At 71.7% G+C, this 115,343-nt stretch carries 87 protein-coding genes; 53 read left to right on the top strand and 34 right to left on the bottom strand.

The window, feature by feature from the left end; genetic code table 11:
• Positions 1-2,580: 2,580 nt before the first annotated feature.
• Positions 2,581-8,721, top strand: coding sequence for a hypothetical protein (locus FJ309_01335; protein ID MBM3953262.1), 6,141 nt, complete (start codon positions 2,581-2,583; stop codon positions 8,719-8,721).
• Between the two features lie 159 nt (positions 8,722-8,880).
• On the top strand, positions 8,881-9,882 hold the full coding sequence (locus tag FJ309_01330; protein ID MBM3953261.1) for a hypothetical protein: 1,002 nt from the start codon (positions 8,881-8,883) through the stop codon (positions 9,880-9,882).
• Here the strand turns inward: FJ309_01330 and FJ309_01325 are convergent.
• From FJ309_01325 to FJ309_01315, 3 genes are all read right to left on the bottom strand, one after another.
• Complete coding sequence (locus FJ309_01325) at positions 9,825-10,796, bottom strand: phosphatidate cytidylyltransferase (GenBank protein MBM3953260.1); 972 nt, start codon at positions 10,794-10,796, stop codon at positions 9,825-9,827. The genes FJ309_01330 and FJ309_01325 overlap by 58 nt on opposite strands.
• A 3-nt stretch (positions 10,797-10,799) precedes the next feature.
• Positions 10,800-11,387 (bottom strand): 1-acyl-sn-glycerol-3-phosphate acyltransferase, encoded by a 588-nt coding sequence (locus FJ309_01320; protein MBM3953259.1) that lies wholly within the window; start codon positions 11,385-11,387, stop codon positions 10,800-10,802.
• Between the two features lie 128 nt (positions 11,388-11,515).
• Positions 11,516-12,193, bottom strand: coding sequence for an MBL fold metallo-hydrolase (locus tag FJ309_01315; protein ID MBM3953258.1), 678 nt, complete (start codon positions 12,191-12,193; stop codon positions 11,516-11,518).
• Positions 12,194-12,533: 340 nt separating this feature from the next.
• Here FJ309_01315 and FJ309_01310 point away from each other — a divergent pair, with 340 nt between their 5' ends.
• Positions 12,534-13,553 carry a DUF1571 domain-containing protein gene (locus tag FJ309_01310; GenBank protein ID MBM3953257.1) on the top strand — a complete coding sequence of 340 codons (1,020 nt, stop codon included), beginning with the start codon at positions 12,534-12,536 and terminating at the stop codon, positions 13,551-13,553.
• 17 nt (positions 13,554-13,570) lie between these two features.
• Here FJ309_01310 and FJ309_01305 read toward each other — a convergent pair whose 3' ends face one another.
• From FJ309_01305 to FJ309_01285, 5 genes are all read right to left on the bottom strand, one after another.
• Positions 13,571-16,213, bottom strand: a complete 2,643-nt coding sequence (locus tag FJ309_01305) for a S9 family peptidase (GenBank protein MBM3953256.1) — start codon at positions 16,211-16,213, stop codon at positions 13,571-13,573.
• Positions 16,038-16,790 carry a LysM peptidoglycan-binding domain-containing protein gene (locus tag FJ309_01300; GenBank protein ID MBM3953255.1) on the bottom strand — a complete coding sequence of 251 codons (753 nt, stop codon included), beginning with the start codon at positions 16,788-16,790 and terminating at the stop codon, positions 16,038-16,040. The genes FJ309_01305 and FJ309_01300 overlap by 176 nt, the downstream gene beginning before the upstream one ends.
• Positions 16,791-17,115: 325 nt before the next feature.
• On the bottom strand, positions 17,116-18,051 hold the full coding sequence (gene rsmH / locus FJ309_01295) for a 16S rRNA (cytosine(1402)-N(4))-methyltransferase RsmH (protein ID MBM3953254.1): 936 nt from the start codon (positions 18,049-18,051) through the stop codon (positions 17,116-17,118).
• Complete coding sequence (locus tag FJ309_01290; protein ID MBM3953253.1) at positions 18,048-19,349, bottom strand: dehydrogenase; 1,302 nt, start codon at positions 19,347-19,349, stop codon at positions 18,048-18,050. Before FJ309_01290 ends, rsmH begins: the two co-directional genes overlap by 4 nt.
• Positions 19,350-19,476: 127 nt before the next feature.
• Positions 19,477-21,750, bottom strand: a complete 2,274-nt coding sequence (locus FJ309_01285) for a S9 family peptidase (GenBank protein ID MBM3953252.1) — start codon at positions 21,748-21,750, stop codon at positions 19,477-19,479.
• Positions 21,751-21,820: 70 nt separating this feature from the next.
• Here FJ309_01285 and FJ309_01280 point away from each other — a divergent pair, with 70 nt between their 5' ends.
• The 4 genes from FJ309_01280 to FJ309_01265 all read left to right on the top strand — a co-directional run bounded on the left by FJ309_01280 (position 21,821) and on the right by FJ309_01265 (position 25,913).
• A complete protein-coding gene (locus FJ309_01280) occupies positions 21,821-22,900 on the top strand; it encodes a beta-lactamase family protein (GenBank protein ID MBM3953251.1) in 1,080 nt (359 codons plus the stop codon).
• A 17-nt stretch (positions 22,901-22,917) separates the two neighbouring features.
• On the top strand, positions 22,918-23,991 hold the full coding sequence (gene queA, locus FJ309_01275; GenBank protein MBM3953250.1) for a tRNA preQ1(34) S-adenosylmethionine ribosyltransferase-isomerase QueA: 1,074 nt from the start codon (positions 22,918-22,920) through the stop codon (positions 23,989-23,991).
• Between the two features lie 76 nt (positions 23,992-24,067).
• Positions 24,068-24,697: a phosphoesterase gene (locus tag FJ309_01270; GenBank protein MBM3953249.1), complete on the top strand. Its 630-nt coding sequence runs from the start codon at positions 24,068-24,070 to the stop codon at positions 24,695-24,697.
• Positions 24,698-24,710: 13 nt separating this feature from the next.
• Positions 24,711-25,913, top strand: coding sequence for a cysteine desulfurase (locus FJ309_01265; protein MBM3953248.1), 1,203 nt, complete (start codon positions 24,711-24,713; stop codon positions 25,911-25,913).
• A 60-nt stretch (positions 25,914-25,973) separates the two neighbouring features.
• Here the strand turns inward: FJ309_01265 and FJ309_01260 are convergent, their stop codons facing one another.
• Both FJ309_01260 and FJ309_01255 read right to left on the bottom strand, forming a co-directional pair.
• Positions 25,974-26,483 carry a DUF433 domain-containing protein gene (locus FJ309_01260; protein ID MBM3953247.1) on the bottom strand — a complete coding sequence of 170 codons (510 nt, stop codon included), beginning with the start codon at positions 26,481-26,483 and terminating at the stop codon, positions 25,974-25,976.
• Positions 26,484-26,909: 426 nt separating this feature from the next.
• The gene (locus tag FJ309_01255; GenBank protein ID MBM3953246.1) at positions 26,910-28,028 is read right to left on the bottom strand and encodes a DUF1559 domain-containing protein; all 1,119 of its coding nucleotides are present in this window, start codon (positions 28,026-28,028) and stop codon (positions 26,910-26,912) included.
• Positions 28,029-28,455: 427 nt separating this feature from the next.
• On the opposite strand from FJ309_01255, the gene FJ309_01250 reads away from it, so the two are divergent.
• The 11 genes from FJ309_01250 (at position 28,456) to FJ309_01200 (ending at position 45,367) form a co-directional block, all read left to right on the top strand.
• A complete protein-coding gene (locus FJ309_01250) occupies positions 28,456-28,788 on the top strand; it encodes an iron-sulfur cluster assembly accessory protein (protein MBM3953245.1) in 333 nt (110 codons plus the stop codon).
• 156 nt (positions 28,789-28,944) lie between these two features.
• Positions 28,945-30,183, top strand: coding sequence for a precorrin-6y C5,15-methyltransferase (decarboxylating) subunit CbiE (gene cbiE / locus FJ309_01245; protein MBM3953244.1), 1,239 nt, complete (start codon positions 28,945-28,947; stop codon positions 30,181-30,183).
• Positions 30,180-30,986, top strand: a complete 807-nt coding sequence (locus tag FJ309_01240; GenBank protein MBM3953243.1) for an LmbE family protein — start codon at positions 30,180-30,182, stop codon at positions 30,984-30,986. Before cbiE ends, FJ309_01240 begins: the two co-directional genes overlap by 4 nt.
• 319 nt (positions 30,987-31,305) lie before the next feature.
• Positions 31,306-31,722, top strand: coding sequence for an alkyl hydroperoxide reductase (locus tag FJ309_01235; protein ID MBM3953242.1), 417 nt, complete (start codon positions 31,306-31,308; stop codon positions 31,720-31,722).
• Positions 31,719-32,783 (top strand): FAD-dependent oxidoreductase, encoded by a 1,065-nt coding sequence (locus FJ309_01230; protein ID MBM3953241.1) that lies wholly within the window; start codon positions 31,719-31,721, stop codon positions 32,781-32,783. The genes FJ309_01235 and FJ309_01230 overlap by 4 nt, the downstream gene beginning before the upstream one ends.
• 103 nt (positions 32,784-32,886) lie before the next feature.
• A complete protein-coding gene (locus FJ309_01225) occupies positions 32,887-34,380 on the top strand; it encodes an aldehyde dehydrogenase (GenBank protein ID MBM3953240.1) in 1,494 nt (497 codons plus the stop codon).
• A gap of 38 nt (positions 34,381-34,418) precedes the next feature.
• On the top strand, positions 34,419-35,711 hold the full coding sequence (locus tag FJ309_01220) for an FAD-dependent oxidoreductase (protein MBM3953239.1): 1,293 nt from the start codon (positions 34,419-34,421) through the stop codon (positions 35,709-35,711).
• A gap of 96 nt (positions 35,712-35,807) precedes the next feature.
• On the top strand, positions 35,808-39,785 hold the full coding sequence (locus tag FJ309_01215; GenBank protein ID MBM3953238.1) for a c-type cytochrome: 3,978 nt from the start codon (positions 35,808-35,810) through the stop codon (positions 39,783-39,785).
• A gap of 93 nt (positions 39,786-39,878) precedes the next feature.
• Positions 39,879-40,628, top strand: coding sequence for a helix-turn-helix transcriptional regulator (locus FJ309_01210; protein MBM3953237.1), 750 nt, complete (start codon positions 39,879-39,881; stop codon positions 40,626-40,628).
• Positions 40,629-40,633: 5 nt separating this feature from the next.
• Entirely contained in the window at positions 40,634-42,061 is a 1,428-nt protein-coding gene (locus tag FJ309_01205) for an HlyD family efflux transporter periplasmic adaptor subunit (GenBank protein ID MBM3953236.1), read from the top strand.
• A gap of 24 nt (positions 42,062-42,085) precedes the next feature.
• Positions 42,086-45,367 (top strand): efflux RND transporter permease subunit, encoded by a 3,282-nt coding sequence (locus FJ309_01200; GenBank protein ID MBM3953235.1) that lies wholly within the window; start codon positions 42,086-42,088, stop codon positions 45,365-45,367.
• Between the two features lie 127 nt (positions 45,368-45,494).
• Here FJ309_01200 and ychF read toward each other — a convergent pair whose 3' ends face one another.
• Positions 45,495-46,586: a redox-regulated ATPase YchF gene (gene ychF / locus FJ309_01195; protein ID MBM3953234.1), complete on the bottom strand. Its 1,092-nt coding sequence runs from the start codon at positions 46,584-46,586 to the stop codon at positions 45,495-45,497.
• Here ychF and FJ309_01190 point away from each other — a divergent pair.
• The 8 genes from FJ309_01190 to FJ309_01155 all read left to right on the top strand — a co-directional run bounded on the left by FJ309_01190 (position 46,573) and on the right by FJ309_01155 (position 55,586).
• Positions 46,573-47,250: a DNA-3-methyladenine glycosylase gene (locus FJ309_01190; protein ID MBM3953233.1), complete on the top strand. Its 678-nt coding sequence runs from the start codon at positions 46,573-46,575 to the stop codon at positions 47,248-47,250. The two genes, ychF and FJ309_01190, sit on opposite strands and share 14 nt — an antisense overlap.
• A gap of 234 nt (positions 47,251-47,484) precedes the next feature.
• Positions 47,485-48,048, top strand: coding sequence for a peptide-methionine (S)-S-oxide reductase MsrA (msrA, locus tag FJ309_01185; GenBank protein MBM3953232.1), 564 nt, complete (start codon positions 47,485-47,487; stop codon positions 48,046-48,048).
• Complete coding sequence (locus tag FJ309_01180; protein ID MBM3953231.1) at positions 48,045-49,568, top strand: VCBS repeat-containing protein; 1,524 nt, start codon at positions 48,045-48,047, stop codon at positions 49,566-49,568. The genes msrA and FJ309_01180 overlap by 4 nt, the downstream gene beginning before the upstream one ends.
• A gap of 146 nt (positions 49,569-49,714) precedes the next feature.
• Positions 49,715-50,740 carry a DUF1559 domain-containing protein gene (locus FJ309_01175; GenBank protein MBM3953230.1) on the top strand — a complete coding sequence of 342 codons (1,026 nt, stop codon included), beginning with the start codon at positions 49,715-49,717 and terminating at the stop codon, positions 50,738-50,740.
• A gap of 119 nt (positions 50,741-50,859) precedes the next feature.
• Positions 50,860-51,324 (top strand): carboxypeptidase regulatory-like domain-containing protein, encoded by a 465-nt coding sequence (locus FJ309_01170; GenBank protein ID MBM3953229.1) that lies wholly within the window; start codon positions 50,860-50,862, stop codon positions 51,322-51,324.
• 28 nt (positions 51,325-51,352) lie between these two features.
• Positions 51,353-52,654 carry a tetratricopeptide repeat protein gene (locus FJ309_01165; GenBank protein MBM3953228.1) on the top strand — a complete coding sequence of 434 codons (1,302 nt, stop codon included), beginning with the start codon at positions 51,353-51,355 and terminating at the stop codon, positions 52,652-52,654.
• On the top strand, positions 52,651-54,402 hold the full coding sequence (locus FJ309_01160; GenBank protein ID MBM3953227.1) for a CRTAC1 family protein: 1,752 nt from the start codon (positions 52,651-52,653) through the stop codon (positions 54,400-54,402). The genes FJ309_01165 and FJ309_01160 overlap by 4 nt, the downstream gene beginning before the upstream one ends.
• A 440-nt stretch (positions 54,403-54,842) precedes the next feature.
• Positions 54,843-55,586 carry a tetratricopeptide repeat protein gene (locus FJ309_01155; GenBank protein MBM3953226.1) on the top strand — a complete coding sequence of 248 codons (744 nt, stop codon included), beginning with the start codon at positions 54,843-54,845 and terminating at the stop codon, positions 55,584-55,586.
• 34 nt (positions 55,587-55,620) lie between these two features.
• Here FJ309_01155 and FJ309_01150 read toward each other — a convergent pair whose 3' ends face one another.
• Both FJ309_01150 and tsaB read right to left on the bottom strand, forming a co-directional pair.
• Complete coding sequence (locus FJ309_01150) at positions 55,621-59,073, bottom strand: pyruvate carboxylase (GenBank protein MBM3953225.1); 3,453 nt, start codon at positions 59,071-59,073, stop codon at positions 55,621-55,623.
• An 87-nt stretch (positions 59,074-59,160) separates the two neighbouring features.
• Entirely contained in the window at positions 59,161-59,868 is a 708-nt protein-coding gene (gene tsaB, locus FJ309_01145; GenBank protein MBM3953224.1) for a tRNA (adenosine(37)-N6)-threonylcarbamoyltransferase complex dimerization subunit type 1 TsaB, read from the bottom strand.
• Positions 59,869-59,924: 56 nt separating this feature from the next.
• Between tsaB and FJ309_01140 the strand changes: the two genes are divergently transcribed.
• The 3 genes from FJ309_01140 to FJ309_01130 all read left to right on the top strand — a co-directional run bounded on the left by FJ309_01140 (position 59,925) and on the right by FJ309_01130 (position 64,741).
• Positions 59,925-60,701: a metallophosphoesterase gene (locus FJ309_01140; protein ID MBM3953223.1), complete on the top strand. Its 777-nt coding sequence runs from the start codon at positions 59,925-59,927 to the stop codon at positions 60,699-60,701.
• A 232-nt stretch (positions 60,702-60,933) separates the two neighbouring features.
• Positions 60,934-63,327 carry a membrane protein insertase YidC gene (gene yidC / locus FJ309_01135; protein MBM3953222.1) on the top strand — a complete coding sequence of 798 codons (2,394 nt, stop codon included), beginning with the start codon at positions 60,934-60,936 and terminating at the stop codon, positions 63,325-63,327.
• Positions 63,328-63,340: 13 nt separating this feature from the next.
• Positions 63,341-64,741 (top strand): hypothetical protein, encoded by a 1,401-nt coding sequence (locus FJ309_01130; GenBank protein ID MBM3953221.1) that lies wholly within the window; start codon positions 63,341-63,343, stop codon positions 64,739-64,741.
• A 17-nt stretch (positions 64,742-64,758) separates the two neighbouring features.
• Here FJ309_01130 and FJ309_01125 read toward each other — a convergent pair whose 3' ends face one another.
• Entirely contained in the window at positions 64,759-66,867 is a 2,109-nt protein-coding gene (locus FJ309_01125) for an ATP-dependent helicase (protein MBM3953220.1), read from the bottom strand.
• Between the two features lie 181 nt (positions 66,868-67,048).
• On the opposite strand from FJ309_01125, the gene FJ309_01120 reads away from it, so the two are divergent.
• The gene (locus FJ309_01120; protein ID MBM3953219.1) at positions 67,049-67,960 is read left to right on the top strand and encodes a hypothetical protein; all 912 of its coding nucleotides are present in this window, start codon (positions 67,049-67,051) and stop codon (positions 67,958-67,960) included.
• Positions 67,961-68,041: 81 nt separating this feature from the next.
• On the top strand, positions 68,042-69,016 hold the full coding sequence (locus tag FJ309_01115; GenBank protein ID MBM3953218.1) for an RluA family pseudouridine synthase: 975 nt from the start codon (positions 68,042-68,044) through the stop codon (positions 69,014-69,016).
• On the opposite strand, the gene FJ309_01110 is transcribed toward FJ309_01115, so the two are convergent.
• Complete coding sequence (locus tag FJ309_01110; protein MBM3953217.1) at positions 68,929-69,777, bottom strand: glycosyltransferase family 2 protein; 849 nt, start codon at positions 69,775-69,777, stop codon at positions 68,929-68,931. The genes FJ309_01115 and FJ309_01110 overlap by 88 nt on opposite strands.
• 7 nt (positions 69,778-69,784) lie before the next feature.
• A complete protein-coding gene (locus tag FJ309_01105; GenBank protein MBM3953216.1) occupies positions 69,785-71,542 on the bottom strand; it encodes an FHA domain-containing protein in 1,758 nt (585 codons plus the stop codon).
• 250 nt (positions 71,543-71,792) lie between these two features.
• On the opposite strand from FJ309_01105, the gene FJ309_01100 reads away from it, so the two are divergent.
• The 6 genes from FJ309_01100 (at position 71,793) to FJ309_01075 (ending at position 78,189) form a co-directional block, all read left to right on the top strand.
• Complete coding sequence (locus tag FJ309_01100) at positions 71,793-73,766, top strand: M28 family peptidase (GenBank protein MBM3953215.1); 1,974 nt, start codon at positions 71,793-71,795, stop codon at positions 73,764-73,766.
• Positions 73,767-73,958: 192 nt separating this feature from the next.
• Positions 73,959-74,597, top strand: coding sequence for an OmpH family outer membrane protein (locus FJ309_01095; protein MBM3953214.1), 639 nt, complete (start codon positions 73,959-73,961; stop codon positions 74,595-74,597).
• 36 nt (positions 74,598-74,633) lie between these two features.
• A complete protein-coding gene (lpxC, locus tag FJ309_01090; GenBank protein ID MBM3953213.1) occupies positions 74,634-75,509 on the top strand; it encodes a UDP-3-O-[3-hydroxymyristoyl] N-acetylglucosamine deacetylase in 876 nt (291 codons plus the stop codon).
• 26 nt (positions 75,510-75,535) lie between these two features.
• Positions 75,536-76,390, top strand: a complete 855-nt coding sequence (lpxA, locus tag FJ309_01085; protein MBM3953212.1) for an acyl-ACP--UDP-N-acetylglucosamine O-acyltransferase — start codon at positions 75,536-75,538, stop codon at positions 76,388-76,390.
• Complete coding sequence (locus FJ309_01080; protein MBM3953211.1) at positions 76,387-77,454, top strand: Gfo/Idh/MocA family oxidoreductase; 1,068 nt, start codon at positions 76,387-76,389, stop codon at positions 77,452-77,454. The genes lpxA and FJ309_01080 overlap by 4 nt, the downstream gene beginning before the upstream one ends.
• An 87-nt stretch (positions 77,455-77,541) precedes the next feature.
• Entirely contained in the window at positions 77,542-78,189 is a 648-nt protein-coding gene (locus tag FJ309_01075; GenBank protein ID MBM3953210.1) for a hypothetical protein, read from the top strand.
• 25 nt (positions 78,190-78,214) lie between these two features.
• Here the strand turns inward: FJ309_01075 and FJ309_01070 are convergent, their stop codons facing one another.
• The 4 genes from FJ309_01070 to FJ309_01055 form a co-directional block, all read right to left on the bottom strand.
• Positions 78,215-79,705 carry a hypothetical protein gene (locus tag FJ309_01070; GenBank protein ID MBM3953209.1) on the bottom strand — a complete coding sequence of 497 codons (1,491 nt, stop codon included), beginning with the start codon at positions 79,703-79,705 and terminating at the stop codon, positions 78,215-78,217.
• A 66-nt stretch (positions 79,706-79,771) separates the two neighbouring features.
• Positions 79,772-81,064 carry an insulinase family protein gene (locus FJ309_01065; protein MBM3953208.1) on the bottom strand — a complete coding sequence of 431 codons (1,293 nt, stop codon included), beginning with the start codon at positions 81,062-81,064 and terminating at the stop codon, positions 79,772-79,774.
• Positions 81,048-82,319, bottom strand: a complete 1,272-nt coding sequence (locus FJ309_01060; GenBank protein ID MBM3953207.1) for an insulinase family protein — start codon at positions 82,317-82,319, stop codon at positions 81,048-81,050. Before FJ309_01060 ends, FJ309_01065 begins: the two co-directional genes overlap by 17 nt.
• A complete protein-coding gene (locus FJ309_01055; protein ID MBM3953206.1) occupies positions 82,309-82,929 on the bottom strand; it encodes a GNAT family N-acetyltransferase in 621 nt (206 codons plus the stop codon). The genes FJ309_01060 and FJ309_01055 overlap by 11 nt, the downstream gene beginning before the upstream one ends.
• A gap of 270 nt (positions 82,930-83,199) precedes the next feature.
• On the opposite strand from FJ309_01055, the gene FJ309_01050 reads away from it, so the two are divergent.
• From FJ309_01050 to FJ309_01035, 4 genes are read left to right on the top strand one after another with little or no spacing between them, the layout of a single operon-like run.
• The gene (locus FJ309_01050; protein MBM3953205.1) at positions 83,200-84,030 is read left to right on the top strand and encodes a manganese transporter; all 831 of its coding nucleotides are present in this window, start codon (positions 83,200-83,202) and stop codon (positions 84,028-84,030) included.
• 23 nt (positions 84,031-84,053) lie between these two features.
• Entirely contained in the window at positions 84,054-84,818 is a 765-nt protein-coding gene (locus FJ309_01045; GenBank protein ID MBM3953204.1) for a metal ABC transporter ATP-binding protein, read from the top strand.
• Entirely contained in the window at positions 84,815-85,996 is a 1,182-nt protein-coding gene (locus FJ309_01040; GenBank protein MBM3953203.1) for a metal ABC transporter permease, read from the top strand. Before FJ309_01045 ends, FJ309_01040 begins: the two co-directional genes overlap by 4 nt.
• The gene (locus FJ309_01035) at positions 85,645-87,285 is read left to right on the top strand and encodes a hypothetical protein (GenBank protein MBM3953202.1); all 1,641 of its coding nucleotides are present in this window, start codon (positions 85,645-85,647) and stop codon (positions 87,283-87,285) included. The genes FJ309_01040 and FJ309_01035 overlap by 352 nt, the downstream gene beginning before the upstream one ends.
• Before the next feature lies 1 nt (position 87,286).
• On the opposite strand, the gene FJ309_01030 is transcribed toward FJ309_01035, so the two are convergent.
• Complete coding sequence (locus FJ309_01030) at positions 87,287-88,243, bottom strand: deoxyribonuclease IV (GenBank protein MBM3953201.1); 957 nt, start codon at positions 88,241-88,243, stop codon at positions 87,287-87,289.
• Positions 88,244-88,388: 145 nt separating this feature from the next.
• Here FJ309_01030 and FJ309_01025 point away from each other — a divergent pair, with 145 nt between their 5' ends.
• Entirely contained in the window at positions 88,389-88,880 is a 492-nt protein-coding gene (locus FJ309_01025) for a hypothetical protein (GenBank protein ID MBM3953200.1), read from the top strand.
• A gap of 139 nt (positions 88,881-89,019) precedes the next feature.
• Entirely contained in the window at positions 89,020-89,514 is a 495-nt protein-coding gene (locus FJ309_01020) for a hypothetical protein (GenBank protein ID MBM3953199.1), read from the top strand.
• Positions 89,515-91,091: 1,577 nt separating this feature from the next.
• Here the strand turns inward: FJ309_01020 and FJ309_01015 are convergent.
• The 3 genes from FJ309_01015 to FJ309_01005 form a co-directional block, all read right to left on the bottom strand.
• A complete protein-coding gene (locus FJ309_01015; protein ID MBM3953198.1) occupies positions 91,092-91,517 on the bottom strand; it encodes a hypothetical protein in 426 nt (141 codons plus the stop codon).
• Positions 91,518-91,525: 8 nt separating this feature from the next.
• Positions 91,526-92,533: a DUF1559 domain-containing protein gene (locus FJ309_01010; GenBank protein ID MBM3953197.1), complete on the bottom strand. Its 1,008-nt coding sequence runs from the start codon at positions 92,531-92,533 to the stop codon at positions 91,526-91,528.
• Positions 92,534-92,709: 176 nt separating this feature from the next.
• Entirely contained in the window at positions 92,710-98,172 is a 5,463-nt protein-coding gene (locus FJ309_01005; protein ID MBM3953196.1) for a PEP-CTERM sorting domain-containing protein, read from the bottom strand.
• A 416-nt stretch (positions 98,173-98,588) separates the two neighbouring features.
• On the opposite strand from FJ309_01005, the gene FJ309_01000 reads away from it, so the two are divergent.
• Both FJ309_01000 and FJ309_00995 read left to right on the top strand, forming a co-directional pair.
• A complete protein-coding gene (locus FJ309_01000; GenBank protein ID MBM3953195.1) occupies positions 98,589-100,406 on the top strand; it encodes a bifunctional metallophosphatase/5'-nucleotidase in 1,818 nt (605 codons plus the stop codon).
• A 65-nt stretch (positions 100,407-100,471) separates the two neighbouring features.
• Positions 100,472-102,316 carry a hypothetical protein gene (locus tag FJ309_00995; GenBank protein MBM3953194.1) on the top strand — a complete coding sequence of 615 codons (1,845 nt, stop codon included), beginning with the start codon at positions 100,472-100,474 and terminating at the stop codon, positions 102,314-102,316.
• A gap of 417 nt (positions 102,317-102,733) precedes the next feature.
• On the opposite strand, the gene FJ309_00990 is transcribed toward FJ309_00995, so the two are convergent.
• On the bottom strand, positions 102,734-102,946 hold the full coding sequence (locus FJ309_00990) for a hypothetical protein (GenBank protein ID MBM3953193.1): 213 nt from the start codon (positions 102,944-102,946) through the stop codon (positions 102,734-102,736).
• Positions 102,947-103,006: 60 nt separating this feature from the next.
• On the opposite strand from FJ309_00990, the gene FJ309_00985 reads away from it, so the two are divergent.
• The 4 genes from FJ309_00985 (at position 103,007) to FJ309_00970 (ending at position 105,319) form a co-directional block, all read left to right on the top strand.
• Positions 103,007-103,348, top strand: coding sequence for a hypothetical protein (locus FJ309_00985; GenBank protein ID MBM3953192.1), 342 nt, complete (start codon positions 103,007-103,009; stop codon positions 103,346-103,348).
• On the top strand, positions 103,342-103,695 hold the full coding sequence (gene tnpB, locus FJ309_00980; protein MBM3953191.1) for an IS66 family insertion sequence element accessory protein TnpB: 354 nt from the start codon (positions 103,342-103,344) through the stop codon (positions 103,693-103,695). The genes FJ309_00985 and tnpB overlap by 7 nt, the downstream gene beginning before the upstream one ends.
• Before the next feature lie 86 nt (positions 103,696-103,781).
• The gene (locus FJ309_00975) at positions 103,782-104,612 is read left to right on the top strand and encodes a hypothetical protein (GenBank protein ID MBM3953190.1); all 831 of its coding nucleotides are present in this window, start codon (positions 103,782-103,784) and stop codon (positions 104,610-104,612) included.
• Positions 104,504-105,319 carry an IS66 family transposase gene (locus FJ309_00970; GenBank protein MBM3953189.1) on the top strand — a complete coding sequence of 272 codons (816 nt, stop codon included), beginning with the start codon at positions 104,504-104,506 and terminating at the stop codon, positions 105,317-105,319. The genes FJ309_00975 and FJ309_00970 overlap by 109 nt, the downstream gene beginning before the upstream one ends.
• On the opposite strand, the gene FJ309_00965 is transcribed toward FJ309_00970, so the two are convergent.
• The 5 genes from FJ309_00965 to FJ309_00945 all read right to left on the bottom strand — a co-directional run bounded on the left by FJ309_00965 (position 105,241) and on the right by FJ309_00945 (position 109,315).
• Positions 105,241-106,143: a transposase family protein gene (locus FJ309_00965; GenBank protein MBM3953188.1), complete on the bottom strand. Its 903-nt coding sequence runs from the start codon at positions 106,141-106,143 to the stop codon at positions 105,241-105,243. The genes FJ309_00970 and FJ309_00965 overlap by 79 nt on opposite strands.
• Before the next feature lie 32 nt (positions 106,144-106,175).
• The gene (locus FJ309_00960) at positions 106,176-106,505 is read right to left on the bottom strand and encodes a transposase (GenBank protein MBM3953187.1); all 330 of its coding nucleotides are present in this window, start codon (positions 106,503-106,505) and stop codon (positions 106,176-106,178) included.
• Between the two features lie 79 nt (positions 106,506-106,584).
• Positions 106,585-107,751, bottom strand: a complete 1,167-nt coding sequence (locus tag FJ309_00955) for a Fic family protein (GenBank protein MBM3953186.1) — start codon at positions 107,749-107,751, stop codon at positions 106,585-106,587.
• 127 nt (positions 107,752-107,878) lie between these two features.
• The gene (locus FJ309_00950; GenBank protein MBM3953185.1) at positions 107,879-108,319 is read right to left on the bottom strand and encodes a hypothetical protein; all 441 of its coding nucleotides are present in this window, start codon (positions 108,317-108,319) and stop codon (positions 107,879-107,881) included.
• A gap of 417 nt (positions 108,320-108,736) precedes the next feature.
• Positions 108,737-109,315, bottom strand: a complete 579-nt coding sequence (locus FJ309_00945; GenBank protein MBM3953184.1) for a hypothetical protein — start codon at positions 109,313-109,315, stop codon at positions 108,737-108,739.
• A 161-nt stretch (positions 109,316-109,476) separates the two neighbouring features.
• On the opposite strand from FJ309_00945, the gene FJ309_00940 reads away from it, so the two are divergent.
• From FJ309_00940 to FJ309_00930, 3 genes are all read left to right on the top strand, one after another.
• Entirely contained in the window at positions 109,477-109,866 is a 390-nt protein-coding gene (locus FJ309_00940; protein ID MBM3953183.1) for a GntR family transcriptional regulator, read from the top strand.
• Between the two features lie 45 nt (positions 109,867-109,911).
• Positions 109,912-110,862, top strand: a complete 951-nt coding sequence (locus FJ309_00935; GenBank protein MBM3953182.1) for a hypothetical protein — start codon at positions 109,912-109,914, stop codon at positions 110,860-110,862.
• Between the two features lie 75 nt (positions 110,863-110,937).
• Positions 110,938-111,159 carry a hypothetical protein gene (locus tag FJ309_00930; GenBank protein MBM3953181.1) on the top strand — a complete coding sequence of 74 codons (222 nt, stop codon included), beginning with the start codon at positions 110,938-110,940 and terminating at the stop codon, positions 111,157-111,159.
• Between the two features lie 606 nt (positions 111,160-111,765).
• On the opposite strand, the gene FJ309_00925 is transcribed toward FJ309_00930, so the two are convergent.
• From FJ309_00925 to FJ309_00915, 3 genes are read right to left on the bottom strand one after another with little or no spacing between them, the layout of a single operon-like run.
• Positions 111,766-112,233, bottom strand: a complete 468-nt coding sequence (locus FJ309_00925; protein MBM3953180.1) for a hypothetical protein — start codon at positions 112,231-112,233, stop codon at positions 111,766-111,768.
• A complete protein-coding gene (locus FJ309_00920) occupies positions 112,206-112,577 on the bottom strand; it encodes a hypothetical protein (GenBank protein ID MBM3953179.1) in 372 nt (123 codons plus the stop codon). The genes FJ309_00925 and FJ309_00920 overlap by 28 nt, the downstream gene beginning before the upstream one ends.
• A 48-nt stretch (positions 112,578-112,625) precedes the next feature.
• A complete protein-coding gene (locus FJ309_00915; GenBank protein MBM3953178.1) occupies positions 112,626-112,961 on the bottom strand; it encodes a hypothetical protein in 336 nt (111 codons plus the stop codon).
• Between the two features lie 46 nt (positions 112,962-113,007).
• Between FJ309_00915 and FJ309_00910 the strand changes: the two genes are divergently transcribed.
• Complete coding sequence (locus tag FJ309_00910) at positions 113,008-113,340, top strand: hypothetical protein (GenBank protein ID MBM3953177.1); 333 nt, start codon at positions 113,008-113,010, stop codon at positions 113,338-113,340.
• Positions 113,341-113,393: 53 nt separating this feature from the next.
• Here the strand turns inward: FJ309_00910 and FJ309_00905 are convergent, their stop codons facing one another.
• On the bottom strand, positions 113,394-114,980 hold the full coding sequence (locus tag FJ309_00905; GenBank protein MBM3953176.1) for a hypothetical protein: 1,587 nt from the start codon (positions 114,978-114,980) through the stop codon (positions 113,394-113,396).
• Positions 114,981-115,343 lie beyond the last annotated feature (363 nt).

Raw genomic sequence — 115,343 nt, 5'->3', positions numbered from 1 at the left:
CTACCGCTGCTGGCTGCAGGGGCCCGCCGACGGGCGCCACCGTGTCGCCGGCAGGGGGCGGTTGCCGCTCGAGACGGCAGGCGACGAGCTCTCGCTGTGGGTGCGGATGCCGGCCGCGACGGCGACGGCGCTGGTGCTCCGCTCGGCCCAACGGGATCCACTGGTGACGCTGACCCCGGCGGGCGTCGAGCCACGCGTCGAAAGCGTTCCCGACGGGGGCAGTGTGGTCACCTGTGTCGGGCTCGTCGGTCCGACGCAGGTCCGCATCGGACCGCGCGGCACCGCGCAGGCCACCGCCGGCGCCGCGCCGGAGGCGTCGGTGGAGAGCTTGGTGCGGATCGACGGCCGGATCGCCGCCTGGCAGACGCTGCTCGCGCTGCGCAACCTCCCCGCCGACCTCTCCCAGGTGACGGTCACGCTCCCGCCCGGCGCGACGGCCCGCGGTGTGCGCGGTGGGACGATCGCGCGGCGCGAGACCGTCGCGCCGGCACCCGCCGGCGAGTTGCCGGTCGAGCGGCTCACCGTCGACATCTCCCCGTCCGCCGACGGCCGGGCCGTCGTCGAGTTCGACGCCGAACGGTCGATCGACCCGGAGGCGCGCGTCCTGGAACCGCTCGGTTTCGTGGTCGAACAGGTCCTTCCCTGGCGCCAGCACGGGCGCGTGAGCCTCGCCGTCGAGGGGGATTGGCAACTGGAGTGGGATGACGCCGGGCGCGCCCGGCGCGTCGATCCTCCGGCAGCGGCCCGGCGCCCCGGGCTGTCGGCCGCGTTCGCCTACGACACCCAGCCGGCGTCGCTGCCGATCCACGTCCGGGCCCGCGGCAGCCGGGTGGTCGTCGAGCCCGAGTACCGCTACGCCGTCGATCCGGGGCGGATCGGCCTCGAGGCGCGGATCCGTCTGTCGGTGCGCGGCGCGCCGATCAACCGTCTCGCGCTACGGCTCGACGAGTGGGCGATCGACGACGTCGCGCCGGCAGGCCTCGTGGACACGGCGGCGATCCGCGTCGAGGACGGGGTCCTGTTCGTGCCCTTCCTGCAGCCGCTGGCCGGCGATGCCACGATCGATGTCCGCTGCGGGCGGGCCGTCGATCGCGAGGAACGCCGGCTCGCCTGGACGATCCCGGTTCCCGAGGCCGACCTTGTCGCCCCGGCGAGCGTCACGGTGTCGGCGGCCAGTGACATCGAGATCGTGCCCGACGGTGCCGCGATCCGCGGCCTGGTGCGGCAGGCCTCCCCGACGGCGCCGCGCGATGCCGCCGAGCGCTCGGTCCTCACCTACCGGCTCGACGGCACCGACGGGACGTTCGTCGCCGACCGCCGTTACCTCTCGCAACGCATCGAGGCGGCGGTCGCGACCACGATCTCGTTGACCAGCGACGTGGCGGTCGTCGACGAGACGATCCGCTACACCGTCGCCCATGTCGCCCTCGAGTCGATCGACCTGACCGTGCCCGAGGCGGTGGTGGTCTCCGGCGCGCTGGAACTGCGCCAGAGCGGGCAACCGCTCAACCCGTTCCCGGTCCCGACCACGGGGCGGAGCGGGACGCGTATGGAGACGCCGCCGTCGACCGACGGGACCGGGATCGTCAACCTCCGCGCCCTGCTTCCCCAGCCGCTGCTCGGCTCGGGGGAGCTGACGATCCGCTACGAACTGCCGATGCCCGCCGTGCCCGCCGACGCGACGGCGGCGCTCGACGTGCCGCTGGTGCTCCCCGCCGAGGGCAGGATCACGCGCCAGTCGCTCGGGCTCGTCGTCGAGGGCGCGCTGGCGGTCGACGTCCGTGCCGCCGGTTGGGAGCGCGACACGCTGCCGTCGAGCGCGGCTCGGGCCTGGACCAGCGCCCGGCCGCAGGCCACCGTGCCGTTGGCCGTGTCGGCTCGGCAGGGGACGTCGAGCGGCGACACCGTCGTCGAGGGGGCGTGGTTCGAGACACGCGTGCTCCCCGACGCGCGCGAGGACCTGTGCACGTATACCGTCAGCAGTTCGGCACGCCGCTTCGAGCTGGCGATCCCCGAGGCGTGGCGCGCCGACGGGACGCGGGCCGCCAGCATCGACGTCCGCGTCGACGGCCGCCCCGTACCGACCGTGGTCCGTCCGGACGGCCGGCTGACGGTCGAGTTGCCCTTCGACGGGAACGACGCGGGGGGGCGCGGCGCGTGGGTCGTGGCGATCGAGTGTCGCAGCAACCGCGACGCCGTCGGTCCGGCGTGGTTGCACCTCGCCGGCTGGATCGGCCCGTTGGCTCTCGAGGCACCCCTCCCCGCCACCGGCGTCGTCCAGCGCCGTTCCTACTGGGAGCTGCGCCTCCTCTCCGACGAGCACGTCGTCGTGCCGCCGCGGCGCTGGACCAGCCAGCAGCGGTGGACGTGGAGTGGGGGCTGGTTCGAACGGCGCCCGGTCGTGTCGCGCGAGGCGTTGGCCCGGTGGCTGGAGACCAACCGCCGCCTGGCGGCCGATCGCGCCCCCGCCGTGGATGCCGGTTCTGCGGTCACCGACCTCGACCCGCCGCTTGCCGAGCGCCGTGCCGTCTGGTCGGCCGTCGGGCCGCTGCCCGAGGCGCGGGTCTGGCTGGTGCCGACGTGGTTGCTCGTCGCGGTGTCCTCGGGCACGATGCTCGCGCTCGGCCTGCTGGCCGTCCATGTCCGCACCGCGCGGCAGCCCGCGGTCGTCGTCGGCGTGATCACGGCGCTGCTGGCGGCCGCGGCGTTCCGCCCCGAGCTCGCTCCGCTGGTCGCCCAGGCGGCGATTCCCGGCGCCCTGCTGGCGGCACTGGCCGGCGCGCTGCGGAGGTGGAGCACGGTCACCGCGCCGCGTGTCGTGGCGCCGCGGCCGTCTTTGATCGTCTCGCCGCAGTCGTCAACGCGCCTCGTCGTTCTCGCCGACGGTGCCCGCCCCGCGCTTCCCACCGAGCCGCCGACGGCGGCAGGACGGGCGCTGCCATGAGCGGAGCCATCAGCACCGGACCCACCGGCCGGGTCGGTTGCCTGCTGGCAGCGTTGGGGCTGGCGACGCTGGGGCTGGCGACGATGGTCGCCGTCGGCGCCGAGCCGGAGCCGCAACCGCTGCGATTCACGCGCGTCCACGTCCCGGCCGGCCGGCTCGGCGACGCCGATCTCGGAACCGAGCGGCGGGTGCCGCTGCCGGTCGCCGAGTTCGACCGCCTCGTCGCGGCGGCGCTGGCCGCCCCGTCTGCCGGCGGCGCCACCGACGCGCCGCGGCCGCTGGCCGACGCCGGACGGATCACCTGCCGGTTCGATGCCACCGGTCGTCCGCTGGGGACCCTCGTGCTGTCCTATCCCGACGGCCCGACCGCCCCGCCGGCCGACGTGGCACTCGGCCGGTTCGCGGTCCGCCGCGCCGCCCGGGAAACGGCCGAAGGCACCGGCCCGGCCCTGATCCACGCGCTGGCCGACGGCGCCACGGCTCTGCGGATCGCCGGGCCAGGCACCTACCGCTGCGACTGGGAAGGGGATCCCTCCCGGCCGGTGGCTGCCCCGGGCTCGGCGCCGGTGGTCGTCGATCTGCCGGTGGCCCCTGCGTTGGCGACCGTGGTCGAGATCGAGGTCCCGGAAGGGCGCCGCCCCGTCGGCGGCGGCGTGGTATGGGAAGCGATCCCCGCCGAGCCGGTGGCCGACGTCGTCCCCGGCGCCGCGCCCCCCGGGCGCACGTGGCGGGCGGTGGTCGGCCCGGTCGCAGCCCTGGCGGTGCGTTTCGCGGCAGCCGGCTCCGAACCGGTCGGCCTCCGGTCGTGGACGACGTACGACGTCGGGCCGGGCGCCGTCACGGTGCGGACGGTGCTCGAACCGGTTTCCGACTGGATCGACGGCGTCGTGGCAGTCCGGATCGATCACGGCGTGACGCTGATCTCCGCCTCCGTCGCCGCCGGAGCGGAGCGGGGTCGGGTGCTGCCGTGGACCGGGCGCGAGGGAGCAGTGGAGGTGTCGCTGCCGGCGGCCCTGGCGGGGACACGGATGCCGTTGGCGATCGTCGGCATCGCCCCGACAGGCGCGGACACCGTCGCTCTCCCCTGGTTCCTCGCCGGCGCCGACGAATGGCGCGGTGGGGGCATGACGCTGCGCGTCGATCCCGCGCTGGCCCTGACCGGCTTGGAGGCCGACGAGGCGATCCCCGTTGCCCCCACCGCGGCCGCCGCCTGGCCCGCGCTGAGCGACACCGAACCGGGGACCGACGGGGCGCTGGTGCATCTGTCGGCCCAGGGCCCCGAGGCGCGCGTCACGGTCACCGTCGAGCCGCGCGGGCCACTGCTCGACATCGCCCGGGCGACGACGGTCGACATCGCCGCGGCGCGGGTGATCGGGGTCGCGATCTGCGACGTGCGTGTGCCCCGCGGCGAGGCCTTCGTCCTCACGGGCCGGATCGGGCCCGGCTGGATCATCGATGCCGTCGAGCAGGGAGTGCCGGGCGGCCGGCCGGGGGACGTCGTCGCGAGCCGCCCGAACGCCCCCCCCGACGAGGCGATCGAGTGGCGTGTCAGCGCCGACGCCGCCGGCAGCCGGCTCCGCGTCGGTCTCGCCGCAGCCGCCACCCCCGCGCGACCGCTGGCGCTGCGGATCACCGGCCACCATACCGGCCTCGACGTCGGCGGCGCGCTGGCGGTCCGCGACCTGGAGATGGTGGCCCTCGATGGCGAGGGCGAGGGGCAGGCGGCGCTGGTACTTCGACCGCCGACCGACGCGATGCTCGACATCGAGCCCGCCCCGGCGGCGCTGCCGCCGCCGGTGTCGCGCGTCGCGGCGTTGTTGGGAAGCGAACCGGTCCGGTCGTGGCTTCCCGCCGGATCGGCCCTGCCGGCCGCGGAGGTCCGGCTCGTCCGGCGCCGTCCGCCGGTCACCGTCCACTGCCGGGTGGGGATGACCGTCCGCGACGACCGCGTCGCCGAGACCTACGTCTTCGAGTGCCAGCCGGGGGAAGCCGCACTCGACTCGCTCGTCGTCCATTTCTCGGAGCCGATCGAGGAGTTCGCCGAGTGGACCCTGCTGCGCCCCGGGTCGGGGAGCGTCGTCGCCCGTCCGGTCGACCTGCCGGGGCGGCGGGGTGGCGAGTCGAGTTGGCTGATCGACCTCGTGCCACCGGCGCGCGAGACGGTGACGATCCGGGCGGCCCGCTCGGTGGCCCTCGCCGGGGTCACGGCGGTGCCGCTGGCGCGGGTCGAGGGTGCGGTCGCATTCGCCGGCGAGGTGGTGGTGCGGACTGCCGGCCGGCGGCGCCCCACCGTCGTCAACCGGCGGCTCACGGAACTGCCCCCCGCGCCGACGCGCCCCGGTGATGCCGACGCGATCGTCGCCGAGTTCGGCTTCGACGGCGACGCGGTCACGGCCGCGGCCGCCGAGGGGCCGGCCCTGGAACTGGTGCCCGACGGCGGCGGGGGCGAGCGCGACTCCGGGGCCTGGGTGTGGAGCCAGACCGTCGACTGCTGGTGCCACCGTTCGGGCCTGACGGAGGTCGAATCGCGGTTCGCGATCGAGAACCATGGCCGGCCTTCGCTCACGCTCCAGCTTCCTCCCGGCAACCGTCTCCAGGCGATCCTCATCGACGGTCGGCGTGTCGTCACCGACCGCGACGGCGCGGTGGGCGAACTGTCGCTCGACCTCCCCGTCGATCAACGCCATGTCGCGCTCACCGTCCGGTCGATCGCCGCCGACGAGGCTGCTGCCGGCTGGTTCGTCTCGTCGGCGGGGGCGACCGTCGACCTGCCGGTGCTCGAGCGCGCGTGGCGCGTGTGGCTGCCCCCCGGTGTCGACCTGCTGTCAGGTCCGCGGCGCCATCGTGAGGTCGGTGCACCCGGCCTGGATTGGTGCCGCCGCCTGTTCGGGTTCGACGTGCCGTCGGCCGGCGCGGTGCCGCCCGAGGAATCCGCCAGTGGCGCCGGTGGCCTCGTCGCGGGGTGCCGGGAGCGGGTGTTCGTGCCGCTTCCCGGGCCGCCGGCCGACGACCGCGTCGGCCTGATCGCCAGCGAAGATCTCGAGCGGATCGCGTTTCTCGCCGGCACGCTGCTCACCGGCTGCCTGCTGGCAGCCGCGGCGTGGCGACCGGGGGTGCTGACGCTGGGGCCGTTGGTGGCGGGGCTGGCGGCGCTGTGGGTTCCGGCGCCGTGGCACGTCGTCGCCCGCGCGGTTTGGTGGGGGATGGCGGCGGCATTCCTGGCGAGCCTGGCTTCGCGACGGTGGCGCCGTGATGCCCGCGCTGCGGCGCTGGTCGCCCTCGCTCTCGTCGCCGGGCGTGCCGACGGCGACGACGCGACCGGCTTGAACGTGATCGTGACCCCGGTCGGGGGCGTGCCGACGGCGCTGGTTCCGGAGTCGCTCTTCGACCGGCTCGGGGCGGTCGGGTCGGGTGCGCGCCCCCGCGTCCTCGGCGTCGAGCTGACGATTCCCGGTCCGCAGGCTGCGGCCTGGGGGGTACGCGTCGAGATCGACGCCGATCCCGGGTCGAGCCTCGTGGTCCCCCGGGCGCCCGGCACGGTGCCCGCCGAGGGAGCCGTCCTCGTCGACGGGCGCCGGGTGCCGTTGTTGGGGAGCGACCGTGGCGAGGCATGGGTCCCGATCACGGAAGCGGGGCGACACCGGGTGGAATGGAGCGTGATCCCCGAGCGGATCGACCGCGGCGCCGTCACCGTGGAGATGGCGGCGTTTCCAGCCGCCCCGCGCGCCGTCGCCACCGTCGGCCCCGGCCAGCTGTCGCGCGGCCCGCTGGTCGAGATGGCGCGTCCCGGGGGGCCGTTCGCCGCGGCGCCGCGCGACACGGCGTGGTCGGAAGGGGCGCTGGGAGCCTACGACGTCGCGGGTGCCGACCGGGTGGCTCTCGTCGTGGCGCCGCCGGCGGTCGTCGTCGATCCGGTGCCGCGCGCGGCGCGGAGCCGCAACGACATCGTCTGGGGGCCGACGGCGTGCCGAGTCGAGTCGCGGTTCGAGATCGAGATGGGCGACGACCTCGTCCCGGCGGTCGTGCTCAACGCCGATCCGCGCCTCGTGCCCGAGCGCGTCGACGATCCTGCGATCGCGCTCGAGGCGCTGGCGCAGGGGCGGTTCCGCGTCGTCCGCGCGCGACCCGAGCCGGGGCCGTTCCGGTTCGGGTTGGCCTGGACCCTGCCGCTCGACGAGCCGACGGGTGTCCACCCGCTGCCCGAGGTGTGGCTCGAGGCGCCGCGGGCCGACGAGCGTACCGTCCGCCTCACACCCGCCACCGGCCTGCGGGCCGCGCTGCTCTCCTCCGGCCCGGTGCCCGGCGCGCGTCCGGTCGCCAGTGGCGCGGAGTTGTCGTGGCGCGTCGACCGTGGGGCCGCGGACGCCTCCGCCCCGCCGCTCGACGGGCTGCCCGCCGCCGCTGGGTTGACCGGCGCGGGGCGCGTGCTCGTCACCCGCGCACCGCCGGTCACACGGGGGACGCAGCAGCTGCGCCTCGCGCTCAATGCGGGCCGGATCGACATGACGCTGCAGGCACGGATCGAGGCCGACGGCGCCGTGGTCGCGATCCCGCTCCGTGCCCGGGGCGACGTCCAGCTCGGCAACGTCACGCTCACCGACGAGACGGGGGCCGAGGGGACGCGTCAGGCTCTCGACGTGCGCCTCGTGGCGGGAAAGGGGGCGGACGGACGCGGCACCTGGACGGTCGTCCTCCAACGCCCGCGGGCGGGACGGCTGCGCCTCGACGTCGAAGCGTTCGTCGCCGCGCCGCTCCCGGCCGAGGGCGACCTGCCCACCCTCCAGGCGTTGCTCGAGGGGAGCGGCCCGCTGGTCGTGACGTGGTCGGCGGTCGACGGGATGGCCGCCGAGGTCGCCGGCGCCGAGGCGGCAGCGGCGGGGGTCTTCGAGCTGCCGCCCGACGCGCCGCCGACCGGCTACCGTCTGGTCGCCGTCCCCCGGCGCGGCGACGAACCGGCCGCGCCGGTCCCCGGTCCGACACCGCCGGCGGCTCCCGCGGCGCCGAGCGGGCCGCGGCTCGAGCTGGTCGATACCGTGCTGGCGGTCGATGCCCGGGGGCGCGGCTGGGGCGTGGCCCGGCTCGACGTCGTCGCCCTCGATCCGATCCTCAGGCTTTCCTTGCCCGGCGGGTGTCGCCCCTACAAGGTGTTCGTCGACGGTCGTTCGGTGTCCGATCCGGTGCCGGTCGGCAGCGCCCAAGCGCTGCGCTGGGAGATCAGGCTGTTCGACGTCCGCTGGCCGCGCTCCCTGGAAGTGGTTTTTGCCGGCGAGCTGGGGGCCGGGATCGACGGCGGCGACCTCACCGCGCTCGACGCGCCGGGCATCGACGGCCTGCCCGCCGCAGCGAACCTGTGGACGATCATGGTGCCGCGCGCGACGGCGCTGCGCGTCGCCCCCCCCGCGGCGATCGTGCCGGTCGACGCACTGGCCGGCGAACGCGCCTTGGCGCTCGAACGGTTGGCGGCCGACTTCACACGGGCGATCGCCGCCGTCTCGCCCGCGGAGGCCACGCGCCTCGGTGATCTCCTCACGGCGCGACGGTCCCCGCCGTCGCTGCGCGGTTTCGACACCGCCTCCGTCGGGACGACTGGCGCCGATGCGTTCGCCGTCGGTGCCGCAGTGGTCGGTCCGGGGAACGGCGCCCCGCTCGTGTTCCGCCTCGTGCGCGGCACCGACACGACGGCCCCGGCACGGGCCCTGGTGTCGGCCGCCGCGGTCGTGGCGTGCGGCATCCTGCGCGTCGTGTGGCGCCGCTTCTTTCCGGCCGAATCGGCCTGAAAAGCGGTCTGGCACCGCTCCGCGCCCCTCCGCTAGTGTCCCCGCGCTCGTGGGCCGCGGCACCCCGTGTGACGACGCGGTTCGCGGTTCGCCGCGGCGGGATCGTGGCCCGAGGGTCACGGCTGCGGCGGACCGGTTCACACGGAGGTGACGACGGACATGGTGCGTCGAGTGTGCGGGCACGGATGGCTGGCGGCACTGGTCGCTCTCGCCGCCGCCACCGGGGCGGAGGGAGCCGGGTACCGGACCGCGAATTTCATCGTCGACGCCCCGACTCCCGATCAGGCCCGCCGGATCGGCGACGCCGCCGAGCAGTACCGCCACGACCTGGCGATCGAATGGCTCGGCGCACCCCTGCCGCGGTGGAGCCGGCCGTGCCCGATCCGTGCCCAGGTCGCGCCGAACCTCGGTGCCGGTGGGGCGACGAGCTTCGTGTTCGACGCCGGCGAGGTGTTCGGCTGGACGATGACGATCCAGGGGAGCGAGCAGCGGATCCTCGACTCTGTGCTCCCCCACGAGATCACCCACACGATCTTCGCCACGCATTTTCGCCGCCCCCTGCCGCGCTGGGCCGACGAGGGGGCCTGCACCACCGTCGAGCACCCCGTCGAGCGCGCCCGCCAGCACCGGCTGCTGATCGAGTTCCTCACGACGCAGCGTGGCATCGCCTTCCCGCAGATGTTCGCGATGCGCGAATACCCGGCCGACGTGCTTCCGCTCTACGCCCAGGGCTATTCGCTGGCCAGGTTCCTCATCGAGCGCGGCGGACGGCGGCGGTTCGTCGCCTTCGTGGGCGACGGTCTGGCCGGCGAGGATTGGTCGGGTGCGCTGGGGCGCCACTACGGGCTGCCCGACGTGCCGCGGCTCCAGGGGTTGTGGCTCGACTGGGTCCGGGAGGGCTGCCCGGCACCGCCGACGGCGAGCATCGCTGCCGCCGCGCCTCCGGTCGCCGGAGACTGGGCGGCGCGGGCCCGTGGCCAGAGCCCCGATCCGACGCCGGCACCGGCTGCGGTCGCCGCGCTTCCCGGACGGCGTTCGATCTACGCGCTCCAGGCCCGCCATGCCGGCAGCGGGGATCCGTCGGAGCTTCCCGCCGCCGTCGGTCAGACGCCGGCGTTGCCCAGCGCCGCAGGGCCGGCCAGCGCCAACGTGAGGTGGTAGAAGACCGGCGCGGCGAAGCACAGCGAGTCGATCCGGTCGAGGACGCCGCCGTGGCCGACGACGAGCGTGCCATGGTCCGAGACGCCGCGGTCGCGTTTGATCGCGGCCATCGTCATCCCTCCGGCGAAGCCGAGCAGGGCGATCACGAGCCCCGCCAGGGCCGCCTGCCAGGGGCCGTACGGCGGGGCAAACCACCACAGCGCCGCCCCCAGCGCCGCGGTGCAGGTGGCGCTGCCGACGAGCCCTTCCCAGGTGCGGACGGAGCTGACGTCCGCGGCGACGAGGTGGCGACCGAGCAGCCGGCTCCACACCCGCTGCGAGGCGTCTGCGAATTGCACGAGGAGGACGAGGAAGAACAGGAGGGGGAAATTGCCCGTCGGCGGCGAGCCCGCCGTCTTGATCTGGAGGAGCGCGGGGGCGAACGAGACGCAGTACACGCAGACCACCAGCCCGGCCTGGATCTTCGCCGTCCGCTCGAGGAACCGCGTGTAGTCGCCGGTGAAGGCGACCCGGGCCATCACGAACAGCGTCGCGTAGACCGGCAGGAAGACGCTGAACACGTCGTAGCGGTTGTAGGCCACGAGGACGTAGTGCACCGGGGTGAACAGCACGAACACCCAGAACAGCGCCCGGTGGTCGCCGCGGCGCGTCGGCGTGAGCGTGATGAATTCGCGCAGCGCCCAGAACGACAGCAGGCCGAACAGCGTGACGGTGGCCGTCACCCCCAGCCAGCAGGCGGCGGCGAGCAGCCCGCTCATGATCCACCAGCCGCGGAGCCGCTGGTTGAAGGCGCGGATCGCGGCCTGGTCGAGCCCACGGTCGGTCCGCCGGGCGAGGAACTGTCCGACGGCCGTGGCCACCGCCAGCAGGCCGAGCACCCCGGTGACGAGGACGGCCGTGCGCAGGTCGTTCACCCGCTACTCCTTCAGCGCCAGGACCGCACGGCGGGCGCGGGCGAGGAACTCCGCCTTGGCCTCGTCGCGCTCGAGCCAGAGCGGCGGACCGAAACTGATGCAGGAGAGGAGCGGCACGGGGAGGAACTCGCCGCGGGGCAGGACGCGGTTGAGGTTGTCGATGTGGACGGGGACGAGCTCGATGTCGGGGCGCTTCTTGGCGAGGTAGTACAGCCCGCTCTTGAACTCACCGACCTCGCCGGTGACGCTCCGGCTCCCCTCGGGAAACACGATCAGCGACCTCGTGGTGCCGATTTCGCGGAGCATCAAGTCGACCGGGCTTTGGTGGACCTTGATGTCAGTGCGGTCGATGAGCAGCGCGTCGAACACCTCCTCCGCCAGCCAGCGGCGGACGACACCGCGCGACCAGTAATCCTTGGCCGCGACGGGGCGCGTCAACTCGCGCACCGGCTGCGGCAGCGATGCCCAGACCACCAGGGCGTCGAGGTGGCTGGTGTGGTTGGCGAAGTAGACGCGCTGGCAGGTGTCGGGCTGGCTGGAGATCCAGCGGACGCTGGCTCCCGACAGGAGCCGGGCGAGGGCGGCCAGCATCAGCCCGGCTCCGCGGCACAGCGGCGATCGGGCCCCGCGCGCGGTGTCGGCCTGCGGTGGCGGCGCTGGCGCGGTGATGTCGGCGGGGGAGAGCATACGGCAATTGTCCGTGCGGTCGGGTTCGTCGGTCAATCGACGGCGGGGACGAACGGGTTGTGGATCCGTTCGTGGCCGATCGTGGTCGGCGGCCCATGGCCGGGGAGGACGACCGTGTCCGGGCCGAACGCGTAGAGGCGCGAGCGGATGCCGGTGGCGAGGCTGGTGAAATCGCCATCGGGGAAGTCGGTCCTGCCGATCCCCTCGTGAAACAGCACGTCGCCCCCGAGGACCACGATCGGGTGGCCGGCGAGGACGAAAATGACGTGGCCGCGGGAGTGGCCGGGGAGGGCGATCACGGTGAGCGGAAGGCCGGCGAAGTCGAGCTGGTCGCCGTCGTCGAGCAGCCTGTCGGCGGGGGGGGCCGTGATCGCCACGCCGAACGCGGCCGACAGGTTGGCGACCGCGTCGACGAGTTTGTCGGCGTCGTCGCGGCCGACGAGGATCGGCACCCCGGGCCAGTGCCGGCGGACGGCGTGGCAGCCGGCGATGTGGTCGGAGTGGCCGTGGGTGAGGAGGATCGCGGCCGGGGTCAGGCCGCGCTCGACGATCGCCTCGATCAAGTCGCCGGTCTCGAAGCCGGGATCGACGACGACGCAGTCGCTGCGGTCCGGGCGATGGACGACGTAGGCGTGTTCGGCGAACGGAGCCGACTCGACGCGGACGACCGCGACGGAGGGGGCGGGGGTGAGGGAGCTGACCGTGGCCATGGCGGCGGGGGGAAGGGGAGGGATCCGTGGAGCATGCTCGTGGGCCGGGGAGAGGGCAAGGGGCCACCCGGGTCGGTGGCGGAAAAAGTCGCCGTGGAACGTCGCCGGCCGCCGGACGGAAGGTGTCGTTCCAGCCGGTCGCCCGTGAAAAACGCTGGTGGTGTTCCCGGTTGCCGAGCGTTGCCACCAGTCACGGAAGCAGGCTCTTGGCGGCCGAAATCGCCATGGTTTCAGGCCCCTACGACCGCTACACTCCCCGCAGCCAGCAGGATCGGCGGCGTTGGCGGGGCGACCCTGACGCCGCGTTGGGAGTGGTTCATGCCCGTGGGCGGCGACGGCGATGAAACCCGCTGACGCACACGGACGACGCGGCGGGAGCAGGCTCCTCTCGCCGAGCGCCGAAGACTGCCAGGGAGCGCTTGCCAGGGATGGCTGGCGCGACGCCGGTTCGATCGATCCACGGAGGGTGAACGTGATGGCTTCGCAGCGCGGGCTCGCGGGTTTGGTATTCGGCGCCGCACGGGGGTGCCTCGTGCTCGCGGTGCTGGCCTTGCCTGCCCGGGCACAGCAGGCGCTCGGCCCTGGCCTGCTTCCCCAGGGGGGGCTGCCGGAGGGCAACATCGGTGCGCCCGATGCCGTTCCCGCGCCGGCCGGCCCCCATCCGCTCGACGCGGCCGTCGAGGTCGCCCGCAAGGGCTTGGCCGGCATCGAGGCCGGGATCCAGGACTACTCGGCAACGGTCGTCAAGCGCGAGCGGATCGACCGCAAGCTCGGCGAACACGAGTACATGTTCGCCAAGATCCGCCGCGCCCCGTTCAGCGTCTACCTCTATTTCCTCGGCCCCGACTCGGTGAAGGGCCAGGAGGTGATCTACGTCGACGGCCGCAACGACGGCAACATGCTTGCCCATGCCGGCAGCGGCGTGAAGGCGATGGTCGGCACGGTGTCGCTCAAGCCGCAGAGCATGCTGGCGATGTCGGGCCAGCGCTATCCGGTCACCGAACTGGGCGTCGAGAACCTCACCAAGCGGCTCCTCGAGGTCGCTGAATACGACAAGCAGTTCGCCGAATGCGAGGTCAACTTCTTCCCCGGGGCGAAGGTCAACGGCCGCGTCTGCACCTGCATCCAGGTCACGCACCCGGTGCCGCGGAAGAACTTCCGCTTCCATCTGGCCCGGGTGTTCATCGACGACGAACTGCAGATCCCGATCCGCTACGAGGCCTACGACTGGCCGACGGAGGCGGGGGGCCAGCCGTTGCTCATGGAGGAATACACCTACATGAACGTGAAGATCAACAACGGCTTCACAGACGCCGACTTCGACCCGCGCAACACCGCCTACAAGTTCGGCGGGAAGTGACGGCCTTGGGCTGACACTCACTCGCGCGGGCGGAGCCAGCGGGGTTCGGCGCGCGGCTCGACGCCGAGCAGCGTGCGGACGAAGAAGTCCAGGCGCTTGCGCACCAGATACGGCGTCTCGCCGACGCCGTGGCCGCCCCCCGGCACGACCACCAGCTCGAACTCCTTCCCCGCGTCGATCAGCGCCTTGGCCACCTGGAGCGTCGACGACGGATCGACGTTGGTGTCGAGCTCGCCGACGGTGAGCAACAGCGCGCCTGTGAGCTTCGCGGCGTGGACGACGTTGGAGTTGGCCGCGTACTCCTCGCCCACCGGCCAGCCCATCCAGGCCTCGTTCCACCAGATCTTGTCCATCCGGTTGTCGTGGCAGCCACAGTCGGCCGCCGCGGCGTCGTAAAAATCGCCATGGTGGAGAAGTGCCGCCAGCGCGTTTTGCCCGCCGGCGCTGCCGCCGAAGATGCCGACGCGCTCGAGGTCGAGCTCGGGATGGGCCGCAGCGGCCGCGCGGAGCCAGGCGATCCGGTCGGGAAACCCGCCGTCGGCGAGGTTCTTGTGGCAGACGTCGTGAAACGCCTTCGAGCGCCAATTCGTGCCCATGCCGTCGATCTGGACGACGATGAATCCCAGCTCGGCGAGCACCCGCTCGCGCGGCTGGAAGCCCCACGCCTTGGGCACGTGGTGGTCGTGCGGACCGGCGTAGATCGACTCGATCACCGGATAGCGCCGCTCGGGGGCGAACGTGCTCGGCCGGATGACGATCCCGTGGATGTCGGTCGCGCCGTCGCGCCCCTTGGCGACGAACCGCTGTGGGGGGCGGAAGCCTAGGGCGAGGAGATCCGCCGGATCGTCGCGCCCCAGCTCCGCGACCAACGAGCCATCGGCCGTGCGGCGCAGCTCCGTCACCCAGGGGTGATCGACGCGGCTCCAGCGGTCGATGAACAGGCTCCCGTCGGGGGAGATCGTCCACTCGTGCGTGCCGTCGGCCGCCGTGAGGCGTGTCAGCCGGCCGTCGTCGATCCCGACGCGTACCAGATGGCGGTGGTAGGGATCCTCGTCCGGTGCGATCCCCATCACGGTCAGCCAGACCTCACTCCGCTCGGGATCGACGCGCTCGACGCGGCGGACGTTCCAGGGTCCGCTCGTGAGTTGGCGCGCCGACGCTGACTCGACGTCGACGACGTACAGATGGTTGTGGCCGTCGCGCTCGCTCGCCCAGAGCAGCTCGCGGCCGCCGGGGAGCCAGTGGAGGAATGTCTTCTGGGAGTAGTCGATGAACGTCGGGCTCGTCTCCTCGACGATCGTGCGGAGGGCGCCGGTCGTGGCGTCGATCGCGACGAGGCGCAGAAGCCGGTGGCCGCGGCGGTTGTAGAGGCAGGTCACCGCGCGCGAGTCGTCGGCCCAGCGGACCTCGTCGATGCTCCAGGGATCGGGAAACGCTCCCTCGTCGATCGGGATCGGCCGCCGCGCGACCAGGTCGAAGAGGCGCGGCCGCGGCACGGCGATCCGGTCGCCCGGCTTGAGGTAGTCGATCCGCCTGGTCTTCGGCTGGAGGCGATCCGAGGGCGACGATTCCACGAGCACCAGTTCGCGGCGCTCGGCGGGGATCGTCTTGAACCCGAACGCCCGGGTGCCGTCGGACGAGACGTGCCACGGTCCCGCGTAGGTGTCGTCAGCGCTGCCGTCGGTCGTGAGCGGGTACTCACCGTCGGCGGCGACGAGCACGAGGTCGTGATCGCGAACGACGACGCGCGGCAGCGCCGGCGCGGCGGGCGCCGTGCCGGCCCCCTCGTCGGCGGTCGCCCGGGCACGCGCCGCGGCATCGAACACCGCCCGCCCGCCCTCGGCCGTCGCGACGAACACGCCGGCGATGTCGTCGGCGGCGAAATCGCCGATCCATACATGGCCGGCGAACGTGTGTTGGCGTTTTTCGGCGCCGGGATCGAGCGTCCCGTAGGGACGTGGCTGGCCGGCCTCGTCGATCCAGAAGATCCGCACCGGCCGATCGAGGGCGTTGACGAGCACGATCTCGGTCTCGTCACCGCCACTCCGGCTCGGTCTCCACGACCGCCGCGGTTCGAGCAGCGGCGGAGGCGGGGGCGTGATCCCAAACTCGGCCAGCGACCGAGCGTCGCGACGCGTGCCATCGGCCGATACGGTCACGAACAGCGGCCCGGCGGCGGTGGCACTCTCGAACCACACGCCGCCGCCGTCGAGCCAGTGGATCCGCGGTTTGAACCGCCGATGCAGTTGCGGATACCCGGCCACCGCCTCGGCATGGGCGAAGCCGACAAAGGTGTCGCGGACGATCGACTCATCGGTGGCATCACCCTGGCCGCGGACGGCTTGGGCGTGGACGGCAGGCTGGGGCGCGACGGTGATGATCGCCAGCACCACGACGACGCGATCGGCGAGCCGTGCCAAGCCGACGATGGGTTGGCGAGGGAGTCCGTGCATCCCGGCAGTGTGGTCGGCAGGGGTGCCGCGGTCAATCCGCGCCGCGCTGGTCTCCGACCGCGGCCGGCGCGGGCACGAGCCGCGGCCAGGCTCCCTCGAGCCGGCCGACCGGCGGGATCTCCAGACGCGTCCCCGGCACGAGCGACACACCCGGATCGACCTGGCGATTCCAGGCGTAGAGCGCCTTGTAGTAGCGGCCATCGCCATAGGCGCGCTCGGCGATCGCCCACCAAGAGTCGCCAGGCGCCGTCACGTGGGAGTCGCGAACAGCATCGGGCTTGGCGTGCGGCTCGGGAGCGACTGCAATGTCGACATCGGCGAGCGGATTTGTCGGCGTTGTTGATACACGTGTGACCGCTGCTACGTCCGCCGGAGGCACGTCCGGTGAGTCCGCCGAAGGCGGTTCCGTCTGGTCGCCGCCGGGCGGGTCATCGACAAACGCCGCGCGGGTGACCTCGTCGTCGCGTGTGGCGAAGGCGCTGCGGCCGGCATAACGGTCGAACGCGGGCGGCGGATCGTCCGGAGTGGCGGCCGGAAGGGGGCGGTCGTCGGGAGCGTCGAGCGCCGGCGGTTCGACGACGAGCTGTGGCTCGGCGACCCGCGACGGCGCGTCGATATCGGGACCGGCGCCCGCCGGAGGGCGCGGGATGAACAGCTTCGCGCCGAGGATCGCCACGAAGCCGCCGCACAGCAGCCCGAGGAAGCCGAGGAGGATCTGCTTCTCGCGGTTCATGGGAGCCACCGACGGGGCTGATCGTGGAGGAATCGACGGACTGAACGGCATCGACGCGCTGCCGCACCCGCGGGGCGGCCATGGCCGGGCAGACTATCCCCGATGGCGTGCGTCGCGGCCAGACCGATCCGGCCGCGGGAACAGGGGGGTTTTCGGCTCACCTGCACGGCGAGTGACGAAAACCGGACGGCGTCATGGTTGCATTCCGATCACGGGACCCGCGAAGCCCCTCCGCCGTCGCCCTCGCATCGGCCCGTCGCCCCGTGCTGCGGGTCGATGCGAGGGCAAAGGCGCGAGGGGCGCCCCCCCTCTGTCGAGCCCGAGCGGAGGCTCCCCGGCGCGGTGGCCCGTCGAACCGCCGGAAGACCCGATCGCGTCATCCTTGCCGCCGCGCCGCGCGCAGCTTCGCCGACCGGCCCCGCGGATTGCGGGCCACTTCCTCCGGCCCCGCCTCGACCGGTGAGCGCGTCAGGCGCTCCCAGGTCTGGGCATTGAGAAACGCCTGCTTCACCAGCCGGTCCTCGAGGGAATGAAACGAAATCACCGCCAGGCGCCCACCGGGGCGGAGGCGGCCGGGGATCCGCGATAGCGCGATCGACAGGCTCTTGAGCTCCTCGTTGACGGCGATCCGCAGCGCCTGAAACGATCGCGTCGCCGGATGGATCCGCGCCGGCGGATGCTGCGGTGGCACGGCCAACGCCACCACGCGCGCGAATTGCCGGGCGGTACGGATCGGCTCCTTCTCGCGGACGGTGGCGATCCGGCGGGCGATCCGCTTCCCGTAGCGCTCCTCGCCGAAGCGGTGGAGGATGTCGGCGAGCGTCTCCGGGCGCAGCCGGGCGACCAGCCGCCACGCCGGCTCCCCCTCGGAGACGTCGAAGCGGAGGTCGAGCGGCCCGTCGGCGTCGAACGAGAACCCGCGCTCGTGGTCGGCGAGCTGGTCGCTCGACAGGCCGATGTCGAGGAGGACGGCGTCGACGGTGTCGATCCCCACCGCGTCGAGCACCTCGGGGATGTCGCGGAAGTTGGCGTGGGCGAGGCGCACCGGCCGGCCGGCGAACTCCGCCGCCGCGCGCTCGATCGCGCCGTGGTCGAGGTCGCAGGCGATCACGCGCCCCGTCGGGCCGACCGCATCGAGGAGGAGCCGCGTGTGGCCACCGCCGCCGAGCGTGCCGTCGACGACGGTCATCCCCGGCTCGAGCGCCAGCAGGCCGAGCGCCTCGGCGGCGAGGACGGGGGTGTGGACGGTCGCGGCACGCCGCGGCGGGGGGGGGTCGGGGGCGGTGCCGTCGGCCGGTGCGGCGTCGTTCACGGCGCCGCCAGGTTCACGCACACCAGCTCCTTGTCGTTGCGCGCGTAGACGCGGCGGCCGGCGAACGCCGGGTGCGACCAGCAGACGCCGCCGCGCTGCGGCAGCTGGTCGGTCGTCGGCTCGAGGATCGCCGTCCGGCTCGTCTCTTTGCAGCCCGCGGGCGTGAGCCGCGCGACGATCAACTCGCCGCGCTCGTTGAACATCCACACCGCGTCGCCGTCGCCACGCTGGACGATGTGGATCGTGCTCCAGCGCGCCTTGGGGGTCGCCGTCAGGTCCTCCCACACCCGGTCGCCTGTGGCGGCGTCGAGGCAGCGCAGCTCGCCGTAGCTGTCGACGCCGTAGACGTGGCCGCCGAGGAACAGCGGCGTGCCGATGATCGAGTGGAGCGCGTCGGTCTGGCGCTCGCTGGCGCCGACGCGGTGCCAGAGGACGGTGGCGGTGGGGGCGTCCTGCCCGAGCCGGAGCATCATCGACCCGTCGTAGAAGCTGGTGAGGAACAGCCGGTCTCCTGAGACCACCGGCGTGGCGACGCCGATCGGCATGTTGCGCGGCTTGAACGGGACCTGCCAAAGGACGGCGCCGCTCTCCGGCGCGAGCCCGGCCACGCTGTCGCCGGTCCAGACGACGAGCACGCGCCGCCCCGCCTGCGTGACGATGATCGGCGCCGTGTACTGGCCCCGGTCGGCCAGCGCCCGCCAGAGCTCGCGGCCGGTGGACTTGTCGAGCGCCACGACGCACGCGCCGTCGCTGCCGCCGAGATGGATGATGAGGCGCTCGCCGTCGACCAGCGGCGCGCCGGCGATCCCCCAGATCGGCATCTCGACGGCGTAGTCGGTGCCGAGGTCGCGCTGCCACTCGACGCGGCCGTCGGCGGCGGCGAGGCAGTGGAGATGGCCCATCGCCCCCAGGGCCCAGACGCGCTCCCCTTCGACCGTGACGCTCGCCCGGGGGCCGGCCTCGTAGCCGATGTTGCGGTAGACGCAGGGGTATTCGTGGGTCCACAGCGCCTTGCCGGTGTCGGCGGCGAAGGCCAGCACGCGCTCCACCTGGGCCGGCTTCGTCTGCCTGTCGGTGACGAACACCCGCCCCCCGGCGACCACCGGGCCGGAATAGCCGGGGCCGATCGGGGCCCGCCACGCCGGCTCGAGGCGCGGCGCCGCGAAGTCCTCGACGGTGCCGGTCTCGCGCCACACCCCGTCGCGCTGCGGGCCGCGCCACTGGGGCCAGTCGTCTCCCCGGGCCGTCGGTCCGGCGACGAACAGGGCCACCGCCGCCCAGGCGAACGAGCGTTGCATCCGACGTTGCTCCCACGACCGCCCGAGCGCGGCGGCGTGCCGCGCAGGTTCGTCGGTCCTCCTCCGCAGGATACCAGCCGCCGTCAGCGGCCGATGCAGACGAGCTTCCCGCGGCGGCGGCGGTGGATCATCGGTCGGCTCCGGGGGGGGTCACGGTGTGGGCGGCCCCGGCGCGGCGGTCGAGGAAGTCCTCGATCGAGCGCCACAGGTGGACGCCCAGTTCGGGGCCGGCGATCCGGTGCGTCTGGCCGGGGTAGACCATCATCTCGAACAGCCGGCCGGTCCGCTGCAGCCGCGCGGCGAGGGCGGCGCTGTTGTCGAAGACGACGTTGTCGTCGGCCATGCCGTGGACGAGGAGGAGCGGGTCGGTGATCCGGTTGGCGACAGGGACGACGTCGGCGCGGTCGAACGGCGCGCGGTCGAGCGCCGGGTTGCCGAGGTAGCGCTCGGTGTAGTGGGTGTCGTAGAGATCCCACGCGGTCACCGGGGCGCCGGCGACGCCGGCGACGAACGCCCGCGGGTGGGCGGCGAGCAAGCGGAGGACCATGTAGCCGCCATAGCTCCACCCCTGGACCGCGAGCCGCCGTGGGTCGACGTCGTCGCGGGCCGCGAGCCAGGAATGGCCGAGCATTTGGTCGGCGACTTCGATCGCGCCGAGGTTGCGGTGGATCGGATCCTCGAACGCCTTGCCGCGGCCGCTCGTGCCGCGATTGTCGAGCGAGAACACGTGCCAGCCGCGGCGCACGAAGTACTGCGCCGTCAGGCTCCCCCAGCGCCGTGCCGCGAGCGGGCCGACGCCGGGGCCGCCGTACACGATCACCAGCGCCGGCGCCCTCTCGCCGGCGGCCAACCGTGGCCGGAGATGGGAGAAATGGAGCGTCGTCCCGTCGGGCGTGACGAGCGTGCCGAACTCCGGCGCGACGTGGCCGGCCATGAACGGCGCGTAGGGATGATCACCCTCGGGGCGGTTTTCCTCGATCCAGCGGAGCCGTTTCCCGGCCGCGTCGGCGAGGTAGGTCTGCGGCGGCTGCGTGGGCGTGGAACGCGTGACCAGCGCGCGGGTGGCGGACCGGTCGAGCGCCGCGTCGTGCCAGCCTCCCGGCTCGGTGAGCCGCCGGGGCGGCGTCGCCGGGCGGCCGTCGCGCGGGAGGTCGACGGCGTACAGATGGCGCTCGAGGGGCGTGTCGGTCCAGCCGATGAAGAACACGCGCCCCGCGGCCGCGTCGAAGCCGACGATCTTGTCGAGGGCCCAGGCGCCGCGCGTCACCTGCTCGGCGGCCACGCCGCCGACGAGCCACACGTGGCGGAAGCCGTCGCGCTCGCTGGAGAGAAGCACGCGGCCGTCGGCCAGCGGGCGGAGCTCGTCGCCGAGGTTGATCCACGTGCCGTGGGTCTCGCCGTCGACGGCGGTGCCCTGGCCGGTGGCGGGGTCGAAGCGGACGAGCTCGAGCCGCTGCTGGTCGCGCGACTGGCGCTGGACGAGGATCGAGCGGCCGTCGGCGGCCCAGGCGACCCGGGCCACGTAGACGTCGGGGTCGGCGCCGAGATCGAGGGGCACCGGCGCCGTGCCGGCGGGGGCGCCGGAAGAGAACACGAACAACTCCACGCGGGCGTTGGCCGTGCCGGCTCGCGGGTAGCGCTGGGTGTGGACGCGCGTGCCGTCGGCGCCGATCGCCGCGCGTGTGACCAGCGCCACGTCTGCCTCGTCGACCCGGGTGGCCACGAGGCGCGTGCCGTCGGGGCTCCACCAGACGCCGTCGCTGCGGTCCATCTCCTCCTGGGCGACGAACTCGGCGACGCCCCACGTCACCGCGCCGCCGCCGTCGGTCGTCAGGGCGCGCTCGGTGCCGCTGGCGAGGTCGTGGAGAAAAAGGTTGTGGTCGCGCACGAACGACACGGCGCGGCCGCCGGGGGCGATCCGGGCGTCGAGCTCGGTGGCCGCCGTCGCGGTGAGCCGCGTGACGGCGCCGTCGGCCGCGGTGACGACATACAGATCGCCGTCGAGGGGCACGAGGACCTGGCTGCCGTCGGCGCTCCAAGCGTAGTCGACGACGCCGCGCGTGCCGCCGAGCCGGGCCCGCTCGCGCCGCATCTTCTCTTCTTCGGAGACCTCGGCGCCGCTGCCGAGGGCCGTCGAGTCGACGAGCATCCGCTCGGCGCCGGTCGTCGTGTCGATCGCCCACAGGTCGTAGCGTTCGCGGTCGGCGGCGCGGGGACGGAGGAGCGTCGCGAGCCGGCCGTCCGGCGCGAGCTTGAGGCCACGGGGAACGGGCCCGGAGAGCGCCGGGCTCCCCATGATCCGCTCGAGCGACAGGTCGGCTGCCGGGACGGCCGCGCAGGCGACCATCCCCACGAGGTACGGCAGGCCGCGGCGTGCGATACTGATGATGGTGGCGAACATGCCAGGAATGTAGCACCGCGCGGCGCGGCCCCGAAAGCGGGCCGGCGAGGAGACCTGGAGGATGGCACGGATGGATCGGCGAACGGCGATCGGCACGGGGCTCGGCGTCGTCGGGGGCCTCGCCGCCGGGCCCGCCGCGGCCGCGATCGACCGCGCCGCCGCCGGCCTGGCCGGCGCAGTGACCACCGGCCTCGTGCGGGGGGCCGTGCTCCACGTCGCGGGCCCCGACGGCGCCGCGACGCATCCCTTCGGCGTCGCCGCCGACGCGTCGTTCCTCCTCGGGTCGATCGCCAAGCCGATCAGCGCCGCAGCGGTGATGACGCTCGTCGCGCGCGGGGCCGCCCGGCTCGACGATCCGGTGCACCGCTTCCTCCCCGACGTCGCCGACGGGGGCCGCGAGCGGATCACGCTGGGCCACCTGCTGACCCACGTCTCGGGACTCCCCGACCAGCTCCCCGACAATGATGCCCTGCGCCGCGACCACGCTCCGCTCGCCGAGTTCGCCGCCCGGGCGGCGCGGACGCCGCTGGCCTTCGCCCCCGGCGAGCGCTATCGCTACTCGAGCATGGGGATCCTCCTGGCCGCGCGGATCGCCGAGCGGATCACCGGCGAGGACTTTCGGGCGTTCGTCGCCCGGGCGGTGTTCGAGCCGCTGGGGATGACGCGCTCGGCGCTCGGGATGGGGCGGTTCACCGCCGCCGAGGTCGTGCCGGTGCAGACCGAGCATGCCGCGCCCGAGGCGGGAGGCGGCGATCCGGCGGCGCGCGACTGGGATTGGAACAGCCCCTGGTGGCGGGCGCTGGGAGCGCCGTGGGGGGGCGTGCAGGCGTCGGCCGCCGACGTGGGCACGTTTCTCGCCGAGTTTCTCGCCGCCAACGGCCGGCTGTGCGCTCCCGACGTCGAGCGGCAGATGATCCGCAACCACAACCCCCCCGGGATCCGACCGCGCGGCCTCGGGTTCGACATCGGCAGCGCCGCCGGCAGCCCGGGCTGCTCCGCGGAGACGTTCGGCCACACCGGATCGACCGGGACGATCGCCTGGGCCGACCCGACGACCGGCCGGGTGTGTGTCGTGCTCACGTCGCTGCCGGCCCGGGCCGTGACGCCCCACCCGCGCGACGAGGCGGCAGCGCTCGTCGCCGCCGGTTGACGCCGATGAGCGACGCCATGCCGACGGCCGACCCGACCCCGGGCGAATGGACCGCCGACTACGACTACGGGCTCCCGGACGAGCTGATCGCGCAGGAGCCGCTCGCCGACCGGACGGCGGCCCGGCTGCTCGTCGTGAACCGGGCGACCGGGGCGCTCGATCATCGACACGTCCGCGATCTCCCCGCGATCCTCCGCCCCGGCGACCTCGTCGTCGTCAACGAGACGAAGGTCGTACCCGCGCGGCTCGTCGGGCGCCGGGCCCGCACCGGCGGGAAGTGGGAGGGGCTGTTCCTCCGCGCGACCCGCGCCGGCGACGCCTGGGAGATCGTCGCCCGTTCGCGCGGCCGGCCGGCCCCCGGCGAGCGTGTCGTCGTCGACGCTGCCGACGGCGCGGGCACGTTGACGCTGGAGCTGGTCGGCCGCGGCGCCGGCGGAGCATGGCTCGTGCGAGCCGACGCGCCGGGGACGGCGTTCGACATCCTCGAGCGGTTCGGCCGCGTGCCGCTGCCGGGGTACATCCGCCACGGCGAGGCGGTGGCCGCCGACCGTGACCGCTACCAGACGGTGTTCGCCCGGACCGCGGGCTCGGCGGCCGCGCCGACGGCCGGCCTCCACTTCACCCCCGGCCTGCTCGCCGCGCTGGCGGCGCGCGGGATCGGCCGGGCGGCGGTCACGCTCCATGTCGGCCTGGGGACGTTCCGGCCGATCGCCACCGAGCGGATCGCCGACCATCCGATGCACGCCGAGTGGTGCGCGTGCCCGGCGGAGACGGTGGCGGCCGTCGCGGCGACGCGCGCCGCCGGCGGGCGCGTGGTGGCGATCGGCACGACGGCCCTGCGCACGCTCGAGACGGCGGCGCGCGGGGGCACGCTCGCCCCCTGGGAAGGCGCGACCGAGCTGTACGTCACCCCCGGCTACCGCTTCCGGGCCGTCGACTGCCTGCTCACCAATTTCCACCTCCCGCGCACGACGCTGATGGTCCTCGTCGCGGCGCTCGCCGGGCGCGATCTGGTCCGCCGGGCCTACGAGGCGGCGCTCGCGGAGCGCTACCGGTTTCTCAGCTACGGCGACGCGATGCTCATCGAGTGAGCGCCGTGGCGCCGCAGCGGGTATCCTCTCGGCGGCGGCCGCGATGGCCACGGAACAGTCCCCTCGGGAAGCCCCCATGAGCGGTGTGCCTCAGGAAGACGTGCTGGTCGTCCCGCGCACGGTCCTCGAACGGGCCGGGATGTTCCAGGGGTTTCAGGCCGACGTCGCCGCCTACCTGCCGCTGCTCCTCGACCCGCGGCACACGTCGTGGCGACCGCGCGCGGCGGTCGAGGAGGACCCGTCGTTCAAGCAACTGATTCCCTACTGCGTGCTCGCCGCGCGCGGGCCCGACGGCCTGCCGCGCTACTTCGCCTACACGCGCGGCGGCGGGCAGGGGGAGGCGCGCCTCCGGGCGAAGCGCTCCGTCGGTATCGGCGGCCACATCTCGAGCGTCGACGGGGCCCACGGCGACGACGTCTCGTACGACGCCGGGATGCGCCGCGAGCTCGCCGAGGAGGTGGTGATCGGCGCGGCATTCACCGCGCGGATCGTCGGCCTGATCAACGATGACGCCACCCCCGTGGGGACCGTCCACCTCGGGATCGTCCACGTCCTCGACCTCGAGCGCCCCGACGTCGCGCCGCGGGAGAGCGGCCTGGTGGACTGCGGCTTCGCCACGCTCGACGCCCTCCTCGCCGACCGCGACCGGTTCGAGACCTGGTCGCAGATCGCCCTCGACGCCCTCCGGGAGGGCCGGCTCGCCTGAGCCGACCGCGGCGATGGAACCGCGCGCGATCTACCTCGACAACCACGCGACCACGCGGCTCGACCCGCGCGTGCTCGAGGCGATGCTCCCCTGGCTCACCGACCGCTACGGCAACGCCGGCAGCGGGACCCACGAGCCGGGGCGCGAGGCCCGCGACGCCGTCGAGGCGGCCCGGGAAACGGTGGCGGCGGCGATCGGCGCCGCGGGGCGCGAGGTGGTGTTCACGTCGGGGGCGACGGAGAGCGTGAACCTCGCGATCCTCGGCACGTGGCTGCGGCTCGGCAGCCCGTCGGCGGGCCACGTCGTCACGCTCGCCACCGAGCACTCGGCGGTCCTCGACACGTGCGCCCACCTCGAACGCTACGGCGTCGCTGTGACGCGCCTGGCGGTGGCACGCCAGGACGCGATGGGGATCCCGGGGCGCGCCGATCCGGATGCCCTCCGCGCCGCGCTGCGGCCCGACACGTTCCTCGTCAGCGTCCTCCTGGCGAACAACGAGATCGGCGTCATCCAAGACATCCCCGCGATCGCGGCAGTGCTCGCCGCCCATCCGGCGGTCCTCCACGTCGACGGCGCGCAGGCGCTGGGGCGGATGCCGGTCGCCGTCGACGAGTTGGGCTGCGATCTGGCGAGCTTCTCGGCGCACAAGTTCCACGGGCCCAAAGGGGCCGGTGCGCTGTTCGTGCGCCGCCGTGGCAAGCCGGTGCGGATCGAGCCGCTCGTCCACGGTGGCGGCCAGGAGCGGGGGATGCGCAGCGGCACGCACGACGTGCCGGGGATCGTCGGCCTGGCGGAAGCGGCGCGGCTGGCGACGGCCGAGATGGCGACCGACGCCGCCCGGATGCGCGCCCTGCGCGACCGCCTCTGGGAGCACCTCGCGCGAAGGATCGACGGCATCGGACTCAATGGCCCGGCCCTGGCGGATCCGGCCGTCCGCCTGGTCAACAATCTCAACGTCTGCCTGCCCGGGATTGACGGCCATTCGCTCCTGGCGACGCTCGCCGCCGACGGCCTCGCCGTCAGCTCAGGGGCCGCGTGCTCGTCGGAGAGCCCGCGGCCGAGCCATGTCCTGCTCGCCCTCGGGCTCGACGACGATCGTGCCCGCGCGAGCCTGCGTTTCGGCCTGTCGCGGTTCACGACCGCGGCCGAGATCGACGGGGCGGTGGAGCGCATCGCCGCGGGCGTCGAGCGGCTCCGGACCTGGGGGGCGGCGTGAGCGGGTCTTGCGGCAGGCGGCAGGCACGTGCACGTCCGTCAAGGTGGCAAGGGCCACCTTTCAGCGGTCCTGCAAGAGGGCGACGCGGCACCGATTCAACAATTCATCGCGGGAGATCGACTCCGGCCCCCGGGCCATGTCGGCTCGGGAGCGGCCCGACTCGATCGCGGCCAGAATCGAGTCGTGATGGTCGTGAAAAAACGCGAGCGCCGCGTAGACCTCGGCGGGCCGGAGGTCGGGATGCTGGCGCAGGATTTCCTCGGCTGACCAGCCGAGGTAGTACTGCTCCGCCGCGAGGTGCTCCACCGTATAGCGCGTGCCAGCGATGATCGCCCTGCAGTTCGCATCGATGGTGACATGCGGGTAGAGGGGGCCGGTCGACATGGGCGCGAATCCGATCGTGAAGATTTTCGTCACGGACTCACTGGCCGTGGACAAAGCCAGCCGAGGACGGTGCCCATTCAGGCGACCGCGGGAAACCCCGGGCATTGCCTGGTCGCCATCGGCCCGACCATGACCACCTGAGCATGTCGAAAAACGCTCGGCGGGGTCACTGGTTTCGCCTGGCATGCAGTTGGCAACGGCCTTTTCGCAAGGCCAGCGCGTCAGCGCTTGATGTTTTTCATCCCCTTCATCGCGTCCATGCCCTTGTCCATCGACGACTCGGTTTCCTTGAGCTTTTGCTCTTGGGCCTCCTTCGAAGGTGGTGTGGGACCGCCACAACCGGCCAAACCGAGCACGACGATGCCGAGCAGAGCGATCGACCCAGACGAGCGGATCATCATCGATTCTCCAAACAGTGGATGCGGAAACCGGAGGAGCTCGAGACCCGGATACGCGAACCGGCACGCGTCGCGAGGACCCACCCCGCGGAGCGAGGATTGGCGAGTGCTCATCGCTGCAGGCGACGATGTCGCCCCTTCCCCGGGTTGTTCACCCGGGGAAGGGGCGTCTCGAATCAGTTTTGACCACGGGCTTTCCTGGCGGTCCGCTCGCTCAGTCGGCGCTGAAGTTCAGGCGGTCGTCGCGGATGGCGAGGAGCGTCATCGTCTCCATGTCGACATTGTCGGAGAGGAATTGGACCGACCCATCGACACGGAGTGTCATCACGCCACCGGGGTGGGCCGAGGTCAGCGGGGGATTGGCCGGCGAGGCATCGGCCCACCCAGTCCAGTCGTCGACGCCCTGCTGATTCAGCACCCGTGCGTTGGGCGTGTAGCGAAGGGTGACGTTGTTGGTGTGCGGAGCCCAATCACGCCAGCCCGACAAGCCGCCCATGTGCCAACCCCAATTTCGCGACGGGCGACGGTCCTGGCCATTCGCGCCGGTCGCGTCGAAGACCAGTTCACTCATCTCGCCGACGAGCAGCGTCTTCGACGTGCCGTCGGAGCACCGCGCCATGTTGATCCCGAGAATCTGTGGGCCGCACGCATCGCCGGAGACGCCCGCGGTTCCGTTCCCGTAGTTCGGCACCATCCCGCGCCCGGAAGTGATGCCCCAGGCGTTGTCGTCGTTGAAGGCCATGCCCTCGGTGCTCTGGAACCGACCGTTGGTCTGCGGGCCGAACTGCATCGGGGTGGCACCCGCGATGCCGTAGTACGAACTGACGAAGTTGTTCCACGCGGGGTTGCGCTGCAGCGACGACGACGGGCAGATCAGCATCTTGATCCGCTTGTCCTGCCAGACGGCGGAATTGCCGTCCCAGCCGGAGCTGAACCCGACCGGAGTCGAGCCCCTGGCGTTGAACCTGAGCCGCCCGTACATCGCCCCTTCCTCCATGTAAGGAAGGAGGCGCACCCATTGCGAATGCCCCCACGTCTCTTGGCTGTAGGGCGTGGCCCACCACGACGTTCCCGCGCCGCCGTTGGGGAACGCCTGGAGGGCGTCGTGGTGGTTTTGGAACGCGAGCCCTTGCTGCTTCAGGTTGTTGGAGCACTGCGAGCGCCGGGCCGACTCACGCGCCGCTTGGACGGCAGGCAGGAGAAGGCCAACGAGCGTGCCGATGATCGCGATGACCACCAGCAATTCGACGAGCGTGAACCCGTCGCGTTTGTGGGTTTTCATGGGAGAGCCTCCTGGACTCGAACATGGATGAAAAGAAAAAAGGACGAGCATGAAACGGCCCTGGACAGACGAGCGCACCAACTCGAACGAGATGGATGAATGGATCAGCGGGGCGGATTAGCGGCCACGAACTCGCCGACGTGCCGCGCGTGTCCCGAAACGTTCCCCAATCCCCACATCTGATGATAGATGGTTGCGGCGATCGGGACAAGCGTTCGGCCGCCATGCGACGGCGGCGACCACCCGGGACGATGGACGCCGTCAACCGTGAGCCCCGCGAGACCGCGTCGGAGACACCACCCCGGAGTCCGGGGCGAGGACCGGCTCCCGGGTCGACAACAGCCCGGTTCCCCGCAAAAGGTGCCGCAGCGACGGCAGAATTGCCACCTCCGCGCGTTGGCGACTATAGTTCGAAGTTGCCCGTCGGAGATCGCTTCCTTTCCGTTCCTGTACGCCCGTTGCCAGAGGAGCCAGCACGATGTCGGTGATGCTCACGGAAAAGGCCGCCAGCGAAGTCAAGAAGATCATGCTCGACCAGAAGATGGAGCCCGACACGGTGCTCCGCGTCGGCGTGGCCGGCGGCGGCTGCAGCGGATTCCAGTACTCGCTCGGCTTCGACAAGGCGTGGGACCCGAAACTCGACTCCAAGTCGGACCAGCACGGCGTCGCGGTCGTCGTCGACAAGAAGAGCGACCTGTACCTCGACGGCACGACGCTCGATTTCCACGAGTCGATCGACAAGCGCGGGTTCACGTTCAACAACCCGAACGCGAAGAAGTCGTGCGGCTGCGGCAGTTCATTCCAGGCCTGACCGCCCCCGGGTGCAGGATGCCCGCGGCGCTGCTGCGATCCCGCCGAGGGACTCGCCGCCGGACGCGGTGACCGGCGCTGGGGAGCTTCAGCCGCGGTCGCCGGAGGCGTCAGCGGGCCCGAGAAGCTGCGTTGGCCGACAGGCAGGGGAGGATGGGTGGCGACGGGCAGGGTCCACATCGTCGGTATCGGCGACGACGGCCTCGAAGGCGTCACCGCGCATGCCCGTCGCCTCGTCGAGGGCGCGAAGCGGTTGGTCGGCCCGGAGTCGTGCCGGTCGCTCCTCCCCGAGGCGGTCGCCGACCGGCTCGAGACGGTCGCCGGGCTCGAGGATCTCGTCGAGCGGATCGAGTGCACCACCGACGCCGATCTCGTCGTGCTCGCGTCGGGCGACCCGCTGTTTTATGGCACCGCGCGCTACGTCTGCGGCCGGCTCGGCAAGGAGCGGTTCGAGGTCGTGCCGCACGTCAGCAGCATGCAGTTGGCGTTCGCGCGCGTGAAGGAAAGCTGGGAGGAGGCGTTTCTCGCCAACCTCTCCGGGCAGTCGATCGAGCGCGTCCTCGACCGGATCCGCGGCGCCGACACGGTCGGCTTGTTCACCAGCGACCAGTGGCCGCCACCGGCCGTCGCCCGAACGCTGCTCGACGACGGCATCGACTCGTTCCAGGCGTACGTCTGCGAGAATCTCGGCAGCCCCGACGAACGCGTCACGCAGGGAAGCCTCGCCGACATCGCCGCCGACGCGTTCGGGCCGCTCAACGTGATGATCCTGGTCCGCAAGGCCACGGTCACCGACAAGCCGGGGCAGGTCGGCGAGCGGCTGTTCGGCAACCGCGACGAAAGCTTTCTCCAGTCACGCCCCAAGCGGGGGCTGCTGACGCCGGCGGAAGTCCGCTCGCTGGCGCTGGCGGAACTGTCGCTCCGCCCCGACAGCGTCGTCTGGGATGTCGGCGCGGGGAGTGGATCGGTCGGTCTGGAGGCGGCGCGGATCGCCGCGTCGGGCCGGGTGTTCGCCATCGAGATGGATCCCGACGACCATCGCCTGATCGGCTCCAACGCCGAGCGTTTCCGGATCGGCAACCTCACGCCGATCCTCGGGCGGGCTCCCGAGGCTTGGGCCGACCTCCCCGACCCGGACGCGATCTACGTCGGCGGCAGCGGCCGCGACGTGACGATGCTCGTCGAGGAGGCGTGGAAGCGGCTCCGCGCCGGGGGGCGCCTCGTCACCGCCTGCCAGAGCATCGAGAATCTGGCAACCGTCCACGCGCTGCTCCGCGCCCGCAGCGGCGACGCGGCCTACTGGCTGGTGACGATCGCCCGCGGCGTCGAGCAGCTCGACCGGATCCGGTTCGAGTCGCTCAATCCCACCTTCCTCATCGCCGCCACCAAGCCGTGACAGCGCCCCGCTCGAGCGACGAGACGGGGCCGGCGCGCAGGGCGTGGCGGTGGAGCGACGGCTTCGCTGCCGGCGGCGCGCCGAGGCAACTCGACGTGATCGCGGTCGGCGCCCATCCCGACGACGTCGAGATCGGCTGCGGCGGCACGCTCGCGCTGTTGGCCGCGCAGGGTTTCTCGGTGGGCATTGTCGACTTCACCGACGGCGAGCCGACCCCGCGGTCGAGCGGCCCCGAGCAGCGCCTCGCCGAGGCGGCGGCGGCGGCCCGGGTGCTGGGCGCCGTCCACCGTGAGCACCTCGGCTTCCCCAATCGACGGTTGTTCGATTGCTTCGAGGCCCGCGTCGCGCTGGCCACGGTCTTCCGCCGCCATCGGCCGGGGCTGGTGCTGGGGATCGCGGCCAAGACGCCTCTGGCGTCGCCCGACCATGCCGAGGCGGTCGCGCTCACCGAGGCAGCCGTGTTCTACTCGCGGCTGACCAAGTGGGACGATTTGTTTCCCGGCCTGCCGGTCCACACCGTACCGCAGTTGCTCGGCTACTTCCTCTTCGCCGGCATCCCCGAGGCGCCCCCGGGGCAGTGGCCGATCGTCGTCGACATCGCCGGGCATCTGGAGACGAAACTCCGCGCGATCGGCTGTTACGAGTCGCAATTCCCGGCGCAGAAGGCACATGTGTTTCCCCGCGTGCGGGCGATGGCCGAGACGGCCGGCGTGATGGCCGGATGTGCGGCCGGCGAGGTGCTCGTCGGCTGCCGGATGCCGTGCACCACCGAGCCGATGAGGCTGCTTTTCCCCGGTGAATGAGCCGGTCACGGCAGCCGTGCGATCCACGGGGGCGGTCCCGTCGCAGCCCCGCCGTCACGGGGTGGGGGGCAGTTACCTCCCCGGCGGACGTGCGGTTCACAAGAGGAGTGGAGATGGAGACGCCGGGATCCGACGGTGCCAGAGCCTCGAAAACGGGTGCGAGATGAGACAGGTCACGGTCGAGCGGAATGCGGGAGAGGCAGCGACTGCCGCGATGGCCGCCACCGGCCTGACCAGCGGCGTGTTCACCGACGTGATGATCCGCGGACGTCCGCGGCTGGCGTCGGCCGACCGCCAGCCCGTCGCCGCCGCCCCCTGGATGAGATGGGTTCTTGCCGCCGCCGGATTCTACAACCTCGCCTGGGGGGCGCTGGCGATCCTCGCACCCCAGTGGTCGTTCCGGGCCGTCGGCATGGAAGTGCCGAATTATCCCGAACTCTGGCAGTGCATCGGGATGATCGTCGGCGTGTACGGAATCGGTTATCTCTGCGCTGCGACCGACCCGCTGCGGCACTGGCCGGTCGTCCTCGTCGGCCTGCTCGGCAAGGTGCTCGGGCCGATCGGTTTCGCGGGTGCTCTCCTCTCTGGTCGATTTCCCCTCGCCTTCGGCTGGAACATCCTCACCAACGATCTGGCGTGGTGGGTGCCGTTCGCCCTGATCCTCGTCGCCGCGTGGCGGGCGGCCTCGGCAGGTGATCGGGCGGGAGCTGCGTCGGTCGGTGGGGCCGACGCGTGAGCGACGGCAGCCGATCCACCGGTGGACCGCCCGACGTGGTCGTCGTCGGTGCCGGGATCGCGGGTTTGTGTGTCGCCCGCGAGCTCGCCGCAGCGGGCCGGTCGGTGATGATCGTGGAGAAATCACGTGGTGTCGGCGGCCGGATGGCGACCAGGCGCGTCGGCCGCGCGATCTGCGACCACGGAGCACAGTTTTTCACGATCCGTGGTCGGGCGTTCGGGGCGATCGCCTCCGCGGCTCATGCCGCCGGGCGCGCGGAAGTATGGTGCGACGGTTTCAACCGTGCCGCGTCGGTCGGTGATCCGCCCGAGGCGGCGGCCGATGGACATTCTCGCTGGCGCGGCACCTCCGGCATGACCGATCTGCCCAAGTGGCTGGTGGCCGAGATGGCAGAGACAACGGTCTGCACCGGGGTCCGCGCCGTCGCCGCGGCGCGGAATGGCGACCGCGTCGTCCTGTCGGTCGAGCAGGATGGCGTCGTCGAGACGCTGTCGTCTGCGGCGCTGGTCGTCACGGCACCGGTGCCCCAGGCGCTCGACCTGTTCGCTGCCGGCGGGCTCGTGGCGGAGGGCGACCCGCAGGCGCTCGCCGCGCTGGGGACGGTCGCCTACGACCCGTGCTTCGCCTTGATGCTCGAGCTCCGCTCGGCGAGCCTCGTGCCCTCCCCGGGCGCGATCCAGTTCGCCGCCGGACCGGTGAGCTGGCTCGCCGACAACTTCCAAAAGGGGGTCTCGCCAGTCCCGGCGTTGACCGTGCACGCCTCCGGGGATTGGAGCAGGGCGAGGTTCGACGCCGACCCCGACGCCGTCGCCGACGAGCTGGTGGGGCTCGTGCGGCCGTGGCTCGACGGTGACCCCGCCACGGCGATCGTGTCGCGGTCGCTGCAGCGTTGGAAGTTCGCCTTGCCGACCACGATCCTGCCGACGCCGCTGGTGGCGGTTTCGGCGGCCCCGCCGGTCGTCTGCTGCGGCGACGCCTTCGCCGGCCCGAAGGTGGAGGGTGCGGCGTCGAGCGGCATGGCCGCGGCACGCTGGCTGCTGCGGGCCCTCGCCGCGGGCTGAGCCCGGCCTGGTCGCCCCGACGGACGGGGTTGCTTGCAGTCTCCGCGGGCGAGCGGTCAATATGGGCGGCTCCTCGATCCCGTCAGCCCGCCGGAGATCCGTCATGGCCACCGCTGCCGCGCCGCGATTGCTTCCCGAAGTCGAACGGTTCCTCGCTTCCGCGCCGTTGTGCGGGATCGTCGGCGGCAAGGAGGTGAAGGGCTCGACCGGCGAGACGATGGCGACCCTCGACCCCGGCTCGGGGGAGCCGCTGGCCGAGTTCCACATCCTCTCCGCTGCCGACGTCGACCGGGCCGTCCACGCCGCGGCCGACGCGTTTCGCCGCAGTGGCTGGGCGACGCTGTCTCCCGGCGAACGCGGGGCGCTGCTCCACCGGCTCGCCGACGCCGTCGAGAAGCACAAGCCGATCCTTGGCCAGCTCGAATCGCTCGACGCCGGCAAGATCCATTCCCAGGCCCTGGGCGACATCCAGAACTTCGTCGACACGCTCCGCTACTTCACCGACATGGCGTGCCACGTCCAGCGGCGCAACGTGCTGGCCGTCGCCGGCCACGAAGCCTGGACGGTGCGGCACCCGTGGGGGCCGTGCGGCTTCATCTTCCCCTGGAACTTCCCCTTCCTGCTCGTCGGCTGGGGGATCTCGCCGGCGCTCGCCGCCGGCAACACCGTGGTCATCAAGCCGGCCGAGGACACACCACTGTCGACGATCTACCTCGGGCGCCTGGCGCGCGAGGTGGGCATCCCCGACGGCGTCATCAACGTCATCCCCGGCTCCGGTCAGGTGACGGGCGCCGCCCTGTCGGCCCATCCTGGGATCCGGCGGATGAGCTTCACCGGGTCGCCCGAGGTCGGGCGGATGGTTGCCGAGGCCTGCGGTCGGAATCTCGTGCCGGTCAAGCTCGAACTGGGGGGCAAGGGGGCGGCGGTCGTGTTCGACGATGTCGACGTCGCGGCGACGGCTGAGAAACTCGTCGGCGCGATCACGTTCCACACCGGTCAGGTGTGCTGCGACGCGACACGGTGGATCGTCCACCGCTCGATCCACGAGCGGTTCCTCGACGAGTGCTGCCGGCGCTTGGAGCAGGTCCGCGTCGGCTACCAGATGGACGGCACGTCGCAGATGGGGCCGGTCGTCAATGCCAAGCAGCGGGCCCGGGTGCTCTCGTACCTGGAGAAGGGAGTCAAGCAGGGGGCGAAGCAGGTGCTCGCCGGAGGCGCGGCCGACGTGTCGGGGCGGCAGGGGTTCTACGTCAAGCCGGCACTGCTCGCCGGCACGCTCGACAACGTGGCCGCCCGCGAGGAGATCTTCGGACCGGTCGCCTACGTGGCGAGTTTTTCCAGCGAGGACGAGGCGATCGCGATGGCCAACGACACCGACTACGGCCTCGCCAACAGCGTCTGGACCGGTGACCTCGGCCGGGCGGCGCGGGTCGCCGAGTCGATGGTCGCCGGCAACAGTTGGATCAACGCCCACAACGTCTTCCCGCGCGGGGTGCCGTACGGTGGCGTGAACAAGAGCGGGCTGGGGGGCGGCGTGCTCTCCATCGAGACGCTGTTCGATTACTGGCGGAGCCAGTCGGTCGTCCGTCCGCTTTGAGGACTCGCGGCGAGCCGGCGCGGGAACGACGCACACGGATGGCGGAAGCGATCGACTGCATCGTCGTCGGTGGAGGGCTCGCCGGACTGGCCTGTGCCCGAGAGCTCGTCCGCCGGGGGCGGAACGTGCGCCTCCTCGAGGCGGCCGCGGCCGTCGGAGGTCGGGTCGCCACCGACACCGTCGACGGCTTTCGCATCGACCGCGGCTTCCAGGTCTACCTCGACGCCTACCCCGAGGGGCGACGCCAACTCGATCAGGGTGCGCTGAAGCTCGGCCGCTTCCATCCGGGGGCATTGGTGGCCGGCGGCGGCCGGCTGCGGCGCGTCGCCGATCCGTGGCGGCGGCCGCTGACGGCGGTCGGTTCGCTCCTCTCCGGGACGGTCGGGTTGGCCGACGCCCTGCGCGTCGCGCGGTTGCGGAGCGAAGTCCTCGCGCGGTTCGCCGCCGGGACGCTCGATCCCATCGCGCCGGTGACGGCGGCCGAGCGCACCACGCGCGAAGCCCTCGAGGCGCGCGGTTTCTCGGAGCGCTTCGTGGCGCGGTTTTTCGAGCCGTTCTTCGGCGGCGTGTTTCTCGAGCGCGGCCTGGAGACGGCCGAACCGATCTTCGCCTTCACGTTCGCGATGTTCGCGCTGGGCAGCGCCTGCCTGCCGGCCGGCGGCATGGCCGCGATCCCGCGCCAGCTCGCCGCCGGCCTTCCGGCCGACGCCGTCGAGGTGGGCACACCCGTGGATATGGTCGAAGCCGGCCGTGTCCGGCTCGCCGATGGCCGCATCCTCGCCGCGCGGGCGGTCGTCGTCGCCACGGACGGTCGCTCCGCCGCGCGGCTGCTTCCCGTCGGACTGATCCCCGCGATGGCGAAGCCACGGGCCGACAAGGAAGCGCGGCTGGTGGCGTTCGCCGCCGAGAATTCGCCCCTCGGGGAACCGACGCTGGTCGTCAGCGCCGACCGTGCCGAGCCGATCGACAATCTCACCGTGCCCTCCGACGTCGCCGTCGGGTACGCCCCCGCCGGTGCGGCGCTGGTCTACGCCTCCGTGCGCCCCGACTGGTCCGGCGACGACGCCAGTGCCGCCGCCGCCGTGGTCCGCCAGGCCCGCGGCTGGTTCGGACGGCGCGTCGAGCAGTGGCGGGCGCTGGCGACGCTGCGTGTCGGTCACGCGCTGCCCGACGAATCCCCCGCCGCACGCCTGGCGCGGCCGACCGGGCCGCGGCTCGCCGCCGGGCTGTTCATCTGCGGCGACCATGTGACCAGCGCGTCGATCAACGGGGCCCTGGCCGGCGGGCGCACCGCCGCCGAGGCGGTCGACGCCGACCTGGGCCGGCGCTGAAGCCGGCACGCGGGCGTGGCGTGCCGCCATGGTAGCATCCGGCACGACGCGGCCGATCCGTGCCGTGGCTGTCGAGGGGAGGCGGAAACCGTGCCGATGAACGCGCGCGAGTGGCGGCGGGGGGCCGCGGCAGCCTGGGCGACGCTCGTCGCCATCGTCATGGCGGGCGCGGCGTCCGCCGCCGACCCGGTGTCGGCACGGGAGCTCTTCGCGCCCCAGCGCCTCGCCGCCTGGTGCATCGTCCCCTTCGACGACCAGGAGCGGACACCGGCCGAGCGCGTCGCGCTGCTCGGCCGGCTCGGGATCGGCCGCTACGCCTACGACTGGCGCGCCCGGCACGTGCCGCAGTTCGAGGAGGAGATGCGCGCCGTCAAGGGGGCCGGCATCGAGCTGGTGGGGTGGTGGTTTCCCGGTGCCCTCGACGACGAGGCGCGGACGATCCTCGGCGTCCTCGAGCGCGTCGGCCTCCGCACCAGCCTGTGGGTGACCGGCGGTGGCGGGCCGACGGCGTCGGTCGAGGAGCAGGCGGCGCGGGTCGCGGCCGAGGCGGCGCGGATCGAGCCGCTGGCCCGCGCGGCGGCCCGGATCGGGTGCCGGGTCGGGCTCTACAACCACGGCGCCTGGTTCGGCGAGCCGGAGAACCAGATCGCGATCATCCGCGCCCTGTCGGCGCAGGGGATCGACAATGTCGGCCTCGTCTACAACCAGCACCATGGCCACGCGCACGTCGGCCGCTGGCGCGAGCTCCTCGCCGCGATGCTCCCGCACCTCGACTGCCTGAACCTCAACGGCACGTTCACCGACGGCGAGACACGCGGACTGAAGATCGCCCCGATCGGCCAGGGAGACCTCGACGTCGACCTCCTCCGCACGGTGGTCGAGAGCGGGTACCGGGGTCCGATCGGGATCCTCAACCACACGCAGGAGGATGCCGAGGATCGGCTCCGCGACAACCTCGCTGGGCTCGCGTACGTGGCCCGGCGGATCGACGGCGATGCCGGTGCCAAGCGCCCCGTGCCGACGACGTGGCAGCGGCCGCCGGAGGCCGACGCGGCCGCCGTCACGCCGGCGGCTGCGGCGCTGGCGGCGGCGGCCCGGCTGCAGGGGGATCCCGGCCGCGGTGCGGCGATCTTCGCCCGCGCGGAACTGGCCTGCCTGTCGTGCCATGAAGTGGCCGGCCACGGCGGGCGGATCGGGCCGACGCTCGGCACGGTCGGCGCCGAGCGCTCCGTCGAGCAGATCGCCGAGTCGCTCCTCGAGCCGCAGCGCGTGGTCGAGCCGCGGTACCGTGCCGTGGCGCTGGTGCTGGCCGACGGCACGAGCCGGCGCGGCACGGTCGAGCGCGAGACCGACGCCCTGTTGGTGATCCGCGACGTCCAGACCGGGGCGGTGACGGAGCTGCCGCGCGACGCGATCGAGTCGTGCGTCGACGTCGGCAGCCTGATGCCCGCCGAGGTCGTCGCGGCACTCGGCGACGGCGACCGCGCCGACCTGGTCGCGTTCCTCGCCGACCTCGGCCGCCACCAGCGCCTCCCGGCGGCCGCGGTGGCGGGTGCGATCGCCGCCGCCCATCCGACCAAGCCGGCGCCCTTCGCGCCGCCGCGCGAGCCGCTCGATAGCGGCGCCTTCGCCGCGTGGTCGCATCCGGTCAATCGCGACCGGGTCTACGACTACTACGCCAAGGAGGCGCGGTACTTCCGCGCGCTGTGCCCGCGGCCCACGCTCCTGCCGGCGTTTCCCGGCCTCGATGGCGGGGCGCTGGGCCACTGGGGCAACCAGTCGGATGACACGTGGCGCAGCAACCGCTGGAACGAGGTCGTGCCGGGGTCGCTCCAGGCGGGGGTTCTCCAGGGCTTCGGGCTGTCGATCCCGCGGGCCGTCTGCGTGCGCCTCTCGGCCGGTCTGTCGGCCTGCTTCGATCCCGACACGCTCACCTGGCGCGCCGCCTGGTCCGGTGGCTTCGTCCGTTATTCCGACGAACGGCACGGGTTTCTCGGCGGGATGGTTCCGGCCGGCCCGCGCGTGGAGCTGTCCTCCCAGGAACCGCCGCAGGGGGAGACCCGGTACCAGGGCTTCTGCCGCCAGGGGGACCGGGTGGGGTTCCTCTATTCGGTCGATGGCGTGCCCTGGCTCGACGTCGCCGAAGATGCCGGGGACGGCACGTTCTCCCGTCTCGCCGGCCCGGTCGCCGGGCACCCGCGCGAGGCCCTTCTCGCCGGCGGAGGTCCCCAGTGGCCCGAGGAGCTGGTCACTGCGGGGCAAAGCGGCGCGGGGCGGCCGTGGGCGGTCGACACGCTGTCGTTTCCGGAGGCCAATCCGTGGAACGCCGCCTTCTACTGCGGCGACGTCGACGTGGTCGCCGCCGGGGCGCTGGTCGTGTGCACGATGCACGGCGACGTGTGGCGCGTCGACGGCGTCGACGACGCGCTCGCCTCCCTCCGCTGGCGCCGGATCGCCGCCGGGCTGCACCAGCCGCTGGGCATGGTCGTCGTCGATGGCGTGCCGCACGTCCTCGGCCGCGACCAGATCACGCGGCTCGTCGATGTCGACGGCGACGGCGAGACCGATCGCTACGAATGCTTCTCGCGCGCCTACCGCTGCTCCGCCGGTGGCCACGACTACGTCTGTGGCCTGGTGCGCGATGCTGCCGGGCGATTCCTCACCGCGTCGAGTGTCGAGGGGCTGGTGCGGATCGCCGCCGACGGCCGGAGCTCCGAGGTGCTGGCCACCGGCCTGCGCAATCCCGACGGCGTCGGCGTCTATCCCGACGGAACCGCGACGGCGTCGTCGAGCGAGGGTGACTGGGTGCCGGCGACGATGGTCGCCGCGGTGCCGCCCGATGCCCGGGGGTCCCTCCATTTCGGCGCCAACGGTCCGGCCGGGGGCACGCGCGTCGATCCGCCGCTCCTCTACCTGCCGCGCGGCCTCGACAACTCGGCCGGCGGCCAGGCCTGGATTCCCGACGGCGCGCTTGGCCCCATCGGCGGGGCCCTGTTCCACACGTCGTTCGGCGCCGGCACGGCGCTGGCGATCCTCCGCGACCGGGTCGGCGACCAGTGGCAGGGCGCGGCCGTGCCGCTGCCGGTCGAGTTTCGTTCGGGTTCGCACCGCGCCCGGTTCTCCACCCGCGACGGGGCGGTGTATGTCTGCGGGATGGCGGGGTGGGGCACCTACACTCCCGACGTCGGCTGCCTGCAGCGCGTGCGCTTCACCGGCCACGCCGACGGCTCCGTCGTGCAGATGCCGGTCGGCTTCCATCTCCATGACAACGGCGTGCTGCTCCGCTTCGCCGCGCCGCTCGATCCCGCCGTGGCGTCGGACCCGGCGCGCCACTTCGCCCAGGCCTGGAACTACCGCTACAGCGGCGGCTACGGCTCGGCGGAGTACTCGCCGCGCCACGACGGGATGGTGGGGCACGACCATCTCCCGATCCGCACGGCGCTGCCGACCGCCGACGGCCGCGGGCTGTTTCTCGAGATCCCCGATATCCGCCCGGTGAGCCAGCTCCATCTCGCCGTCGAGAGCGCGCCTGGGCTGCTCCACGACCTGTTCCTCACGGCCAACCGGCTCGATGCTTCGTTCGTCGCCCCGGGGATCGGCGCACGCACAACGCCGGTGCCCGCCCATCCGCTGGCGGTCGATCTCGGGCGTCAGCTCGCCCGCGAGCGCAACCCGTTTCGCGGGTCGATCGAGGGAGCCCGCGAGATCGAGATCCAGGTCGGACCGAACCTGTCGTTCGTGCCGCGCTCGCTGCACGCCCGGCCTGGCGAGGTTCTGGCGGTGTCGCTCGTCAATCCCGACAGCGTGCCCCACAACTGGGCGCTCGTCCGCCCCGGCAGCATCGAGCGCGTCGGGGCGGCCGTCGACAGGCTCGTCACCGACCCCGACGCGGTCGCCCGGCAATACGTGCCGAAGACCGACGCCATCGTCGCCTACACTGACGTCGTCCCCCCCAACGACCGGGAGAGGATCTCGTTTCGCGTGCCGGCGGAGCCGGGAAGGTACCCGTTTTTGTGCACGTTTCCCGGCCATTGGCGGGCGATGAACGGCGAAATCGTCGTCACCGCCGAGTAGGCGGGACGACGTTGGTTTTTCCTCTCTCCCACGAGCGTCCGGCGGGGATACACTTGCTTCAAACGGGTGTTTGAAGCAGGCGTCGGGGTCCGTATGCCGGGGATTCGGGGTCAAACCACAGTCGTTGAGGCGGGGGTGGAGCCGAGTGGCACCGGAGCGGTGCCGCCGGCTGACGACCCTCGGGACCGGATCCTTTCGGCGGCGGGGCGCGAATTCGCTGACCGCGGGTACGAGGCGGCGACGGTCCGCGACATCTGTGCCGCCGCCGACGTCAACGTCGCCGCGGTGAACTACTACTTCGGCGACAAGCGGCGCCTCTACGTCGAGAGCGTCAAGCACGCGCACCGCCAGCGGTCGCGGCAGATGCCGCTGCCCGTCTGGCCGCCCGCGACGCCGCCCGAGCGCAAGCTCCACGACTTCGTCGCCAACATGCTCGAGCGGATGCTCGGGTTTTCCGAGCCCCCCTGGGAGGTGCGGCTGCTGCTCCGCGAGGTCCTTCAGCCCACCGAAGCCTGCCGCGAGCTGGTCGAGGACTACATCCGTCCCCACTATGGCCAGTTGGTGACGATCCTCGACGAGCTCGCCGGCGGCCATCTGCCGGCGCCGCAGTTGCGGCGCGTCGCCCTGGGGATCATCGGCCACTGTTTCCTGTACCGGGCCGCCGGCGGCGTCGTGGGGATGCTCGTCCCCGCCGACGAGCTGGCCACGCTCCACGCCCTCCCCGATCTGGCCGACCACGTCACGCGGCAGGCCCTCGCCGCGCTCGGCGTCGCCCCGCCGCTCGTGCCGCCGGCGCCCGCCCGGGCGCGAACGGCGGCCCCCCGTACGTCCCCGCGAGATTGATCACGATGGACTTGACACGCCATTCCCCGTCTGCTGGCTCGGCGGAGGTCGCGGCACCGCGCCGTGACAGCTTCGTCAGGCAGGTGATCGGCTGGCTGACACCGCTGGCCATCCTGGCCGCCGGGATCGGTGCCTTCCAGTACCTCGGCACCCAACCGCCGCCGCTGCGCGTCGACACCGGGCCGCCCCAGGCGGTCCCCGTGCGGACAGTCGCCGTGCAGGCCCGCAGCGAAGGGGTCGACATCGTCGCCGACGGTGTCGTCGTCCCCCTCCGCGAGGTGACGCTTGCCGCCGAGGTCGGAGGTCGCGTGGTCGAGAAGGCCGACGACTGCCGTGCGGGCCACGTCGTCAGCAAGGGGACCATCCTGTTCCGCATCGATCCGCGCGACTACGAACTGGAGGTCGATCGTCTCCAGCGCGAGCTCAAGCAGGCCGGGCATTCGCTCGAGGAGATCGACGAAGAGCTCGCCCAAAACGCCACCTCGGCCGATCTCGCCCGCCGCCAGGTCGATCTCGCCCGTCGCGAGGTCGCCCGTCTCGACGGGCTCAAGGCCGGTCGGATCGTCACCGAGGCGGAATACGACCGTGCCGTTCGTGACGAGCTGACCGCCTCGGGCTCGCTGGTCACGCTCGACGGGCAGAAGCGGGTGCTCGCCAAACGCCGCAGTCGGCTCGAAGAGGGGCAGCGCCTCGCGGCGACGATGCTCGAACGGGCCAGGCTCGACCTCGAGCGGACCGTCGTCATGGCCCCGGTCGACGGCATCATCGCCGATGACCGTGTCGAGCAGGACTCGTTCGTCGTCAAGGGGACGCCCGTGGTGACCCTCGAGGACACTTCAGCGGCCGAGGTGAAGACGAGCCTCGAGATGGGGGAGGTGGCGCGGATCTGGGGCGGCGTACCGCAGGCCGGGGGCTCCCACGACCTTCCCGACACGCCGGCATCGGTGATCTACGCGCTCGGGGATCGCCTGTACCGGTGGCAGGGCACGCTGTCGCGGCAGGAGGGGCGCGGGCTCGACGAGAAGACGCGGACACTTCCGTGCCGCGTCCGTGTCGCCGATCCCACCGCGGTGCGATCACTCGACACGTACGGTGGGTTGATGCCGAACCTTCCCGCGGACGCTCCGCGGTCGCTGCTCCGGGGAATGTTCGTGCAGGTCCGGGTCCATGTTCCCGCGACCGGTGCCCTGGTTTCGATTCCCGAGGAGGCGCAGCGGCCGACCGGCGAAGTCTGGCTGATGCGCGACGGCCGGCTGACCGTCGTCCGGCCGCGGCCGATCCAGGTGGTCGACGGGCAGGTGATCTACGACGCCGCGACCGCTGGCCTGCAGCCAGGCGATCGGGTGGTGACCAGCCAGATTCCCAATCCCCGCGACGGCATGGACGTGGCCGAAGCCGAGTTCACCGAGCCGGATTCGTCCGACCCCTCCTGACTCCCCGCTCCGGAGCGACCAGCGATGCGTTCGATCGTCACCTGGACCGTGCGCAACATGCCGGCGATGAACACGCTGGTCATCGCCGTGCTTCTGGTCGGCGCGTGGAGCTTCGCGTCGATGCGGCGCGAGGTGTTTCCGGAGTTCGATCTGGAGATCGTCCTCGTCACCGTCCCCTATCCGGGCGCCTCTCCCGACGAGGTCGAGGAGGGCATCTGCCAGAAGATCGAGGAGTCGTGCCGCAGTGTCACGGGTATCAAGAAGATCACGAGCGTCGCCCAGGAGGGGATGGGGTACTGCGTCTTCGAGCTCCAGGATTCGGTGCGCGACGTCCAGAAGGTGCTCGGTGAGATCCGCTCCGAGGTCGAGCGGATCCCGAGCATGCCCGAGCTCGCGGAGGATCCGAAGATCGAGCAGGTGACGCTGCGCACTCCGGCGATCAAGCTCGGGGTGCTCGCGCCCGCGGGCGACGGTGTGGCCGTCTCGGAGGGGGAGTTGCGCGACGTCGCCGAGAGCGTGCGCGACGATCTCCTCGGGCTGCCGGCGGTGTCGGCCGCGAATTTGCTCGGTGCCAAGGACTACCAGATCGACATCGAGATCTCGGAGGACACGCTGCGGAAACACGGGCTGTCGCTCCAGAAGGTGGCCGAGATCGTCCGCCGGCAGAATGTCGAGCTGCCCGCCGGCACGATCCGCGGTGGGAGTGGCGAGATCCTGCTGCGCGGCAAGAACAAGCGCTACGTCGGCGAGGAGATCGCGAAACTGCCCCTCGTGACGCTTCCCGACGGGCTCGTGCTGTCCGTCGGCGACCTGGGGACGGTGCGCGACGAGTTCGCCGACGTGGCGATCTCCAGCCGGATCAACGGCCGGCCCGGGATGGTGATCTCGATCGACCGCAGCAGCGGCGAGGACCTCCTCGCCATGGTCACGTCGGTGAAGGAATACGCGGCGCAGGCGAAGCTGCCCGCGGAATACGAGCTGGCCGTCTGGTCCGACCAGTCGGTCGACGTCCGCGACCGCCTGCGGATGCTGATCGAGAACGGCTGCCAGGGGCTCCTGATCGTGTTCGTGATGCTGGCGCTGTTCCTCGACCTCAAGATCGCCTTCTGGGTGGCGATGGGGATCCCGTTCTCGATGCTCGGGACCGGGATGCTGATGTACACGACCGACCAGACGCTCAACATGCTGTCGATGTTCGCCTTTCTGATGGCGATCGGTATCGTCGTCGACGACGCCGTCGTGGTCAGCGACAACATCGACCGCCACCGGCGGATGGGGAAAAGCCTGACGACGGCGGCCATCGACGGCACGGTCGAGGTGATCCCGAGCGTGATCTCCAGCGTGCTCACCACCGTGATCACGTTCCTGCCGCTGTGCTTCGTCGCCGGCGTGATGGGGAAGTTCATCGCCGTGATGCCGTTCGCGTTCATCACGGCACTGCTGATGTCACTCGCCGAGTCGGTGCTTGTGCTACCGGGCCACCTGGCACACGAGGACAACCTCGTGTTCCGGATCCTCGGTGTCGTGCTCTATCCGCTCAAGCTCCTCCTCCCGGCCGTCTCGTGGCTGCAGCGCTCGTGCGACCGCGGGCTGAAATGGTTCGTGAGAAACCTCTACGCTCCGTTTCTCGACGTCGCCCTGGACAACCGCCTCGCGGTTCTGGCCACCGCCGTGGGGCTGTTGCTGACGGCGGTGGGAATCGTGCGCAGCGGGATCACGCCGTTCCAATTGTTTCCGAAGATCGACGCCAACCGGCTCCGGGCGCAGATCGGTTTTCCCGACGGCACTCCCGCGAGCGTCACCGAGGAGGCGGCCGATCGGCTCGAGCGCGCCGCGTTCGCGACGGCCAGGAAATTCTCGCCGCCGGGGTCGTCGATCGTCGAACTGGTCAACACCACCGTCGGGCAGGTGGTGGCGATGGGCGAGGTGGGCCCCGACGCCCGTGCCGGTGGAAGCCACGTCGCCGGAGTGAACGTCGAGCTCGTCGAGGCGGAGCTGCGCGACGTCACCAGCGAGCAATTCATCAGCGAGTGGCGGAAGGCGGCCGGCGAGTTTCCGGGAATCGACAAGCTGGTGTTCGGCACCGAGAACATCGGCCCCGGCGGCAAGGCGATCGAGTTCAAGCTCCTCGCCCCTGCCGATGAGGAAGCCGTCCGCCAGCTCGAGGCTGCCGTCGAACGCTGCAAGGACTGGCTCGCCCGTTATCCCGGGGTGATCGACATCGACGACGACTCGCGCCCCGGGAAGTGGGAATACCAGCTGCGGGTCAAGCCGCGGGCCGAAGCGATGGGCGTGTCGCTCGCCGACCTCGCGGCCACGATCCGCTCGAGCTATTACGGCGAGGAAGTGATGCGGCTCCAGCGCGGCCGCCACGAGGTGAAGCTGATGGTCCGCTATCCCCGCGACGAGCGGCGCAGCCTCGCCACGCTCGACGAAGTGCGCGTGACCGGTCCCGACGGCACGCAGCGGCCGGTCAGCGAGCTGGCCGACGTGGCGATCGTCCGCGGCTACAACGAGATCAACCGCCTCGGGCAGAAACGGTCGATCTCGGTGATCGCCGACATCGACGTCGCCCAGAGCACGCTCACCAGTTCGCAGATCACCGGCGACATGCAGCGCCGGCTGATGCCCGACCTGCTCAAGGAGTTCCCCCTGGTCCGCGTCCGCTGGGAAGGGGAGCAGGAGCAGACGCAGGAATCGCTCGACAGTCTGTTCGTGGGGTTCGTGGTCGCGTTGTTCGCGATGTTCGTCCTGCTGACGATGGAGTTCAAGAGTTATTTCCAGCCGCTGCTGATCATCGCCATCATCCCGTTCGGCTGTGCCGGGGCGGTGTTCGGCCACGCCCTGATGGGGATGCCGCTGACGCTGTTCAGCATGTTCGGGTTGGTGGCGCTGTCGGGGGTCGTGGTCAACGACTCGATCGTGCTCATCGACTTCATCAATGCCCGCGTGCGCGAAGGGAAGCCCCTGCGGCAGGCGCTGCGCGAGGCGGGGTGCGTCAGGTTCCGGCCGGTGTTCCTCACCAGCATCACGACGATCGGCGGCCTGCTTCCACTGCTGTTCGAGACCAGCTTCCAGGCCCAATTCCTGATCCCGATGGCGACCGCCCTGGCGTTCGGACTGGCGACGACGACGCTGCTCGTGTTGATCCTCGTGCCGGTGATGTACTCCTTCTTCGGCACGAGCGCCCGCGAGGATCACGAAGAGGAGTATCTGGGCGGGGCGACGACGGCCAGCACCGTCGATCCCGACGAGGCGGAGCAGGAGTGGCTCCCGGACCATCTCCGCGAGCCGGCGGTGCGCTAGCTTTCCGTGGACAAAGCCCTCCATGGCCCTACCGGCCGCGGGCCGGCCGGCTCAGGGAGCCCACTTGGGCGACCGCGGGAAACGCCGAGGGTTTCCCGGGTCGCCGTCGGCCGCATCCGGCGGCCGGTCACTTCCCGAGCAGGAAGTGGCAGATGTCGCCGTCCTGCATGACGTATTCCTTGCCCTCGACGCGCAGCTTGCCGTGGGCGCGGATCTCCTTCTCGGAGCGGTACTGTTCGAGGTCGTCGAGCGAATAGATCTCGGCGCGGACGAACTGTTTCTCGAAGTCGCTGTGGATCACGCCGGCCGCCTTCGGGGCGCTGGTGCCGACGGGGATCGTCCAGGCGCGGACCTCCTTCTCGCCGGCGGTGAAGTAGCTCTGCAGGCCGAGCGTGCGGTAGGCGGCGCGGGCGAGGACCGCCAGCGCCGGCTCGGCAAGGCCGGCGCCGGCGAGCATCTCGGCGCGGTCGGCGGCATCGAGCTCGGCGATCTCCGCCTCGAGCTTGGCACACACCGGCACCACCTCCGCCCCGGCCCGGGCCGCCACCTCGCGGACCCGCGTGACCAGCGCACCGGTGCCCGCCAGATCCCCCTCGTCGACGTTGGCGACGTACAGGATCGGCTTGGCCGACAGCAGGCCGAGCTCCTTCACCGCCGCCCGCTCGGCGTCGTCGAGTGGGAGCGTCCGCAGCGGCTGCTCGCCGCCGAGGTGGGCAAGGCACCGGCGCATGACCTCGACCTTCAGCCGGGCCTCCTTGTCGGTGCTCTTGGCGGCGCGCTCCGCCTTGGGAAGCAGGTTCTCGAGGTGCTGGAGGTCGGCGAGGATCAGCTCCAATTCGATCGTCTCCATGTCGGCGACCGGATCGACCTTGCCGGCGACATGGATCACGTCGGGATCCTCGAAGCAGCGGACCACCTGGAGGATCGCGTCGACCTCGCGGATGTGGGCGAGGAACTTGTTGCCCAGCCCCTGGCCCTCGCTGGCGCCCTTCACGATTCCCGCGATGTCGACGAGCTTGAGCGCGGCGGGAACGAGTTTCTGCGGCGGGATCAACGCGGCGATCCGGCCGAGGCGCGTGTCGGGCACGCTCACCATCCCCTCGTTGGGCTCGATCGTGCAGAATGGATAGTTGGCGCTCTGGGCCGCTTTCGACATCGTCAGCGCGTTGAACAGGGTGCTCTTGCCGACGTTGGGAAGACCGACGATGCCCGCTTCCATCCGCTCGTGCTCCGGTGCCGCGTCCGCCGCCGGTGACGCCGGCCGCGGGAGGAGCCATCTTGCCACCTTCGGCCGGCCGCTCCCAGGGTCTGCCGCCATCCGGCCGCTGCCGGCGGGATTCTTCCTCCGCCCTGCCGACCGCGTCGCCCGAGATCTCCTCGGCTGCCGGCTCGCCGTCCGCGCCGCCGACGGCACTGTCCTGAGGCACGTGGTCCACGAGACGGAGGCCTACCTCGGGGCGCACGACCTGGCCTGCCACGGCCGTAGCGGCCCGACCCGTCGCAACGCGACGATGTTCGGTCCCGGGGGCCACTGGTACGTCTATCTCTGCTATGGCATGCACTGGATGCTCAATGCCGTCACCGGTCCCGCCGGCGTCCCGGCCGCGGTACTGATCCGTGGGGCGGGGGAGTTGAGCGGGCCGGGGCGCGTGACGCGCGGCCTCGGCATCGACCGTCGCCACGACGGCGGTCCGGTGGCCCCGGCCACGGGGCTGTGGCTCGAGCGCGGGGACGACGTGCCCCGGCGGTGGGTGGAACGGACGGCGCGGATCGGCGTCGACTATGCCGGCGCCTGGGCCGCCAAGCCACTGCGGTTCCTGATCGATCCATCTCGGATTGGCGTCACTTCGGCGGATCCGCCGCCGGCGAAGACCGGGTCCTGAGGGATCCGCCCCGTATCCTGCCCCGCGGCCCGGCCGGAGGTTGGTGGGCACGGCGCACGAGGACGGCGCTGCTATGATGGAGGGTCAGGATCCGGGCGGCCGCTGTGCCGCGCCGTGACGGGACGGTTTCATCCGGAGGGGTTGAGCATGACGCTGCGGGGCGTGAAGGGATGGCGGGCCGCGGGCCGCGTCGCCACGGTGCTCGGGGGACTCCTGCTCACGGGAGGTGTGATGATGGCGGCCGACGGGGAGACGAAGCGGGCCAAGGCGACGTTCGCCGGCGGGTGCTTTTGGTGCACCGAGGCGGTGTACGCCGAGATCAAGGGGGTCGAGTCGGTCGAGAGCGGCTACATCGGCGGCAAGGTTCCCAATCCGACCTACCAGCAGGTCTGCACCGGGATGACCGGCCACGCCGAGGCTGTCGAGATCACCTACGACCCCGCCCAGGTGCCGTTCGAGAAACTGCTCGAGATCTTCTTCACGACGCACGACCCGACGACGCTCAACCGGCAGGGCCCCGACGTCGGCCCGCAGTACCGGTCCGGCATCTTTTTCCACGACGACGAGCAGAAGCGGATCGCGGTCGAGGTGATCCGGCGGCTCGACCAGGCGCGGGTCTTCCCCGGTCGGATCGTCACCGAGGTCACGCCCGCGTCGACCTTCTACCCGGCCGAGGACTACCACCAGGACTACTTTGCCAAGAATACGTTCGATCGCTATTGCCAAGCCCAGGCGGCGCCGAAAGTCGCCAAGACGCGCAAGCTCTTCAAAGACCTCCTCAAGGAACAGGGGCGGTGAGACGTCGGGCGCGCGGCATCGTCGTCTGCCTGCTGGCGATCGCAGGGTGCGGCCGGGCGACTCCGGAGCCGCCGCCCGGCACGATCGGCTCCGCCGCCGACGGCGGCGTGTCGGCGGAGGTCGCCGACACGGTCCGTCGGTTCTGTGGTGACTGCCATGCCCTGCCCGATGGGACCAGTTTTGCGCGGGAAGACTGGCCCCGCGAGGTGCGGCAGGGGTTCGTGTTCTACGAGCGGTCGCTGCGCAGCGACCTGAAACGGCCCCCGGAAGCGGAGACGGTGCGCCTCTTCCAAGCCTCGGCACCCGAGGCTCTGCGCATCGACCGAGCGGCCGACCGCGTGGAGGCCGAACCGCCCGTGGTGTTCGAGCCGCTGCGGCTCGCCGCCGGCAGCGAACGGCCGTCGCCGGTGATCGCCCACGTGCTGTGGCGCCCGGACGAACGCGTCCTGTTCACCTCCGACATGCGCTCCGGAGAGGTCAGCCGCTGGACGCTCGACGTCGCGCCGGGGGGCGGCGAAGGCACCGTCTCGAGCACGCCGGTCACGCGTGTCTCGCACGCCTGTCGGCTCACGCCGACGTCGTCGGGCAGCGATCCCGCAGGGTGGCTGCTCGCCGATCTCGGCTCGTTCAACGTCGTCGACCATGATCGGGGACGCGTGCTGCGGATGACTGCCGGCGGTGGCGTGGAGACTGTGCTCGGAAGGCTGTCGCGGGTGGTCGAGGTGCAGCCCTGGCCCGCGGGCGGCGGGGTCGTCGTCGCCGAGTTCGGCTGGCGCGCGACCGGGGCGCTGCGGATGGTGCCTGCGGACGGAGGGGCAGCCACGATCCTCGACGCCCGTCACGGGGCGCTCGGGGTGCGTGTCGCCGATCTCGACGGTGACGGCCACGATGACATCGTCTCCGCGTTCGCCCAGGAGCACGAGACGGTCGACTTTTACTGGGGCCGCGACGGCGGGGACGTGGAGCACGCGACGATCCACCGTTTCCCCGATCCCTCGTGGGGCTCGAGCGGCTTCGAGATCGCCGACCTCGATGCCGACGGCCGCCTCGACATCCTCCACACCAACGGCGACATGATGGACAGCGGGATTGCCAAGCCCTACCACGGTGTCCGCTGGCTTCGCAACGAAGGGGGGCGGGCATTCACGTGCCACGAGCTGATCCGGATGCCAGCGGCATCGCAGGCGTCAGCCGCCGATCTCGACGGTGACGGCGATCTCGACGTCGTCGTGTCCGCGCTGCATCCGTGGGCCGCCGGCAGCCCCGCCGGCACGTTCGCGGCCCTGCTGTGGCTCGAGCAGCGGCCCGGCGGCGAGTTCGCCCCCCACACCATCGCCCTCGACCGCTGCGACCACGCCTCGTTCACGGTCGCCGACGTCGATCGGGACGGACGCCCCGACCTCGTCGCCGGCGTCTGGCGCCCCGACGAAAAGGGGCCGGCCGAGGCGCCGCTGCGTGTCTGGCTCAATCGGCCCGCTTCCGTGGCCGATCCCTTGCATTCCGACGGCGGCCGTCGGTAGACTCTTCCCGTGTGGGGGGGGATGGTCTCGATGGCACGAGCGTGCGACGTCGCGCGCGACAGGTCAGGCCGTCCATCCATCGAATCGTTCGTTTCTCGGCAGATGCGTCATTTATTCTTCTCCTGCGGGGAATCCAGAGGTGCTCCATGAGCCATGTTGACCGTCGAACTCCGCGACGTGGTTTCACCCTCGTCGAATTGCTGGTGGTGATCGCCATCATCGGCACGCTCGTCGGACTGCTGCTTCCGGCCGTTCAGGCGGCGCGCGAAGCCGCCCGGCGCAGCAAGTGCAGCAACAACCTCAAGCAGTACGGCTTGGCGATCCACAACCACCACGACTCGAAGCAGATGCTTCCGCAGGCTGCGGAAGTGCCCGGCGCTGCCCCCAACTGGTCCGATGGCTTGGGGTGGCACTCGCAGATCCTGCCCTACGTCGAGTTCGCGCCGCTGTACTCGAAGATCAATTTCGGCTTGGCGGGCAATGGTCCCAGTGCCGGCGATGATCCCGACATCCGCACGCAGTTGATCGACGGCAGGGAGCTCCGCAGCACGCAGCTTCCATTCACTCGCTGCCCGTCGGACACCGGTCCGCCCGACATGTACGGCTGGGCCGAGGGAAGCTACACCGGGTCGCTCGGGTCTCAGTCGACCGGTTCCGCTGACGGGAATTGCAACCAGTGGCAGCAGTTCCGCGAGCAGCCCTACGGCAACGCCGACCATGGCAACGGCGGATCGTTCAACGAAGTGTCCGGCGTGTTCTCGCGCGTCGCCTACTCGCCGAAGGGGATCACGTTCGCCAACGTGTCCGACGGCCTCAGCAAGACGATCATGGTGGGCGAGGTGCTCGTCGAGTGCCACGACCATGTCGAGGGGCTGTGGAGTTGGAACGGCTTCAACAACGCCCACGCGTCGACGGTGGTGCCGATCAACAACCTCACCACCTGCTACAACTCGCAGGCCGAGGCCCAGGCTGCCGGGGCGCAGAACCCCGCCTGCTGGCCGAAGAGCAACTGGAACTACTCGTGGGGCTTCCGCTCGCGGCACCCGGGCGGAGCCGGTTTCCTGATGGGCGACGGTTCGGTGAGATTCGTGGCGGAGAACATCGACCACCAGACCTACCAGTACCTCGGTGGCCGACGCGATCGTCAGAACTTCAACGACAGCAGTTTCTGACCCGCAACACCGGTCGTGGATCGTGGGCCGGCCCCGGTCGGCCCGTCGCGACCATCGGATGATCCTCGTTCCTCCGGCGGCTCCGGCCGCCGGAGGAACCCTCTTTCCCGGAGCCTGTCGTGAACCGCTCGAACATGGTGTGCTGGTCGGGGGTCGTGGCCGGTCTGATCGTGTTCGGTGGTTTCGGGTGCGGTCCATCGGGGCCGGTAACCTCGGGCGTGAGCGGGACGGTGTCGGTCGCCGGTAAGCCGGTCGAGGGGGCCACGGTGACGTTCGTGCCTGAAAAGGGTGCTCCCGTGATGGGAACCACCGACGGGTCGGGCAAGTTCACGATCGCCCAGGCCATCCGCGGTGCCAACAAGGTGAGCATCACCAAGGTCTCGGGTGGCGGGGCAGCGGGTGCTCCTGCGAATCCCACGCCGGCTGACATGGCGAAGATGGCCGCCGCTGCGGCCGGCAAGAAGCAGGAGCAGGGTAAGTCGGAGATTCCGGAGAAGTATGGCCGTGCCGCGAGCAGCGGCTTGACCGCCGAGGTCACGAGCGACACGAAGAAGAACGTGTTCTCGTTCGATCTCAAGGAATGATCGCGGTCGGCATGGGGGGCACTGTCCGATGCCACCGGCCCGCCATCTGACCGGCCGCGAGTGGCGCGTCGCGACGCTGCTGGCGATCGTCGCCCTGATCGTGCTCGTAGCCGCCCGCGGTGATCGCTGGTACCGCGCGCTCGTAACGCGTCGTCTCGACGCCGCCGAAACGGGTGGCGACTACGATTTGGCCCTCGCGTTCCGCGATCGGCTCGACCGCGGCCGCGCGCCCGACGCCGACGGCGCGTTCGAGCGGGGCCGTTTGCTGCGCCGGCGCGGAGACCTGCTCGAGGCCGAGGGATGGTTTCGCACCGCGCTGGCCGCCGGCCACGAGCCGTCGCGCGTGTCGCGGGAGCGACTCCTCGCCGAGGCGCAGTGTGGCGACATCCTCGAGGTCGAGCCGGACGTGCGGAGGCTGATCAGTGACGGGGGAGACGACGCCTTCGCCGCCGAGTGCTATGCGGCGATGGCGGAGGGGTTCCTCAACGCCTTCCGGTTCGTCGATGCCGACCGCTGCCTCGACTATTGGGAGCGGTGGCGCGACGACGACCCCCAACTCCACGCCCTGCACGGCCGGCTCGAAGAGCGCCTCGGGCAGGCCGGAGCGGCCCTCGACGCCTACCGGCGCGGGCTGGCGCTCGCCCCGGGTCGGGTCGATCTCCGCCGCGCCGTCGCGCGCCTCGAATTGGAGGCGGCGCGGCTTCCGGCAGCCGCCGCCGAGTTTGCCGCGGTCCATGCCGCCCGTCCGGACGACGGCAGTGCGCTCGTGGGCCTGGCCCAGTGCCGTCTCCGCGCCGGTGACGTCGCCGGAGGGGAGCGGCTGATCCGCGAGGCGCTGACGCTGGACCTCACCCCACCGGAAGCCGCGGTGGCGCTGGCCGAGTTGGCCCAGATCGCGCTCGAGGAGGGTGAACCACGACGGGCGATCGCGCTGGCTGGGCAGGCGGTCGCCCTCGATCCGCGCAACGAACGCTGCCATCTCGCCCATGCCGCCGGGCTGTCACGGGTCGGCGCGGCAGCCGCGGCGGCCGAGGCCCAGGCCCGGGCACGGACGCTGGCGGATGGTCGCCGCCGCCTGAGCAGCACCCTGATGCTTCTCGGCACGCGCCCCGACGACGCCGATCTCCGCGCCGATGCCGGCGAGATCCTTCTCCAGAACGGCTTCGGCCCTGACGGAATCCGTTGGCTCGAGACCGCCGTCCAGGTCGATCCCCGCCACCAGCGGGCCCGGAAGCGGCTCGCCGAATGGTATGAGTCGGTCGGCGACGAACGTCGTGCCGCCGAGCAGCGGCGCTGGATCGAAGCCACCGGTGACGGGGCCGCCCCATGAGTGAGCTGTCGCGGACGGCGGCGTGGCTCGCCCGCCACGGTCTCCCGCTGCTACTCGTCGGGGTCCTCGGCTGCACGCGGCCGGCACCAATGCCGCCGGGCGGGGGGGCGGGCCCGGCGGCCGCCCTGGAAGACGGCAGCGCGGGGGCTGAGCGATTCGTCGACCGCGCCGCGGACCTCGGGGTCACGTTCACGCACCGCAACGGTGACCAGGCGGACCATTCGACGATCCTCGAATCACTCGGTGGGGGCGTGGGCTGGTTCGACTTCGACCGCGACGGGTGGGTCGACCTCGTCGCCACCGGTGGGGGCGGCTTCGCCCCCGCCGAGCGTATCACGGGGCTCCCCACCGGTCTGTTCCGCAACCAGGCCGGTCGGTCGTTCAGCGCGGTCGCGCGACCGGCCGGCCTGGTGGCCGACGATCTTTACAGCCACGGCGTGGCGATCGGCGACCACGACAACGACGGCTTCCCCGATCTGCTCGTCACCGGCTATGGCGTGCCTCAGTGGTGGCACAACCGCGGCGACGGCACGTTCGCCCGTTTGGCCGCGCCGGGGGGGGAAGACGCGCGGTGGAGTTCGAGCGCCGGCTGGGCCGACGTCGACGGCGACGGCGCCCTCGACCTCTACCTGGCGCGGTACGTCGACTGGTCGTTTGCCAATCATCCCCCCTGCGGCTTCGATCCGAAGCGGCGCGAGATCTGCCCGCCGCGGATGTTCGCCGGGCTGCCTGACTCGCTCTACCTGTCGGACGGTGCGGGGGGGTTCCACGACGCCGCTACGGAGGTCGGCCTGCGCGCCGACGGCAAGGGGCTGGGCGTGCTGCTCGCCGACGTCGACGTCGACGGTGACGTCGACATCTACGTCGCCAACGACACGACCGACAACTTCCTCTACGTCAACGACGGCCACGGCCGCTTCGAGGAGCGCGGCCTGCTGGCTGGTGTGGCCCTCGACGACCGCGGCCTCCCCAACGGCAGCATGGGGGTCGATGTCTGCGACTTCAACCGTGACGGCCGGCCCGACCTGTGGGTCGCCAACTACGAGCAGGAGTCGTTCGCGCTGTACCGCAACGAGGGGCGCTGCCAGTTCCTCCACGTCAGCCGCCGCCACGGGATCAGCGATCTCGGCGGGCTGTTCGTCGGATTCGGCACGGCCTGCGACGATTTCGACCGCGACGGCCGCACCGACATCGCGGTCGCCGACGGTCACGTGATCAAATACCCCGACGTCTCGCCGCGCAAACAGCTGCCGCTGCTGCTGCGTTACGACGGCGCACGGTTCCGCCGCGCGGTGGCCGTGCCGGGCAGCTACTTCGCCGCCGTCCACGAAGGACGCGGGCTGGCCGTCGGCGACTTCGACGGCGACGGCGACGGCGACCTGGCAGTGTCGCACCTCAACGAGCCGCTGGCGGTGCTGGAAAACACCTTCGCCGCGGTCGGTCCGTCGCTGACGGTGGAACTGGTCGGCACGATCGGGAATCGCGACGCCGTCGGCGCGCGTGTCAGCCTGGGCGCGGGGGCCGATATCGTGACGGCGCAGGTCACCGGGGGGGGCAGTTACCTGTCGCACTCGGAGCGCCGGCTGCGCTTGACCAAGCCGGCGGCCCGTGGTCCGTTGACGCTCGTCGTCGTCTGGCCGGCCGGTGGCCGCGAGGAGGTGGTCGTGGACGAGAGCGTCGCCGTGGTGCGCGTCGTGGAGCCGATGGTGGGGGCCGCGGCGGTTGGTCCGGATGGAGCCGCGCCGTGAGCGCGGTGGTGGGGAGGAGACGTCGCCGGCCGTGGTTCGCCGTCGCCGCGCTGGTGGCGGCGACGACCGCTCTGGCGGTCGGCTTCGCGCGCCGGCCGGGCCTGCCGCCGACGAAGCTCATCGCCACGGCGAACGAGGCCCTCGACCGGACAGACCTGCCGGCGGTGCGCGCCACGATCCGGAGCCTCGACGGCCGTGGCGCCGCCGGGGCTGCCGACCTCATCCGGATCCGTCTCCTGCTCGCCCGCGGCTACGTGCAGCCGGCCCTCGACGCGCTCGGCGCGCTGGCTCCGGCCCGCGACGGGGAACCACGCGGCCTGAGGTCGCTCCGCGCGCTGGTGGCCGGCGAAGCGGCGCTGCGCGCCGGCCAGGTTGCCGAGGCCCGGACGTTGCTCGCCGGTGCCGTGGCTGCCGATCCGGCAGCGGTCTCCCCCCACCGTCTGCTGGCCACGATCGCTTACGACACGGGCGCCATCCCCGAGGCGCTCGGGCACCTCGAGGCGGTGCGCCGACTCGTCCCGTCGGATCCGCGCCCGGTCCGATTGTTGGCCCTGATCCACTCCGACTACGAGCGCTACGCCGACGCGGTGGCCTATTACGAGGAGTCGCTCGAGCGCGATCCGGACCAGCCTGACCGCGACGATCTCCTCGCCGAGATGGCCGCCTGCCAGGTGCAGCTCCGCCGCCACGAGGAGGCGCTGGCGACGCTGGCGCGTAACGCCGGTGGCACCCGCGAGCGGCTGCTCGAGGCGGAATGCCGGCTCGCGCTCGGGGAGACCGCCGCGGCGCGGGCCCTCGTCGACGGCATCCTGGCCGAACGTCCCGACGATCCCGCGGCACTCGTGCTGGCCGCCACGATCCGCCTCGAGGATGGCGACGCCCCGGCGGCGCTCGGCCCGCTCGACGAAGCGGTCCGCCTCGCACCGCACGACTACCAGGCGCGGCTCACGCAGGCGCGCGCTCTGGCGACACTCGGTCGCGACGCCGACGCCGCCCGTGCACAGGCGGAGGCGGAGCGGATCCGCCGGGTCCGCGCCGAGTTCGCCGAGCTCCACCAGCAGGCGTGGGACGCGCCGCGCGACCCCGCCGTCCGCCTCCGGCTCGCGGAAGTCGCCGAGTCGCTCGGGCGCCCCGATCTGGCCCGGGTGTGGCGCGAGGCCGCCGCGGCGCTGGCGGGGAAATGATGCGGGCACCCGGCGGCATCCACCGTCGCCGCCTTCAGGCGTCGCCGTAGCGCAGGAGCAACTCCCCCGGTTCGACCGCCGTCCCGGGGGCGACGAGGACCTCGGCGATCGTGCCGTCGCGCTCGGCGTAGACGGTCGTCTCCATCTTCATTGCCTCGAGCGACAGCAACTTCTGGCCCCGCGTGACCGGGTCTCCGGGCTGCACCGCCACGGTCACGACCAGCCCCGGCATCGGCGCGCCGACCTCGCGCACGTCGCCCGCCACCGCCTTCGGCCGGCGCTGGACCGTGCCCTCGAGGCTCCGGTCGGCGATCGACACACTCCGCGGCTGGCCGTTGAGCTCGAAGAACACCGTCCGCGTGCCGTCGGCGTGCGGCTCACCGACGGTCAGCAGGCGGATCACGAGCGTCTTGCCCGGCTCGATGTCGACCGCCAACTCCTCCCCTGGCTTCGGGCCCTCGAGGAAGAACGGCGTGGGGAGCACGCTGACGTCGCCGTAGCGCGCGACGTGGCGGGCGTAGTCCTCGAAGACGCGCGGGTAGAGGAGCCACGAGAGCACGTCGCGCTGCGAGGCCCCGTGACCGAGCACCGCGTTGGCCCGCCCACGGGCGGCTTCGAAGTCGGCCGGGGGCAGCGACGCCCCGGGCCGGCCCGTCACCAGGTCGCCCGACCGCACGACGCGCCGGACGACCTCCGGCGGGAAGCCTCCCGGCGGCTGACCCATCCGCCCCGAGAGGAGATCGATCGCCGACTCGGGGAAGGCCAGTTCGCGACCGGGGCTGAGGAGATCGGCCGCCTGTAATCCGTTGGTCACGAGCATCAGGGCCAGGTCACCGACGGCCTTGCTCGTCGGCGTCACCTTGACGATGTCGCCGAGGAGGCGATTGACGTCGGCGTAGGCGCGGCAGACCTCGTCCCAGCGGTCGGCGAGCCCCAGCGCCCGCGCCTGCTCGAGAAGGTTGGTGAACTGACCGCCGGGCATCTCGTGGAGGTACAGGTCGGCGTCGGGAGCCTTCATCCCGCACTCGAACGGCGTGTAGTGCTCGCGGATCGCACCCCAACTCCGTGCCAACCGGCGGAGGCCGTCGGGATCGAGGCCGGTGTCGCGCGGCGTGTTCCTCAGGGCCTCGGCGAGGGCGTTGAGGCTCGGCTGGCTGGTGAGTCCGGCGAACGGGGCGAAGGCGCCATCGACGGCCGTGGCACCCGCGCGGGCCGCTTCGAGCACCGTCGCCAGACCGGCGCCGGAGGTGTCGTGGGTGTGGAAGTGGATCGGCAGGGCGACCGCGTCGCGGAGCGCCTCCACCAGCCGCGCCGCCGCCGCCGGCTTGCACAGGCCGGCCATGTCCTTGATCGCCAGCAGATGCGCCCCGGCCCGCTCCAGCTCGCGGGCCAGATCGACGTAGTAGGCGAGCGAGTACTTCGTCCGTGCCGGATCGAGGATGTCGCCGGTGTAGCAGATCGCCGCCTCGCAGAGCCCGCCGGAGGCGAGCACGGCGTCGATCGCGACCCGCATGTTGGGAACCCAGTTGAGCGGATCGAAGACCCGGAACAGGTCGATCCCGGCGGCCGCCGACTCGCGGACGAACCCCTCGACGACGTTGTCGGGGTAGTTGGTGTAGCCGACGGCGTTGCTCGCGCGGAGCAGCATCTGGAACAGCACGCCGGGGATCCGTTCGCGGAGCCGGGCCAGCCGGTCCCACGGGCACTCGCGGAGGAAGCGGAGGGCGGTGTCGAACGTCGCCCCGCCCCACATCTCCAGGGAGAACAGGCCGCCGGCGAGCCGTGCGTAGGCGTCGGCCATCGACAGCATGTCGTAGGTCCGCATCCGGGTGGCGAGGAGCGACTGATGGGCGTCGCGCATCGTCGTGTCGGTGACGAGCAGGGCGCGCTCGCCGCGGAGCTCGCGGGCGAACGCATCCGGCCCGAGGGCGCGGAGCCGGTCGCGTGTCCAGGGTGATCGGGGCGCGGTCGTCTCCGGCGCCGGCAGCGGCGCCGGGATTCGGCGGGCGACGGCGGGTCGCCCCCGGACCAACGGATTGCCGTTGACGACCACGTCGGCGAGGTATTCCAGCAGCTTCGTGGCCCGGTCGCGGCGGATCGGGAAGTCGAACAGCGCCGGTGTCTCGTCGATGAACCGCGTCGTGCAGCGCCCGCCGAGAAACTCGGGATGGGTGACGAGGTTGACGAGGAACGGGATGTTGGTCTTCACGCCGCGGACGCGGAACTCCTGCAGGCAGCGCTCGATCCGTGCCGCCGCCTCGGCGTGGGTCAGCCCACGGGCGGTGACCTTGACGAGGAGCGAGTCGAAGTAGGGCGTCACGACGGCGCCGGAGAAAGCGGTCCCGGCGTCGAGCCGGATCCCCATCCCGCTGGCGGAGCGGTAGGCGGTGATCCGACCGTAGTCGGGCAGGAAGCGGTTCTCCGGGTCCTCCGTCGTCACCCGGCACTGGATCGCGCACCCGATCGCCCGCACCGCCGCCTGATCGGCCAGACCGACCAGCGCGTCGGACAACGGCCGTCCCTCGGCGAGGAGCAATTGCCGGCGCACGATGTCGATCCCGGTGATCTCCTCGGTGACGGTGTGCTCGACCTGGATCCGCGGGTTGACCTCGATGAAGTAGAACCGCCCCGTGTCGGCATCGACGAGAAACTCGACCGTCCCGGCGTTCTCGTAGCGCGCCAACTTTCCGATCGCCAGCGCCGCGTTGCAGATCGCCTCGCGGGTCGCCGCCGGCAGGTCGGGGGCGGGGGCGAGCTCGACCACCTTCTGGTGGCGGCGCTGCACCGAGCAGTCGCGCTCGAAGAGATGGACGAGGTTGCCGTGCTCGTCGCCGAGGAGCTGGACCTCGATGTGGCGGGCGCGCTGGATGAACTTCTCGACGAACACGCTGGCGCTGCCGAACGCGGTCTTACTCTCGCGCTGGGCGCTCTCCAGGGCCACGGCCAGCTCGTCGTCGCCGCGCACGACCCGCATCCCGCGGCCACCGCCGCCGTGGGCCGCCTTGAGGATCACCGGCCAACCGAGGTCGACGGCGATCGCGCGGGCGTCGGCGAGGCTCGTCACGGGCCGCGACGAGCCGGCGAGGATCGGCACTCCGGCACGGCGGGCGAGGTCGCGGGCGGCGGTCTTGTCGCCGAGCGTCTCGAGCAGCTCGACGCGCGGCCCGACGAACGTGATCCCGGCGGCCCGGCAGGCGGCGGCGAACTCGGGATTCTCGGAAAGGAAGCCGTAGCCGGGATGGATCGCATCGACGCCGTGCTCACGGGCGACGGCGACGATCGCGTCGACGTCGAGGTAGGAGCGGAGCGGTTCACCCGGTCGGCCGACCGGGTAGGCCTCGTCGGCCTTGAAGCGGTGGAGGGCGAAGCGGTCTTCATGCGCGTAGATCGCGACGGTGCGGATCCCCAATTCGTGTGCCGAGCGGAACACGCGGATGGCGATCTCGCTGCGATTGGCGACCAGCAGCTTGCGGATCGGGCGTGGCATGCGGGGCTTCCTGCAAAACCCGGGGGCGACGGTGCGACGGCGGCCCATCGTACCCGGCGACACGGGGCGTGCGGGGCCGCACCACGGTCAGCCGCGGCGCGGTTCCTCGGCGTACGACGGGCGGAGATAGTCGGGCACGAGCCCGGCCGGATCCTCCTCGACCCCGGCGGCCGCCAGCCCGCTGCCGGCGTCGAGGGCCTCCACCGCGGTCGGCCAGCCGAAGTCGTCGTCGGCCGGCTGGTCGTGGCCGGGCCGCAGGCTGCCGAGCCCGGCGGCGCCCGGGCCAGCCAGCCGCGCTCCGGGTGGAAGCGCGGCGACCAGCGCCTCCGGGACCCACAGCTCGCGCGGCCCGCAGCACCAGCCGGTCGGCGTCTCCGGGGCCGGAGCGACCCGCGTCACCGCGACTTCCCCTCGCCCCGCGGCGAACACCACCCACACCGTCTCTACCCCCTGGCGCGCGACGCGCCGCGCCACGAGCTCCTCGCCACGGACGCCGACCAGCCGCGCGCCCACGGCCCAGGCCAGCGATTTCGCCAGGGTGACGCCGACCCGCAGCCCGGTGAACGACCCCGGACCGCAGACGACCACGACGAGGTCGGTCTCCGCGGCACGAAATCCGGCCGCGGTCGCGACCGCATCCAGCGCCGCGGAGAGGAGTTGTCCGTGCCGGCCACCGTCGTCGAGCGACTGCTCGCACACCCCGGCAGCGCCGGCCGCCGCGACGGTGCCACGTGGCGAGCCGGTCTCGATCGCGACCACCCGCTCCGGCGGTCGCTTGACCCGTGTTTCAGCCATCCGTAGTCTCACCCTGACCGGTCGACGGGGGCCCGGAACCAACGAAAGCGATCCGCGTGAAACGCGCCGTCATCAGTGACATCCACGGCAACCTCGAGGCACTCCAGGCCGTTCTCCGCGACATCGATCGGCAGCGCGTCGACGAGGTGTTCTGCCTCGGTGACATCGTCGGCTACGGTCCCAATCCCTGCGAGTGCGTGAAGCTCGTCCGCGAGCACTGCCGGGTCGTCCTCCTCGGCAATCACGATCAGGCCGCGCTCATCGACCCGGACGGCTTCAACGTCGGCGCCGAGCGCGCGATCTTCTGGACGCGCCGGCAGATCGACCACCACGACAGCCTGCCGCGCAACCGTGCCGACCGCCTCCACGACTGGCTCGGTGAGCTGCGGCGCAGCCACGCCGACGAAGGGCTCCTCTACGTCCACGGCTCGGCGCGCCGGCCGATCGACGAATACGTGTTTCCGGAGGACATCTACAACCCCTTGAAGATGGAACACATCTTCGAGTTGGTGCCGCGCTACTGTTTCCAGGGCCACACCCACATCGGTGGTGTTTTCACCCCCGACCCCGACTTCCGCTACGTCAAGGACAACCTCCCCGGGGGTCAGGAGGACTGGTCGGTCGATCTCCCGGAAGGCAAGGCGATGGTCAACGTCGGGTCGGTCGGCCAACCCCGCGACCACGACCCGCGGGCGTGCTACGTGATCCACGAAGACGAGGCCCGGCTCCGGTTTCGTCGCGTTGCCTATCCCGCCGATCAGACCAGCCGGAAGATCCACGCGATCGCCGACCTCGACAACTACCTCGGCGACAGGCTGCTGCTCGGCAAGTGACGTCTGCCGGCGGCCCGGCCGCCACGCGGAGGCGAGCAGGCAACGAGTGGCAGTCTACCGCGGGCCACGGCGCGTGGACCGCACGTGGCGACCGGGCGGCGGCAACGGGTGGGGATCAGCTATACTCCGGCGAGGTGCGGCGAGATCCCGGTGTCCGCTCCGGCCCCCGCGGACGGCCCCGCGCCGGGTCGTCCCGCCGGACTGATTTCCGGGTGTGGCGGATTGTGCGACCGTGGAACGACGTCTCACCCAGTTCTTGATCATCTCGGTGGCGATCCTGTTCGCCAGCCAGTTGATCCAGGCCCGTCTCTTCCCCCAGCCGGCCAAGGCACCGCCGCGTCCCGCGGCTGCCAATGCCCCCGCCGATCCTGCTCCGGGCGGCGCGGAGGTGGCCAACGCGGAGGGTGAGCCTGTCCCTGGAACGGCGTCCGCGCCGGCCGCCGCCGCGGCACCGCGGGCCGTGATCACCCTCGGCTCGCTCGATCCTTCGCATCCGGCGCGGATGCTCGTCACGCTAACCAGCCTCGGAGGCGCGGTCGAACGGATCGAGCTCTCGGGTGATCGGTTCCACGACCAGGACGATCGCGGGGGCTACCTCGGGCACCTGTCGTTGCGGGCTGACGAGGGAGGGTGCCGCGTCGGCGTCGTCGGTCCCGGCACGCCAGCTGCGGCCGCGGGGCTGCGTCCCGACGACGTGATCACCGCGATCGACGGGGTCGCCGTGGCCGATCCGAAGGACCTGGTCCGTGCGCTCGCCACGCACGCTCCGGGGAGGAGCGTCCGCGTCGCCGTCCGTCGCGCCGGAGGGGCCGAGGATGTCGCCGTGACGCTCGACCGCCGGCCGCTCGAGGTGGTGCGGCCCGAGCGCGATGCGGTGCCGGTCGCGGAGGTGGCTCCCGGTCGGTGCGACCCGCTCTCGTTCCGCGTCTCGGTCGAATCGCTCGGCGAGCGGACGCGTTCCGAGCCGCTCTCCGAACTCCCCGGCCTGGAAATCGCCGAGCGTGACTGGCGGCTGGAGCCGGCGGCCGCCCCCGACACCGTCCGCTTCGCGACCACGCTCGTCGACGGCACGACCATCGTGAAGGAATACGCGCTCGTGCCCGGCGACGAAGGCGGGTACGCGCTGCAGCTGCGCGTCGAGCTCGCGGCGGGCGAGCGCGCGGCGCGGATCGCCTACGCGCTCGACGGCCCGACCGGCCTGCCGACCGAGGGCTGGTGGTATGCCTCGCGGATCGCGCGCGATTGGGGATCGCTCGCTGTCCGTGACGTCGCCCTGCGGTTCGCGGGCGCACCGACGACGATCGAGAGCGGTCTGAAGATCGTCGACGGCGCACTCGAGCACCCCGCCTCGGCCGTGCCCGACGGCAAGCCGCTGGCCTATGCGGGAGTCGACGCGCTGTATTTCGCCGCGGCCCTCATCCCGCATGCCGAGGGGCCGGAGCGGCCGCCGCTCGCCGAGGTACGGCCGCTCGCGGTGGGAGGGTTCCTGCCGGCGGCGCGGAAGAAACTGGTGAACGTCACGCCGCGGCTCGTGTCGCGGACGGTCGATCTCGATCCGGGCACACGGACCGCCCACCGCTACCTCGTGTTCGCCGGCCCGAAGAAACCCGAGTTGCTGGCGCGGTTCGGCCCGCCCGGCGGCACGATGGACGACCTCGTCTACTTCGGGTGGTTCGGCTGGGTCGCGCGGCCGATGATCGCGATCCTCCACGGCCTGTACGCGCTGATCGGCAACTACGGGATCGCGATCCTCCTCCTCACCGTCCTCGTCCGGGGGGCGATGCTGCCGATGAGCAGGCGGCAAGCGCTGTCGGCGCAGAAGATGCAGGCGCTGCAGCCGGAGATGAAGGCGATCGCCGAGAAGTACAAGGACGATCCCGAAAAACGCACACGGGCGACCCAGGAGCTGTGGCGGGCCCACGGCTACAACCCCGCCAGCGGCTGCCTGCCGGTGTTCGTGCAGATTCCCGTGTTGATGGGTCTGTACCGGTCGCTGGCGACCGACGTCGAACTCCGCCAGGCACCGTTGTTCTCCGAGGCGATCCGCTGGTGCTCGAATCTCGCCGCCCCCGACATGGCCTGGGACTGGTCGAGCTACCTGCCGGCGTTCCTCGGTGCCCCGGAGGGCTGGCTGGGGCCGTTCCTCAACATCTTCCCGTTGCTGACCATCGGCCTGTTCCTCTGGCAGCAGCAGCTGTTCATGCCGCCGGCGGTCGACGAGCAGTCGGAGATGCAGCAGCAGGTGATGAAGTACATGACGCTGTTCATGGCGCTGATGTTCTTCAAGGTGCCGTGCGGTTTGTGCCTGTACTTCATCGCCTCGACCCTGTGGGGCATCGGCGAGCGCCTCCTGCTGCCGGCGCCGAAGCTCGCCCCGGCGGCGGGCGTCACGGCGAGCGCCGGGACCGCCGCGGCGCCCCCGGCAGCGCGCCGGCAGGGGCCCTCGGAACGCGGTGCGGCGAATCAACCGGGGTTCCTCGACACGCTCAAGAAGACGTTCGACAAGGCGGTCGCGGCGGCGGACCACCGGCCGCCGGGCAGCCCCGGGGCGACCCGCGCCGACGAGGGCGGCGGTCGTGAGTCCGGGGGCGGGCCGCGCCGCCGCCAGTCGCGCAAGAAGCGCTGAGCCCGACGGGTCGATGCACGATCCGGATGAATTGATCGTCGCCGCGGCGACCCCCGCCGGTTCCGGCGCCCGGGCGATCGTCCGCTTCTCCGGCGCCGGACTCGAGCGACTCGTGGGGACGCTGCTCGATCGGCCCGACGGGACTCGGTGGACCGATCCGACGCGCGCCCCAGGACCACGGCTCGAACCGGTTCGGCTCGCGGCGGCGTGCGGCGCCGACTGGGAGGGGCTTCCGGCGTCGCTTGTCTGGTGGCCCGGCCCCGGCGGCCCGACGGGAGGAGCGCTCGCGGAGTTTCATCTCGTCGCGTCGCCGCACCTCGTCGAGGCGGTGATCGCCGCCGCCTGCCGGGCCGGTGCGCGGCCGGCGCGGGGCGGTGAGTTCAGCCTCCGTGGATTCCTCGCCGGCCGCAGCGATCTGGCGAGCGCCGAGGCCCTGCTCGCCGTGGTCGACGCCCGCGACGCGACGGAGTTGGACGCGGCGCTCGACGCGCTGGCGGGGGGGAGCGGACGGGTGCTGGGAGACATCCGCAACGGGCTCCTCGACCTGGCGGCCGACCTCGAAGCGCTCATCGATTTTGGCGACGAGCGCTCCCCCGACGCGCTGCCGGTCGATACGCGGGCTGCCTGGGCGGCTGTCGTCGAACGGCTCGACGCCGCCACCGCCGCGCTGGCGACACTCGCCGAGCGCCTCGCGGCACGCGGGGCGGGGGGAAGGCACCGTCTCCCGCGCGTGGTGCTCGTCGGTCCTCCCAACGTCGGCAAGAGCAGTCTGTTCAACGCCCTGCTCGGGCGCCCGGCAGCGCTGGTCGCCGACGAGCCGGGAACGACACGGGACTACGTCGACGGCGTGCTGTCGCGCGACGGCCGTCCGGCCTGCCTGCTCGTCGACGTGGCCGGCGACGGCGGCGCGGACGACGGCGACGATCGGCTCACGGCCGTGGCCCGGGAGGTGGCGGCGGCGCAGGCCGCGTCGGCCGACGTGCTCGTCGAGTGCCACGATGCCGCCACGGGTCCGGGCCCGCACCCGGCGCTGCCCGACGGCCGGCGGCGGATCGTGGTCGCGACCCGCTGCGACCGTGGAATCGTCCGCGCCGCGGCGGGGCTCGCGACCAGCGCGGCGACCGGCGCGGGGGTGGCCGCGCTCGCCGCCACGATCGGGGCGGCGGTCGCTTCGCTGCCGCCCGGGGAGTCATCGGCCACGGTCCGCCTCGGGGCCGGGATCGAGTCGGCGCGGCGGGCGATCGCCGCGGCGCGGCCGATCGCGGCGGCGGGGGCGGGCGGCGGCCCCGCCGACGAGGTCGTCGTCGCCAGCGCCGTCGGCCGCGCCGTGGCCGCCCTGGGCGAGGTCACGGGTGTCGACACTCCCGCCGAGTTGATCGAACGGATCTTCGCGCGGCACTGCATCGGAAAATAGGCGCCGGGTGGGACCGGTCAGCGCGGTCGTCCCCGTCGCGTGCCGCCGTCGCGCCGGGCGGCGCGGGCGCTGCCCGCCGGCCCGCGTCCCCGGCCCGGCGGCGCTGCGGCGCTCTCGGATCGCTCCTCGGGGGGCGCGGCGACGAATTTGTCGGCCTGACCGGTGAGCTCGTAAAGGAAGCGGCTCGGCCGGCCGGGGCGCTTCCGCCCCCACTTCGTCCGCGTCAGGCACAGCGACAGCGTCAGCTGGCGCCGGGCCCGCGTCACGCCCACGTAGCACAGGCGCCGTTCCTCGTCGAGGGCGGCCAGTCCGTCGGCGAGGGCCCGGTGGTGGGGAAGCAGCCCCTCCTCCATCCCCATCATCCACACGCAGTCGAACTCCAGCCCCTTGGCGGCATGGAGCGTCATCAGCCGCACCTGGCTGCGCTGCTTGCCCGATTCGGCGAACCGCTCCGTCTCGCGGATCTCGAGGAGCAGGTCGTCGAGGAACCGGCGGACCGCGTCGGCGGGTGCGACCGACGGCGGCAGGGCGCGCTGGTGGGCATCGAGGGCGTCGGCGATCTCGCCGACGCAGGCCCAGCGCGTCGTCGCCTCGTCGGCATCGGTGCTCTCGCCGAGGAGGTACTTCCGGTAGTCGATCTGCTCGAGGAGGGTCCGCAGCCAGGCCGCTGCCCCGCCGCGGGGCAGCGTGGCCGCGCCGTCCACGATCGCCTCGAGGGCCTCGACGCCGGCCGCCGCCGGCGGCGACAGCCGCGCCTCGGCGCGGGCGTGGCGCAGCTCCTGCCACAGGCTGCGGCCGGCGACCGTGGCGGCGGTCCGCGCCTTCTGCACCGTCTGGCCGGAGAGCCCGCGCGGGGGAACGTTGGCGATCCGGGCGATCGCCAGGTCGTCGTCGGGATCGACCGCGAGACGGAGGAAGGCGAGCACGTCCTTGACCTCACGGCGGTCGAAGAACGACCGGCTGCCCACGACCTCGTAGGGAATGCCACGGCGGCGCAGCTCCTGCTCGGGCCCGCGCGTCTGCTCGGCGGTGCGGACGAGGATCGCCGCCTCGTGCGGGGGCATCTCCGCGGCACGGAGCCGACCCTCGAGATCGCCGACCACCGTCCGCGCTTCGTCGGCCTCGTCCTGGGCCTGGATGATGATCGGGTCTGGGCCGTCGGCAAGGGTCGCCGACAGCGTCTTGCCGTGCCGGCGGGTGTTGCAGGCGATCAGGCGGTTGGCGGCGGCGACGATCTGCGGCGACGAGCGGTAGTTCTCCTCGAGGCGCACCGTGACGGTCCCCGGCCAACGGGCGGGGAAGTCGAGGATGTTGCTCACCTGGGCGCCGCGCCAGGCGTAGATCGACTGGTCGTCGTCTCCGACCACGCACAGGCTGCGATGGTCGCGGGCCAGCGCCGTGAGGATCCGCTCCTGGATGACGCTCGTATCCTGGTACTCGTCGACGAGGAGGTGGTCGTAGCGGGCGGCCTCGGCGCGGCGCGCCGTCTCGTCGCCTCCGAGAAGTTCGTCGACGAGCAGGAGGAGGTCGTCGAAATCGACCGCGCCCGCGGTCCGCAGGGCGTCTTGGTACCGCCGGTATCCCGCCGCCGCCAGGGTCCAGGCTTCGGGCGCGTCGACGGGGATCGTGTCGAAGGCGTCGCCGGGACGGACGGCCGTGCACTTCCACCGCCCGATGCGGTCGAGGAGTTGCGCGGGCGCGAGCGTCGCCTCGGGGACGCGCAGCTCCTTGAGCACGCGCCGGGCGATGGTCTCCTGCTCGCCGCGGTCGAGGATCGCGAAGCGCTCGGGATACCCCAGTTGCCGGGCGCGGCGGCGGAGGATCCGCGCGCACAGCGAATGGATCGTGGAGATCTCCGGGCGGGCGGCGGTCCGTCCCTTGCCGGCCCGGGCGAGCATCTCCCGGGCGGCTTTGGTCGTGAACGTGACCGCGAGGATCCGGTCCGGCGCGGCCCCGGCGCGGATCAGCCGCGCGATCCGTCCGATCACGACGCGCGTCTTGCCCGTGCCGGCACCGGCGAGGACGAGCAATGGCCCCGGCGGCGTCTCGACGGCGATCCGCTGCGCGGCATTGAACGAGCCGGGGCGCGGCTGTCCGGCGGGGATGGACGAGGTGGTCGAGGACATCGGCTGACCGGTCGGGACGGAGGCGGGAATGTAGCAGGTGACGCGCGAACCGAGCACCACGCCGCGGTCATGGGTCGCCTTGACGCTGCGGACGGGGCAGTTTCTATTTTCACGAAGAGTTCCGGCGCGGGTGGTCCCCGCCGCGGTCTACAGGCAGCGCGGTTGCGGGAAGGGCGACGGCATGAGACACACGGGAGGGCAGGGTTCGGCCGACGGTTCGCGACGGGAACGCGGCGGGCGGCGGCCCGAACGCCGTGATCGCGGGTCGCGTCCGCGTCGCCAACCCGAAGGCCGGCGCGACGATGCCGACGACGACGCCGACTTCGACGCCGCCGCTGCCCTCGACGTCTCCACGGACGGCGACGACGGGCTCGGGGACGAGCCGCTGTTCGGATCGCAGGTCGCCGAGCTCACCGAGCGCGTGCGGCCCCATCTGCGCGCCATCGGCCTGACGCTGCTCGGCCTGGTCGCGGTGGCTGCGGCGTGGAGCTTCGCTTCCGCCCAGCAGGCGGTGACCAAGCGGCAGAGCTGGGATGCCTATCTGGACGCGATCAACTCGCAACGGGTCGACGCCCTCACCGAGATCGAGAAGCAGTTCCCGGGAATGCCGGCGGCGGCCTGGGCGAAACTGGCCGTCGCCGAGCGATCGCTCGCCGAGGGGGCCGAACTGGCGTTCGTCGACAAGGAAGGGTCGCGGCAGCGGCTCGAGGCGGCGGCCAACGAGTACCGGACGATCCTTGGCCAGCGTCCTGGCGACCTGCTCGCCGAACGGGCGACGCTCGGGCTCGCCAAGGCGAACGAAACCCTCGGTCAACTCGATGCCGCCCGCGACGGCTACCAGGCCCTGGCGAAGGATCATCCGTCATCGCCGCTGGCCGACATCGCCGCCGCCCATGCGACCGCACTCGACGCCGCCCGGACGCGCGACTTTTATTCCTGGTTCACCTCGTGGAATCCGCCCGCCGTCACCCCGACGGATGCCGGCACGACTGCCCCGGCCGGTGCCGCGCCGGTCGCGGCGCCGGCGGCCACGGGACCCGATGCCTCGGGTGGGGCTCCCGCCACCGGCGCGGATCCGCCGCGCGGGGAGTGAGCGCTGGACGCCGCTTCGCCAGGCGACGACGAACGCTCCGACGACAGCGGCGCCGCCGCCGCGCATGACGGCCCCGAGGTCGTGGCCTCGGAACCGCGCTCGTTCGCCGTGACGGCCGACGCCGCCGGACAGCGGCTCGATGCCTGGCTGGCCCGGCTTCTCCCGGAAACCAGCCGCTCGGCGATCACGCGCGCGATCGCCGCCGGCGCGGCGACCATCGACGGCGTGCCGGCGCGGCCGGCGCAGTTGGTCAAGGCGGGGAGCACCGTCACGTTCGCCGTCCCGGAACCGCCGCCGCGGGGGCCGGAGGCGGAGGACATCCCCCTCGTGTTCCTTCACCGCGACGACGACATCGCCGCCGTCGACAAGCCGGCGGGGATGGTCGTCCATCCCGCCAAGGGCAACTGGCGCGGGACCCTCGCCGGTGCGCTCCGCTGGCATCTCGCCGCCGACGGTGCCGGAGGATTGTCGACCGTCGGCGGGCCGACGCGCCCGGGGATCGTCCACCGCCTCGACCGCGACACCAGCGGCGTGATCGTCGTCGCCCGGACGGAGCAGGCCCATCACCGGCTGGCGAAACAGTTCGAGCGCCGAACGGTGGCGAAGACCTACCTGGCGATCGTCCACGGGGAGCCGCGCTTCGACCGCGACGAGATCGACCTGCCGATCGGGATCCACCCCTACCAGCGCGAGAAGATGGCCGTCCGCGCCGACCACTCCACGAGCCGGCCGGCCCAGACACGGTACGAGGTGCTCGAACGCTTCGGCCGGCTGGCGTTGGTGCGCGTCTCGCCCCGCACCGGGCGGACGCACCAGATCCGCGTCCACCTCGCCGCGATCGGCTGTCCGGTGCTCGCCGACGTGCTCTACTCGGGCCGGGCATCGATCGACCCGGCGTGGCTCGGCCTCCCGGAAGGCCCGCCGCTGCTGTCGCGGCAGGCGCTCCATGCCGCCCACCTCGAGATCGATCACCCGGCGTCCGGCGAGCGGCTGGCGTTCGAGGCGCCGCTGCCCGCCGACATGGCGGCCTTGCTGGCGGCCGTGCGCGGGGTTTGATCGGGAGTCGCGGGGTCGTCGCCGAGCAGGAGGAGCGCCCGCGGCAGCGTCGAATCGACGACGCGCGACAGGGCGATCACGAATCCCGCCGCACCGTCACGCCACCCCGACTGCAGCACGTAGGCCTTGGCGAACGCGCCGGCGGCCCGCCAGGGCAGGGCCCACACCCGCGGCCGCTCGCCCGCGGCACGGATCAGCCCGGCTTTCGGGTGCGCGTAGCGGACCGCGCGGAGGATGATGTCGGCGGCCGTCGGAAAGCCGTGGTGGAGGATCGACCCGGCGAGGAGCCGCGGCTGGCCGGGTGCCACGACACGCTCGTGAACGGCGAGCGCCGTGATCTCACCGGTCCGCCGGTTGAAGAGCCGCACCACCTGTTCGCCCCCCCAGGGACCGTGGTGGATCTCCCGTCGGCCGACGAACGTCCGCCGGCGGAAGGCATAGCTGGCGGTGGGGTCGTCGAGCGCGAGGAGGCGGACCGCGGCTGCCGCCCCGTCGTCGAGCCGTTCGTCGGCGTCGAGCGACAGGATCCAGTCGTGGCGGGCGAGCTCGACCGCGCGGCGCTTCTGGGGACCGTAGCCGAGGAACGGCTGGTGCTCGACGCGTGCGCCGGCGGCACGGGCCAGTTCGGGGCTGCCGTCGGTCGATCCGGAATCGAGCACCAGCCGCTCGCTGCAGAACGCCACGCTCTCGAGCGCCGCCCGCAGTTCACTACCGCCGTCCCGGCAGATGATCACCGCCGAGATCGGTTCCGGCGCGGGCATGGCGGGGTCACCGACGGGGGAACGGGGCGGGGCGATCGGCGGCCGGGCCACCGGCCGACGGCGTGTGGAGGCCGGTGGCGCCGATGTCCGGCGGAGCGGCACCCGGCTCGTGGCCGTCGTCGGCGGGGCGCATCGGGAAGGTGAGCACGAACTCCGCCCCGTCGCCGACACGGCTCGAGACGACGATATCGCCGTCGTGCTCGCGGAGGATCTTGCGGCTCACGGTCAATCCCAGGCCGGTACCCCGTGAGCCCTTCGTGGAGACGAACAGCGTGAAGATCCTGTCGAGCTGGTCGGCGGGGATGCCGGGGCCGGTGTCGCGGACCGTGATCCGCGCCTGCTGACGGGCATCGACGGCGACGGTGATCGAGACGCGTCCGTCGGGCCGCCCCTCGACCGCGTCGAGGGCGTTGGTGACGACGTTCAGCACCGCGCGGGAGATCCCCTCGGGATCGAAGCTCATCCGCGGGACGTCGGCCGGCGGCCGCCACTCGAGGACGGTTCCCGCGTCGGTGGCGCGGTGACGGACCGTGTCGACGACGTCGGTGACGACGGCCACGAGATCGCCGGGCACGGCGTCGGGCTCGCGCTCCTTGCTGTAGGAGAGCATGTCCATGACCAGCGACGAGATCTTGCCCTGGTTGCGGGCGACGATCTCCCAGCCCTTGCGCACCAGGGCATCGTCGCCGTTTTCGAGCCCCGTCTCCACCAGATAACTCCCGCCGCGGATCCCCTGGAGGATGTTCTTGATGTGGTGCGAGAGGGTGGCGATCGTCTGCCCGACGCCGGCGAGGCGCTCGGCCTGGACCATCGCCGAGTAGTAGGTGGTGTCCTCGACGGCGAGCGCCGCCTGATGGCCGATCGCGACCATCAGCTTGAGGTGCTCGTCGGTGAAGCGCCGTGGGCCGCTCTTCGCCACCTCCGCCAGGGGTACGGTGGTGTCGACATACAACACGCCGACGGTCCCGTAACGCCCCTGCATCGGCACGCAGATCGCTTCGTGGACGCCGGTCCGGAGCACGCTGTTGCCGCCGCTGAAGCGCTCGTCGTCCTGGGCGTCGCTGGTCAGCACCCCTTCGGTGCGCTCGATCACGTAGTCGAGGATCGTGCGGCTGATGGCCATCGAGCCGGTGGTTCCCGGCCGGCGGTCGCGGCGCGCCGTGGGACGCAGCGCGCCCGTCGCCGGATCGAGGAGCATGATGCAGCCCCGGTCGGCCTCGACCCATTCGAACACGAGGTTCAGGATCCGCGCCAGCAGCTCGTCGATGTCGAGCGTGTGGCTGACGGCGAGGGCCGTCCGGTACATCACCTGGAGGTTGCTACGCGCCCGGGCGAGCCAGCGGTCGTCGGTGTCGCCGGGTGGCGGACCGCCGGCCGAGGGGCCCTCTTCGCGGAGCGTCCGCACGATCCGCGAGCCGTTGTCGGGACCCGCCGGTCCGACGATGTCCACCATACCGGGCGCGGAATCCGCGTCTCGGTCCATCGCGAACAACAGCAGCGTGCGGCCGACCTGAATCTGGTCGCCGCCGGTCAGCTCCGACCGTTCAACGCGCCGGCCGTTGACGAACGTGCCGTTGGAACTCTTCAGGTCGGCGACGACGTAGCCGGCGCCCGCGGGGCGGACTTCGGCGTGCCGGCGCGACACCTCCCCGTCCTGGAGCTGCACGGCATTCCCCGTCTCCCGGCCGATTCCGATCGGCGCGGCCCCCGGCAATGGGAACCGAGCTCCGCGATCGGGCCCTTGGATCACGAACAGCGACGCCACCGCCTCGCCTCGGAGGATTCGCCGAAGGGTATCCGGCCCGGCGCCGGCTTCCCCGGGTCGGCCCGGGACACTCTTCCAGCATATCCGAGTGTCTCCCCCGTCCGTGATTCCCCGGTTGACCGGGGCAGGGGGCCGTGGGGAGGTGACGCGGAGGCGGCACTGCCGTCCTGACTACAATCGGAAGGGTCGTCGGCAGACGCGGGGAGATCCGCGGCCGTGCCGGCACGTTCGGGCACTCGGAGTCTTGGCCATGCACGGCATCGTGAACGGTCGGATGGTGGGGGGAGTCGTCGGCCACGGGGTGCGTGGCAGAGCCTGGCTCCTCGCCGGGGCGCTCCTGACCACCGGCGTGGTGGCGGAAGACAGCTTTCCGGTCGCGGTGCCGGCCGCACCGGCCGCCGTCGCCGTCCCGGTCGAGGGGCCGTCCCGCGACCGGCTGCGGACGATGGTCGAGTGGCTGGCCAGCCCGCAGCGCGAGGGGCGCGGCCCCGGGACCGGTGGCATCGACCGGGCGGCGATCTGGGTGGCGGGCGAATTGGCGGAAATCGGCCTCGAGACCCGGGTCGTCGCCGACGAGCCGTTCCAGAAGTTCCCGATCACACTCGATGCCAAGCCCGGCCCCGACGAGCGCAACCACGTCGAGCTGGTCGGCCCTCCCGGCCCCGACGGCCAGCCGCGCGTCGTCCCCCTGGCACTGAACACCGATTTCACTCCGCTGGCGGCCGGCGGCTCGGGGGCGTTCGACCTGCCGTTGGTGTTCGCCGGCTACGGGATCAGCGCCCCGGCGGAGAAATACGACGACTACGCGCCGCTCCCCCCGGCTGCCGACGGTGCCGCTCCGGCGGCGGTGCCGGCGGGGTTCGCGAAGGGCGCGGCGGTGATCGTCCTCCGTCAGGAGCCGCAGAAGGACGACCCGCACAGCGTGTTCAACGGCAACCAGGCGTCGCAATACGCGGCCCTGACACGCAAGATCGCCAACGCCTCGGAGCACGAGGTCGGGGCGGTCGTGTTTTGCAACGACGCCTCGGCGTCCGACGACGCGATGATGCGCTTCAACCGCGCCGGCAACGGCAGCGACGGACGGACGATCCCGATCCTGCAGATCAAGCGGCAGCCCGTCGACACGATCCTCACCGCCGTCCGCGGCACGGGGCTGGCAGCGGCCGAAAAGGCGATCGACGAGAGTCTCACGCCGCAGAGCGGCCTGCTCGACGGCTGGCGGATCCGCGGCGAGATTCTCGTCGAGCGGCGCGAGACCCAGGCCCGAAACGTCCTGGCGGTCCTCGAGGGGACCGGCGCCGAGGGGATCGCCCCGACGGAGACGGTCGTCGTCGGTGCCCACTACGACCATCTCGGCTTCGGCGGCAGTGAGTCGGCGGCTCCCGGCGTGGAGGCGATCCACCACGGGGCCGACGACAACGCCAGCGGCACGGCATTGCTGATCGAGGTTGCCCGCCAACTCGCGGCCGGTGGCCGCCTCCCTCGGCGGGTGCTGTTCGTCGCCTTCAGCGGCGAGGAGCGCGGTCTCCTCGGCAGCGCGCACTATGCCGCCAATCCCGTGATCGCGCTGGCCGACACGGTGGCGATGGTCAACCTCGACATGGTGGGGCGGATGGAAGGCGACAAGCTCATCATCCACGGCACCGGCACGGGCAGCGGCCTCGACGCCCTCGTCGACCGGCTCACCGCCGCCCACGGTTTCTCCGTCACCAAGGACCCGGGGGGATTCGGGCCGAGCGACCACGCCAGCTTCTACGCGAAGAAGATCCCGGTGCTCCACGTGTTCAGCGGCACGCACGGCGACTACCACCGCCCCACCGATACCGCCGAGAAGATCAACTACGACGGGATGGTGCGGATCGCCCGGATGGTGACCGACGCGGTTCGCGAACTGGCGACGGGGGCGGAGCGCCCGGCGTATATCGAGGTCGCCTCGCGGACGTTCGCACGCGGCGGTGATCGACCCTATTTCGGCAGCATTCCCGATTTCGGCCGGACCGCGAAGGGGTACGCGCTCTCCGGTGTCGCCAAGGATTCGCCCGCCGCCAAGGGGGGCCTCCAGGGGGGCGATCTGGTCGTCCGCATCGGTGACAGCGCCGTGACCGGCCTCGACGACTTCGACAGCGCGCTGCGGAAGTACAAGGGCGGCGACACCGTGACCGTGGTGGTCGAGCGCGACGGCGCCGAAGTCTCCCTCCCGGTGACCCTCGGCGATCCGCGCTGACCTTCCCGGAGCGGCCCCCGTCCGCCGCAGGCCAGCCTCTCCGCCGAGCGCGAAACGAGCCGCCTTTTTGGCCTTGTTTCGCGCTCCGCCCCTTGCCATGATCCCGCCCCCGTCGACCGGTGGGCCAAGGACGGCCCGTCGGTGCCGCGGCCCGACGTCGTGCCCGACGAACCCCAGCAAGGAGTGCGATCCGTGAAGTGGCATTTGGCAGGCTTCCTGGCCGCGGCGAGCGCGATGCAGGTCGTGGCGACGGCGCAGGTTCCCGGTGGCGTGGCCCCGGTGCAGCCGCAGGCGGCGGCCTCCCCCGCCAGCCACGTCGCCGTCATCGACGTCGGCTACGTCTTCAAGAACCACGTCCGCTTCAAGGCGGCGATGGATCGGATGAAGGACGAGGTGATGGCCGCCGAGAACCTCCTCAAGGCCGAGCGCGACCGGATCAACGGCATGATGGAGCAGATCAAGGGCTACAACGTCGGCACCCCGGAATACAAGAAGCTCGAGGCCGACATCGCCAAGGCCCAGGGTGACTTCAACGTCAACGCCCAGTTGCAGAAGAAGGACTTCATGGACCGCGAGGCGAAGGTCTACCTCCAGGTCTACACCGAGGTCGAAAAGGCGGTCGAGCAGTTCGCCCGCGAGCACCGGATCGCGATCGTCCACCGTTTCGACGGCGAGCCGCTCGACGGCAGCGATCGCAACGCGATCCTCCGCGGAATCACCAAGCCGATCGTGTACCTCGAGGCGGGCATCGACATCACCCCTGACGTCCTCAAGATGCTCAATGCGACACCGGTCGCGGCGGCTCCGGCCACGGGCGCCCGGCCCCGCTGAGTTCCTTTCCCGGCGGCGGAGGGCCCCGCGACCACCATGACGCACCTGTCGCGTCCGCGCCCCCAGCGGACCATCGGCCGATCGGTGGCCGTCTCGGGGCGTGGTTACTGGTCGGGGACTCCGGTCCGGGTGGCGTTCGAGCCCGCCGCGGCGGACGCGGGCGTGGTGTTCGTCCGGTCGGACCTCGGTGCCGTCGCCGTGATCCCCGCCCGGATCGGGCATCGGGTCGAGGCCACCCAGCGGACCGTGCTCGCGGCCGGGCCGGCAGAGGTGCAGATGGTGGAACACGTCCTCAGCGCCCTTGCGGCGCTGTGCATCGACAATTGCCGTGTGATCGTCGATGCCGCCGAACTGCCGGGGCTCGATGGGTCGGCGGCCGCGTTCGTGGCGGCCCTCGACGAGGCAGGCAGTGTCGACAGCGGAGCCACGGTGGCGCCGCTCGTGGTCGGCGAGCCGGTGCGTGTCGAGTCCGAGGCGGGATGGATCGAGGCCGGTCCGCCACGCCATGGCCACGATGGCCTGTCGATCGACTACGAGCTCGACTACGGCCCGGGCCCGATCGGGCGGCAGCGGCTCGAGATCCTCGTCACGTCCGACAGCTACCGGCGCGAATTGGCCGGGGCGCGGACGTTCCTCGGTATCGACGAGGCCCGGCGGCTGCAGGCGTCGGGGCTCGGCCGCGCGGTGTCGACGAGTGATCTGGTGATCTTCGGCCCCGACGGTCCGGTGGACAACGCCCTGCGCTGGCCCGACGAGTGCGTCCGGCACAAGGTGCTCGACGCCGTCGGGGATCTGGCGCTGGCCGGCCGGCCAATCGTCGGCCACATCCGTGCCCATCGCAGCGGCCACCGCCTCAACGCGGCGCTCGTCGAGACACTCCTCGCGACGGTCGCACCCCCGGCGGCCGCCTGACTTATTCCTCCGACTCCGTACGACCGATGACGGTGCTGCCCAGCCAACCCGCCGCCGATCCGTCGCCCGCCACGGGCGAGACGATCGTGCACCCCACGGCCGTCGTCGCCGCCGGCGCGCGCCTCGGGCCCGGCGTGCGCGTCGGGGCGCTGTGCGTGGTCTCCGCCGAGGCGGTGATCGGCACCGGCACGGTTCTCGAGAGCGGCGTCACGATCATGGGCGACGTCCGCATCGGCGCCCGCAACCGGATCTTCCCCGGCGCGGTGCTCGGCGGCGACCCGCAGGACGTCAGCTACCGGGGGAGCCCGGCCCGGGTCGAGATTGGCGACGACAACGTGATCCGCGAAGGGGTGACGATCAACCGTGGCACGGAGAAGGAGCAAGGGCTGACCGTGGTCGGGAGCCACAACTACCTGATGGCCTGCTGCCACGTCGCCCACGACTGTCGGATCGGTGACCACGTGATCATCGCCAACGGCACGCTCCTCGGTGGCCACGTCCGCGTCCATTCCCACGCCTCGCTGTCGGGGGGCGTGGCGGTCCACCACTGGGTGACGATCGGCGGCTGGTCGTTCGTCGCCGGGCTGTCGCGCGTGCTCCACGACGTGCCGCCGTACATGCTCGTCGAAGGGTCACCCGCCCGGCCCCGCTGCATCAACCTCGTGGCCCTGCGCCGCGGTGGCTTCCCAGCCGAGTCGGTGGCCGCCCTCGTCGAGACGCATCGGCTCCTGTACCGCGCCTGCGTCGGCCTCGACGCCGCGCGCGAAAGCCTCCGGGCGCGGCAACTGGTCGGCACGGAAGTCGACGGCGTCCTCGAGTTCTTCGCCCGGCAGCTGGCGGGGCGCCACGGCCGGGCACGCGAAGGGAGGAGGGCCGCATGAGTCGGACGACCGTCGCCGTGATCGGGTGCGGCCACCTGGGAACGATCCACGCCCGCTTGCTGGCGGCCCGTGCCGATGCGGAGCTCGTGGCCGTCGTCGATCCCGACCCGACGGCGCGGGAGCGCGTCGCCGTGGCCCACGGGTGCCGCGCCCTGGCGGAGCCGGGGGAGCTCGTCGGCATCGTGTCGGCGGCCGTCGTCGCCGCGCCGACCGCGCTCCACGCCGCCGTCAGCCTGCCGCTGCTGACCGGGGGGATCGATCTGCTCGTCGAGAAGCCACTGGCGGCCGACGTCGAATCGGCGCGGTCGATCGTCACCGCGGCGCGGCGGCTCGGGCGGATCGTCGCCGTCGGGCACGTCGAGCGTTTCAATCCGGCCTGGAATCTCGTCGCCGACCGTCTCGGCACGGTCGGCGCGATCGAGACGCGCCGCCTGGCGCCGTTCAGCTATCGGTCACTCGACGTCGGCGTGGTCCACGACCTGCTGATCCACGACATCGACCTGGTGCTGTCGCTGCGCCCCGGGCGGCTGGTCGGGGTCGACGCCCGGGGGTTGACGGCCACCGGCGGTCACGAGGATGCGGTCCGTGCGCGGCTCGAGTTCGCATCGGGTCTGGTCGCCGACCTCGTCGCCTCGCGGATCCACCCCGAGGCCGAGCGCCGGGCGACGCTGTGGACCAGCGAGGGAATGTTCACGGTCGACATGCACGCCCGGACCGCCGACTGCCTCCTCCCGGCGACGGGCGTCCGCGACGGCTCCTGGTCGGCGGAGGCCGTACCCCCGGCCGAGCGCTCGGCCGCACGCGAGGCGTTCTTCGGCACGGTCATCGTGCGCGAGCGATTCGAAGCCGCGGCCGATGCCAACGCGCTGGTCGAGGAGCAGGGCGACTTCCTCGCTGCGGTGCGCGAGCGGACCGAGCCGCGTGTGAGTGCCGCCGACGGCGCGGCGGCGGTCGAGATCGCCCACCGCGTCCTCGACGTACTCCACACCACGTCGTTTCGACGTGAACGGTCCGGGCCGCTGCCCGTGCCGGTGCCGCGCTGGCCGGTGCGGCGCACCGCCTGAGCGGTCTGTCTGGCCGGGCGAAGCCGCCCGGACCCCCCCGTTCCACCGTCCGGGGGCGAGCCATCGTTCGTTTTCCCGGAGCTCCCGATGATCCGAGCCGTCAGCGTCGCGCCGATCGCACTGGCCGTGCTCTCCAGCCTGGCGGCGGTCGGCGCGCTCCGTGCAGCCGATGCACCAGGCCACCCCGCCAAGCCGGCCCTGACGCCGATCCTCTTCGAAGGCTTCGGGCTCGAGGAGTTCGAGGGGGCGGAATCGATCGTCTGCGCCCTGCGGCACAGCGACGTCAGGCCGACGGTGCCGTCGCGCTCGCTCGACCTGCGTGTCCGCGGTCCCACGGGGGTGGAGTCGATCGCCGCGCCGGTGGTCGCCGAGATCCGCAGCCGGGTCCAGGGGATCGATGTCGCCGCCGGTGTGCAGGCCGACAGGTGGATGGTGGCCGAGGGACCCAATCGCGTTCTCGGCACCGTCGGGATCGCCGCCTCGCACGAGCGCGGGAGGCAGTCGCTCGAGCTGAAGACGGCCGTCGGCCAGGGGGACCGGGCGCCGCGGCTGACCGTCGAGGTCGGTCCCCGGATCGAGCGTCGCCTCCGGCGCGGCGTGCTCCTGTTTCTCGACGGCAAAGCCGTGGCACAGTCGCTCCGTGAGGACCAGCGCTCCGGTGGCGGGCTCGCCAGCCCGACCTTCGAGCGAATGGGACTCATCGGCCTTACCGGCCGCGCCGGATTGCAGCGCTGAGCCCCCCGCTGGTTCCGGCGGGCCGTCAGGCGAGATCGCGGTCCTGGAACAGGACCAGGGCGATCAGCAACGCGACCGCCGAATACAGCCCGGCGTACAGCGCCGCCCAGCCGAGGTAGCTCCACGGCACGGGCACACCGCCGACGACTGCCGCTTCGATCGTGAAGTGCTCGAGCACCGGCAGGATCGTCGCGAACAGCTTGCCGACGAAGCGCACGATCGGGAGCTTGCCGACGCTCGACTGCACGATCAGCGGCACGAGGTGACCGAGCGCGTAGACCGTGAAGCAGATCACCAGGTTCGGGACCATCCCCAACCGCGTGGAGACAGCCAAGCTGACCGCGCCGAGGAGGATCGTCTCCAGCAGCGACAGCGCCAGCCCGGGCACCACGGTGATCATCTCCTGGGCACAGTCGCGCCACACGGGGTCGAGCTTCGACCCTTCGCGGGCGTCGTACACGACCTTCAGGCTGGTGGTCGCCATCAGGATCGTGCCGAGGATCAGGAACACCAGCAGGGCCACGAGCACGAGGCCGGCGAACTTGCCGAGCACGAATTGGACGCGGGTCAGTGGTTTGGAGAGTACGGTCAATGCCGTCCGCCCCTCGATCTCCTCGGCAACCGACACGCTCGCCGTCCAGACCACGACCAACAGCGCGAGCACCTTGATCAGCGTCAGACCGCTGTCTTTGAGCATCTTCACGTCCTCGCCGAACGTGTTGTACGGGACGACGATGAACGCCAGCAGGAGCACGGCACCGAGGATCAGCGCGACGGCGAACACCGGCTGTCCGATCGCCTCCTTCGTGGTCGCCGAGGCGACGGCGGCCACGCGCCGCGGCACGAGCCGGAACAGGTAGTACAGGGCCGCCAGGGTGAGGAGAGACACGACCGTCCAGGGAAGGATCGCCGCCTCGGGGAACTCGGGCACGAGCCCGGTGCGGATCGTCAGCGGCACCGCCGCGGTTCCGGCGTTGGTCACCTCGAGCTGTGCGCGGGCGCCGACGAACGGCGTCGTCTCGGCCGCACCGCGCTCCCAGCGCCACGCTTTGTTCGGCTGCAGATCGATCTCCGGAACCTTCGACAGGGCGAAGCCCTCGATCGGCTGCTGCGTGCGGACGAGCAGCTGGGCCGGCGCCTCGATTTCGAAGAACGCCAATTCCTGGGGACGGATGTCGATCGGTACCGGCGCGAGCGTGGCGTTCGCCGGGATCGACACCGTCCGCTCGATGGCGTTCATGGTGGCGTATCGAGCGAGCGAGCGGGCGATCGACGCCACCGGCACAAGTGGCGTCAGCGCCACCGCCACGGCCGACAGCGCCAGCAGCAGCCAGGCCATCGGCCCGGCGAAACCGTCGCCGAGGCTCGTCCTGGCCTCCGCGGCGAGCCGCGGGCGGACCAGCTGCAGCAACCCCCAGGCCGCGAGGATGACGAGCGTCGCCACCAGTGCTCCGGTGGCGACCAGCCAGATCGGGGGAAGGGCGACGGACCAGCGATTCGCGAAGAGCGGTGTCATGATCGGCAGGGGGCGATCGGGGGGGGAACGGGCCCGGCCGGTCCGCCGGCCGGGCCGCCGAGGAGTTTACACCGGTTCGGCGCCGCCGGCGCCCTGCGGGTCGCCTGCCCCGGACGTTTCCGGGATCGCGGACGGGCCGGCGAGGACGGTCGCCGCGGGCCCGTGCAGCGGCCAGGAGTCCATCACCCGGTGAAGGTCGTCGAGCGACAGCCCCTCGACGATCGCCAGATCGTCGGCCACCGACCGGTACCGGCCCGACCGGGCCCATTCGAGGCCGACGCTGAACAGCCTCCGCCGCGGCCGCTCGCCGACGAGCACGACGCGGCCGGCGAGTTTGTTGCGTGCCTGTTCCAACTCGGCGGCGGTGATCCCGCTGCGGGCGGCCTCGGCGTAGATCCCCGTCACCTCGTCGAGAAGGGCGGGCGCGTCGCCGGCCTCGCAGGCCAGTTGGGTCGCGAACAGCCCGGCGTCGCGGAAGTCTTGGTGGTGGCACGAAGCCTGCTCGGCCGTTCCCGGATCGACGAGAGCCCAGTAGAGACGACTGCCGGAATCGTCGCCGAGGACCGTCGCCAGCAGTTTCGCTGCGAATCGTTCCGGATCGTCGCCGGCCGGACCGGCCGACATCCGCACGCCGTAGGCCAGGGTTGCGGCCGGCCGGACGATCGTCTCGCGCACGTCACCGGTCGGGCCGCGTCCGGCGCGCCAGGTGTCGCGCGCGGAGGGGGGGAGCGCCTCCCACTCGCCGCAATAACGCCGGGCGGTCTCCACCAGCGCCGTGAAGTCGACCGCGCCGGTCGCCGCCAGCACGATGTTGCCAGGAGCGTAACGGCGGACGTGGTACTCGCGCATCGCCTCGACGGGGAGGCTCTCGATCGATTCGACCGTCCCGAGAACGCTGCGCCCCAGCGGGTGCTCCGCGAAGAACGCCGCGCGGCAGCGCTCGTCGGCGCCGAACGGCGGCTGGTCGTCGTACATCCGGATCTCCTCCAGGATGACGAGCTTCTCGGTGGCGAAGTCCTCCGCGCGCAAAGCCGGCCGCATCATCGCCGCCAGCAGGGCGGTGGCCTCGTGCTGCTGCGCGGGGAGGACGGCCGCGTGGTAGACGGTGTCTTCTTCGCTGGTGAACGCGTTGGCGCTGGCCCCCATCCAATCGAAACGACGGTTGATCTCGTCGGCCGACAGTTCGGTCGTCCCCTTGAAGACCATGTGCTCGAGGAAGTGGCTCACGCCCCAGGTGGCGTCGGTCTCGTCACGGGCCCCGGTCTTGACGAAGAATCCGACGCTCGTCGACAGCGCGTCGTCGGTGACCTCGGCGACGATCTCCAGGCCGTTGGGGAGCCGCTCATGCCTGAATGTCATCGGGCACCTCCAGCGGCTCGCGGCCGAGCGACACCACCGTCAGCCCGGCCGGCGGATGGTCCGCCAGCCAGGCCTCGATCGAGTCGACGCTGAGCCGGTCGTAACGATCCAGTTCCTCGGCCAGCGAACGCATCGCCCGGAGGTGGTACCAACGCCGCGCGATGTCGCCGGCGCGGGCGGCGCTCGACTCCTGCTGCATCACCAGCGCGCTCTTCGCCCGTGCCTTGACACGCTCCAGCTCGGCACTTTCGAGCGTGCCCGGAAGCCGCCGGATCTCCGCCAGCATGACGTCGAGCGTCTCCTGGGCGCGGGCAGTGCTCGCGCCGGAGTAGCACACCGCCATGGCGTGATCGCGGAGGGTGTGGTACCCGGCTGAGACGCTGTAGCACAGACCGCGCCGCTCGCGGACCTCGGTGAACAGACGCGAGCTCGAGCCCCCGCCGAGGATCGCCAGGGCCGCCGACGCCTCGTAGGAGGCGTCGGCGGCATACGGGGGCGCCGACCAGCCGAGTGCGATGTGGGTCTGCTGCGAATCGTGATGGACGTGGCGGATCCGCGATCCACGCGGTCCGCTGGCCGGCGGGGCGTCGGCGGCAGTTGCCCAGTCGCCGAACAGTTCCGCCATCCGTTCGACGACCAGCGGCCAGTCGATCCGACCGGCGACGGCGATGATCGTTCCCCGGGGGATCACCCGGCGGGCGACGTAGTCGCGCACCTCGTCGATCCCCAGGGCGGCGACCTCGGCGGAGATCCCTTCGGCCGGCATCCCCCAGGGCGCCGGGTAGTGGAGTTGACGGAGCGCCGACATCGCCCGGTGGGCGGGATCGTCCTCGGTGCCGGCGAGGTTGCGGAGAACCATCTGGCGGGCCGGATCGAGCTCGTCCTCGGGGAGCCGCGGTCGGCGGATGATGTCGGCGTAGATCGGCAGCGCCGCGACGAGCTGGCGTGCGACCATCGCCCCCGCGAAGCTGGCGTGGCTCGTCGACACCGAATGGGCCCACTGTACGCCGGCCCCTTCGAGCGACTCGATCACTTCGCGGCTGCTGCGGTCGCCGGCGCCGCGGAGCATCATCTCGCCGGACAGCGTCGCCAAGCCGCAGCGTCCGGCGCCATCGTGGACGGCACCGGCGGGGAGGTGGAAGGCGACGGCGGCCGATTCCAGCGCCGGCAGCGACTCGCCGAGGAGCACGATCCCGTTGGCAAGCGTCGTCGAGAACAGCTGCTGCTTCAAGGGATACCGATCCTCACCACGCACCCGCTGCCGGCCCCGCGGCCAGTGGAACCGTCGCGGCGAATCCGGACCGGTCGCCGACGTGGTCGACGACTTTGTACACGGTCCGCTGCCGGCGGAAACCCAGCCGCTCGTAGAGCCGCACCGCCCCGCCGTTGTCGGCGGTGACCTCGAGCGTCGCGCGGCCGATCCCCCAGTCGCGGAATCCCGCCAACGCGCGTTCGATCAGCGCGGTGCCGAGGCCGAGCCCGCGGTGACCGGGCACGATCCCGATGTTCTGGATCGAGCCACAGCCACTGTCGTCGATCACGCCCTGGATCGTCCCGCACCAGTCGAGCGACTGCAGCCCCCCGCGGACGTCACCACGGACGATCAGCCAGGTGGCGATCGGCAGGAATCCCGGCTTCTCGCGGATCTCGCGCATCAGCCGCCGGCACCCGTCGAGATCCCCCAGGCAGGGGAAGACGATGGCGTCGATCTCGTCGCGAAACGACCTGAACTTGGTGCGGGCGTGGGTCTCGATGAGGGCTTCGTTCCAGGGGACGAAACGGTATCCGGTCTGCAGCGACGCGGGGCACCGCGGCCGGAGGAGATCCGCCGCCATCCGGAACCGTTTGAAATAGCCCGATGCCATGCCCCACCTCCCTGTCACTGCCGAGACGATACGGCGGTCCTCGTGGACGGTCAACGAACGGGGAGGGGTCAGGACCATTGCACCGTGCCGCCCGGCCGACGCCCTCGCCAATTGTGCCTGCGCCGCGGCCGGCTAGAATCGTTTTTGAGGCTTCGAAAAGTGATTTTTGACCGTCCGAAAACGTGGCCGAAGGTCGCCGCCCTGGTGGGGGTCGCCGCCGGGCTGGCGCTCGCCTCGACCGGGCACGCCCGCGGCGGCGGACCGCGGGTGATGGCGACGACGACGATGGCCGCCGACGTCGCCCGCAGCGTCGTCGGCCCGGACGGAAGTGTCGATTGCCTGCTCGCCCCGGGCATCGACCCCCACAGCTACCGCCCGACCCCCCGTGATGCCGACCGGCTGGCACGGGCCGACGTCGTCGTCGCCTCGGGGTTGAGGCTCGAGGGAAAGCTCGCCGACCTGCTCGGGAGGCTGGCGCGGCGGGTGCCCGTGGTCAGCATCGGCGAGGCGCTTCCCCCCGAACGTCTCCTCGAAGCCGCCGCCGGCATCCCCGATCCGCACGTGTGGTTCGACGCCGGCCTGTGGTCGCTCGCGCCGGGGGTCGTCGCCGAGCGGCTCGCGGAGATCGAGCCGGCCGCGGCCGCCGGCTACCGGCAGCGCGCCGGTGCCCGAGCCGAGCGGCTCCGCGCGGCCGACGACGAGGCCCGGCGCCGGTTGGAAGAGGTGCCGCGGGAACGGCGTGTCCTCGTCACCGCCCACGATGCGTTCCGCTATTTTGGCCGGGCCTACGACGTCGAGGTGGTGGGTGTGCAGGGAACGAGCACCGAGGCGGAGGCCGGCCTGGCCGACATCAACCGGCTCGTCGAGCTGCTGGTGACGAAGCGGATCCCCGCCGTGTTCGTCGAGACGAGTATCTCCGACCGCAATGTCGCGGCGCTGCGCGAGGGTGCCCGGGCACGCGGCCATGCCGTGGCGCTCGGGGGCCGGTTGTTCTCCGATTCGCTCGGCGCCCCGGGCAGCGGCGCCGAGACGCTCGAGGAGGCACTGTCGGCCAACGTCGCCGCGATCGTCGCCGGCCTCGCCGGCGGGGCGGAGCGCTGATGGACGGCGCCGGGGGCGAGGCCATGGCGCCGGTCGTCGAGTTCCACGATGTCACGGTGGCCTATTCCGGCCGGCCGGTGCTGTGGCACGTCGACCTGGTGATCCGCGGGCCGGCCCTGTACGGCATCGTCGGCCCCAATGGGGCCGGCAAGAGCACCCTGCTCAAGGCGGCGCTGGGGCTGGTGCCGCTGGCCGGCGGCCGGGTCACGTTCGACGGCGCCGCGCTGGCGGATTCACGGGCCCGCGTCGGCTACGTGCCGCAGCGGGAGACGGTCGACTGGGGATTCCCGGTCAACGTCATGGACGTCGTGTTGATGGGCACGTACGGCCGGCTCGGATGGTTCCGGCGCCCCGGCCGGCGCGAGCGCGACGTGGCAGGGGAGTGCCTGCGCCGCGTCGGCCTGGCGGATCTGGCGGGGCGGCAGATCGGCCGGCTGTCGGGGGGTCAGCAGCAGCGCGTGTTCCTCGCCCGGGCCCTCGCCCAGGAAGCGGTGATCTACCTCCTCGACGAGCCGATGGCGGGCGTCGACGCCGGCTCACAAGAACTGATTTTCGGCGTCCTCGATTCGCTTCGCGCCGCCGGTCGGCTGGTGATCGTCGTCCACCACGACCTGCGCAGCGCCGCCGGGTGGTTCGACGGCGTGGCGCTGGTCGACATGCGCGTCGTCGCCGCCGGACCGACCGCCGCCGTGCTCACCACCGAGAACCTCCGGCGCACCTACGCCGGCCAGCCCGCGGTGCTCGAGGAGCTCGCCCGGGCGGTCGCCGCCGGGGGACGGACACCGTGATCGCCGCGCTGGTGCCGTACAACACGCTCATCGTCGCGGCGGCGGTCGCCGCCGTGGGGTTGGCGGCGGGGATGGTGGGCGCGCTTGCCGTGCTGCGCCGCCGGGCGCTGGCCGGCGACGCCGCCGCCCACGGCAGCCTCGCCGGGGTGGCGACGGCGTTCCTCGCCACCGGGCGGCGCGACCTCGGTTGGCTGCTCGTCGGCGGCCTCGTCACGGCGCTGGCGACTCTGGCAGCGCTGGTGGCGATCCGCCGCTGGACGCGGACACGAGACGACGCCGCGATGGCGCTGGTCCTCGGGGTGTCGTTCGGCGCCGGCGTGGCACTCGTCACCGGGATCACGGCCCGCGGCCTGCCCGACAGCGCGGGCCTCGAGCAATTCCTCCTCGGCCACACCGCCGGCGTCACCGCGGGCGATGCAGCGCTGCTGGCCTCGTGCGCCCTCGGAGCCGCGGCGCTGGTGGCGCTGGGCCTCAAGGAGTTGACGCTCGTCGCCTTCGACGAGGCGTTTGCCGCGGCGGCCGGCTGGCCTGTCGGACTGGTGGACTTGGGCCTGGTCGGACTGATCGCGGTGATGGTCGTGGTCGGCCTGCCCGCGGCGGGTGCGGTGCTCGTGACGGCGCTGCTGGTGATCCCACCGGTGGCCGCGCGGCAGTGGACGGACCGGGTCGGCACGATGGTGCTGCTCGCCGGCCTGTTGGGAACGCTGTCGGCGCTCGTCGGCGTGGTCGGCAGTGCCCTGGTGCCGCGGCTGCCGACCGGGCCGGTCGTCGTGTTGGCGGCGGCCGCACTCGCCGCGGTGTCGGCGGTGGCGGCACCCGGCCGGGGATGGTGGTCACGGCGGGCCGCCGCGCGGCGCGCGCTGGTGGCGTGGCACGAGGGGGATCTGCTCGCGTCCCTGGCCCGTGGGGACGGGCCACCTGCCGGGGCCGACGACGCCCTCCGGCGGGCGCTGGCCGATGGGCTGGTGGCCCGTGGAGCCGGCGGCTTCGCGCTGACGGCGACCGGCACCGCGCGGGCCGCGGACCTGGCACGCCGCCGCGAGGCATGGGCGCGGATCCTCGCCACGGCCCCGGACGACGCCCGGGCGTTTCTCACCGTCGACCTCCCCGATCCGGCGGCGGTGATCGACGGCGCCAGGCTCGCCGAGATCCGCGCGGCCGCGGAGCGCCGCCGATGAGCCCGGTCGTCGCCGGCACCGAGCCGTTCCATCTTTGGAACATCGCCACGGCGATGGCGGTGGCGGCACCGTGCGCGCTGGTCGGCACGCTGCTGGTCGCCCGGCGGCTGAGCCTTCTCGGCGACGCGATCGCCCATGCGGTGCTCCCGGGGATCGTGATCGCGGTTCTCGCCGGGGGCCGGCCGGGGGGCTGGCTGACGATGATCGGCGCGGTCGCCGCCGCGATCGTCACCGCCTCGATCGCCACGGCCGTCGCCTCGAACTCGGTCGGCGTCGGCGAGGATGCCGCGACCGGCGTGGGGTTCACGACGATGTTCGCCCTCGGCGTGATCCTCGTCAGCGTCGCGGCGTCACGTGTCGACCTCGACACGGCGTGCGTGCTGTACGGAGAACTTGAGTTGTCGGCGTTCGACACGGTGCCGGTCGCCGGCCTCGAGATCCCGCGCGGCTTCATCACCGGATGTCTGTTGTTCGCCGGGGTGGGTCTGGCGCTGTGCCTGACGTGGAAGGAACAGGTCCTGGCGGCCTTCGATCCGGCGGCGGCCCGCGCCCTCGGCCTCCCCGTGGCGGGGCTGTCGGTCGCGCTGTTGGTCGGCACGGCATTGACGACCGTCGCCGGCTTCGACGCGGTCGGGGGCGTGCTCGTCGTCACGATGCTCGTCGCCCCGGCGGCGGCGGCCGAGCTGCTCGTCGCCCGGCTCCACCATGTCGCCGCCGTGGCGGTGGCGATCGGCATGGCGGCCGGCGCGATCGGCTACCTTGCCGCGTGGCGCCTCGACACCGGTGCTGCCGGAATGATCGCCGTCGTGCTCGGGGCCGTGTACGCCGTGGCGGCGCTGGTCGCTCCTGACCACGGCCTCCTCGCCCGGGCGCTCGGGGCGGTGGCGCTGCGTTGGCGGGTGGCGCGCGAGGATTACCTCGCCGCCGCCTGGCGGGCGGCGGAGGGGGGCACGGCCACCGTCCCACGCGGCTGGGCCGCCTGGCCGGTGGCGCGCTGGCTCGCGGCCGAGGGGGCTGTCGAATGGACCGCGACGGGGTGGCGGCTCACGCCCACGGGGCGGGCGCGGGCCGAGACGATCGTCCGGTCCCACCGGCTCTGGGAGGCGTGGCTCGGCCGCAACGTCGACCTTCCGCTCGATCACCTTCACCCGCCCGCCGAATGGGTCGAGCACCACATCGGCAGTGCCGTCCGGGCGATCCTCGCTGCCGAGGTCGGTGACTCGGTCGCCGATCCTCATGGCCGCTCGATTCCGCCGGAAGTACCGCCGCCGGCCGGCCGGGCGCGGTGATTCACGCGCGGCGGCGCGGTCTGCCCGCGGCCCGGCGCCGCGGCGCCGGGCCACCGTCGAGCGCACGCAGCGCGTCGAGGTTGCGGCGATCGACTGCCGGATCGGGCTTGCCGTCGGGTCCCTCCTTGGGCGTCTCGAGGATCAGCGGGATCCGCGCCAAACGCGGCTCGGCGAGCAGCGACCGGAATCCTTCGGCGCCGATGCACCCGTCGCCGATCGCCTCATGGCGGTCGACACGTGAGCCGCGCGGTTTCTTCGAATCGTTGGCGTGGATCACGACCAGCCGTTCGAGGCCGATGTGGTCGTCGAATTCCCCGAGCGTCGCCGCCAGCTCCGCCGCCGGTGCCAGCGCGTAGCCGGCGGCGAAGACGTGGCAGGTGTCGAGGCAGACGCCGATCCGCCGCGCCAAGCCGGCGTCGTCGACGCGCGCGAGGATCGCGCCGATCTCGGCGAAGCTCGCTCCGAGGCAGGTGCCCTGGCCGGCGGTCGTCTCGACGAGGATCCCGCACGCCGCCGCCGCGGTGCGCTCGAGTGCCGCGACGATCCCGTCGGCCGCCCGGGCGACGGCCGCCTCCGCGGCCTGCTCGCCGGCGGCGCCGGGATGGATCACCACCCAGGGGATCCCGAGCTGCTCGGCACGGCCCAGCTCTTCGACGAGGGCGTCGATCGACCGGTTGCGGAGCCGGTCGTCGGCCGCCGCCGGATTGATGAGGTAGGAGTCGTGGGCGACCACCAGCCCGAGCCCGGCGGCGGACACCGCCGCGCGGAAGGCAGCCACGGCTTCCGGGGCCAGGGCCGCGTTGTCCCACCGGTTGACGTTGCCGGTGAAGATCTGGAGACACGTACAGCCTGTTTCGACCGCCCGCTCGACCGCCCGGGCATGTCCCCCGGCGATCGACTGGTGGGCTCCAAGGAGCCGCCCGGTGGGGTGGGGAGTGGTCTGGCTGCGGCGCGGCATCGGCGACACCTCCGGGAAAACCCGGGAAGTGTACGGCAGTCGCGGGCAAACGAAACCATGGTCGGGGCGATCCGTCTTTTGACGCTGCGAGGGTCCCTCGTACACTTGAGGGTGTGCGAGGCCGTAGTCTGCCGGAGGCCGAACCGTGACCGCGCTGTGGATGGTGGTGACCGTGGGCCTGGCGGGCCTGTCGGCTCTGATGGTGGCGATGATCCTCCGCCCGATCCGGTTGGCACGCGAAGCGGAGCGGCTCGCGCGCGCCCAGCGCGACTTCCATCGGCAGCGCGAGCAGCTCGAAGCCAAGTTCATCGACAAGGCAGCGGCGTCTGGCAAGCCGCGTGGGCTCCGTTGGACCAACGTGTCGTTCGAAGACTCGGTGGTCTACGCCCGCGACCGACGGACCGGCCTCCTCAAGGCGCTGGTCGCCGTCGACATCAGCTTCGAGGCGATCGCCGGCGGGGGGATGGAAGGGGTCGAGGCGGTTTCCAACGTCCGTGCCGCCACGGCGGAGTTCCTCTTCGACGGTGGCCGGTGGCGCACCGAGGGGCGCGTGTACTTCAACCTCCAGCCGTCGGCGACGGTGAAGTATCTCGGTGGCGACCTCGAGCTGGTCGCCGAGGAACACGCCAAGTTCTGACCCCCGGCAAATTCTGACCCGCGGTCTGACTGGCACCGGCCAACGCTCAGCCGCGGGCACCTCCCCTCCGGTGCCGGCCCGAAAAGCCAACGCCGCTTTCCCTGGTTTCCCCGCCGTTCCCCCCGGGGGGGCAAGTGGGGTGACGCGTGACCCCGGCTCGTCGACGACGCCCACCCGCGGCGGCCGCCCGCCGAATCAACCGGTGGGCGGATGGGCCAACGTTCGGGCGACAGGGCGGTGCACACGTGCCGTGCCGGATCGACCCGATGCCATGCTGGCGGCGGGGAGCGTCGATGCACGCGGTCAGCCGAACGTCGGTTCGCGCGCTGGTGTTGGCGACGGCGTGGTGGGCGGGGCCGGGGAGCGCTTCCGCCGCGCCGCCGATCGTGGTCACCGCTCCCGGGGCACCGGCCGCCGAAGCGACCGGGCTGTTTCCCGTCGAAACGCCGGCAGCGCGGGCGCGGCGGCACCTCGACGCGGCGCGGCGAATCGTCGCCGGCGCCCGGACGTTGGCGGAGGAGTGTCCGCCGCGGGCGCTCGAAGCCTGGCACGCCGGTGCCGCCGAGGCGTGGAACGCGCTGTGGACCTGCCCGGGGGCCGCCGACGTCGTCGTCGCCGCGCTCCCACTGTATGACGAGGCGCTGACCGGCCTGCTCACCTCCGCTGCCCTGGTCGGCTGTGCCGACGGCGCGGGGATCGACATCGGGCCGCGTGCCACACCCCGGCGGATCCCGATCGCTCTCCACGGGCTGGCGATCGAACCGGCCACGATCCAGGGCGTGGTCGTGGGGCCATCCCCCTCCGACCATCGGATCGGCCGATCGCTCGTGCGGCAGGGATTCGGCGTCCCGGTGAGCGTCCGCCTCGCCACCGACGACGTCCGTTTCGCCCCGCCGCGGCGGTCGATCGCCGCGACCGCGGTCCTCCGCTTCCCGCTGCCCCGCGAGGCCAACTTCTGCCGTGATTTCGTCGGGCCCCTCGGCGACGATCCACCGCCGGCGGTGCTCGATCTGGTCGATCCAGTGGAGGTCGCGGCGGTCCGCATCGGTCCGGCGCGTCCGCATGTGGCCGCCGATCTCACCGCGCCGCTCCTCGACATGCTGGAGGCGACGCCATCGGCCGGGATCGAGGGGTTCCTCCAGCCCTACGGCCGCGGCGACACGGCCGCCCGGCTCGAACTGCTCGAGCCGCACCGCCGCGGGCGGATCCCGGTCGTCTTCATCCACGGCCTGGCCAGCGACCCGGGCACCTGGTTCGATCTCCTCAACGAGCTCCGCGCGTGGCCCGAGTTCCACCGCCGTTTCGAGCCCTGGCTGTTCCAGTATCCGACCGGCGCGACGTTCCTCCGCTCCTCGGCCGTCCTCCGGGCCGAGCTCGCCGCCGCCCGGGCGGCGGTCGATCCCGGCGGCACCGACCCCGCGCTCGACAGGATCGTGCTCGTCGGCCACAGCATGGGGGGGCTGCACGCCAAGCTCCAGGTCGTCGATCCGGGCTCGTCGCTGTGGTCCGCGGTGAGCACGCAGCCGTTCGCCACGGTGCGGATGCCGCCGTCCTCGCGCCGTGAGACGGCTCCGAACTACTTCTTCAAGCCGGCGCCGTTCGTCCGCCGCGTGGTATTCGTCGCCACGCCGCACGCCGGGTCGTCGCTGGCAGCGCGGGCGGGAGGACGGCTGGCGAGCGTCACCGTCCGGCAGCCCCCCGAGAGCCTCCGCGCCCACGCCATGCTCCGCGACGCCAACCCCGATGCCATCCGACCGGAGTACCGGGCCGCACCACCGACGACCGTCGACATCCTCGAACCGCAGTCGTCGATCCTCCAGGCCGTCCGGGCGCTGCGGCCGTCGCCGTGGGTCTCACTGCACACGATCCTCGGCGATGGCGCCGTCTCGCCACTGGAGGGGCCGGGCGACGCCGTCGTCAGCGTCGGCAGCGCACGACACCCCGACGTGGTCAGTGAGCTGGCGGTGCCGGCGATCCACACCCGCGTCCACCACCACCCACGCGCGGTGCTCGAGATGCGCAGGATCCTCGAATGCCACCTTGCGGAGAGCGGGCACCTCGTCGCGGCCACCGAGACGGCCACGGCAGTCGCGGAACCGCCGGGGGCTCCGGAGATTCCCGATGCCTGCTTCGATCCGGTGTCGCGGATCGGCCCCGTGAACACCGCTGGCGACGGCGCCATCCCGGCGGAGAACGACCTCCACCCCGCCGTCAGCGCCCCGGTGGTGGCACGTCGATGGCCAGCGGCTGTCCTTCCCCGACGGTGACCCGTGGCGCCGACGCGGCCATCGAATACTTGGCGTCGAGCCGGGGTGCCCGGGTCGGTGCGCTCCCCTGGGCGGGGCGTTCCTCGTCGAGGTCGACGAGCGTCACCACGTGGGCGCCGGGCACCGCCCCCTCGCGGTTGTCATAGGTGTGCAGCGTGAACTTCCCCTCCGCGTCGGTCGTCGCGTAGCTCGTCGGCCCGGCGTTGCCCTGCATCGTGTCGGGCATGAACTGGAGGGTGATGTTGCCGGCCGGCTTGCCGCCGATCGTGAACGTGCCGGTCGCCGGCACGAGCTTGACCTGGGGCTTGCAGCCGGCCAGCGCGATGGCGCACAGGGCGACCACGCGCGGCACGGGGCGGAAGCACGCCATCGGACTTCTCATTGGTCGTTGGAAAAAACCTGGCCGTCGGCGCGCTGGCACCACAGCGCGAGGAGAGACTGGGCCATGTCGTTGCTCATGAACCGGACCGACCCGTCGCACTGGGCGAAGTTGGCACCGCCGGGATGACCGCTGCCGAACGCCGACAGCCGCTGGTCCTGGAACGTGAACCAGGCGCCCTGCGAGCTCGGAGCACCCGCGCCGCCGTGTAGCCACGGCGTCACGTAGCCGATCGGAGCGAAAGCGCCTCCCATGAGGTTGCCGAGGCCGTTGTCGCCGCCGGCCGGGTACCACCGCGCCCAGCTGACGATCGTGCTCCCGCTGTTCCATCCGGCGGTGGTGAACGTGTCGAAATTGGCATCCTTGTGGAATCGTTCACCGAACATCACCGTCTTCGACGTGCCGTCGGTGATGTCCTTGAGCCGGACCTCGATGCCTCCTGGAGCCGAGGTTGCCTTCCGCGCGGCACCGCCGAAGCACATGAAGACGCCGTCGTTGGTGCTCGACGTCGCGAAGATCGGCCGCGAGCCACCGTTGGCCTTGTAGCTCACGCCGCCGTCGTACTGGGTGGGCGTGCCGGAGGAGGGGTAAGGGATCGGGACGTTGGGGAGCAGGTCACTGGGGCAGAGAAACGTCGGCACGACGGCGGCTGCCTTGCCTGCCGTCGGAGTCGTCGCCCGGTTGTTGAGCGGGACCTTCGCGTCCATCGAACTGAACAGGTTGCTCTCCTCGATGTACGGCAGCAGGTAGTAGAAGACCGAGTGTCCCTGAAACGCACCGCTCGGGGCGGGAATCCGTTCCTGCGTGTATCCCGGGGGCAGCTTGCGTCGGCTGTTCTCGAAATTGATCGTCCCGAGGGCGAGTTGCTTGATGCTGTTCTGGCACGAGCTGCGCCGGGCCGCCTCACGGGCCGCCTGGACCGCAGGCAGGAGCAGTCCGACGAGCGTGCCGATGATCGCGATGACGACGAGCAGTTCCACCAGCGTGAAGCCGCGGCGGCGGGACATGACCAATCTCCGGGATAGATGATCGGGATGAGCGACTGAACGGAGGAACGACGGAAAACGGGTCTGAGCCGCTCCAGTAGGAAAGCCTTGTCGGGGGGGACGCCCAGTCTTCCGGCAGTCCACTCAATCTATGAGGGTTGCCAAGGGAATCAATCAACCGGCACGACGCCGCAAGGTCAGGCGGAACGACGGCCCTCGGGCCCCGTGGCCCGCTTCCTCCGCCGGATCCGCCATCCGGCCAGACCGGCACCGATCGCGAGCAGCGCGAGTGTCGACGGTTCGGGCACCGGCGTGAACGTCAGGTAGAGCCCCGTGCCGTCGGTCCCGGAGTCGGAGACCGAGAAACTTCCGCCGGCGAGCGAATTGGCGAAACCGCCGCTGTTCACCGTGAATCGTGTGGGCACGAACGCCCCCGACAGCGACGTGGCGGCGATGATTCGCCACGAACCGGCGGTCGCCGGATCGAAGCCGGCTGCCGGACCAGCCGTGCCGTCGCCGAGGACACTCGACAGGTCGATCGCGAACGACTGCCCGTCACCGGGCAGCGTGAGCGAAGTCGTCTGGAGCAGATCCCAGCCGATGCCGGCGCCCGCCGTCGCGCTGGTCATCTGCAGGGCGAACGTGCCGTTGCCGAGCGTGGTCTCCGCCATCGACAGGCTGCCGATGCCGCCGGAGCTGCCCGCCACACCGGGCGACACGGTCCCGCCGCCGAGCAGGGCGGCGCCGGTCACCGCACCGTTGCCGGCGAGCGTCTGACCGGCGGCGAGTGCGAAGGGTGCCGTCAGCCCCGCCACGTCGAACGTCGCTCCCGACCGGACGTCGATCAACGGCGAGCCCGCGATCGACCCGCCCCCGGCCAGCGCGAGCGTGCCGCCGAGGATCCGCGTCGGACCGGTGTAGCCGTTGGAGCCGGACAGAGTCTGGATCCCGGCTCCATTCTTCACCAGCTCCATCGCCGCCTTGCCGACGGTGCCGATCGGGCCGGCGTAGGAGGTGTTGCCGGCGCCGTTGATCGTCAGCCGCGACACGTCCGCGGACGACGAGTTGACGATCCCGGCGACGCCGGCGGCCGTCCCTGCCAAACCGGCGATCGTCTGGTCGAAACCGGCCAGATCGATCGCGCCCGCGGTCGACCCGAAGGTGACGGTGGCGGTCGCCGGCAGGGCGTCGTCGACCCCGAGGCGGTGGACGCCGGTCGAGACGGAACTGTTGACCGTGACGTTGCCGGTGAACGTGCTCTTCGCGGCGAGAACCGTGGTCCCGGCGCCACCGGCACTGCCGACGGCGAGGTTGACGTTTCCGGAGCCGGTGATCGGGCCATTGAGCACCAGCGTGTTGCCGCTGGTGGTGCCGACGTTGAGCGCACCGCTGGCGAGGGCCAGCTCGATCGGATTGCTGACCGTCGCGTTGAGCCCTGAGCCGGTCTGGGCGAGCGACTGGCCCGGCTGCGTGAACACGATCGCCCCCGACCCCGTCTGCGACACGTTGAGATTGACACGCGTGCCGGCGCCGGTGAACGCGAGCTTGCCGCCGTCGAACAGGTCGCCGAGGTCGGCGTTGAACGTCTGCGTCGCCGTCGCCGAGACGGCGAGCGTGCCGGCGGCGATCGAAAGGTTCGTCGTCGGCAGCGTCGGTAGCGAGAGCGTACCGTCGCCCGCCTTGGTGAGCAGGCCATTGCGGGTCACGGTCCCCGCCAGCGCGAGGGTATCTCCGGCGGTGACGGCGACCGTGCCGCCGCTGGCGTCGATCGTGATCGGATTGGAGATCGACTTCGGCGCCGTCCCGTCGAACAGCAGCGCGGCGTTGTTCGACACGGCCACCGCCCCGGATCCGAGCCCGGCATCACCGAACCGGATCGTGCCGCCGCTGGCGGTGACGGCGCCTGTCGTGGTCACGCTCGGGCCGGTGAGGGCGATCGTGCCCGGTCCCGAGTTGGTGATCTTCACGGAGCCGGCGACAGTCCCGGCAGCGGTGAGCGTCGCCGCCCCAGGGTTGAGCAGCGTGAGTCCGCCGTCGATCGGGCCGCTGAGCGTCAGGTCGGCACCCACCGTGGAGACCGTGCCGCTACCGCCGCCGAGCGCACCGTCGAGCGCCGTCGCGACCGTGCGGTTGACCGTAAGCGCCGTACCGTCACCGAGCGTGACCGCGGTCGTCGCGCCGAGCCCGCCGCCGCTGCCGCCATTGCCGACCTGCACAGCGCCGGACGACACCACGATCCCGCCGGCCGCCTCGATGACGCCACCGATGACGAGCGTCCCGGCACCGGACTTCGTGATGCCGTTCACCGCCGTCACGTCGGACAGCACGGTCGCCGAACCGCTGGCGACGGTGATCGTGTTGGCGACAGACGTCGGGCCACCGAGCGTGAGGGCCCCACCCGTGACGGTATAGCCATTGGCGTTGAACGAGATCCCCTTGTCCGCGTTCACACCGCCGCCGTCGACCGTCACGGTTCCCGCCGGGGAATTGAAAACCGCGGTCTTCGCCGGATCCCAGCCTCCCCCGGACCAGTTGGTACCGCCGGAGGACGACCAAGTGCCATCTCCGCCGACCCATTCCAGGCCTGCCCCCGGATTGAACACGAGGTACAGACCGGTGCCGTCGGCACCGGTGTCACTGACGGAGAACGTGCCGCCGCCGAGGGCGTTGGCGAAGCCTGCCGTGTTGACCGAGAAATTCGCGGCGTTGAACACCCCGGAGAGGGCCGAGGCGGCGAGAATCCGCCACGACGACGTCACGGCGCTATTGAAGTTGATCGCGCTGCCCGCCGCGCCGCCGGCCGACGCCGCACTCGCGAGATTGATCGTGAACGCCGGCGCCGACGGAAGGCCGACCGTGCCCGCCGTGATCAGATCCCAGCCGGTGCCGGCGCCGCCGGTGGCGTCGAACAATTGGAAGTCGTAGGCACCACCGGCACCGAGCGTGAGATCGCCCATCGTGAATGTCGCGATTCCCGGTCCAGGGGCGACGCGCGCGCCAGCGGTGATCGTCGTCGCGCCGACGACCGTGCCGCTGCCGCCGAGCGACTGGCCATTGGCGACGGCGTAGCCACTGGCGACGGCCGCCACGTCGAACGTGGCGCCGGCGGCGACGGTGATCGTCGGCGAGGCGTTGATCGCCCCGGCTCCTGTCAGGGCCAGCGTGCCCGCTTCGACCGTCGTGCTGCCGGTGTAGGTGTTCGCCCCGGAGAGCGTCTGGGTGTTCCCGCCCGACTTGACGACGTTGATCTTGTTGGTCACGCCGGTGCCGATCACGCCGCCGAACGCCGCGCCGGGCGTGACCGAGCCACCGATCCGCAGCGTCGCATCGGACGCGCCGTCGTTGCGGATCGTGAGGTTCTTTGTCGCGCCGACCGTCGCAGTCGGGCCGTCAGCGAGATAGGCCACCTGCTGGCCGAAGCCGTTGAGGTCGAGGACGGCCGCCCCGAGGCCAGTCTTCGTGCCGACGACGATTCCCGTCGCCGTCGGCAGGGCGTTGGCGACGCCGAGGCGGATGCTGGCGGTGGAGAACGCCGGCGTGTTGGCGTTGACCGTGGTGTTGCCGGTGTAGGTGTTCGGGGCGCCGAGCACGAGCAGGCCGGTGCCGCCGCCGCTGGCCGAGCTATTGGACAGGTCGACGTCGGTGTCACCGCTGATGATGCCGGTGACGGTGAGCGATCCGCCGGCGGTGGCGCCGACCGTGGTCTGGAACGATCCCGCCGTGTAGGTCGCCCCGGTCCACGCGCCGGGGGTGAAGGCCTGCCCGGTGGAGTTCGCCGCGATCCCGGCGGAGACCGTGCCGCCGACGTTGCCGCTGAGGTTTGAAATCAGCGCGCCCGACGTCGGGAGCTGGATCTTTCCGGAGCCCGAGATCGTGGCCCCGTCATTGACATTGAGCCGCTGCGTGCCGGAGAGGACGAGGTTGCCGGTGAGCGCCGAGTTGGCACCGATGTTGTAGACCCCGCTGGCCGTCGGCCCCGACCCGAGAACGAGGTCGCTCTCGGCCACCATGAATCCTGTGCCCGCGCCGCTGGTGATCGCACCGGCCACGGTCAGCGTGCCGGCCCCGGTCTTCGTCAGGACGCCGGAACTGGTCAACGCACCGATCTGAAGATTCTGCGCACCGGTGTCGATCGTGCCCCCCGCGCTGCCGACGGTGATCGCGCTTGTGAGCGTCAGCGCCGTCGCGGCTCCCGAGCGCAGCGTGCCTCCCCCGAGCGTGACGGCGCCGCTGCCGAGTTGGTCAGCGGCCGAGATCTGCACGACGCCGCCGGCGATCGTCGTCCCACCGGCATAATCGTTGGCACTGGTAAGCACGAGCGTGCCGCCGCCGCTCTTGGTAAGCCCAGTCGCCCCGGTGATCTTGTCGGCGGCGGTCGGGCCGCTGAACGTGTAGGTGCCGGCGGTGGCCGAGACGGTGACCGTGCTGGGGGCGAGCGCTCCGGCGAGCGCGATCGTACCCCCGGCCGCGTTGGCAAACGTCACCTGGTCGCCATTCGAGAAAGGCACGCTCGTCGAGCCGTTGGTGAAGTTGGCGGTCGTCGTGTCCCAGGTGCCCCCCCCGGCGATGTTCCAGGTCAGTGACTGCGCCTGGAGGAGGGAAAGCGAGAAGTTGTCAACGCCTGCACTGGCATCATTGCCCCCCTCGTCGCTATCGGTCCAGCGGAGGTAGAGGTACGAGTCGGCGGCCCAGTTCAGTCCCGTGAGGTTCCCGGTCCGCGTTCCGATCGTGAACAGCGGGTTGATCGCGGCCTGCGTTCCCGGAGCGCCCGTGCCGGCCCCGGCCGACGGTGTCGAGAATCCGAGCGTCGTCGGTGACCATGTGCCGGCGGAGTTGTTGAACGTGCCATCACCGGACTGATTGACAGTGGTGACGACGTTTTGCATCGTCACCCTGTACGCGAGGGGAAAGGTATTTGGGGTCGTCGACGGATTGCGGTTCATCACCGCGTCGTAGCTGATCGTGACGTTGTTGATCGTCGCACCGGACGTGTTGCGGAATACGGCCCCGAAAAACGCGGTCGATCCACCGCTCATCTGCGACCCGAAGGCTCGGTTGGGCACCGCTTGCGTGTCGACGAGTTGGTAGAGGGCACCGGTCGTCTGCGTGCCGTTGGTGATTCCCCCGCGCGTCGTGCCGAGGCCATAGCCGTACCAGCCGGCGACGGAGGCACTCGATCCCGAGAGGGCGAGCGTGGAGATCTCGAGCATCGTCGTGCCCGAGAGCGTGACCGGTGCCACGTTGGCCCCGGTCATCGACTGAAAGTTTTGTGTGTACGCTGCCGAGCCGTCGAACGAGATCGGTGCCGCGACGGCGCGTGACGCCATCATTCCGGCCGGCCCGGGGCCGACCGCCAGCGCGACGCTCGTGGCCACGGCGACCGCGCCGCGGAGCCGGGCGGTAGCCGCAGCCCTGAGCCGCCGGAGGGTGTGTCGAGAGGGAAAATGCCGAACCCTCGAGGCGAAGCCCCGATGAAGCCGAGCGTCCGAGCGTCCAGCGTCGCGATCGCGGTCGAGCGAGGTGTGGACGGTCCGATCGATGGACCGGGGGCGCGGCTGGGGCAAAGGCATGGTGCCTCCGTGCAGGAAGTGGGCGTGACAGGGAATGGGCGCGATAACCAACCGCGCTTCCGCGGTGGGGCGCGACGGTGGAAACCTCATCAGCCGGCCTGGACCATCCGCGCACCGGGAGCCGGGGCCCGGGGCGTTCCGCCACTGACGCCCCTCGACCAGGGCAATTCCGGTGCCAGCATTGCTAGCAATCGAGGTCGAAGGACGGGAAACGGCCGGGTGAGAGGCCGCTGACCGTTGTTTTTCCCTGCTTCAGAGCGAACGTGAGTCTTTCGTGAGCGCCGCGCGGCGGGCTGACCGACCGCAGGGAGCGGAGCGATCCGCCCCAGGTCGGTGGGGCGAATCGTCGCACGCGCGGCGCTACGGTGCGGCGACTGCCGCGTGCGGCGCACCGCGCTGCCGCACGCGATCGCCGCGCCCTGCAGAATCCCTCCCCGATTCCAGGGACCCGCGAATCCCCTCCGCCGTCGCCCTCGCATCGGCCCGTCGCAACTGTGTGCGGGTCGATGCGAGGGCAAAGGCGCGAGGGGCGTCCCCTCTGCAGAGCCCGAGCCGAGGCTCCACTCGGTTCAACGAAGGCGATCGACACGTCCGCCCGAGCGATGGCTCGTGATTGTCGCGCGCTCCCCCCTGCACGGCAGCCGTCCGGTGGCTTACAACGTCGGTCGCTCGCGGCGCGAATCGCTCAGCCGCCACCGCAGGCCCGAAGCGACCACGTCCGCGAGTTGCCCTCTCCGCTTTCCACTGCCGGCCGCCCCCGGAGGTCCACCATGCCCGCCGACAATCTCACGTCGTTTCCGCGCCGTCGCCTGCTCGGCGCCGCGGCGCTCTCCGCCGCGGGCACGACTGTCGCGCTCGCCGACCAGGGGAAGGCGCGGACGGTGTCGCTGTTCCACACCACCGACCTCCACGGCCGGATCCTGCCGACGAGCACGTACGACGGTCTCGACGACGTCGGCGGGTTCGCACGCTGCGCCAGTTGCCTGCGCGACTGGCGGCGCGAGTCGCCGCACTCGCTCACCGTCGATGTCGGCGACGTCTGGCAGGGCACGGCGGTGAGCCTCGAGCGCGAGGGAAAGCTGATGCTCGAACTGTTCAACCTCCTCGGCTACGACGCCTGGACGCTCGGCAACCACGACTTCGACTGGGGCCCCGACGCCCTCCAGGCGAACCTCGCCGCTTCGACCGCTCCGGTGCTCACCGCCAACGTCGGGCGCGGCGGCAAGGCGGCCGGGGCGCTCGACGGTGCGTGGGAGAAGGTCCGGCCGTGGGTGGTGCGCGAAGTGGGAGGCTTCCGCATCGGTCTCATCGGCCTGATCACCCCCGGGCTCCCGTTCTGGCTCGCCCCCGAGACGCTCGACGGCATCGAGGCGGCCGATCCGGCGGCGACGCTCGTCCGGTCGCTCGCCGAGATCGACGCCGAGCGGCCCGACGCGATCGTCGTCCTCGGCCACATGGGCTGGAAGTTCCAGGACGACTACGCCAACCCCGTCCGCGAGGTGCTCCGTGCCGCGGCCGATTCCAAGGGGCGCAAGGTCGACGTCTACCTCGCCGGCCACTCGCACCAGGACCAGCCGAGCTGGACGCTCCACGACGTCCTCTGCTCGCAGGCCAGCTACCACGGGATCCACTGCGGCCGCGTCGACCTGACGTTCGACCTCGACTCTCGGAAGCTCGTCGCCAAGCGGGCGTTCACGCTGCTGATGGACGACCGCTACGCCCTCGACCCGGCGGTCATGGACCGGGCCCGGCCCGACCTGGCGACCTCCGACGAGCAGCTCGCCCGCGAGGTGGCGACGGTCACCGCGTCGATCGGTGGCAAGGGGAGGGGCAGCGGCGTCGTCCAGCTGCTGTGCAAGTCGTTCCAGCGCGCCCTGGCGAAGCGCGGCAACTCGGTCGACGGCGTGTTTCACGGCACGTTCGACACCGGCGACCTTTCCCCCGGGAAGCTCACGGTCGCCGACTGCTGGAAGCTGATCCCCTACGAGAATCTCCTCGTCACCGCCGCCCTCACGCCCGAAGAGCTCGTCGAGATCGTCCGTGAGGATGCCGGCGACAAGCGCAGCGACCGGACACTGTGGCCGTTCGACCTCGTGCTCACGTCCGACGGCCGGCCGGGGAAATTTCTCCTCGACGGCAAGCCGGTCGATCCGTCGCGGCGCTACACGATCGCCTTCAACAGCTACGACGCCCAGTCGGGTGGGCGGCGGATGTTCAAGCTGCGCGAGATCGTCTCCCGACCGGAGGCGAAGCGCACGCTGTCTGCGATCGACACGCGCTCGGCGCTGATCGACGGCCTGCTCGACATGAAGACGATCGGTTGACGGGCGTTCGGCGGCCCGTCGACGGGCCGCGCGGGGAACAACGGCACGCGACCAGGGAGGGGACGATGGGGCGAATCACGCTCGTGGCGGCGATGGTCTGGCTGGCGGGCGCGCTGCCGGCGGCGGCTCAGTTGCGGATCGTGCAATACAACGTCACCGCTAGTGCGGCGGCGTCCTCCGGCCCGCGCGACGGCATGGCCAACGTCTTCGGCGCGATCGGTGCGTCGACGAAAGCGGGCTTCAGCGGCCCGATCGACATCCTCCTCCTCGAGGAAGGGGAGCAGGTGGCGACCACCGGCTCGTCGTTCGCCGCGCTGCTCAACCAGGTGACCGGCCGGACGAGCTATGTCCACACGCTCCTCGACGGGGCGACGACCGGCTCCGGTCGGCCGATGGCGGTCTACGACTCGGCGACCGTGACGCTCCGCGGCGAGCAGGCGATCGGGACGACGAGCACGTCGGGGCTGGCCCGGCAGGCGCTGCGCTACACGTTCGCGCCCGCCGGGTATTCGACGGCAGCCGACTTCACCGTGTACGTCAGCCACATGAAGGCGTCGACCGGGTCGACCAACGCCGCCCGGCGCAACGTCGAAGCCCAGACGCTCCGCGCCGACGCCGATGCCCTCGGCCAGGGCGCCCACGTGATCTACGCCGGCGACCTCAACATCTCCACCTCGAGCGAGTCGGCCTTCCAGACGCTCACCGCGGCCGGGCCCGGCCAGGCGTTCGATCCGGTCAATCGCGTCGGCGCCTGGAACGGCGCCACGTCGTTCAAGGACGTCCACACGCAGTCGCCGGCGACGACGGCCGCCTTTCCCGGCCAGGTGACCGGCGGGATGGACAGCCGGTTCGACTTCCAGCTCGTCTCGGGCGAGTGGCTCGACGGCCACGGCCTCGACTACGTCCCCGGCTCCTACTGGGCGTTCGGCAACACCGCCACCCATGCCCTCAACGGCGCGATCACGACCGGCTCCGCGGCGACGCTCCAGGGGCTGTTGCCCGGCTACTCGCTGACGCAGGCGCAGGGCGTGCTCTCCGACCTCGCCCGCGTCACCGACCATCTCCCCGTCGTGGCCGACTATCGCCTCCCGGCGAAGATGGACGTCGCGGTGGGCACGCTGCCGTCGACCGTGATCCGCGGCGCGGTGGTCAGCGGCACGCTCGCCGTCGCCAATACCGCCCCGGTGCGCGTCGCCGCCGGGAGCGAGCGGCTCGACTACACGTTCGCCGGTTCCGGCGGACTGCTCGGCAGCGGCACCGGATTGGCGCAGCCGCTGGCGGGGGCCACGGGGCATGCGCTGACCTTCGACACGACGCTCGCCGGGAGCGTGTCGGGCACGATCGCCGTGGCGGCGACGACGCCCGGGACCGATGCGGCGAGCTTCGCCCGGACGCTCGCGCTGTCGGTCCTCGACCCCGCGCGGGCGTCGTTCGCCGGGACGACCGACGTGACCACGCTCGACATCGACTTCGGCACGCTCGAGCAGGGGGCCGCGGCCGGAGCGCGGACGCTGTCGCTGTTCAACCGCTCGGGTGCGGCGGGGGCGGCGTGGACGGCCGCGCTCGATCTCGACGGAGTCGTGGCCACGCAGCCGGCGGCGATGTTTTCCACGACCCTGTCGACGTTCACGAGCCTGTCGGCCGGCGCGTCGCGGAGTTTCGACGTCCGCCTGGCGACCGACGCGCTCGGTGACTTCAGCACGCAGTACCGGCTCGACGTCTCCGACATCGATCTTCCCGGCGCGACGAGCCGGTCGCTGTTCGTCACGCTCCGCGGCAGCGTGGTGGCGGTGCCGGAGCCCTCGACGGTCGTCCTCGCAGCGGCGGCGCTGGCTTGTGCCGGCATCCGCCTGCGCCGCCGGATGGCTCTCGACCGGGGATCGCGCCGCGGCCAGCGAAGCGCCGGGTGAGGTCTTCGCGAGCCGCGGCTGATTCATGCACGCGGGATCACGATCCCCTGGCATTGCCTCGAGGCACAGCGCCTGATGCACGATGCTACCGCGGCCCTCAACCCGTCGGCGGTTCCGGCGCTATGTCGAGGCCAAGCAACCGCGCGAGCGCTTCCCGAACGACCGCCGCGCGGCCAGGCAAGGCATGTCCGGAGGCGTAGGCGTCGATCGTGTCGAGCACCTCGCGTTCATCGGCGGCGAACACGGTCCCGACTGCAATCCGTCCCGAACCGGTTCCCGCCACGTGCCTCGCCCACGCCGTGAGCTCCGGGAGATCGTCTGCGACAAGGAGGCGGATCGCTGCATGACGCGCCTGCTCCTCCGCGGAGGCGTGATGGGAAATCCTGCGACCGGCGGCGCGTTCGTCGTGAGGCATCGTCAGGCGTCCTCGATCTCGTATGCGGTCACGGGATAGACGGTGACATGGTCGATGTGCTCGTAGACGACGATCAGCAAGCGGCCGGCAGGCGTGCGGCCGACGGCGACCGGACAGCCGGACGATCGACTTGATCCGACTGCCAGCGGATTCTGCACGACCCATTCGACTTCATCTTGGCAGATCCCGTGCTCGTGTGCGCACACCACAGCCACCCTTGTAGCCCCTGATAGCCTCGGCCGGTGGACCTTTTCCATCGGCAGCGGAGGCATGGCATGGGACGGAGTGTGGATCGGGACAAGCTGGCGGCGTGGCGACGACGGCTGGCGCGACATGCGAAGAGCGGCCTGACTGCGGCCGAGTTCTGCAGGCGGGAGCGGGTGAGCGTGTCGCTCTGGAAGTCTTGGCGGCGGAGGATCGAGCGGGCTGCATCGCCGGCGGCGCGGATTCAACCGCGTGCGGCCGAGTCGTTCCGGCCCGTTGAGATCATCCCGAGGCGTTCAGTGCTCGTGCGCTTTCCGGGCGGTGCGACGTTGGAGATCCCGGACGATCGCGTGGACCTCGTGCGCGTGGTGATCGATCGCATGGCCGCGCAGGCGGAAGCGGCCCGATGCTAAGCGTCTCCCCGGCCCCCGCGATCTTCCTGCACACCGACGCCACCGACATGCGCAAGAGCTTCACGGGCCTGTGCGGGCTCATTCGGGGCGTCTTTGGCGACGATCCCGCCGATGGCAGTCTGTTCCTGTTCGTCAACAAGCGGAGGGATCGCATCAAGGCGCTCTGGTGGGATGGCGACGGCTTCGTGCTCTGGTACAAGCGGCTGGAGCAGGGAACATTCGAGGTCGTGGCGGCAAGCGATAGCGCGAAGCGAGTGCGCATCGACTCGACGCAGCTCGCGATGATCCTCGGCGGCGTGCGGCTCGAGACGGTGCGGCGCCGCAAGCGATTCAGTCGCGCGAGCTGAGCGAAGTCGCATCGTGTTTGGCACGCGATTATTTTTGGTGCGAGAGTGAATCTGCTCTTGCCAGGCGCGGCGTGCATGATGCGGTCATGCGTGAGACGACGACGTTTCCGAGTGACATCGACGCCTGCCAGAGGCTACTCCGTGAACAGCGCGGCGTGATCGCCGAGTGCCACACGGCGATTGCCGAACGCGATGTCGTGATCGCCGAACGCGACACCGCGCTGGCTGCCAAGGCCGCGCTGGTCGCCCAGCAGAACCAGCAACTGGCCGAGCAGAAGGACAAGCTCGCGGAGTACCAACCCCGCCTCGCGGCCGCGCTCCAGGCTGCCTTCAAGAAGCGGATCGAGCGATACCTCGCCGACCCGAGCCAGCTGAAGATCGACTTCGGGGATTCACCCGACGTGGCGGACGCCGCCGAGGGCCTCGCCGACGCGGCCTACGAGAACATCGAAGGCTATCGGCGCCGCCAGCAGCAGCCGCAGAAGACCCGGAACGAGCAGCTTCCGGCGCACCTGCCGCGGATCGAGGTGAAGCTGCCGGTGCCCGAAGACCAGAAGACCTGCCCGGAGCACGGCGAGCGGGAGGTGATCGGCTACGACTGGCAAGAGACGCTCGAGATCGTGCCGCCCAAGCTCGTCGTCCGTCGCACCGGCATTCCCAAGCTTGCCTGCCGGAAGCACGAGGAGGGCGGCGTGAAGGAGGCCCCGCGGCCGGTCGGCCTGGTCGAGGGCAACCGCTACGGCACGAGCGTGGCCGCCCAGATCGTCGTCCACAAGTACGGCTTTCACCTGAGAGCATCACCGCGCGCATGTGGGCGTGCCGGAGCATCACGGCGCCGATCGACGTCTTCGACTTCACTGTCAGCCGCCATCGCGACGGCGCGGAGCTGTTTCTCGACGGCTTCACCGGCACCCTGATGGCCGACTGCTACTCCGGCTACGACGCGGTGCAGACGCAGAGTGACGGGCGGATCGTCCGCGGGGCCTGCGTGGCGCATGCCCGGCGGAAGGTGTTCAACGCCCGCGACAACCACCCGCGACACGCCGCAGTGCTGCTCTCGATGTTCCAGCATCTCTACGACGTCGAGGATCGTTCCAAGGACTTCTCCGCAGCCGACAGAAAGGCCCTGAGGCAGGCCGAGGCGAAGCCGATCTGGGAGCGGATGCGGGAGTACGTCGCGGGCGCGGCGATCGCCGACGTGCTTCCCAAGGAGACGTTCGGCCAGGCGCTGACGTACATCCGGAATCAGTTCGATCACCTGCTCGTCTGTCTCGATGATGGCCGCGTGCCGATCGACAACAACCTCACCGAGCAGTTGATGAAGAAGGTGGCGATTGGTCGCAAGAACTGGCTCTTCGTCGGGGAAGTCGAGCCCGGCTATCGCGCCGCCGACCTGTTCACGATCCTCAGCAGCGCCGTGCGGAACGATCTCGATGTCTTCGCCTACGTGCAGGACGTCCTCGACCGCCTGCTGGCCGGCGACACCGACTACGAGTCGCTTCGGCCCGATGCCTGGAGGGCGGCACACCCAGAGGCCATTCGCACCTACCGCGAGGAGGGGCGGGCCGCCCGCGCCGACATCAAGAAGACCCGCCGAGCACGGCGACGGGCGGTGCGGGAGTAGACGTCTTCGCGCATTGCCGCCCGGTCACCCCGGCAGGGCAAGGGGTGGGCGTGGTGTGCGCACACGAGCGCGACGTCTTCCAGGGACGGATAGACGACCTGCCCGTGATCGACATCCACAAGCTCTGAGTGATGCCGGACGTGAGGCATCAAGGCCCTGGACGGGCGACTCGGGAGACGGTCTGCGCCGAGGCGAGAAACTCGCCACTCCGGGGGCGGGTAGCCGGCCAATCTGGAGAGTGCTTTTCGGGGCCGGGAGACGAAAACACGAAACACGCGGCTCACGAGCCGCTCATCAGCCGGGGAGCCCCTTGCGGACGTCGCATTGGCCGGGCTATCCATCGTCAGCTCGTCGAGCACCGCCACCACGTCCTTCCCGCGCAGCCGCCGCCGCACCTCGATTGCCAGGCACTCGCGCGTGTACTCGTCCAGCACCACCAGCATCCGCAGCGGGCGGCCGTCGGCGGTCCAGTCCTGCACGAAGTCCATGCCCCACACCTCGTTCCTCCTCGTCGCCCTTCGGCGCACGATGCCGTTCTCGCCCGTGCCGATCCGCCTGCGTTTCATGCGCTTCCCGGGCACCAGCAGGCCCTCCTGGCGCCACAGCCGCTTCATCAGCCTCGCTCCGACCGACCAACGCCCCTTCCGCAGCAAATCGATGATGTAGCGCCGGCCACGGCGTGGATTCGCCACGGCCAGTTCCCGCATCCTGCCGACCAGCCTGTCCCGGTACGGGTTCGGCGGCGCCGGGCGGCGCTGCGTGCTCCGGTGCTGGCCAGCCACACGGCAGACACGCCGCTCGGACACGTCCATCACCATCGTCACGTGCTCGATCGCCCGGCGCCGCCGCGCCGGGCTCAGAATTCCCCCTTGGCGATCTCCTTCAGGATCTGGATGTCCAGCTGCTGGTCCGCCACCAGGCGCTTCAGCCGGGCGTTCTCCTTCTCGAGGTCCTTCAGCCGCTTCACCGCGTCCCGGTCCACCGCGCCGTACTCGGCACGCCACCGGTGCAGCGTCACCTCGGCAACACCCAGCGACCTCGCCACCTCGGCGATCGGCGCGCCCTTGGCCAGTGCCTCGTCAGCCTGCCTGAGCTTGGCGACCACCTCCTCGGGACGGTGCCGCTTCCTGTTCGAACGCTTCATCGGAGACTCCTCTCGGCCCCGTGGGCCGCGAAAGTCTCTCATGAGGGGTGGACCTGTTCAGCGCACCCCCGTCAGGTCGATCCGGCTTCAAACCCCGGTGCCACGACCCGCGCTCCTCCACTCAATTCTCGTCCGCCGTGAGCGCCTGCAGGTATGCCTGGTGCGCGTAGACGCGGTCGCGCTGCCTGCCGCTGGTCTCGTGGAGGACGCCGAGTTCTTCCAGCACCTCGACCGCCTTGCGCGCCGTGGGCGCGGTGGTGCCCAGCAGCGTCGCGGCCCTTGGCACCGTCACGATGGGGTTCGACGGCAGCAGGTCGAGCAGGTGGATCGCCGCCACGGTGGCGCCCGCGTGCGACAGGAGCCGGCCGCGGTCCTTGCCGGTGATCGCGAAGATGCGCTGGGCGACGGCGACGCCATCCTCGGCGGACTCCTCGACGCACGCCAGGTAGAACTGCGTCCAGCCCTCCCAGTCGCCGTCGGTGCGAACGGCCGAGAGCCGGTCGTAGTACCCGCGCTGGTGGCGCTTGAACGAGTGGCTCAGGTACAGGATGGGCGAGCGCATCACGCCCCAGTGCTCGAGGAGCAGGGTGACGAGCAGGCGCCCGATCCGGCCGTTGCCGTCCAGGAAGGGGTGGATCGTCTCGAACTGCACGTGCGCCAGCCCGGCTTTGACGAGCGGCGGCAGCGGATCGCGCCCGTGGATCCATCGGTCGAGGTCGGCGAGCAGCCGCGGCACCGCATCCGCCGGAGGAGGCACGAAGCGCGCATTGCCGGGCCGCGTGCCGCCGACCCAGTTCTGGCTCGTTCGGATCGTGCCAGGCTTCTTGTTGCCGCCGCGACGGGTGCCTGCATCCCGCATGAGGCGCCGGTGTGCCTCGCAAAGCAGGCGAGCGCTCAGCGGCAGGCCCTTGGGCTTCGCCAGCTCGCGGCGCGTGTAGGTCAACGCCTCGACGTAGTTGCAGACTTCCGCCACGTCGGCTTCGCGCGTTGCGTACTCGGTCGCCTCGAACTCCAGTACGTCGCGCAGGGTGGCCTCGGTGCCCTCGATCTGCGAGGTCAGCACCGCCTCCTTCCGGACGAAGCCATACAGGAACCACTCGGTGCTGGGAACGAGGCACGCCGCCACCTCGAGCCGGCCGATGGACGCCATGGCGCGCGCGCATGCGGCTTCGATCGGCCCCTCGACGCGGAGCGCCGGTCCGGCGGGGGGAAGGGCAGACGGCACGAACGCGCGCACGGTCTCGCCGGCGACGGTGGAAGTGCGGTAGTTCCCGGTGGTGCGTGGCATCGGAAGCGTTCCTTTCTCAGGCCGTGATGCCAGGAAACGATCGCTTTCTAGTCAACGGCTGAGGGAAACGATTCATGGCGAGGCGCACTGCCGTGGTGTGGAAATGCGTTCGGCCCGCCAGCGTGGTTCACGCCGATCGCGATCGGTACGCGAGGGCCCTCGCCGCGTCCCCAAGCGCTTCGTGGATCGCAGCGAGCTCTGCGAAGACGTGCGGATCGGGCGCGCCGGCCGCCGCACACTCGGCCTCGAGGGCATTCTGTACCTCAAGCGCGTCCACCAGTCGGCCCATAGATCGCAGCGTCCATCCGATCATCCACCGTGCGATCCGATGCGCGGCAGCATCGCCCTGCGCCGCACGCAGATCGCCGGCGCGGGTGAACTCCGCGAGCGCCTCGTCGAACCGCCCCTCGGCGTGCAACGCGCAGCCGAGGTTGTTGAGAAGCGATGCTTCCCACCGTCTGGCGGCGGGCTGCGACGACGCGACCGCGACCGCGAGCGCCTCCCGGTTCCGTCGCAACTCCGCGGCCGGTTCCGTCTCGGCCAAGGCGAGCATGTGGATGGCATCCACGACCAGTGCATCGAGTCCTGCCGCGCGCGCCTCGGGTTCGCGGAGGTCTCGCTGCCGTTTCGATCGACCCCCTGATCTCGGAAGGCTGGAAACCAGTTCAGAGAGCGCGAGAGATCAAGGCGGGGTTTCGCCCGTTTCGCCGCCGTTCGGATCGGAGCCCGTGGTTCCCAATTGGGCTGTCTCCACAAACGCGAGAGCGCCGAACCCCCGCCACGGCGCGGCAGCAGGGGGTTTCAGCATGGCTTCCAGATGGGTCAGCCTGTAGACAAACCGGTCGACCTCGCGTGAGGCCGACCGGTTGAACTCCCCCAGCGAAACGGATCCAAACGTGAGATGGCGTTCTGAGCGTCCCAGAGGGGGTGAAGGCCGATTCCTTCGCACCAGGAGAGCGGGGTGTCGATCGAAACTGGTGTGAGTCTACGGAACGATCATCGGAATGAAGTCCGCCGGATCCACCTCGCCGACGGGATCGATCAAGATCGCAACCGGTGTCCGCGACCGGAGCGCCGCGATGCTCGAGCGCGCGGGTTCAGTGCCGGCTGCGCGCGAGATCTCGCTTTGAACGCGCTCCTGCAGCGCGCGGTTCGCCCGCTCGAAACCCTCTGGATCCTCGTCTGCCCACGGCCTCTCCGCAGCCTGCTCCTCGAGGCTCGTGAGCGAGAGCATGACGAGCGCACCGGACCGCGCGAGCGCATCGCCCTCGTCGATGAGGAACGCGCCGATGGAGCCCGACTCCGCGCGCACCGTCAGGACGAGTGCCGTCCACTTCGACGGCCCCGCCGCGCACCGGCCGAGTGCGCGCGCCGCCACATCGAGGAACTCGACGAGGCGCGGCATGTCCTCGTCTGAGAGGGCTTCATCGCTGGTCGCGGTGATCTGCACTCGGTTCGTGCGCTCCGCGGCGATGTCGATGCCGTCGAGCGACTCGGCGTCGAGGACGACTCCCGCGAGCGATCGCTCCGGACGGCCCTTCGCGAAGTAGGTGGTCCAGTCCATGCAGGGCATGATAACGGCCGCCGGCCCGCGCTCACCCAAAGCCCTTGCGAAAGACCCGTTCAGGTCCGGTGTCCCTCGCGGAGCACCGGGGTTCCCGGAGGCGCCGCCGCGCCAATCCAACCGCACTTGACATTGTCGCAGAGTATGATACAATAGCCATCATGCTCACGATCTCGCTCGCCAGTCCCGTCCCGATCCACGACCAGCTCGTGGCCGGCCTGCGCGGGCTCATCGCGGCGGGGCAGCTCGCCGAGGGCGATGAACTGCCTCCGGTCCGGCAGCTCGCCGCCGACCTCGGCATCAACCTGAACACCGTCGCCCGCGCCTACCGCGAGCTGACGGACGCCGGGCTGCTCGCCTCCGCGCGCGGGCGCGGCACCATCGTCATCGCCACGGTCGAGCGCGCCTCGGGCCCCAAGGCCGAGGAACGCAAGCGCATCGAGGCAGGCATCGCCGCCGCGCTCGGTGATGCCAAACTCGCGGGACTCACCCGTGAGGCCGCGGAGTCCATGGCGGCACGCCAGATCGAGCGCCTGTGGAAGCACGCCTAGAACCCACGACACGCCGTTTCGAACCCCAGTTCACGGAGACCCATCATGGCGGATCCCATCATCCCGCTCGGCCGCCTGTTCATGCTCACCTTCGTCCCGGTGATGCTGCTCTTCCCGATCGTGTTCGCGGCGCTCGTGCCGAACCGCACAGCCGACGACTCGGCGCGCATCAAGGCGCGCGGGATGATGCTCACCCTCGCGATGAGCACCGTCGCGCTGCTTGCGATCTGGGTCGGGCTGGTCCTGACCGGACTGCGGTTCAACTTCGCGATGGTCATCGCGGGCTTCTGGTGGCCGTGGTTCTTCCCGCTGTGGTTCTTCCTCGCGATGCCCGCGATCGTGGCGAAGAACCCGCACTGGGGATGGACGGTCGGCGGCGGATCCGCTTCGGGCGGCGTGCGCACCGCATCGCTCGTGAACCGTGAACGCGCGAGCCCCGTGACCCGTGCCATGTGGGCGGTCCCGATCACGCTGTTCGTCGTGATCCTGGCGGCCATCGCGGCGCGCGGGCTCCTGCCCTTCGGCGTCGGCCCGTACCCGGGCGACTCGGCGGTCGACCCCGAGGCCGCGCGGGTCGCCTACGCGGAAGCCGAGCGTTCGCGGTGGATGCTCTCGCTCGTCGTCTTTGGGTCGGTGTTTGGGTTCCTGCTCGCCATCCTTCCCCGCAGCCTTCGGCGCACCCTTTCCGAACCCGAGCCGATGGACGCGGCGGGCTCGCCGGAACTGGCTGAGCTGTACGCCGCGCAGCGCCGCAAGCGCGTGCTCGGCCTCTTCTGGGGCAGCGGTGTCGTGCTGCCTCTCTGCATCGGTGTGTTCAGCGTCCTCCAGACGTGGTTCCCGCATGACGGGAGCACATGGGGACTCATCAGCGGCATCGGCGGGTCGATCCTCGGCATCTGCGGCGCGATCTTCGGCACCTGGATGACGGTCGAGCGAGCGAAGATTGCGGAAGTCCGCGCACGGCTCGACGCCTCGGATACATCGGCTGCGGGGTAAGCCGGGTGGGGCGGCCGCGGCTCGACTTCACCGCGCCGATCGCCAACCCAGGCCCGGGACCCATCGTCCAGGTGATTGCCGAACTCCCGCCGCAGCGAAGGTAGCCGGGAACGCCTGCGCGAGGACATCGCCGCCGATCTCAGTCGCATGAAGGACGATGCGGACATCATCGCGATCAGCCGTCGGTTTGTTGACGAGACCGATCTTGCACATCGCCTCGAAAGGATAAAGAAGGATAAGGATCGCCCGGTCAATGGCACCTTCGCACCGGTCTTGCGGCTGATGAGCGACTCGTGAGCCTCGGGAGGAGCGGCCCGGGCGTCCGGAGCGGGTTTCTCGAAACGCCCCGCACCCGCTTCGGTGGCGTTCTTCTGGCGTCTGTGCAGACCGCGTCCCAGTCGGCCGTTCCCGGGGCTTCGACGCCTCGCGTCCGACGCCGGTCAGAGGCTGTGGATGTCGATCACGGGCAGCTCGTCTATCCGTCCCTGAAAGATTGCCCGGTCGTCATGGAACTGCACGAGCTCTCCCTGTCGATCGGCGGGCCACGGGCGGGAGAGACGGGAGGCGGCTCGAGTGGCTCGCCGAGGTGTGCGAGAGGCTGACTTCAAGCGGGCGAAGCCATCCTGGCCTTCGCCCGCTTGCGAACCTCCGGTTCGAAGTGAGCCGGCTCCTGCCGGCCGTCTTCTCTGAGCCGGATGTCGCCGCCGCAGGTGGGGCACGCAAGTGGAAACTCCTCCCCCACCCGGGCCATCAGCTTGGCCCAGGCAATCCGAGACGTGTCGTGCGAGCGGGGCTTGTGATTCGGATTTGCGTCGCAGCAGCCTTCCGTGGCATGACCGTCGCCCCCATGCCCGCCGGTCACCGCCTCTTGGCGGTTTCCGACGTTTCCGATCGCCAGCGCCGTCACGGCCCGCCTGAGCTTGTGGTTGGGTGCAAACACCCCTGGCTTGTTTCACGGCAGCAGGGCCATCCATGGCCCCTGCCGCCTCGGGCGGTCGGAGCCAAAGCCGAGGTTTGGCTCGACCGCCAACGCCAGCCTCCGGCTGGCCTGTGCCGGTGCTTGCGCGGCGGCGGCACGAGATCGGCGAGCCGGTCGAGAAACTCAAACGGCGAGAGGTCGACGACGCCATTGGCCCCCGGCCGCGTGGACTTGCGCGAGCGGCCCGGCCCGACCCAGTTGGCGGCCCAAATGGTGACCCAGTGTCTGGGCAGCACGTAGCGGATGCGGGCGATCTGGCCGTCTGCACCGCGGCTCACGGAGAGTCGCTCCAGCGCGAAGGGTGGCCGGGCGCAAGAGCGCAGCAGGTGCTCCAAGCTCCGAAAATAGCTCGGCACGTCGCGGTCTATTGAGCGTGATCCGAACACCGGCATCGACTGAAAAACCGCTGTTCTCCCAGGCGAGCATGTCGGCGGCGGCAGCGGTGCCGAGCAGGCGAGTGAGCCTGAAGAAAGCGGATCACGCGGCGGCGGACCCGCTCGGTGAGCGCGGCCAGATCGGCCTGGTTGATCGGGTGGGCGGGCAGGAACGCCGGGGAGGCGCAGCAGCCTGAGGCCGTGATCAGAGTCCGCACGATCTCGTCAAGAAAGATCTTCGTGACGGCGGCGACGGCTCGGTGCCGGTCGGCGAGAAAGCCCCGCAATCGCTTCGGCACGGAGATCACCCACTGTCGCACGGGCACCGGCGGAACTAGCCACAGGCAGGGCGGGCCATCCATGGCCCCGTCCTGCCTGGCAGCCGATGGGAACGCCAAGGGTTCCCATGGCTACCGAGCCCGGCTCAGCCGGGCCGAACAAACCCCGCGCCCCTTGCACGGGAACGCGATCACAAACCCCTGGCCGCAGCCCGTGCAGGGGGCACGGCCGAACCCAAAGCAGAGGATGCCGCACTCGAGATACCCGCGGAGTTCCTCCTCGACGTAGCCCGGCACGGGACGCTCCGCCACGTCACGCCACCCGAGCCAGCTCGCGAGGTTCTCGGAGATGATCTTGTGGAGGGGAGTCTTCTCGGGGCGGCGACGCTCGTAGCGGCGGCGTGGTGCCGGGCCGGCATGCGGCCGGAGGCTGGGCCGCGCGGAAAATCCGCAGAATGCAGCGACCATGGGCAGAGCGGCGAGTGGACGGGGAGAGTGATCGCCCGTACACTACTTGCGGGATGCCGCCCCCCGCCAGCAGTCCCCCCGGATCGAACGTGATCGACGCGGCAACCGGGTCCTGGACATCAATCCGACACCGGCGATCGACCGCGCGCGACAGCCCAAGACGCCAGTGAGCGAGGATTCTCGCCTGCTCGACGATCCGGCTGCGGCGATCGACGACGCGGTCCGGCATGCCGCCAGATTTGGCCTCGAAACCAAGGACTCTCGCCGCATCTGCGACGAAGTCCGCCAGGCGGTCTCCCGATGGCGGTCGATCGGCAAACGGCTCGGAATACCCGCGTCGACGTTGTCCGCCTACGCCGATGCGTTCCACGTCGTTTGAGCAGCGTCAGAGGCTGTGGATGTCGATCAGTCCTGACTGGTATTGAAGGTCAGTCATTCCCACGACAGCCGCCAGCCGGCTGGGGATGTCCATGCCGGCGGCTCGGCCGGTCCACCCCTTCCGAACAGCCCTCGTTTGGGCTTCGGCACCGCAGCAATGAATGCGGGCACGTCCCGAAGGCAGCCGGTGAGCAGTTCAAGCTCCCACGCCAACGGCGGCCGCAGATTCATCCCGGGATTGAGCCGCACCGGCATTGGCCAGGCCTCGGGCCCGGCCACCTCGAATCCGCTGCGTTCGATCCAGTCGTAATCGACCGCGGGGATCTCGAAGGCCTCGCCGAACATCACCGAAAGCCCCGTGCTGCGGGCAGCCTGATCGTGGTCGCCCGAGCGTGCCACCTCGAGGGCCACGTCATCCTCGTAGAGGGCAAGCCCCTGCACCATGCCCACATGCCCCATGACCACCGCATGCACGAGCCGGCCCTCGCCACCGTCCGCAGCCGGCACGTGCACGTTGATCGCCGCGTCGCTCGGCAGCCGCCGCCAGGGCCGGTCGCGGTGGAAGGCGGCCGCCGCGGCATAGAAGGCCCGCCCGATGGAGGTGGTGATTCCCGGAACCGCGGAGAGCGGGGCGACGGCCTCCGGCGGCGTCATCGATTCGGCAAGCGAACCGACCACACGGTCGATCGCCGGGAACGACTCCTCCGTCGTGTTGATCGTGACATCGAGGCCTGCGAATGCCGCTGAGAGCGTGGCGCCGAGCGCCGGATCCACGACATTCAATTGTTCGGGCCGCACGCCCGTCGCGAGCATCGCCCGGCCAGCGAGTCGCACGAATGCGGCGGAATCGGTTCGCTCGCGGGTCATGTCAAACTTGAGCAGCGCGCCCGTGGTCTGACTGGCCACGATCGCCAGCCAGGGCAGATAGGGCTGCCCCTCGCCGGTCACCCACGCAGGCGCCCGGCGCACGAGTGCCTCCCAGATGTCGCCGGCTTCCCGGGGCAGACGAGCGCAGTCGGCGAGAATCGTCGCGGTGGTGGCGGCGGCTGGTTCGGTCTCGTCCGCATCGCGATCAGCCGCGGCGGCGGCGATCCGTGCCGCCACGTCGCTCGAGATCCGGGCGATCGTGTCGAGTTCCTCGCGCAGGATCTGGCGGACACCGATCTGCTCGAGCTTCCTGCGCCACGTCTTGGGCAACACCCCCGGCCGCATCGCTACCGTGGCGGGCCGCCTCGGCTCGCCGTGCCTCGGCCGCCGCATCGCGTCGGCCAGCATCCCCCAGAGGTCGTCGGGCAACGGCCGGTCCTCCAGCACGTCGAGGGCCAACTGCCTGTCGTCGCGGGTGGATGCCACCATGAACGACCAGATGCCCTCACGCTCCTCCGACAGGTCCACTTCCCACGCGTCGGTCGCGTCGAGCGGGAGCTGGGCAAGCAGCCGTTTTTCCTGAGCCCAGCCCGGCCGCCGCTCAGCGCGTGGACCGGCCGACGTCCGCCAGCCGCTGCGGTCGCGCCCGGCATCGTCGAGCGGCACGTTGCCGCAGGCCCGCAGCCAGGCCAGCGCCCCGGGCACGTCCATCCAGCAACTCCGAAAGTCGCGGACATACGCCGCCGCCTCGTCCTCGGCACCGACGGTGAGCATCCCGCCCGGGTCGAACTCGCGGCCCGAGAGCAACAGCCGCGGCACGTGGGGATTGACCACGCCGGCCTCGGCAAGCAGCTCCCGGGCGGCGGGCGTGTCGCCCTGTTCCCCAAACGCGATCAGCGCCCGCCCATACGGCCACACGCAAAACACTTCCTCGCGGCACTCGTAGCAGAGCTGCTTGGCCGCCGCGAAACGGCCGTGGCTGATCAGGAGGTCGAGGTGCATGAACCGGGCCACGATGTGGTCTTCGGCGTCAAGACTCGCAAGCGCCTCGCACTCGGCGATCGCCTCCTCGGGCCGCCCCAGGATCGTGAGGCACTCGGCGAGCCCCCGGCGGGCGCGGAGATATCCCGTGGCCTC

It is taken from the genome of Planctomycetota bacterium (assembly GCA_016872555.1).
Classification (GTDB): Bacteria; Planctomycetota; Planctomycetia; order Pirellulales; family UBA1268; genus F1-20-MAGs016.
The sequence above is the reverse complement of the archived record's forward strand: the minus strand, read 5'-3'. Positions and strand labels throughout refer to the sequence as shown.

What these genes read in the sequence shown, in the direction of transcription:
- FJ309_01330 (MBM3953261.1), top strand. Translation starts at nt 8,881, where the DNA reads ATGGTGCGTCGAGTGTGCGGGCACGGATGGCTGGCGGCACTGGTCGCT.
- FJ309_01320 (MBM3953259.1), bottom strand. Translation starts at nt 11,387, where the DNA reads ATGCTGGCCGCCCTCGCCCGGCTCCTGTCGGGAGCCAGCGTCCGCTGG.
- FJ309_01315 (MBM3953258.1), bottom strand. Translation starts at nt 12,193, where the DNA reads ATGGCCACGGTCAGCTCCCTCACCCCCGCCCCCTCCGTCGCGGTCGTC.
- FJ309_01310 (MBM3953257.1), top strand. Translation starts at nt 12,534, where the DNA reads ATGAAACCCGCTGACGCACACGGACGACGCGGCGGGAGCAGGCTCCTC.
- FJ309_01305 (MBM3953256.1), bottom strand. Translation starts at nt 16,213, where the DNA reads ATGGCGATGGCCGCTACTACAAGGCGCTCTACGCCTGGAATCGCCAGG.
- FJ309_01300 (MBM3953255.1), bottom strand. Translation starts at nt 16,790, where the DNA reads ATGCCGTTCAGTCCGTCGATTCCTCCACGATCAGCCCCGTCGGTGGCT.
- FJ309_01290 (MBM3953253.1), bottom strand. Translation starts at nt 19,349, where the DNA reads ATGCAACGCTCGTTCGCCTGGGCGGCGGTGGCCCTGTTCGTCGCCGGA.
- FJ309_01285 (MBM3953252.1), bottom strand. Translation starts at nt 21,750, where the DNA reads ATGTTCGCCACCATCATCAGTATCGCACGCCGCGGCCTGCCGTACCTC.
- FJ309_01280 (MBM3953251.1), top strand. Translation starts at nt 21,821, where the DNA reads ATGGATCGGCGAACGGCGATCGGCACGGGGCTCGGCGTCGTCGGGGGC.
- queA (MBM3953250.1), top strand. Translation starts at nt 22,918, where the DNA reads ATGCCGACGGCCGACCCGACCCCGGGCGAATGGACCGCCGACTACGAC.
- FJ309_01270 (MBM3953249.1), top strand. Translation starts at nt 24,068, where the DNA reads ATGAGCGGTGTGCCTCAGGAAGACGTGCTGGTCGTCCCGCGCACGGTC.
- FJ309_01265 (MBM3953248.1), top strand. Translation starts at nt 24,711, where the DNA reads ATGGAACCGCGCGCGATCTACCTCGACAACCACGCGACCACGCGGCTC.
- FJ309_01260 (MBM3953247.1), bottom strand. Translation starts at nt 26,483, where the DNA reads ATGCCAGGCGAAACCAGTGACCCCGCCGAGCGTTTTTCGACATGCTCA.
- FJ309_01255 (MBM3953246.1), bottom strand. Translation starts at nt 28,028, where the DNA reads ATGCTCGTCCTTTTTTCTTTTCATCCATGTTCGAGTCCAGGAGGCTCT.
- FJ309_01250 (MBM3953245.1), top strand. Translation starts at nt 28,456, where the DNA reads ATGTCGGTGATGCTCACGGAAAAGGCCGCCAGCGAAGTCAAGAAGATC.
- FJ309_01235 (MBM3953242.1), top strand. Translation starts at nt 31,306, where the DNA reads ATGAGATGGGTTCTTGCCGCCGCCGGATTCTACAACCTCGCCTGGGGG.
- FJ309_01225 (MBM3953240.1), top strand. Translation starts at nt 32,887, where the DNA reads ATGGCCACCGCTGCCGCGCCGCGATTGCTTCCCGAAGTCGAACGGTTC.
- FJ309_01220 (MBM3953239.1), top strand. Translation starts at nt 34,419, where the DNA reads ATGGCGGAAGCGATCGACTGCATCGTCGTCGGTGGAGGGCTCGCCGGA.
- FJ309_01215 (MBM3953238.1), top strand. Translation starts at nt 35,808, where the DNA reads ATGAACGCGCGCGAGTGGCGGCGGGGGGCCGCGGCAGCCTGGGCGACG.
- FJ309_01210 (MBM3953237.1), top strand. Translation starts at nt 39,879, where the DNA reads ATGCCGGGGATTCGGGGTCAAACCACAGTCGTTGAGGCGGGGGTGGAG.
- FJ309_01205 (MBM3953236.1), top strand. Translation starts at nt 40,634, where the DNA reads ATGGACTTGACACGCCATTCCCCGTCTGCTGGCTCGGCGGAGGTCGCG.
- FJ309_01200 (MBM3953235.1), top strand. Translation starts at nt 42,086, where the DNA reads ATGCGTTCGATCGTCACCTGGACCGTGCGCAACATGCCGGCGATGAAC.
- FJ309_01190 (MBM3953233.1), top strand. Translation starts at nt 46,573, where the DNA reads ATGCCCGCTTCCATCCGCTCGTGCTCCGGTGCCGCGTCCGCCGCCGGT.
- ychF (MBM3953234.1), bottom strand. Translation starts at nt 46,586, where the DNA reads ATGGAAGCGGGCATCGTCGGTCTTCCCAACGTCGGCAAGAGCACCCTG.
- msrA (MBM3953232.1), top strand. Translation starts at nt 47,485, where the DNA reads ATGGCGGCCGACGGGGAGACGAAGCGGGCCAAGGCGACGTTCGCCGGC.
- FJ309_01175 (MBM3953230.1), top strand. Translation starts at nt 49,715, where the DNA reads ATGAGCCATGTTGACCGTCGAACTCCGCGACGTGGTTTCACCCTCGTC.
- FJ309_01165 (MBM3953228.1), top strand. Translation starts at nt 51,353, where the DNA reads ATGCCACCGGCCCGCCATCTGACCGGCCGCGAGTGGCGCGTCGCGACG.
- FJ309_01160 (MBM3953227.1), top strand. Translation starts at nt 52,651, where the DNA reads ATGAGTGAGCTGTCGCGGACGGCGGCGTGGCTCGCCCGCCACGGTCTC.
- FJ309_01150 (MBM3953225.1), bottom strand. Translation starts at nt 59,073, where the DNA reads ATGCCACGCCCGATCCGCAAGCTGCTGGTCGCCAATCGCAGCGAGATC.
- tsaB (MBM3953224.1), bottom strand. Translation starts at nt 59,868, where the DNA reads ATGGCTGAAACACGGGTCAAGCGACCGCCGGAGCGGGTGGTCGCGATC.
- FJ309_01130 (MBM3953221.1), top strand. Translation starts at nt 63,341, where the DNA reads ATGCACGATCCGGATGAATTGATCGTCGCCGCGGCGACCCCCGCCGGT.
- FJ309_01125 (MBM3953220.1), bottom strand. Translation starts at nt 66,867, where the DNA reads ATGTCCTCGACCACCTCGTCCATCCCCGCCGGACAGCCGCGCCCCGGC.
- FJ309_01120 (MBM3953219.1), top strand. Translation starts at nt 67,049, where the DNA reads ATGAGACACACGGGAGGGCAGGGTTCGGCCGACGGTTCGCGACGGGAA.
- FJ309_01110 (MBM3953217.1), bottom strand. Translation starts at nt 69,777, where the DNA reads ATGCCCGCGCCGGAACCGATCTCGGCGGTGATCATCTGCCGGGACGGC.
- FJ309_01100 (MBM3953215.1), top strand. Translation starts at nt 71,793, where the DNA reads ATGCACGGCATCGTGAACGGTCGGATGGTGGGGGGAGTCGTCGGCCAC.
- lpxC (MBM3953213.1), top strand. Translation starts at nt 74,634, where the DNA reads ATGACGCACCTGTCGCGTCCGCGCCCCCAGCGGACCATCGGCCGATCG.
- lpxA (MBM3953212.1), top strand. Translation starts at nt 75,536, where the DNA reads ATGACGGTGCTGCCCAGCCAACCCGCCGCCGATCCGTCGCCCGCCACG.
- FJ309_01080 (MBM3953211.1), top strand. Translation starts at nt 76,387, where the DNA reads ATGAGTCGGACGACCGTCGCCGTGATCGGGTGCGGCCACCTGGGAACG.
- FJ309_01075 (MBM3953210.1), top strand. Translation starts at nt 77,542, where the DNA reads ATGATCCGAGCCGTCAGCGTCGCGCCGATCGCACTGGCCGTGCTCTCC.
- FJ309_01070 (MBM3953209.1), bottom strand. Translation starts at nt 79,705, where the DNA reads ATGACACCGCTCTTCGCGAATCGCTGGTCCGTCGCCCTTCCCCCGATC.
- FJ309_01065 (MBM3953208.1), bottom strand. Translation starts at nt 81,064, where the DNA reads ATGACATTCAGGCATGAGCGGCTCCCCAACGGCCTGGAGATCGTCGCC.
- FJ309_01055 (MBM3953206.1), bottom strand. Translation starts at nt 82,929, where the DNA reads ATGGCATCGGGCTATTTCAAACGGTTCCGGATGGCGGCGGATCTCCTC.
- FJ309_01050 (MBM3953205.1), top strand. Translation starts at nt 83,200, where the DNA reads ATGGCGACGACGACGATGGCCGCCGACGTCGCCCGCAGCGTCGTCGGC.
- FJ309_01045 (MBM3953204.1), top strand. Translation starts at nt 84,054, where the DNA reads ATGGCGCCGGTCGTCGAGTTCCACGATGTCACGGTGGCCTATTCCGGC.
- FJ309_01035 (MBM3953202.1), top strand. Translation starts at nt 85,645, where the DNA reads ATGGTGGTCACGGCGGGCCGCCGCGCGGCGCGCGCTGGTGGCGTGGCA.
- FJ309_01030 (MBM3953201.1), bottom strand. Translation starts at nt 88,243, where the DNA reads ATGCCGCGCCGCAGCCAGACCACTCCCCACCCCACCGGGCGGCTCCTT.
- FJ309_01015 (MBM3953198.1), bottom strand. Translation starts at nt 91,517, where the DNA reads ATGGCGTGCTTCCGCCCCGTGCCGCGCGTGGTCGCCCTGTGCGCCATC.
- FJ309_01010 (MBM3953197.1), bottom strand. Translation starts at nt 92,533, where the DNA reads ATGTCCCGCCGCCGCGGCTTCACGCTGGTGGAACTGCTCGTCGTCATC.
- FJ309_01005 (MBM3953196.1), bottom strand. Translation starts at nt 98,172, where the DNA reads ATGAGGTTTCCACCGTCGCGCCCCACCGCGGAAGCGCGGTTGGTTATC.
- FJ309_01000 (MBM3953195.1), top strand. Translation starts at nt 98,589, where the DNA reads ATGCGAGGGCAAAGGCGCGAGGGGCGTCCCCTCTGCAGAGCCCGAGCC.
- FJ309_00995 (MBM3953194.1), top strand. Translation starts at nt 100,472, where the DNA reads ATGGGGCGAATCACGCTCGTGGCGGCGATGGTCTGGCTGGCGGGCGCG.
- FJ309_00985 (MBM3953192.1), top strand. Translation starts at nt 103,007, where the DNA reads ATGGGACGGAGTGTGGATCGGGACAAGCTGGCGGCGTGGCGACGACGG.
- tnpB (MBM3953191.1), top strand. Translation starts at nt 103,342, where the DNA reads ATGCTAAGCGTCTCCCCGGCCCCCGCGATCTTCCTGCACACCGACGCC.
- FJ309_00975 (MBM3953190.1), top strand. Translation starts at nt 103,782, where the DNA reads ATGCGTGAGACGACGACGTTTCCGAGTGACATCGACGCCTGCCAGAGG.
- FJ309_00970 (MBM3953189.1), top strand. Translation starts at nt 104,504, where the DNA reads ATGTGGGCGTGCCGGAGCATCACGGCGCCGATCGACGTCTTCGACTTC.
- FJ309_00960 (MBM3953187.1), bottom strand. Translation starts at nt 106,505, where the DNA reads ATGAGAGACTTTCGCGGCCCACGGGGCCGAGAGGAGTCTCCGATGAAG.
- FJ309_00955 (MBM3953186.1), bottom strand. Translation starts at nt 107,751, where the DNA reads ATGCCACGCACCACCGGGAACTACCGCACTTCCACCGTCGCCGGCGAG.
- FJ309_00945 (MBM3953184.1), bottom strand. Translation starts at nt 109,315, where the DNA reads ATGGACTGGACCACCTACTTCGCGAAGGGCCGTCCGGAGCGATCGCTC.
- FJ309_00940 (MBM3953183.1), top strand. Translation starts at nt 109,477, where the DNA reads ATGCTCACGATCTCGCTCGCCAGTCCCGTCCCGATCCACGACCAGCTC.
- FJ309_00935 (MBM3953182.1), top strand. Translation starts at nt 109,912, where the DNA reads ATGGCGGATCCCATCATCCCGCTCGGCCGCCTGTTCATGCTCACCTTC.
- FJ309_00925 (MBM3953180.1), bottom strand. Translation starts at nt 112,233, where the DNA reads ATGCCGGTGTTCGGATCACGCTCAATAGACCGCGACGTGCCGAGCTAT.
- FJ309_00920 (MBM3953179.1), bottom strand. Translation starts at nt 112,577, where the DNA reads ATGGATGGCCCGCCCTGCCTGTGGCTAGTTCCGCCGGTGCCCGTGCGA.
- FJ309_00915 (MBM3953178.1), bottom strand. Translation starts at nt 112,961, where the DNA reads ATGGTCGCTGCATTCTGCGGATTTTCCGCGCGGCCCAGCCTCCGGCCG.
- FJ309_00905 (MBM3953176.1), bottom strand. Translation starts at nt 114,980, where the DNA reads ATGCTCACCGTCGGTGCCGAGGACGAGGCGGCGGCGTATGTCCGCGAC.